93 protein-coding genes, 1 other RNA gene and 1 riboswitch (1 of these 95 running past the window's edge) are annotated in these 115,343 nt (G+C 43.4%); of the genes, 52 read left to right on the top strand and 42 right to left on the bottom strand.

Features of this window, described 5'->3' with window-relative positions:
- Both A142_RS12320 and A142_RS12315 read right to left on the bottom strand, forming a co-directional pair.
- Nucleotides 1-483, bottom strand: partial view of a helix-turn-helix transcriptional regulator gene (locus tag A142_RS12320; protein ID WP_019824002.1) — the 5' portion only. It extends 486 nt beyond the left edge of the window; the window shows 483 of its 969 coding nt (coding positions 1-483); it begins with the start codon at nucleotides 481-483; its stop codon lies off the left edge, out of view.
- 182 nt (nucleotides 484-665) lie between these two features.
- On the bottom strand, nucleotides 666-917 hold the full coding sequence (locus tag A142_RS12315) for a hypothetical protein (protein WP_019823999.1): 252 nt from the start codon (nucleotides 915-917) through the stop codon (nucleotides 666-668).
- 139 nt (nucleotides 918-1,056) lie between these two features.
- Between A142_RS12315 and A142_RS12310 the strand changes: the two genes are divergently transcribed.
- Nucleotides 1,057-1,398: a YkvA family protein gene (locus tag A142_RS12310; protein ID WP_019823998.1), complete on the top strand. Its 342-nt coding sequence runs from the start codon at nucleotides 1,057-1,059 to the stop codon at nucleotides 1,396-1,398.
- Nucleotides 1,399-1,401: 3 nt separating this feature from the next.
- On the opposite strand, the gene A142_RS12305 is transcribed toward A142_RS12310, so the two are convergent.
- The 3 genes from A142_RS12305 to radC are packed head-to-tail and all read right to left on the bottom strand — an operon-like array spanning nucleotide 1,402 to nucleotide 2,788.
- Nucleotides 1,402-1,839 (bottom strand): DUF2787 domain-containing protein, encoded by a 438-nt coding sequence (locus A142_RS12305; protein ID WP_019823996.1) that lies wholly within the window; start codon nucleotides 1,837-1,839, stop codon nucleotides 1,402-1,404.
- Nucleotides 1,840-1,877: 38 nt separating this feature from the next.
- Complete coding sequence (locus tag A142_RS12300; RefSeq protein ID WP_019823994.1) at nucleotides 1,878-2,324, bottom strand: DUF2787 family protein; 447 nt, start codon at nucleotides 2,322-2,324, stop codon at nucleotides 1,878-1,880.
- Nucleotides 2,321-2,788, bottom strand: coding sequence for a RadC family protein (gene radC, locus A142_RS12295; protein WP_019823992.1), 468 nt, complete (start codon nucleotides 2,786-2,788; stop codon nucleotides 2,321-2,323). The genes A142_RS12300 and radC overlap by 4 nt, the downstream gene beginning before the upstream one ends.
- Before the next feature lie 175 nt (nucleotides 2,789-2,963).
- On the opposite strand from radC, the gene A142_RS24355 reads away from it, so the two are divergent.
- The 9 genes from A142_RS24355 to A142_RS12255 all read left to right on the top strand — a co-directional run bounded on the left by A142_RS24355 (nucleotide 2,964) and on the right by A142_RS12255 (nucleotide 16,762).
- Nucleotides 2,964-3,110: a hypothetical protein gene (locus A142_RS24355; protein WP_019823990.1), complete on the top strand. Its 147-nt coding sequence runs from the start codon at nucleotides 2,964-2,966 to the stop codon at nucleotides 3,108-3,110.
- 228 nt (nucleotides 3,111-3,338) lie between these two features.
- Nucleotides 3,339-5,585 (top strand): ankyrin repeat domain-containing protein, encoded by a 2,247-nt coding sequence (locus A142_RS12290; protein ID WP_019823989.1) that lies wholly within the window; start codon nucleotides 3,339-3,341, stop codon nucleotides 5,583-5,585.
- Between the two features lie 235 nt (nucleotides 5,586-5,820).
- The gene (locus tag A142_RS12285) at nucleotides 5,821-7,935 is read left to right on the top strand and encodes a RecQ family ATP-dependent DNA helicase (RefSeq protein ID WP_019823986.1); all 2,115 of its coding nucleotides are present in this window, start codon (nucleotides 5,821-5,823) and stop codon (nucleotides 7,933-7,935) included.
- Nucleotides 7,935-9,272 (top strand): DNA-processing protein DprA, encoded by a 1,338-nt coding sequence (locus A142_RS12280; protein WP_019823984.1) that lies wholly within the window; start codon nucleotides 7,935-7,937, stop codon nucleotides 9,270-9,272. Before A142_RS12285 ends, A142_RS12280 begins: the two co-directional genes overlap by 1 nt.
- A gap of 33 nt (nucleotides 9,273-9,305) precedes the next feature.
- Entirely contained in the window at nucleotides 9,306-12,482 is a 3,177-nt protein-coding gene (locus tag A142_RS12275; RefSeq protein ID WP_019823982.1) for a type I restriction endonuclease subunit R, read from the top strand.
- A gap of 6 nt (nucleotides 12,483-12,488) precedes the next feature.
- The gene (locus tag A142_RS12270; protein WP_019823980.1) at nucleotides 12,489-14,120 is read left to right on the top strand and encodes an HsdM family class I SAM-dependent methyltransferase; all 1,632 of its coding nucleotides are present in this window, start codon (nucleotides 12,489-12,491) and stop codon (nucleotides 14,118-14,120) included.
- Complete coding sequence (locus A142_RS12265; RefSeq protein WP_019823978.1) at nucleotides 14,113-15,381, top strand: restriction endonuclease subunit S; 1,269 nt, start codon at nucleotides 14,113-14,115, stop codon at nucleotides 15,379-15,381. The genes A142_RS12270 and A142_RS12265 overlap by 8 nt, the downstream gene beginning before the upstream one ends.
- Nucleotides 15,381-15,926 carry a hypothetical protein gene (locus A142_RS12260; RefSeq protein WP_019823976.1) on the top strand — a complete coding sequence of 182 codons (546 nt, stop codon included), beginning with the start codon at nucleotides 15,381-15,383 and terminating at the stop codon, nucleotides 15,924-15,926. The genes A142_RS12265 and A142_RS12260 overlap by 1 nt, the downstream gene beginning before the upstream one ends.
- A 2-nt stretch (nucleotides 15,927-15,928) precedes the next feature.
- The gene (locus A142_RS12255; RefSeq protein WP_019823974.1) at nucleotides 15,929-16,762 is read left to right on the top strand and encodes a hypothetical protein; all 834 of its coding nucleotides are present in this window, start codon (nucleotides 15,929-15,931) and stop codon (nucleotides 16,760-16,762) included.
- 47 nt (nucleotides 16,763-16,809) lie between these two features.
- Here A142_RS12255 and dgt read toward each other — a convergent pair whose 3' ends face one another.
- On the bottom strand, nucleotides 16,810-18,327 hold the full coding sequence (gene dgt / locus A142_RS12250; RefSeq protein WP_019823972.1) for a dGTPase: 1,518 nt from the start codon (nucleotides 18,325-18,327) through the stop codon (nucleotides 16,810-16,812).
- Between the two features lie 178 nt (nucleotides 18,328-18,505).
- On the opposite strand from dgt, the gene A142_RS12245 reads away from it, so the two are divergent.
- Nucleotides 18,506-18,709, top strand: coding sequence for a helix-turn-helix transcriptional regulator (locus A142_RS12245; protein WP_019823971.1), 204 nt, complete (start codon nucleotides 18,506-18,508; stop codon nucleotides 18,707-18,709).
- Nucleotides 18,710-18,750: 41 nt separating this feature from the next.
- Here A142_RS12245 and A142_RS12240 read toward each other — a convergent pair whose 3' ends face one another.
- Nucleotides 18,751-19,992: an integrase domain-containing protein gene (locus A142_RS12240; protein WP_019823969.1), complete on the bottom strand. Its 1,242-nt coding sequence runs from the start codon at nucleotides 19,990-19,992 to the stop codon at nucleotides 18,751-18,753.
- 368 nt (nucleotides 19,993-20,360) lie between these two features.
- Entirely contained in the window at nucleotides 20,361-21,194 is an 834-nt protein-coding gene (locus A142_RS12235) for a hypothetical protein (protein WP_019823967.1), read from the bottom strand.
- A 200-nt stretch (nucleotides 21,195-21,394) separates the two neighbouring features.
- Between A142_RS12235 and A142_RS12230 the strand changes: the two genes are divergently transcribed.
- Nucleotides 21,395-21,730 (top strand): hypothetical protein, encoded by a 336-nt coding sequence (locus A142_RS12230; RefSeq protein ID WP_019823966.1) that lies wholly within the window; start codon nucleotides 21,395-21,397, stop codon nucleotides 21,728-21,730.
- 72 nt (nucleotides 21,731-21,802) lie between these two features.
- Here A142_RS12230 and A142_RS12225 read toward each other — a convergent pair whose 3' ends face one another.
- The 8 genes from A142_RS12225 to A142_RS12190 all read right to left on the bottom strand — a co-directional run bounded on the left by A142_RS12225 (nucleotide 21,803) and on the right by A142_RS12190 (nucleotide 34,079).
- On the bottom strand, nucleotides 21,803-24,742 hold the full coding sequence (locus A142_RS12225; RefSeq protein ID WP_019823964.1) for a type I restriction endonuclease subunit R: 2,940 nt from the start codon (nucleotides 24,740-24,742) through the stop codon (nucleotides 21,803-21,805).
- Nucleotides 24,743-24,778: 36 nt separating this feature from the next.
- Nucleotides 24,779-26,035 (bottom strand): restriction endonuclease subunit S, encoded by a 1,257-nt coding sequence (locus tag A142_RS12220; protein WP_019823962.1) that lies wholly within the window; start codon nucleotides 26,033-26,035, stop codon nucleotides 24,779-24,781.
- Between the two features lie 12 nt (nucleotides 26,036-26,047).
- A complete protein-coding gene (locus tag A142_RS12215) occupies nucleotides 26,048-27,592 on the bottom strand; it encodes a type I restriction-modification system subunit M (protein ID WP_019823960.1) in 1,545 nt (514 codons plus the stop codon).
- A 284-nt stretch (nucleotides 27,593-27,876) separates the two neighbouring features.
- Complete coding sequence (locus tag A142_RS12210) at nucleotides 27,877-28,902, bottom strand: AAA family ATPase (RefSeq protein WP_139137175.1); 1,026 nt, start codon at nucleotides 28,900-28,902, stop codon at nucleotides 27,877-27,879.
- Between the two features lie 119 nt (nucleotides 28,903-29,021).
- Nucleotides 29,022-30,266 (bottom strand): site-specific integrase, encoded by a 1,245-nt coding sequence (locus A142_RS12205; RefSeq protein WP_019823958.1) that lies wholly within the window; start codon nucleotides 30,264-30,266, stop codon nucleotides 29,022-29,024.
- Between the two features lie 244 nt (nucleotides 30,267-30,510).
- A complete protein-coding gene (locus A142_RS12200; protein WP_019823956.1) occupies nucleotides 30,511-31,800 on the bottom strand; it encodes a site-specific integrase in 1,290 nt (429 codons plus the stop codon).
- Nucleotides 31,801-32,968: 1,168 nt separating this feature from the next.
- The gene (locus A142_RS12195) at nucleotides 32,969-33,307 is read right to left on the bottom strand and encodes a hypothetical protein (RefSeq protein ID WP_019823954.1); all 339 of its coding nucleotides are present in this window, start codon (nucleotides 33,305-33,307) and stop codon (nucleotides 32,969-32,971) included.
- Nucleotides 33,308-33,320: 13 nt separating this feature from the next.
- Nucleotides 33,321-34,079: a PD-(D/E)XK nuclease superfamily protein gene (locus A142_RS12190; RefSeq protein WP_019823952.1), complete on the bottom strand. Its 759-nt coding sequence runs from the start codon at nucleotides 34,077-34,079 to the stop codon at nucleotides 33,321-33,323.
- A 153-nt stretch (nucleotides 34,080-34,232) separates the two neighbouring features.
- Between A142_RS12190 and A142_RS12185 the strand changes: the two genes are divergently transcribed.
- The 7 genes from A142_RS12185 (at nucleotide 34,233) to A142_RS12155 (ending at nucleotide 43,729) form a co-directional block, all read left to right on the top strand.
- Entirely contained in the window at nucleotides 34,233-34,832 is a 600-nt protein-coding gene (locus A142_RS12185) for a restriction endonuclease subunit S (protein WP_019823950.1), read from the top strand.
- Nucleotides 34,833-34,838: 6 nt separating this feature from the next.
- Nucleotides 34,839-36,356, top strand: a complete 1,518-nt coding sequence (locus tag A142_RS12180) for a type I restriction-modification system subunit M (RefSeq protein ID WP_019823948.1) — start codon at nucleotides 34,839-34,841, stop codon at nucleotides 36,354-36,356.
- Nucleotides 36,346-37,626 (top strand): restriction endonuclease subunit S, encoded by a 1,281-nt coding sequence (locus A142_RS12175; RefSeq protein WP_019823946.1) that lies wholly within the window; start codon nucleotides 36,346-36,348, stop codon nucleotides 37,624-37,626. Before A142_RS12180 ends, A142_RS12175 begins: the two co-directional genes overlap by 11 nt.
- 80 nt (nucleotides 37,627-37,706) lie before the next feature.
- Nucleotides 37,707-39,044, top strand: coding sequence for an AAA family ATPase (locus tag A142_RS12170; protein WP_019823945.1), 1,338 nt, complete (start codon nucleotides 37,707-37,709; stop codon nucleotides 39,042-39,044).
- Nucleotides 39,028-39,669: a hypothetical protein gene (locus A142_RS12165; protein ID WP_019823943.1), complete on the top strand. Its 642-nt coding sequence runs from the start codon at nucleotides 39,028-39,030 to the stop codon at nucleotides 39,667-39,669. The genes A142_RS12170 and A142_RS12165 overlap by 17 nt, the downstream gene beginning before the upstream one ends.
- A complete protein-coding gene (locus A142_RS12160) occupies nucleotides 39,669-42,953 on the top strand; it encodes a type I restriction endonuclease subunit R (RefSeq protein ID WP_019823941.1) in 3,285 nt (1,094 codons plus the stop codon). Before A142_RS12165 ends, A142_RS12160 begins: the two co-directional genes overlap by 1 nt.
- Entirely contained in the window at nucleotides 42,953-43,729 is a 777-nt protein-coding gene (locus A142_RS12155; protein WP_019823938.1) for a M48 family metallopeptidase, read from the top strand. The genes A142_RS12160 and A142_RS12155 overlap by 1 nt, the downstream gene beginning before the upstream one ends.
- An 822-nt stretch (nucleotides 43,730-44,551) precedes the next feature.
- On the opposite strand, the gene A142_RS12150 is transcribed toward A142_RS12155, so the two are convergent.
- The 5 genes from A142_RS12150 to smpB all read right to left on the bottom strand — a co-directional run bounded on the left by A142_RS12150 (nucleotide 44,552) and on the right by smpB (nucleotide 49,429).
- On the bottom strand, nucleotides 44,552-45,133 hold the full coding sequence (locus tag A142_RS12150; RefSeq protein WP_019823936.1) for a recombinase family protein: 582 nt from the start codon (nucleotides 45,131-45,133) through the stop codon (nucleotides 44,552-44,554).
- Nucleotides 45,134-45,265: 132 nt separating this feature from the next.
- Nucleotides 45,266-45,958: an N-acetyltransferase gene (locus A142_RS12145; RefSeq protein WP_019823934.1), complete on the bottom strand. Its 693-nt coding sequence runs from the start codon at nucleotides 45,956-45,958 to the stop codon at nucleotides 45,266-45,268.
- A gap of 658 nt (nucleotides 45,959-46,616) precedes the next feature.
- Nucleotides 46,617-48,425 (bottom strand): site-specific integrase, encoded by a 1,809-nt coding sequence (locus A142_RS12140; RefSeq protein ID WP_032545500.1) that lies wholly within the window; start codon nucleotides 48,423-48,425, stop codon nucleotides 46,617-46,619.
- Nucleotides 48,426-48,510: 85 nt separating this feature from the next.
- Nucleotides 48,511-48,877: a transfer-messenger RNA gene (gene ssrA, locus A142_RS12135) on the bottom strand.
- A gap of 66 nt (nucleotides 48,878-48,943) precedes the next feature.
- The gene (gene smpB / locus A142_RS12130) at nucleotides 48,944-49,429 is read right to left on the bottom strand and encodes an SsrA-binding protein SmpB (RefSeq protein WP_004735156.1); all 486 of its coding nucleotides are present in this window, start codon (nucleotides 49,427-49,429) and stop codon (nucleotides 48,944-48,946) included.
- A gap of 119 nt (nucleotides 49,430-49,548) precedes the next feature.
- Between smpB and A142_RS12125 the strand changes: the two genes are divergently transcribed.
- Together A142_RS12125 and A142_RS12120 are read left to right on the top strand one after the other, a co-directional pair.
- Nucleotides 49,549-49,977 (top strand): SRPBCC family protein, encoded by a 429-nt coding sequence (locus A142_RS12125; protein WP_017106599.1) that lies wholly within the window; start codon nucleotides 49,549-49,551, stop codon nucleotides 49,975-49,977.
- A gap of 3 nt (nucleotides 49,978-49,980) precedes the next feature.
- Nucleotides 49,981-50,292, top strand: coding sequence for an RnfH family protein (locus A142_RS12120; protein WP_004735158.1), 312 nt, complete (start codon nucleotides 49,981-49,983; stop codon nucleotides 50,290-50,292).
- Between the two features lie 181 nt (nucleotides 50,293-50,473).
- On the opposite strand, the gene bamE is transcribed toward A142_RS12120, so the two are convergent.
- From bamE to nadK, 3 genes are all read right to left on the bottom strand, one after another.
- Nucleotides 50,474-50,833 (bottom strand): outer membrane protein assembly factor BamE, encoded by a 360-nt coding sequence (gene bamE / locus A142_RS12115; RefSeq protein ID WP_009848326.1) that lies wholly within the window; start codon nucleotides 50,831-50,833, stop codon nucleotides 50,474-50,476.
- A 167-nt stretch (nucleotides 50,834-51,000) separates the two neighbouring features.
- Nucleotides 51,001-52,665 (bottom strand): DNA repair protein RecN, encoded by a 1,665-nt coding sequence (recN, locus tag A142_RS12110; protein WP_017059862.1) that lies wholly within the window; start codon nucleotides 52,663-52,665, stop codon nucleotides 51,001-51,003.
- Between the two features lie 291 nt (nucleotides 52,666-52,956).
- The gene (gene nadK, locus A142_RS12105) at nucleotides 52,957-53,841 is read right to left on the bottom strand and encodes an NAD(+) kinase (protein ID WP_017066747.1); all 885 of its coding nucleotides are present in this window, start codon (nucleotides 53,839-53,841) and stop codon (nucleotides 52,957-52,959) included.
- 143 nt (nucleotides 53,842-53,984) lie between these two features.
- Between nadK and grpE the strand changes: the two genes are divergently transcribed.
- The 4 genes from grpE (at nucleotide 53,985) to dnaJ (ending at nucleotide 60,048) form a co-directional block, all read left to right on the top strand.
- Complete coding sequence (grpE, locus tag A142_RS12100; RefSeq protein ID WP_019823922.1) at nucleotides 53,985-54,566, top strand: nucleotide exchange factor GrpE; 582 nt, start codon at nucleotides 53,985-53,987, stop codon at nucleotides 54,564-54,566.
- Nucleotides 54,567-54,954: 388 nt separating this feature from the next.
- Nucleotides 54,955-56,229 (top strand): dicarboxylate/amino acid:cation symporter, encoded by a 1,275-nt coding sequence (locus tag A142_RS12095; RefSeq protein WP_019823920.1) that lies wholly within the window; start codon nucleotides 54,955-54,957, stop codon nucleotides 56,227-56,229.
- 473 nt (nucleotides 56,230-56,702) lie between these two features.
- On the top strand, nucleotides 56,703-58,616 hold the full coding sequence (gene dnaK, locus A142_RS12090; RefSeq protein WP_019823919.1) for a molecular chaperone DnaK: 1,914 nt from the start codon (nucleotides 56,703-56,705) through the stop codon (nucleotides 58,614-58,616).
- A gap of 283 nt (nucleotides 58,617-58,899) precedes the next feature.
- Entirely contained in the window at nucleotides 58,900-60,048 is a 1,149-nt protein-coding gene (gene dnaJ, locus A142_RS12085; protein WP_019823917.1) for a molecular chaperone DnaJ, read from the top strand.
- A gap of 137 nt (nucleotides 60,049-60,185) precedes the next feature.
- Here dnaJ and A142_RS12080 read toward each other — a convergent pair whose 3' ends face one another.
- Nucleotides 60,186-60,617, bottom strand: a complete 432-nt coding sequence (locus A142_RS12080; RefSeq protein WP_019823914.1) for a type IV pilin protein — start codon at nucleotides 60,615-60,617, stop codon at nucleotides 60,186-60,188.
- Between the two features lie 102 nt (nucleotides 60,618-60,719).
- Here A142_RS12080 and A142_RS12075 point away from each other — a divergent pair, with 102 nt between their 5' ends.
- From A142_RS12075 to tadA, 7 genes are all read left to right on the top strand, one after another.
- Nucleotides 60,720-61,226, top strand: coding sequence for a GspH/FimT family pseudopilin (locus A142_RS12075; RefSeq protein WP_019823913.1), 507 nt, complete (start codon nucleotides 60,720-60,722; stop codon nucleotides 61,224-61,226).
- Complete coding sequence (locus A142_RS12070; protein ID WP_020628677.1) at nucleotides 61,207-61,839, top strand: PilW family protein; 633 nt, start codon at nucleotides 61,207-61,209, stop codon at nucleotides 61,837-61,839. Before A142_RS12075 ends, A142_RS12070 begins: the two co-directional genes overlap by 20 nt.
- Nucleotides 61,836-63,140: a hypothetical protein gene (locus A142_RS12065; RefSeq protein WP_019823909.1), complete on the top strand. Its 1,305-nt coding sequence runs from the start codon at nucleotides 61,836-61,838 to the stop codon at nucleotides 63,138-63,140. Before A142_RS12070 ends, A142_RS12065 begins: the two co-directional genes overlap by 4 nt.
- Nucleotides 63,130-63,579, top strand: a complete 450-nt coding sequence (locus A142_RS12060) for a type IV pilus modification PilV family protein (protein ID WP_019823907.1) — start codon at nucleotides 63,130-63,132, stop codon at nucleotides 63,577-63,579. The genes A142_RS12065 and A142_RS12060 overlap by 11 nt, the downstream gene beginning before the upstream one ends.
- 298 nt (nucleotides 63,580-63,877) lie before the next feature.
- Nucleotides 63,878-65,440, top strand: coding sequence for an AbgT family transporter (locus tag A142_RS12055; RefSeq protein WP_019823905.1), 1,563 nt, complete (start codon nucleotides 63,878-63,880; stop codon nucleotides 65,438-65,440).
- A 196-nt stretch (nucleotides 65,441-65,636) separates the two neighbouring features.
- Complete coding sequence (locus A142_RS12050; RefSeq protein ID WP_019823903.1) at nucleotides 65,637-66,926, top strand: hemolysin family protein; 1,290 nt, start codon at nucleotides 65,637-65,639, stop codon at nucleotides 66,924-66,926.
- Nucleotides 66,927-67,012: 86 nt separating this feature from the next.
- Entirely contained in the window at nucleotides 67,013-67,633 is a 621-nt protein-coding gene (gene tadA / locus A142_RS12045) for a tRNA adenosine(34) deaminase TadA (RefSeq protein ID WP_019823902.1), read from the top strand.
- Nucleotides 67,634-67,695: 62 nt separating this feature from the next.
- Here the strand turns inward: tadA and A142_RS25550 are convergent, their stop codons facing one another.
- Together A142_RS25550 and mltF are read right to left on the bottom strand one after the other, a co-directional pair.
- Nucleotides 67,696-67,827 (bottom strand): hypothetical protein, encoded by a 132-nt coding sequence (locus tag A142_RS25550; protein WP_017059878.1) that lies wholly within the window; start codon nucleotides 67,825-67,827, stop codon nucleotides 67,696-67,698.
- Nucleotides 67,828-68,128: 301 nt separating this feature from the next.
- Complete coding sequence (gene mltF, locus A142_RS12040) at nucleotides 68,129-69,697, bottom strand: membrane-bound lytic murein transglycosylase MltF (RefSeq protein ID WP_029405559.1); 1,569 nt, start codon at nucleotides 69,695-69,697, stop codon at nucleotides 68,129-68,131.
- A 329-nt stretch (nucleotides 69,698-70,026) separates the two neighbouring features.
- Between mltF and purL the strand changes: the two genes are divergently transcribed.
- Together purL and A142_RS12030 are read left to right on the top strand one after the other, a co-directional pair.
- On the top strand, nucleotides 70,027-73,923 hold the full coding sequence (gene purL, locus A142_RS12035) for a phosphoribosylformylglycinamidine synthase (protein WP_019823895.1): 3,897 nt from the start codon (nucleotides 70,027-70,029) through the stop codon (nucleotides 73,921-73,923).
- Nucleotides 73,924-74,175: 252 nt separating this feature from the next.
- Nucleotides 74,176-74,709, top strand: coding sequence for a DUF3332 domain-containing protein (locus tag A142_RS12030; protein ID WP_019823893.1), 534 nt, complete (start codon nucleotides 74,176-74,178; stop codon nucleotides 74,707-74,709).
- A gap of 111 nt (nucleotides 74,710-74,820) precedes the next feature.
- Here the strand turns inward: A142_RS12030 and dapD are convergent, their stop codons facing one another.
- A complete protein-coding gene (dapD, locus tag A142_RS12025; protein WP_019823891.1) occupies nucleotides 74,821-75,852 on the bottom strand; it encodes a 2,3,4,5-tetrahydropyridine-2,6-dicarboxylate N-succinyltransferase in 1,032 nt (343 codons plus the stop codon).
- 504 nt (nucleotides 75,853-76,356) lie between these two features.
- Between dapD and ushA the strand changes: the two genes are divergently transcribed.
- The gene (gene ushA / locus A142_RS12020; protein ID WP_019823889.1) at nucleotides 76,357-78,057 is read left to right on the top strand and encodes a bifunctional UDP-sugar hydrolase/5'-nucleotidase UshA; all 1,701 of its coding nucleotides are present in this window, start codon (nucleotides 76,357-76,359) and stop codon (nucleotides 78,055-78,057) included.
- A gap of 84 nt (nucleotides 78,058-78,141) precedes the next feature.
- Here ushA and A142_RS12015 read toward each other — a convergent pair whose 3' ends face one another.
- The 5 genes from A142_RS12015 to A142_RS11995 all read right to left on the bottom strand — a co-directional run bounded on the left by A142_RS12015 (nucleotide 78,142) and on the right by A142_RS11995 (nucleotide 82,399).
- Nucleotides 78,142-78,783 carry a MarC family protein gene (locus A142_RS12015; RefSeq protein ID WP_004737591.1) on the bottom strand — a complete coding sequence of 214 codons (642 nt, stop codon included), beginning with the start codon at nucleotides 78,781-78,783 and terminating at the stop codon, nucleotides 78,142-78,144.
- 200 nt (nucleotides 78,784-78,983) lie between these two features.
- A complete protein-coding gene (locus A142_RS12010) occupies nucleotides 78,984-79,973 on the bottom strand; it encodes a GGGtGRT protein (protein WP_019823886.1) in 990 nt (329 codons plus the stop codon).
- Between the two features lie 23 nt (nucleotides 79,974-79,996).
- Entirely contained in the window at nucleotides 79,997-80,689 is a 693-nt protein-coding gene (locus A142_RS12005) for an iron-sulfur cluster assembly scaffold protein (RefSeq protein WP_017071044.1), read from the bottom strand.
- A gap of 193 nt (nucleotides 80,690-80,882) precedes the next feature.
- Nucleotides 80,883-80,966: riboswitch (Fluoride riboswitch) on the bottom strand.
- Between the two features lie 154 nt (nucleotides 80,967-81,120).
- Nucleotides 81,121-81,414, bottom strand: a complete 294-nt coding sequence (locus A142_RS12000; protein WP_008223840.1) for a YebG family protein — start codon at nucleotides 81,412-81,414, stop codon at nucleotides 81,121-81,123.
- A gap of 88 nt (nucleotides 81,415-81,502) precedes the next feature.
- Nucleotides 81,503-82,399, bottom strand: a complete 897-nt coding sequence (locus tag A142_RS11995) for a LysR family transcriptional regulator (protein ID WP_019823882.1) — start codon at nucleotides 82,397-82,399, stop codon at nucleotides 81,503-81,505.
- A gap of 205 nt (nucleotides 82,400-82,604) precedes the next feature.
- On the opposite strand from A142_RS11995, the gene A142_RS11990 reads away from it, so the two are divergent.
- From A142_RS11990 to recD, 4 genes are all read left to right on the top strand, one after another.
- On the top strand, nucleotides 82,605-83,555 hold the full coding sequence (locus tag A142_RS11990) for a TDT family transporter (protein WP_029405558.1): 951 nt from the start codon (nucleotides 82,605-82,607) through the stop codon (nucleotides 83,553-83,555).
- Nucleotides 83,556-83,682: 127 nt separating this feature from the next.
- Nucleotides 83,683-87,159, top strand: coding sequence for an exodeoxyribonuclease V subunit gamma (gene recC / locus A142_RS11985; protein ID WP_019823878.1), 3,477 nt, complete (start codon nucleotides 83,683-83,685; stop codon nucleotides 87,157-87,159).
- Between the two features lie 393 nt (nucleotides 87,160-87,552).
- A complete protein-coding gene (gene recB, locus A142_RS11980) occupies nucleotides 87,553-91,227 on the top strand; it encodes an exodeoxyribonuclease V subunit beta (protein WP_019823874.1) in 3,675 nt (1,224 codons plus the stop codon).
- Complete coding sequence (recD, locus tag A142_RS11975; RefSeq protein WP_019823872.1) at nucleotides 91,227-93,437, top strand: exodeoxyribonuclease V subunit alpha; 2,211 nt, start codon at nucleotides 91,227-91,229, stop codon at nucleotides 93,435-93,437. Before recB ends, recD begins: the two co-directional genes overlap by 1 nt.
- Before the next feature lie 52 nt (nucleotides 93,438-93,489).
- Here the strand turns inward: recD and A142_RS11970 are convergent, their stop codons facing one another.
- Both A142_RS11970 and argA read right to left on the bottom strand, forming a co-directional pair.
- The gene (locus A142_RS11970) at nucleotides 93,490-93,681 is read right to left on the bottom strand and encodes a hypothetical protein (protein ID WP_008223046.1); all 192 of its coding nucleotides are present in this window, start codon (nucleotides 93,679-93,681) and stop codon (nucleotides 93,490-93,492) included.
- 293 nt (nucleotides 93,682-93,974) lie between these two features.
- Entirely contained in the window at nucleotides 93,975-95,312 is a 1,338-nt protein-coding gene (gene argA / locus A142_RS11965; RefSeq protein WP_019823870.1) for an amino-acid N-acetyltransferase, read from the bottom strand.
- Between the two features lie 160 nt (nucleotides 95,313-95,472).
- On the opposite strand from argA, the gene A142_RS11960 reads away from it, so the two are divergent.
- From A142_RS11960 to csdE, 4 genes are all read left to right on the top strand, one after another.
- Complete coding sequence (locus A142_RS11960; protein WP_029405557.1) at nucleotides 95,473-95,946, top strand: DUF2850 domain-containing protein; 474 nt, start codon at nucleotides 95,473-95,475, stop codon at nucleotides 95,944-95,946.
- Nucleotides 95,947-96,027: 81 nt separating this feature from the next.
- Nucleotides 96,028-97,140, top strand: a complete 1,113-nt coding sequence (mltA, locus tag A142_RS11955) for a murein transglycosylase A (RefSeq protein ID WP_019823866.1) — start codon at nucleotides 96,028-96,030, stop codon at nucleotides 97,138-97,140.
- Nucleotides 97,141-97,253: 113 nt separating this feature from the next.
- A complete protein-coding gene (gene tcdA / locus A142_RS11950; protein WP_019823865.1) occupies nucleotides 97,254-98,063 on the top strand; it encodes a tRNA cyclic N6-threonylcarbamoyladenosine(37) synthase TcdA in 810 nt (269 codons plus the stop codon).
- A gap of 37 nt (nucleotides 98,064-98,100) precedes the next feature.
- Nucleotides 98,101-98,532: a cysteine desulfurase sulfur acceptor subunit CsdE gene (gene csdE / locus A142_RS11945; protein WP_019823863.1), complete on the top strand. Its 432-nt coding sequence runs from the start codon at nucleotides 98,101-98,103 to the stop codon at nucleotides 98,530-98,532.
- A 218-nt stretch (nucleotides 98,533-98,750) separates the two neighbouring features.
- Here csdE and csdA read toward each other — a convergent pair whose 3' ends face one another.
- The 3 genes from csdA to A142_RS11930 all read right to left on the bottom strand — a co-directional run bounded on the left by csdA (nucleotide 98,751) and on the right by A142_RS11930 (nucleotide 101,889).
- Entirely contained in the window at nucleotides 98,751-99,962 is a 1,212-nt protein-coding gene (gene csdA, locus A142_RS11940; RefSeq protein ID WP_019823861.1) for a cysteine desulfurase CsdA, read from the bottom strand.
- Between the two features lie 86 nt (nucleotides 99,963-100,048).
- Nucleotides 100,049-100,942 carry a 2-dehydropantoate 2-reductase gene (panE, locus tag A142_RS11935; protein WP_019823860.1) on the bottom strand — a complete coding sequence of 298 codons (894 nt, stop codon included), beginning with the start codon at nucleotides 100,940-100,942 and terminating at the stop codon, nucleotides 100,049-100,051.
- 110 nt (nucleotides 100,943-101,052) lie between these two features.
- On the bottom strand, nucleotides 101,053-101,889 hold the full coding sequence (locus A142_RS11930) for an outer membrane protein OmpK (protein WP_029405556.1): 837 nt from the start codon (nucleotides 101,887-101,889) through the stop codon (nucleotides 101,053-101,055).
- A gap of 586 nt (nucleotides 101,890-102,475) precedes the next feature.
- On the opposite strand from A142_RS11930, the gene A142_RS11925 reads away from it, so the two are divergent.
- On the top strand, nucleotides 102,476-103,822 hold the full coding sequence (locus A142_RS11925; RefSeq protein WP_019823856.1) for a DUF4397 domain-containing protein: 1,347 nt from the start codon (nucleotides 102,476-102,478) through the stop codon (nucleotides 103,820-103,822).
- Between the two features lie 75 nt (nucleotides 103,823-103,897).
- Here the strand turns inward: A142_RS11925 and A142_RS11920 are convergent, their stop codons facing one another.
- The 4 genes from A142_RS11920 to A142_RS11905 all read right to left on the bottom strand — a co-directional run bounded on the left by A142_RS11920 (nucleotide 103,898) and on the right by A142_RS11905 (nucleotide 107,645).
- Nucleotides 103,898-105,256 (bottom strand): AmpG family muropeptide MFS transporter, encoded by a 1,359-nt coding sequence (locus A142_RS11920; protein WP_019823854.1) that lies wholly within the window; start codon nucleotides 105,254-105,256, stop codon nucleotides 103,898-103,900.
- Nucleotides 105,257-105,309: 53 nt separating this feature from the next.
- Nucleotides 105,310-105,858 carry a peptidylprolyl isomerase gene (locus tag A142_RS11915; RefSeq protein ID WP_019823852.1) on the bottom strand — a complete coding sequence of 183 codons (549 nt, stop codon included), beginning with the start codon at nucleotides 105,856-105,858 and terminating at the stop codon, nucleotides 105,310-105,312.
- Nucleotides 105,858-106,427 carry a YajG family lipoprotein gene (locus A142_RS11910; protein ID WP_019823849.1) on the bottom strand — a complete coding sequence of 190 codons (570 nt, stop codon included), beginning with the start codon at nucleotides 106,425-106,427 and terminating at the stop codon, nucleotides 105,858-105,860. The genes A142_RS11915 and A142_RS11910 overlap by 1 nt, the downstream gene beginning before the upstream one ends.
- A 66-nt stretch (nucleotides 106,428-106,493) precedes the next feature.
- Complete coding sequence (locus A142_RS11905) at nucleotides 106,494-107,645, bottom strand: methyltransferase (RefSeq protein WP_019823848.1); 1,152 nt, start codon at nucleotides 107,643-107,645, stop codon at nucleotides 106,494-106,496.
- A gap of 174 nt (nucleotides 107,646-107,819) precedes the next feature.
- On the opposite strand from A142_RS11905, the gene bolA reads away from it, so the two are divergent.
- From bolA to A142_RS11865, 8 genes are all read left to right on the top strand, one after another.
- A complete protein-coding gene (bolA, locus tag A142_RS11900) occupies nucleotides 107,820-108,128 on the top strand; it encodes a transcriptional regulator BolA (RefSeq protein WP_017064186.1) in 309 nt (102 codons plus the stop codon).
- Nucleotides 108,129-108,649: 521 nt separating this feature from the next.
- Nucleotides 108,650-109,990 (top strand): Na(+)-translocating NADH-quinone reductase subunit A, encoded by a 1,341-nt coding sequence (locus A142_RS11895; RefSeq protein WP_019823845.1) that lies wholly within the window; start codon nucleotides 108,650-108,652, stop codon nucleotides 109,988-109,990.
- Between the two features lie 5 nt (nucleotides 109,991-109,995).
- A complete protein-coding gene (locus A142_RS11890) occupies nucleotides 109,996-111,240 on the top strand; it encodes an NADH:ubiquinone reductase (Na(+)-transporting) subunit B (RefSeq protein WP_017067139.1) in 1,245 nt (414 codons plus the stop codon).
- Nucleotides 111,230-111,997, top strand: coding sequence for a Na(+)-translocating NADH-quinone reductase subunit C (locus A142_RS11885; RefSeq protein WP_019823841.1), 768 nt, complete (start codon nucleotides 111,230-111,232; stop codon nucleotides 111,995-111,997). The genes A142_RS11890 and A142_RS11885 overlap by 11 nt, the downstream gene beginning before the upstream one ends.
- On the top strand, nucleotides 111,997-112,629 hold the full coding sequence (locus A142_RS11880) for an NADH:ubiquinone reductase (Na(+)-transporting) subunit D (RefSeq protein ID WP_008223083.1): 633 nt from the start codon (nucleotides 111,997-111,999) through the stop codon (nucleotides 112,627-112,629). Before A142_RS11885 ends, A142_RS11880 begins: the two co-directional genes overlap by 1 nt.
- A gap of 7 nt (nucleotides 112,630-112,636) precedes the next feature.
- Entirely contained in the window at nucleotides 112,637-113,233 is a 597-nt protein-coding gene (gene nqrE, locus A142_RS11875; RefSeq protein WP_009848375.1) for an NADH:ubiquinone reductase (Na(+)-transporting) subunit E, read from the top strand.
- Between the two features lie 29 nt (nucleotides 113,234-113,262).
- Nucleotides 113,263-114,489, top strand: coding sequence for an NADH:ubiquinone reductase (Na(+)-transporting) subunit F (gene nqrF, locus A142_RS11870; RefSeq protein WP_017631923.1), 1,227 nt, complete (start codon nucleotides 113,263-113,265; stop codon nucleotides 114,487-114,489).
- A gap of 174 nt (nucleotides 114,490-114,663) precedes the next feature.
- On the top strand, nucleotides 114,664-115,343 hold a 680-nt coding region (locus A142_RS11865), incomplete at its 3' end, for an FAD:protein FMN transferase (protein WP_069591567.1).

The following is a 115,343-nucleotide window of genomic DNA, read 5'->3' as shown; positions in this document are numbered from 1 at the left end:
AACCTTCTCAAATATTTCGTTGTCGATATGGGGAGGGAGTAGTGGTACGCCCTCATTAACAAAGCACACTTTTCTTAACCATTGGCGTTCTTTCATATTGCTGGTGGTTGGGAAAAGGTGTTGTTTAGCATCATTGAAAACACTGTCGAGTGTTTTCATTAAATTGACAGGAAGAAGGTAGCGTAGATAGTTTTCAGCTAGGCTAAGCAGTACAGCCTCCTGTGGTCCATGTGATAACAAGTTCTGTGAGCGGCGACTGTAACCAAAAGGTTTATCGCGCGTATCTACATCGACATCATCAAAGAACTGAGCAATATCGGTGAGATTACGCTGAATGGTCCGCTCTGAACGAGTAATGCCGATTTCACTGAGTTGCAGTTGGATCTCTTTTGCTGTGATCTTGCGACTGTTAGGAATACGCTTATAAATCTCAAGAACCAGCTGTATGTAATGTTGTGAGCGATTAAGCTTGGTATCGTCCATAGATGGCTTTATTTTTTTTAAGCGCACACCTCTCCGCTCATGTATGAAATGAGTAAAGACAATGAGCTAACGAATTGATTGAAGAGAGTTTACGAGGCGCTGCGTTGACTTGTGTCGCAGTGTTTTTGACTAAAATAAAGAAAGAATCGGACACGGAAGTTTACCGTGTCCCTTAGTTATCACTAGCGGTGACGACTTATCATGCTTTGAATCGCATCATCACTATATCCGCGATTTTTAAGCTCCTGACGAGCGGCTCCTATAGCCCATGTACCGCCTGAACGATTTGCAAGGGTACGTGCCAACTGATCATCCCCCTTACTTGCCGCATCGGCTTGTGCCTCTTTCATGTCACCGTACGTGTCAGAAGCTACTTTAGCTCCTACTTGTGCGCCTGCTTTCGCAAGCTTTCCAACGTTGTCCCAAAATCCCATTTGGTGATCCTTTTTATTAAGTGTTGAGTGCCAATGCATAATACAAATTGATGCGTTAACTTATGTCGCCTTCGCTAAAGGTTGGTCTTAAAAATGAATGTGCTAGCCAGTATCCTGAAGCTTTAATGGAGGGCATACGATGCAAGACACCCAGCACCAAAGACATTTTAATGAGCACTCGTTTTGGAATAAGCTCAAACGCTACGCCAGAAAATCAGGACGCGAGGTTATTGAAACAGCCTTAACCCTTTATTACTGTGCGAAAGATAGCGATACACCACGTTGGGCTAAAACGGCGATATTGAGTGCTCTGGGTTACCTTGTCTTCCCTATTGACGCTATACCGGATGTGTTGGTGGGTGTAGGCTACAGTGATGACATTAGTGTATTGATGGCTGCGTTAGCTTCTGTTGGGGCCCATGTAAAACAAGAGCATAAGGAAGAAGCAAAGCAACAAGTGGAAGTCTGGCTAGAAAGGTAGGGGTTAGTGGGTAAGCTCGATGTTGTCGAAGCATTCAGATTTAACGTAATACAGAAAATTTTGTTCCCACATTTTGTACAGTTCATCAATTCCTTCAGAGCGAATGCTTTGCCATCCGGTTGCCACTGTAAAGACCACTTGATTCCCAAAATCAAAGTCTATGCAGCGTTCTAGTTCTGGGTAGTAGTTACCCATATAGGCAAAGTCAGTGATGTAGAGAATGTCTAGCGTGTGGTCTTCCTTAATGTTGAGGCTTATTTCTACAGGATGGTAACCCCCTTCCTCTGCACTATAACTCTTGTCTCGAAAGTTAATCGTGACTGTAGGACTGGTGGCTTTGGTCTCTTCTGAAGAAAAGAAATTCTGGCAGTACTGACTAAGTAAAGTTTGGAGTTGTTTTGATACTGGTAGAGATGGCGGGGCAAAGTTTAGAGTCGACATATTACGTCTCCTAGTGTTGGTGATAATGGGGTATCGATCTATGAAGTGGCGTCAAAGGTACTGGTCATTGTTAGTTGGATATCATCATAACTACACTGCGTTAAATGACAGGCTAAGGTTTGCATCCACGCTTCTAATAGCGTTTTAATTTTGGGGTGCTCAAGACTTACCGCCCCACAATCGGGCTGATAACACCAAAGGTTAGGCAAGTGAAAATAGAGTTCAGGTTCTAGTTCGTGGCTTTGAGTATCTGAGTAGGAAAAGCTTGTTAGACAGATAAGCTGCCAAGGAGTGGAAAGGGATATTCGGTAGAGTTGAATTTCAACCGGGTGTAGCCCTTCTTTGGTTCTGTAGTAGCTTGTTTCTCTAAAGTTAAGAATAATTCGCTGAGTATGACTAGGGATATCATACTGCTTGATAATCGCGAGTAAGCCATGATGAAAGGTATCGTGTAAGGCAATGTCTCCATATCTTTTCTGAATCATAGTAGCCCCCTTTCTGCAAAAGAGACGGCGCTATCTCCAATGACAATATGATCGAGAACCCGGATATCCACCAGAGCTAATGCATCTTTTAGTCTTTGAGTGATTCGCTTATCAGCTTGTGATGGTGTTGCATCCCCTGAAGGGTGATTGTGAGCAAAGATGACTGCTGCGGCATTTGTCTTTAATGCGGCTTTTACCACTTCTCTAGGGTAGACACTGGCTGAGTCAATGGTGCCAAAGAAAAGCTCTTCAAATGAAATAAGGTGATGTTGGTTATCAAGAAACATTACAGCAAAGACCTCTCTCTCATAGGCTTTTAATTTGCAAGAAAGGTAGGTTTTAGTGAGTTCTGGATTGCAATGTTGATCGCCTCGGAGGCCCCGTGCTGCAAGGATTTCTGCGGCTGCGTCGAGCACCCTGTCGGCGGTGACAGGACCATCAAAATAGTAGTTGTTATCGTGCATGAAACACTCCTTAGAATGAGTTGAGTAGTAGGTGCACGAAGATGATATATATCTGAAATTATTTATGTTTTTAGCGTGGTAGGGTAGTAATTAAAAAACTCTCCAGTTGCCCCCGTGCGTTTTTAAGCTGCGATTGTTAACTTGTTTGTGTTCAAACACACAAGGAGAAATGAACATGTCTAAAGCGAAATCAACACCAATGACCCCGTCAGCCGCTGCACGTATTCAAGGCGGACAAGCGAAAGCAAATGGTGGTCAAGTAGCCAAAGGAAGTTTTGCTGCGAGAGCTCAATCAGCCGCTGCGAAAAACAGTCAGTCGTAGGGAGTGCGGGGGAGATAACATTTCCCCCTCATCAATTATGAAAAGATATAGCAATAACAAAGATATACAGAAGTTGGTTTGCCATTTGGTGAAAAATAACTGGCGGTTCCAACGCTGTAAAAAACATGGCTCTATTTTCTCGCCAGCAGGGAAGCGATTCACAGTGCCAAGTACGCCAAGTGATAGACGAGCTTTTCAAAACTTTAATAAAGATATTCAACGTTCAGTATGACTAATAAAACAAATAACACGCCGTATTACTCTGTACAGCATTTACTTAGAGAATTTGCTAAAGGTCTAGGAACCAAAGCTTTAGCAGGTAAGAAGATTGATGATGCATGTAAAAACACAGAAATAAATCCATTTCATTTGGAGGCTTTGAAGAAAAGCCTAATCCACGATCCCCTTACAAAATGTGTCAATATTTACTTTGCCGATCATGTGCTGGAGCAATTTGAGAGGGTTACAGAGTTTTATTTAAACTTGATAAAGTCAGTACCTCTCGACGGGGTAGATGCCAATCTAGCTCAACAGTTTATTGATCGCTACTTTATGACATTCGCTGTCGCTGAGATTTGTTCTAGTTCTTTAAATGGTATGAGGCTTACATCGAGAGATATTGCTTGGAGCGACAAGACCTTGATGTCACTTGTTTTAGAGAACCTTGAGGATTCAATGGAGTGGCAGCAGTTCCTAATAAATAGCACAGAGTCTCAAAAGGAGTGTTTGAGGGCATGGGCACTAGGCCCTGGAGCTGAGTTACCTAAACTCTCCAGTATTACTTCTCTTGGGGAAAGTTGGCAACGAGGAAATAGTTGGGGGGCTTTTAAGGCCAGACTGATAACAGCTCGCCTGTGGGATTACTTTTTTTATCGTAGTGGTTATACCGACCTCGCTCTACTTAGACATAGCTCCCCCAAACAGTGCTTAGAGAAACTGGTTAGTCAACTACTCAACCTGCTTCAGCAAGGAACGATAAAATATGAAGCTACATCTCCTTTAGCATTGGGGTTGTTTGATTTACTTAGGTTAAGAATACCTAAAGTTGCAGATAGCCAAGGGCGCTGTTTCGAATTGCTGGATCAACTTAGGTCGCAACAAGAGAAGCTCGATATCAATAAAGAAGCGACATACTACTACCATTGGATGAATGCTCGTTACTTGTTGCATTCAGGAGAGCTACTCGCAGCGGTTGATGAGTATAAGCTAGCATTTGAACAGGTGATCTATAGGCAAGGGGAAAATGCCGAGAAGATTATTATCGAGGCGATCGTTACAGCATGTCGATGCCCTAAACCAAACAAAAGGTTCATTAACCGTTTGAGACGAATGGCTGTGGTGTTGAAGATAGATCTAATGCCACCAGAGCATAGTGGTGATGAGGACAAAGCGAAACCACAAGAGATTGAAAGTTGGGAAATTGCTGCATTTAGTCAGTATTTCAGTGCTTTCTTTACTAGAGACTCGTTCTTCCCAGGTGCGTCATATCCTACAAATCCACATGACACAAATGGGGTATGGATGGTGGATGAAACGACTCACCAATTAGATATTGAAAAACCAGACAAAGTATTATCGGTTGGAATGGAAGGTGGGTTAGTAAAACAAATGCCACAGTTGGTTTATTTCTCGATGCTTGAGGATGTAAATGCTATCTCGACTCTTCTAAATTCAAGTGCAGACGTTAACCGACTGTCATCACGCAATGAGTCGGCAATTCTGTTAGCTATCCAATCAATGCAAGCTAACGTGATGCCTTTGAATTCAATGAAGGAAGAATTATTCCAGCTACTGAGCCAGAAGCCACATAAGAGAAGTGTACTGGATACTCTAACGGAAAAGAAAAAACTGTCTCCCCTCGGTTGCGCTATTCAGACTGGTCGAATAGGTGTTGTCAGGAAACTAATTGAGATGGGGGCTTCAGTTGATAGAAGACATGACACTATTGGGGAAACCCCGCTATTCACAGCCATAGGTTTAATAGCACATCATACTCGGCCTCATCTCAATGCAGGGCATTGGGAAAAGATGAAATATTCTAAAATGAACTTGCAATCGGTACGCGCTCACTCTGCAGGACTATTACCTCATGATCTTGAGCATTTAAAAACAGTAATGGCTAAACAAGACAGCGACCCAGTTTTTCAAAGTATACACGAGGTAGTGAAGAAAACTGAGATCGGTAATATCCTAAAATACACTTCAGCAGATGGGTTTCGGCAAATAGCGAAATTGCTTATAGAGGAAGGGGCAGATCCCAATGCCAAGCATGACACTGCTATGCTTGGATACACACCATTGATGTTAGCGATTGAACTTGATGAAGCTGAGCTGGTGGAGGCTATGATAGATTCAAAACAGTATCAGGCTAACTTTCAAGATACCTGTATTGATTCACGTACTGGTCAACGAGTCGATATTGAACGCTTGATAAGAGAGTGGCGAGCGTCGAATGTAGCTAAAGCGCTTAGTTAAAGGGTATAGCTGAGCGCTACTCGATCTCATTCGAGGAATAAACTAATGAGGCTGATTTTATCTACTCTCACTAAAGATATACTTCAATGATACAAATACCCTAATGGCTGCTATTTTTATCCCAACCAGTATATTCAATACGTTGCCTTAAATGGAATCTATCTCATTGTTTTAAATTATTTTATTAAGTAATCTCTTTGGTGCTTATACAAAACTAATTACATAGGTGGGCTAGATGAATAGACAAGCGGCAGAACAATTACTCAAAACAGCAATTGATGACGAGGATGCGCAGTTTAGAGAAGGCCAGTGGGAAGCTATTGATGCATTAGTTAACCACAATCAAAAGTTGTTGGTTGTTCAACGAACTGGTTGGGGAAAGAGTTCGGTCTATTTCATTAGCACAAAAATTTTCAGGGATAGAGAGCAAGGACCTACAATCATTGTATCGCCTTTGCTTGCGTTAATGCGTAACCAAATAGAGTCTGCTGAGAGGTTGGGTATACGTGCAGTTACAATGAACTCATCTAACAATGAGGATTGGGAGGCTGTTACTCGTGACATCTTAAATGATCAAGTTGATTGTTTATTGATTTCTCCCGAGCGACTCGCGAATGACAATTTTGTTGAGACTGTTCTTCGTCCAATCGCTGACAGAATATCCTTAATGGTTGTAGATGAGGCTCATTGTATCTCTGATTGGGGGCATGATTTCCGTCCAGATTATCGCCGAATTGTTAGTATTCTAAGGCAACTTCCAGAAAATACCCCGGTTCTTGGAACTACAGCGACTGCAAATAGACGAGTTGTTGAAGATATTGAAGCACAGTTGGGTGACATTCAGACGCTACGCGGACAATTAGGTCGTGATAGTTTGGCATTGCAAAATATTCGATTACCTGATCAGGCGTCCAGATTAGCTTGGCTTGCAAGAGTAATTCCGCAATTGGACGGTACAGGGATTGTCTACACATTAACTACTCGTGATGCTGAGCAAGTCGCAGAATGGCTAGTTCGCAATGATATTAATGCTCGTGCTTATCATGGCAAAGTTACTCACTCAGATTTTATTACCCCGGCAGGTAATCCTGATTCAAATGCTTATCGTCAGCATTTAGAAACCCTGCTATTAAATAATCAAATTGACGTGTTGGTAGCCACTACCGCTTTAGGAATGGGTTATGACAAACCTGACCTTAGTTTTGTTATCCACTACCAATCACCAGGCTCAATAGTAGCTTACTATCAACAAGTTGGTCGGGCAGGGCGAAGGATTTCAGATGCGAAGGGGGTACTTTTATCCGGTGTCGAGGATTCTGATATCCATGAGTATTTCCGATCTTCAGCATTTCCCAGCCTTGAGCAAATCAATGAGATACTTGAAGCACTCGCTAGTGTCGATGGTCTAACAATGCGTCAATTGGAAGAGCTAACCAACCTTCGTTTTGGGCAAATTGAGAAAGTGTTGAAGTTACTCAGTGTAGAGAACCCTGCACCTGTAATTAAAGAAGGTTCACAATGGAAGCGGACACCGGTTAGGTTCAACTTGGATCAGGATAGAATCGAACACCTGACTCATCAGCGGGAGTTAGAATGGCAAGAGGTTCTAGATTACCAAGTGAGTGATACTTGTTTAATGCTATACCTTCGCCAAGCTCTTGATGATGAGGAAGCACAGCCTTGTGGACGATGTGCAGTTTGTCTCGAAGAAGAAATAGTGACTAGTGCAATAGAGTCTGCATTAGCCCACGATGCAGCGATTTTTTTGCGTCATGCAGAAATGACAATAAAACCAAATGTTCAGGTAGCAGCAGGAGCATTTGTTGAAGAAGGGTTTAGAGGTAACTTACCTATTGAGCGAAGAGCTCAAGAGGGCAGAGTACTGTCTCGTTGGGGGGATGCTGGTTGGGGGCAAATGGTAAGAGATGATAAACATGACAATCATTTCCGAGATGAGTTAGTTGATGCAATGGCTGAAATGATACTTGAACGTTGGGAGTTAGAAGAAAGACCAACTTGGTTATGTTGCGTCCCGTCCCGTAATCACCCTGAACTAGTTCCTGATTATGCTAGAAGGCTAGCTATACGGTTAGGTTTAGAATTTGTCGACGTGATACAAAAAGTTAGAGACAATGAACAACAAAAGTTCCAGCAAAACCGCTTTCATCAATGTCGTAATCTAGATGGTGCTTTTGAAGTCGAGGGATCGATACCAGAAGGGCCTTGCTTCTTAGTTGATGACATTGTTGATTCGGGTTGGACGTTAACTGTTCTCGCTGCGAAGCTTCAGCAAGCTGGCAGTGGTAAAGTATACCCAGTCGCACTAGCTTCCACATCGGTAAATGATTAATGAATTTAACAACAACAGCACAAGCGATAATCTTGCTTACCAGTTACTTTGGCAAGCAGGATAAAGATGCAGCAAAGCCGCTCACTAATGCGGAATGGGCACGTTTCGCTATGTGGTTGAGGGATAGTCAACTCAGTCCAGCTGACTTGCTGGATAACGACAAGAAAGCGTTGCTATCTCAGTGGCGAGATCCTAAAAACAAAGTGACTCAAGAGCGAATTGAAGCCCTCTTAAAGCGAGGTCACAGCATGGCACTAGCGCTTGAAAAATGGAGTCGCTCAGGCTTGTGGGTGATTACTCGTGCCGACAAAGATAGCTACCCTAAACGTTTACTCCATAAGCTTGGTAACCAGGCTCCTCCTGTGCTGTACGGATGTGGAGACAGAGAGTTGCTTAAGGCTGGTGGTATTGCCGTCGTAGGCTCACGCAATGCTTCTCCTGCAGATCTTGCTTATGCCGAACTGGTTGGATGTAAATCCGCGAATGCTGGTCTAGGGACTGTTTCTGGTGGGGCTAGAGGTGTCGATGAAACTTCAATGCTAGGTGCTATGAGTGCTGGAGGTGTTGTTATTGGCATACTCGCTGATAGTTTACTGAAAACCTCTACTTCGGCCAAATATCGAAGCGGTCTAATGAACGGCAACGTTGTGTTGGTCTCCCCTTTCAATCCTGAAGCTGGCTTTAACCGTTTTAATGCAATGGACCGCAATAAGTACATTTATTGTCTTGCGGATACTTCTGTAGTGGTTCACTCAGGAACTAAAGGCGGTACATGGGAAGGGGCTATTCAGAACATAAAGAAAGGTTGGGTTCCTACTTGGGTAAAGCAAACTCAAGACGCTGCAGCTGGTAATGCTGGAATTGTTGCAGCAGGAGCAAGCTGGTGTAGCGAGAACATTGTAGAGCTGGATGTTCAATCACTATTAGTCAACAGTTCCAATTCTAACGTTAACAACCAAACGGACTTGTTTAGCCGAGCACAAGCAGATTTGTTCGCACAGTCAAATGAAATATCTCAGAGTGAATATAACGATGAGAAGGCTGTAGAAGGCAGTTCTGAGCAAGAAATGAAAAATAATGAAGTGCTAGTAGAGAACAAAGAATCCGCTTTACTGACAAAGGCAGAGCCTGATGCTGTTACCAAAGACAGCTTTTATCAATTGTTTGTTCAGTATCTACAAACTTTAGCCAGTGAACCAATATCAGAAACAGAACTTGTTGAAGTATCAGAATTGCATAAAGGGCAGGTAAAAAGCTGGCTAGCTCTTGCTCTAGAGCAAAATTTGGTGACTAAATCAACACGACCAGTGCGGTACCAGTGGAACAAAAATAACTAAAAATAAAATCACAACACAGAGCTTAGGTATTTAATGACCAAACAAAACGAAGATACACGGGTAAAGATACCAACCATATTGCACCTAACGCGCTTAGGGTATAAGTACTTGTCATTAAAGCAAGCCACTTGGTGCACTGATACCAACATTTTCCCTGATATCTTCAAAGAGTCGATAGAGAGTATTAATCCTGGAATGGATGGTGGGGATGTTGAGCGTTGTTTGGATGACTTGAAGTTAAGCTTAGACAATGAAGATCTAGGCCGTGCTTTTTATGAAAAACTGACGAGTCGTTCCGGTACAAAACTCATCGATTTTGATGACTTCTCAAAAAATAGCCTACACGTAGTAACAGAGCTTACATACAAGAACGGTGATGAAGAGTTTCGTCCAGACATCATTTTGCTCATTAACGGTATGCCTTTAGTCTTTATTGAGGTTAAAAAACCAAACAATAAAGACGGTGTTATAGCTGAGAGAAATCGAATCAACACTCGTTTTCAGAATCCAAAGTTTAGACGTTTCGTTAATATTACTCAGCTCATGCTGTTTTCTAATAACATGGAATACGATGATGGCAGCTCGGAGCCTATCCAAGGAGCGTTCTATGCAAGTTCGTCTTATACAAAGCCTATCTTCAACTACTTCCGAGAAGAGGAAGTTCTTAATCTTACTAAACTGCTTAAGCCTTTAGCCGATGATACTGAGAGTTTTGTTCTAAAAGACAATAACTATACCGTTATTAAACATAGTCCTGAGTTCATCACCAACAAAGACCATGATGCGCCAACCAATAGAATATGCACGTCACTTCTTAACCCAGAGCGCCTTGTGTTCATGCTGAGATATTCGCTAGCGTATGTTAAAGAAACCGATGGTCTACAAAAACACGTGATGCGCTATCCACAGCTGTTTGCGACCAAAGCGATTGAAAAAAAGTTAAGTGAAGGCATTAAGAAAGGCATTATTTGGCATACTCAGGGAAGTGGAAAAACGGCTCTAGCTTATTACAACGTAAGGCACTTAACCGACTACTATCAAAAGCAAGACATCATCCCTAAGTTTTATTTTATTGTTGACCGGATAGATCTACTTGTTCAAGCACAGCGTGAATTTACGAGCCGTGGGTTAATGGTTCATACAGTCAATTCTAGAGAAGCTTTTGCTCAGAGCATCAAGGCAACTAAGGTGATCCATAATGACTCAGGTAAGCCGGAGATCACCGTTGTTAATATTCAAAAGTTCGAGGATGACCCTAGCGTTGTACGAACAGTAGATTATGACGTCAATATCCAACGTGTTTATTTTTTAGATGAAGTGCATCGTAGTTATAACCCTAAAGGGAGTTTCTTAGCCAACCTCACTCAGTCAGATCCCAATGCAATTAAGATAGGCTTAACAGGCACACCGTTACTGCTGGCGGAAAAAGATAAAGATCCGACGAAAGAGTCAAAAGTATTTAGCTCAAAACAGATCTTTGGTAATTACATCCACAAGTATTACTACAACGCGTCAATTGCAGATGGCTATACCTTACGTTTAATTCGTGAAGAGATTGCTAGCAACTATGTAATGGCAATGCGTGAAGCATTGCAAGAGGTCGAGTTACAGCAAGGCAGTATCGACAAAAAGCAAGCCTATGCTCATCCTAAGTTCGTAGAGCCGATGCTGAACTATATAGTTCAGGACTTTGAGAAAAGCCGTTCAACCTGGGGAGATAACAGCATTGGTGGAATGGTGATTTGTGATAGCTCTGAGCAAGCAAAAGAACTGTTTAAGCAGTTCAATGCTATTTATGCCACCAATCCTGTTTTGCCTGCGAGCTCAAAGCATGAAGAGGATGTAGTAAAAGAAAGCGCCATTTATGAGCCCAAAGCTAGTTATAACGAAAAGCTAAAACGCGATAGTCAAGTGCATTCGGCCGCTTTAATTTTAGATAAGTTTGGCAATAAAGAAGACCGTAAAGACTGGGTGGGAAAATTTAAAGCGGGTGAGATAGATTTTGTGTTTGTCTACAACATGCTGCTTACCGGCTTTGATGCGAAACGATTGAAAAAGCTGTACTTAGGTCGAGTTATTAAAAAGCACAACTTACTTCAAGCGTTAACGCGTGTTAATCGTACTTATAAAGACTTCCGCTATGGTTACGTAGTCGATTTTGCTGATATCAGCGCTGAGTTTGATGCAACCAACAAAGCCTATTTTGATGAATTAAAGGGCGAGCTTGGTGATGAAATGGACAGCTATTCAAATCTGTTCAAAAGTCATGAAGAAGTGCATCAAGAGATAGAGCACATAAAAGATGTACTATTTCAATTTGATACTGAGAATGCAGAACTGTTCCAACAGCAGATTAGCCAAATCTCAGATCGCAAACAAATATTAGTCTTAAAGAAAGCATTAGAAAGTGCCAAAGACCTGTATAATCTCATCCGCCTTCAAGGGGATACTGAGCAGCTGCAAGAGCTAGATTTCGCTAAGCTTAACGTGCTGTATCGATATACCAATGACCACTTAGGTAATTTGAATCTAAAACTGCAAATAGAGAACAGTACTGATACCACCAACTTATTAAACGCGGCGCTAGAAGATGTCGTATTTATGTTTACTAAGGTCGGTGAAAGTGAACTCAAGTTAGCTGACGAACTCAAAAACACCTTACGTAAAACCCGTGAGGCTTTGGCTGGTAACATAGATCAAGCTGACCCTAAGTTTATCGCCTTAAAAGAAGAGTTAGAACGTCTTTTCAAAACCAAGAATTTAAGTGAAGTCACTCAGGAAGAGATGGACAAGAATATTGGTGTATTGCGAAAAATTCATGAGCGAGTGAAGGTACTTAACTTAGAAAATAGCCGCCTTAAGTCTAAGTACTTAGGAGATGAAAAGTACGCAAGAACCCACAAGCGAATCCTTGAAGGGAAACGAGGGGAAGGACAGCATAGTAAGCTGTTTGAGAGTGCGGAAAACCTTATTGAACGCCGTATTTTTGAAGCTCTAGCAGCAATCAAGCAGCTAACTGATGATCAGGTGTTGAATAATCAGCAGTTGCTTAATAACGAAAGCTATTTTGAACGTACAGTGATGCCTAACACCATCAAACAGTTCAAAATGGAGCAAAAAATCAATTTAACTCCCGTAGCTGCCAAGCATATCAATATGTTGGTGGTACGTGAGTATTTAAACGAATTTAATGGCCGAGCGCCGTGGTAGGACAAAATGGTAGAACAAGACTTTCAAAGTAAAACCAAACAACTGATTGATGATTTAAAATCAACCTGTGCACGTAATGGTTTAGGTAATGACGCGAGTGAGTTTAAGATCATTACTCAGGTATTTTTGTATAAGTTATTGAATGATAAGTTCGCTTATGAAACGAAACAGATTGAACCCAAGTTAGCAAGCTGTGATAACTGGGAACAAGCGTTTATCGCACTCAGCGATGATGAGCGAGAAATGCTGGCAATGCAGTTGCCTGCTGATGCTGCAGAGCTAAAACAAGAGCACTTCATCTCCACCTTATTTGCAAAACAAAATGAAGCCGACTTCGCTAAGTTGTTCGATGACACACTACGCGATATCTCGATGCTCAACAGTGATACCTTCTCAGTAATGACCGATTCTGGTGAGAAGGTTGCACTGTTCGAATCGATCAGTGAATACGTGACCGTTAGTAAGCGTGATGACTTTTGCCGTGCAATCATTAACAGCATTGCAGAGTTTAGCTTTGAGCGCATTTTTACCCAAAAGTACGACTTCTATGCAGTGATCTTTGAATACCTAATCAAAGACTACAACAGTAATTCAGGTGGCAAATATGCCGAGTACTACACACCTCATGCCGTGGCTCGCATTATGGCTAGTATTCTTGTACCAGAGGAGCAGCAAGGAAAAGTCAGTAACGTAAGTTGTTACGATCCCTCAGCTGGTTCAGGTACTTTATTGATGAACGTTGCACACGCAATAGGAGAAAGTCGCTGTTCTATCTTTACGCAGGATATCTCGAAGAAGTCATCGAACCTTTTACGATTGAACTTAATCTTAAACAACTTGGTACATTCAATTCCTAATGTGATTGAAGGTGATACCATGCGGAATCCTCACCACAAAGATGGCGCAGCCTTAAAGCAGTTTGATTACATTGTTTCTAACCCACCGTTTAAGCTTGATTTTAGTGAAATCCATGAAGAGTTAGATGGCAAAGAGCATAAAAAACGTTTTTTTGCTGGGGTGCCAAACGTGCCTGCTAAAGCTAAAGATAAAATGGCAATTTACCAATTGTTTTTGCAGCATATTATTCATTCTTTGAAGCCTGAAGGTAAGGCTGCGGTGGTATTACCAACAGGGTTTATTACTGCTCAGTCTGGAATAGATAAGAATATTCGTCAGTACTTAGTTGAAAATAAAATGTTGGCTGGCGTAGTGTCTATGCCATCCAATATATTTGCCACAACCGGTACTAATGTTTCGATCCTGATTATTGATAGAAGTAACGAAGAGAAGGTCGTTCTGATAGACGCCTCCAATCTTGGTAGTAAAGTTAAGGAAGGTAAAAATCAGAAGATAGTTCTTTCTTCTGAAGAAGAACAAAAAATTATTGATACGTTTACTGCGAGAGATACTGTCGATGACTTTTCTGTTTCTGTGAGTTATGACGAAATTGAAGCCCAAAATTATAGTCTGAGTGCTGGGCAGTATTTCGATGTAAAAATTGATTATGTTGATATTACACAAGAGCAGTTTGCCAACAAAATGGATGCTTTCACAAATAACTTAAATGAGTTATTTGAGCAGTCTCGTGACCTTGAAGCAGAACTTAAAAATCAGTTAGCGGGACTCAAGTATGAGTAAACTAGTAACAATAAAAAGTATAACGTCTAAGGTTGGCAGTGGAGCAACCCCAAGGGGAGGTAGTAATGTCTATGAAGACGATGGTATTTCATTTATACGAAGCCAAAATGTTCAAGATATGTACTTTTCAAATTCAGGTCTGGTGTACTTGAATGACGTTCAAGCGGATAAGCTTAAAGGCGTAACGGTAGAGGCTTCTGATGTTTTACTGAACATCACTGGGGACTCTATTGCCCGGAGTTGCCTTGTTCCGGATGAGGTGCTGCCTGCTCGGGTAAATCAGCACGTAGCTATTATTAGATGCAAAAATTCGAATGACGCTAGGTACTTGGCATACTACCTTCAATTTCTAAAAAAACACCTTTTGCAAATATGTAAAGTTGGTGGAACAAGAAATGCATTAACAAAAGATGTGATTGTAAATCTAAAAATCAACTTTCCTGAAGATAGGCATGCACGTGGAAATCTTTTGGCTTTAATTGATAAAAAGCTTGATATTAATTATCGTATTTTTGCTGATTTGGAAGGCATGGCGAAGGCTCTATATGATTACTGGTTTGTACAGTTTGATTTTCCAAACGCTGAGGGTAAGCCATATAAAGAGTATGGCGGGAAGATGGTCTATAACGAGGTTTTAAAGCGTGAAATCCCGGCGGGGTGGGAGCTGGTACCTATAGAGTACTTCGCTGATGTGATAGACCCACACCCAAGCCATCGAGCTCCCAAAGAAGTGGATTCAGGCTTTCCTTTTGCTGGAATTGGGGATATTGATGAGGCTGGTAATATTTCACTGTCAAAAGCCCGAAAAATTGATGAAGAGTTTGTTCTTAAACAAGAAAAAGACTATCACATAGGAGATTACTCTCTTGGTTATGGGCGTGTTGGAACAGTAGGAAAAGTAGTTCGTTTAAAGAAACAAAAGTTTCGTTATGCGTTATCACCAACGTTGTCTGTAATCAACGCAAAGAAGCCTGAATTTGCAGGGTACGTTTATAACGTCATGAAAAGTGAGGAGTTTTATAAGCACGTTCTAAAGAATTCCTCTGGCACAACTCGACCAGCGATCGGTATTCAGCTTCTTCGTAAAATACCAGTATTGAAGCCAGGGTTGGAGCAAAGTGGTATGTTTGAGCATTATGAACAAGTGACTAAAGAGCTGTTTGAGAAGACCAATATCGTCAACAAAGAGAGTCAATTACTCATGGAACTGAGAGACTGGCTTCTCCCAATGCTTATGAATGGGCAAGTTACGGTAAAATGATGAACATTGCGTATCGGCTATTATTAACCGTTACGGCAACATCACTGCTGTTGATAATCTTTGTGGTGCAGAAGGGCTACACGTTAGGTTATTTTTTTGACAAGTGCACCAACTTAGCCACCTTGCCGAGCGCAATTTCATATGTCCTTTATCTATTGGTGCCAATAGCGTTAAGTGGGCTGAGTATTTACCTCAGTCGATACCTTGGTAAAGATGAGTTCAAAGCGGGTCAGGTGGTTGAGGTTGAGCATGCCAATAACAGCTTTCTTCCTAGCTACCTAGGCTACTTCTTTGTTGCACTAAGTATTGGCAACTGGGAAACCTTGTTTTTTGTCTATGGTGTTCTGTTCGTGTTTACCTTCTTATCACAGGCGCTTTACTTCAACCCGCTGTTTTTATTGTTTGGATTTGAGTTCTACAACATCAAAACGAAAAATGGTGCAACCATCTTTTTGATAAGCCAAGAGTGCTATAAAACACCTGGTGATATAGTGATAGATAAAGCTTATCGTATTAATAATTATACATTTATTGAGCGAGGGTAATCGTGGATTCAGTACTGACTAAAGTTAAAGGTCGCAATAAAAAGAATGTCTTTAAGTTGCTTTCCGACGAAACACTGTTCGAGGAGTTGGTCGTTACTGATGATGCCAGTGTTGATTATGCCCCTGACCACAACCTAGACGAAGATTCGTGGTTTAAAATCGATAACTTTAGTCAACAGCCATACTGTCTTGATATTCTTAAAGTCGATTTTGATTCAAAAGATTATGACGGCCTTCCAAAAGCTAAGTTTAAAGACATTGCTCAGCTTTATGCGATTCAAGGCAATAATTTCTATTTTCAAAAAATAACGCCTTCTCTTTTTGTTACCAAGAAGATGATTGCATTCGGCGAAGCGGCGGAGCTTGAAAGTACTGAAAAGCGTTTGGTTGTTAATCAAGTGGCTGATGCTGTCTACTACAAAGCGCAGGACAAGTTAGTATTTAAGAGTCTAGCGACAATATCAAGCATCTTTAAAGGTATTGATGAGCTCTACAAAGAAGCTACAAAAGAAGAGGTTGAAAAGTTCTTAGAAGAGGACTTTATTGAGCTTTCTGATGGCTATGATACTTCTAAAGTATCGAAGCCCAATCGCAAACGTATCGCATTGGCAATGGATACACTGGCGGCATTACCAGTGGAAGAACGAGACCAAATGTACTCGTATATTCATAGTTACTGCGAGCAAAAGTTAACGTTCGATAAAGAAAACAGTAAGTTTGAAATCAACTCAGACGATGAGCTGAAATATTTGCTCTACGGTATTGAGCAGCGTTTTTACACCACACCGCTAGGGCATGAAAAGCGTTTGGCTAACTCTGTACAGACTATGGATTAGAACGCAAAAAGAGCTCATTCGAGCTCTTTTTTTAGTTATGAGAAAAGCTACTCTAAGACGTTTAGAGAGCGGTATTCATCAAAAGCATATTGATCGGTCATGCCACTAATATAATCCTGAATCAAACGGACTCGGAAATAAAACTCCCAGATGTCATCGTCATAATCATACGGTAGGTAGGCGACATCTGGTGACTTTCGTTTTTCATCTTCTAGAGTCTGTATTGCTATTTGATATGCCCTCAAGTGCTTATTCGGTAGCTTCTTGTGAAGCCTTCGCTCATAAAGTGGAGCATCATCGATGTTATTAAATGTTTTATTGTCTAGTAAGAGTAGCGGTTTATAGGCATCTAATAGTCCAGTGAGAATTCGATATCCTTGTAACTCACTTTTTTCTACTTCAGGGTCACAAAAGGCATATTTTTTTGCTACATTTTTTAGTGTTTTAACAAGAGCGTGATTGACACTTTTATCTTCAATTAATGCCCGATTAAATGTTCCATTAAATACGTCTTCAATGTTTTCAATAAATTGTTTGCAAGCGTGTTGTGGTAAGCGTTTGTTGATTTCTACACGTAGAGTCACAAAAAAATGGCTATTAGCACAGTTCTCAGCTTTTGAAGCACTTTCATAAGCAATGTCGACGATTTCTTTCATCACATTACTATTAGTTAAATCATATTTTTTAACGAGTAATTGGAACTCTTTATCTAGAACACTTTTTAACTGCTCAATAGTAAGGATGCCTTTTTCGACCGCGTCTTCGATATCAGCGATACCATAAGAAATATCGTCTGCGGCTTCCATGATATAAGAGAATGGTGAGCGGCAATGGGAATCCATAGACAAGACTAGTTTCATAGATTCAACGTAGCGATGTTCACTTAAATAGTATCCTACTTTTTTCATCAAGTAGTCGAATTCACTCTGCTGTTCTTCTGAAGCTTCTTGATCACCACGGCGAGTATATTTGAAAATTCCAGATACTTGAGAGTAGGTAAGATTAAGGCCTAAAAGGGTATGAACTAAGCGGATTGCTTGTGCATTACCTTCGAAATTAATAAGATCTTGGTGGATAGGTGCTGGTAAATCAACTCTTGGTTTACCTTTTTCATCTGTGGTTAAAGATACTAAGTTTCTAGAAAACCAGTCATTTATTGCCTGTTCTCCAAAGTGACCAAAAGGTGGATTTCCAACATCATGCATCAAACAAGACATTTCAACAATTGATTCTATTTGGCGATCTAATCCAGCCAGCTTGTATTGCTCAAGATCCTTTTCGGGTAGCTTATTGAAAATTAGTTGAGTGATGTAACGGCCAACTTGTTGGACTTCTAAGGAGTGAGTTAATCGGCTGCGTACAGCAGCATTTCGTTCTAAAGGGAATACTTGAGTTTTTTGCTGAAGCCTTCGAATTGCAGCTGAATTGAGGATACGACCCCGGTCGCTTTCAAAGTTTCCTTGTTGAGCTATTTTGTTTGGTTCTTCAAGTGGACGAGCTCTAGTAGCTTTTCCGTTGTGATAGACTCTTGTTCCACGTACTTTTTGGTTGAAATTGATAGTCATTGTTAGGTCTCATATAAGTTATTGAGACTAAATTAAAACTCATGTGCACCTATATCCATAGGCTGGTGTCAATAATGTGACTAGACTTTTACTTTGAGTTTAATAATAAGACGATGCGACCTAAACTATTTTGGAACATATATTACCCAGTGACATTAACTGCCATGAAGGTGAATATATGCAAGAGCAATCAACACGACTAATCAGGTTAAAAGAGGTCATAGCCATGACTGGGCTTTCGAGAGCGAGTGTCTATAAATTTGTGAGTGAGGATAGATTTCCTGCACAAATATCACTGGGCTATCGCTGTGTAGCATGGGTAGAAAGTGAAGTTCAGCAATGGATTGATCAGCGAGTTCAAGAAAGCCGACGTGAAGTGTGAATATTTGAGCTAACCTTGGTGGTTAGCTCTTTTTTTATTTTTTACCCGACAGCGCGAAGTGTACGAGTACCTGTAACTGAAAGGTCACCCTGAGATGCTTTCGAGATGTGCTTGCTCCACCAAGCCATGAGCTTTTTACGTCGGTCTAAGTAGTCAGCTCTGTTGTACGCTTTACGCACTTCATTTGAATCAATATGAGAGAGTGCAGCCTCGATAACATCTGAATCAAACCCTTGTTCATTGAGCGTCGTACTTGCTAAAGCTCTGAGTCCATGGGCAACTAGCTTCCCTTTGTAGTTCATACGCTTCAATGCCATATTCGCTGTTTGAGGGTTGATATGAGTCTTTGGGTTTCTGTCTGAAGGAAAGATAAACTCTCGATGACCACTGATTGGTTTCATTACATCCAATAATCCCAAGGTTTGCTCTGTGAGCGGTATCACGTGTTCTTTGCGCATTTTCATACGCTCGACAGGTACCACCCAACATTTATTATCAAAATCAATTTCATCCCACTTAGCTCCAGCAGCTTCATTTGGGCGCGACATAGTGTGAAGTTGCCATTCAATAAGACATCGAGTCGTGAGTTTTATATTGGCTTTGTTAATGGCGAGCATTAAACCAGGTAACTCTTTCGGTGTTATTGTCGGCATGTGTTTTTTCTTCGGTGTTTCAAATGCCGCCTTTATACCGGTTAGGCGGTTTGCATCCACCAGCCCTGTATTCAATGCAAAGGTCATAATCTCATTGAGACGTTGAGAAAGCCGCTTGATGGTCTCTAAGTTACCTTTGTGGGCTAGAGGCTTCATTGTATCGATAGCATGCTGAGGGCGTAGCTCTGATACTGGATACGGTCCAAGAGTGGGGAAGATATGAAGCTTAAGAGAGCTCCAAATATCATCGGCATAGTTTGGTGTTACTTTTTTTCTTTTTATTTCGAACCAATCTTTAGCGACAACTTCGAGTGTTGCACTACGGTGGCCTTGTTGCTCTAAAGCGATTTGTTCTCGGTGTTCTTTTGGATCGATATTATCCGATAGTAGCTTCCGTGATTGTGCCCTAAGTTCACGAGCTTCAGCTAGAGAGACTTCAGGGTAGCTACCAAAGCTAAGGGTGGTGCGCTTTTTGGTGTATGGTCGATAGTAATCAAATAGCCATAGTTTTGATGAATTAGGCTTTATACGGAGGACAAGCCCTTGACCATCTCGCAGGTCATAAACCTTATCTTTTGGCTTCGCTTGTTTAATTTCCGTATTGGTTAGAGGTTTCGTTGTTCTCGCCATAGCAGTACCAAAGTTAGCATTATCGAATCGGTACTGCTAAGCGTACTGCTAAAAAAATGAGCTGTCCAGAACGAGATAGGACTAGTGTGCACGCTAAGTTATTGATTTACTTTTCTTTGGGTATAAAAAAAGACGCCCTAGGACGTCTTTCTCTATGAATTGGTGGAGCTGGCGGGAGTCGCCTTCAAGTCCCTTAAAAAACAGTGACTTCAATAGGTTAGGGTGTTTGTGTTTTTTGAGAATTACCCTTTAGTACCGCATCTTAGTACCATATAAAGTTAGTATCAATACCCAAGCGCATATTCAAAAATATGGATGCCAGTTCAGTTCCTCATTTGGGAGTTGAATCGATATCTATACTGAGCGGATCATTTAATCTGACTCTTAACGATGTTAATCCTTTCCAACTGCGACGCACTGAGTGAGCGCTGCTTCAATTGTTCATAGCTTTTTAATAGCCTGTTTTGTTGGCGTCGAATTTGTCGCTCATTTCTCTCTTCTTTTGCGTTTAACCACTTTTCAAACTGTGTTTGCATTTGCTTGATGAGTTTCTCAATTTCGAGGGCCTCAGTGGCTTTTTCGTGTTGGTATTGCCAAGTTGATAGTCTGCGTCCTTTTTCTTTTTCAATTGGCTCATAGCTCCGGTAGTCTATGCCGACATGTTCCAGCACTGCACTGTTGAATACTTGTTTAATGACTTTTGTAGCTTTTTTCTGTTGTAGCTCAGTGAGGACACGATTACCGACAACTTTACCAATCATTAAATGCACATGGTCGCCACTACCTTTGTTTCCTTGTTGCTCCTGCTGATGCAATACTGCTCGAATTTGTTGTCTGTATTGGGCAAATTCAGATTTGTTGAGTCGACAAAGTTTGGCTAAAGCCAATGCGCACTCTTTTACAATGGACTGCCACTGAGTTTTAGTAGGTCGGTAGCCTTTTGGTAGTGTGAGGCAATATTCCATCGAATAGGTCGCTAGAGGCCGTCCTCCACGACGGTTGTAGAGTTGTTGGTTAAGTCGAAATTGCTCACCAGAAATTGCAATTCGGTTTGAAGTCTCGGTGCAGCCGAAAAGGGAAATGAGTGCTTCAGTGTGTTTGTGGTTCACGTGTTTCGGGTTTAAATAATAACGCTCTCTGATTAACACACCGTCGCTAGCGAGGCGCACGGGTTGTGTCGTTACAGTCCAGTTTTTAAGCATATTGATATGTTTTCTATAAGCTTAAAAACTAAATTCAGTGATTTCAAACAACCAGCACTTAACCTTTATACCAGATGGTTGGTTCCAGATAGGACAACCCACTTCGTTCCTTCGTTGTCCACTGGTAAGAAGGGGCTTCCCTTCTTAACTACCCTTCATTTGTAGTTGATCATTTATGTTATTACACTTGAAGAAAAACTATGAATCATAATTCTCCAATAGCACTGGCTGTAAAGCTGGAAGAATGCCGACAAACAACAATAGACGATTTAGTTATCAATTTGTGTATCGAAGCTGAGTTCTTAACTAATCAAGATATCAAAAAAAACTCAGGCCGATACCAATGGATTGTCAAACTCACAGAGCACTGTAAAGATGCGATGGCGTTGGAAGACGTGATAGAAGGGGAGGTTAGTGAGCCTCTCAATTCCTCAAATTGGGATTCTATTATGGCAAGTAAGAAGAAACAGGCTGATGAAATTGTCGAGATAATAGCTAAGAAAGTTATGTTAGCAATCCCTCCTTATAGAGCTTAATAGGTTAGTTGATACAATAGTCTGAGGGAGTTACTCCCTCAGACTATTCTCTTTCTCGACAAGCTTGCTTTGTTAATGGAAACCGACGATAAAAGTTTCAGCAAAACCTTTGAGCTTCTCAGCAATACGAGGAAGGATCGTGCGGCGTGTTCTGAAGGTCATCTTCTCAGTTGTTAGCTGGGCGATATCATCTGACTTCAAGCTGTCTACATTCATACCGTTCTCGATGTTTGTCACCATTTCGCTGAACTTATCGGTGTCCAACTTCTCTTCTTCTGCTATCTGGCTTAGCTCTTTTTGCTTCCGCTCTTCGATGTACTCATCAAACTCAGCACCTTGCACTAAGCCTTGCATACTCTTCTCAATAAAATCTTCAATGAGAGAACGTTTGCTATACAAAGTAGGTTCAGTCGCCAGTAAGTTAGCGATAACTTGGCGCTTCTTCTCTCTGGCTTCATCACAAGACTCTTCGAACATTGTCATTAAGAGGTGACGAATGTAGCCAACGTTAACTTCATCCCTCTGAAGTAGCTCTAGCTCAAAATCGATGTCCGCTAAGATAGATTCTTTATCAGTAGGCCCTTTCTTGAGTTCACGGGCTAAATCGCTGTATTTAGAGGCGTAGTCAACGAATTCTTGCTCAGACATACCAAGCGTTTCAATGTCGAAATCGCTATATGTCTCAAGTTGGTTCTTTAACCGCATCAAGATGCGGAACTGCTTAATAAAGCCTGCTTGCATGTCTTCGTCAGGCAAGTCATCGACACTTTGCACGTCAGGAGCAATTGCTTTCAACGCTTCAAGTGCTTTAGCAAAGTCCTCGGTCAAGCCGTTAAGGTCTGGAACTTCAATAAACTCGATTGGCTGTTTATTTGAGAACAGGGTAAATGCTTCGTCCGCTTGTGGCTTAAGGTTGCGGTAACACATAACATTACCATGCGACTTCACTGTGCCATTTAAGCGGTTGGTGCGGGAGAAAGCTTGCACCAAACCATGATATTTAAGGTTTTTATCGACATAGATGGTGTTTAAGCCGGGGGCATCAAAACCTGTAAGGAACATATTCACCACTAGCAAGATATCCACTTCACCGTTCTTCGTGCGATTCGATAGATCCTTGTAGTAGTTGTAGAAACTGTCGGTATCTTGGGTTGAGTAGCTCGTACCAAACTGTCGGTTATAGTCTTCGATGTAAGCATCTAGCTTGTCTCGGCTATGAACTTTGGCGTTGGCTTCCGCTAAGCCTTTGACATTGACCTCACCTTCGAACTCTTCTTCCTCATTTACACCGTAGCTAAAGATGGTGCCGATATTGAGCTTATGTTTGCCCTCTTCTTTAAGGGCTTTGAATGTGTCGTAGTAGGTGATGAGATCAGGCACACTTGCCACACACAGCATGGCGTTAAACTTGCGTTTGGTCTTATGACCGTGGATACCGATGATGTGCTCACACACTTGTTTAATGCGCTTTGGAGAGCTAAAGAACTCGGCGACATCGATACTGCTTACGTCGACATCCATGCTGTCATTTTTATGTTTTAGCTTGCCGTAATACTCAATAGCAAATGGAAGCACGTTGTCATCTTTGATGGCATCAACAATCACATAGCTATGAAGGCGTTCACCAAACAGATCTTTTGTAGTTCGCTTCTGTGTGCCTTTGCCTTTACCTTCGACTTTTTTAGCGGTCGCATTGTCGGCAAAGATAGGTGTCCCCGTAAAACCAAATAGCTGTGCTTTTTCGAAGAAGTCGACGATGTTTTGGTGCGTTTCGCCAAATTGGCTGCGGTGGCATTCATCAAAGATGAAGACCACACGCTCTTGGCGTAAGTGCTCAACCTGTCCTTTAAAGCGAGGTTTGGTGATCAGGTTATTAAGTTTTTGAATCGTGGTGATGGTTAGCTTGTTGATCCGATTAACTTTATTACTGTAGATAGGCGCATACTCTGCGACTTGTGGCAGTTCTTCACCATCGTTGGCACTACTATCTTTCGTGTTTAGCGCTTTCTTCGGTACAGGTCGTGAACCAAGGAACTGATTCAGAAGGCTTTTAGTGTCACCTGTGCTGTCGACACTGCCTCTTAAAAACGCATCAAACTCTTTTGCGGTTTGGTAATCGAGATCTTTACGGTCGACCACGAATACCACTCTATCCACATCTTCAAGCGTAGAGAGGATCTGAGCGGTTTTGAAGCTGGTCAGCGTCTTGCCACTGCCAGTGGTGTGCCAAATGTAACCGTGATTATTGTTGGTCTTAACCTGATTAACGATCGCTTCTACCGCATAGAATTGGTAGGGGCGCAGCACCATCAAAAACTTACCTGATTCGTTCTGTACGATGTAGCGGCTCAACATCTTAGTCAGGTGCGGTTGATTTAAGAAAGAATCCGCAAACTGAGGCAGCGAGTTAATCTTGTTGTTTTCAACATCCGTCCAGTGGAAAGTCTGCTTAAACGAAAGATCACGATTATTAGAGAAATATTTGGTGTTTACGCCGTTCGATATAACAAACAACTGTACATAGTTGAACAGCCCACCTTGCGCACCATAGGTATGTTTGTCGTAACGCTTAATCTGATTGAATGCTTCCGCTAGTTCAATGCCTCGACGTTTTAGTTCAATTTGAATCAGAGGTAAGCCATTCACTAAGATGGTAACGTCGTAGCGATTTTCGTACGTCCCTTGAATGGTGATTTGGTTGGTGACTTGGAAGTGGTTCTTGCTGGCATCATCAAACAATAAAGTCAGATAATCAGTTTTGCCGTCTTCACGAGTGACATCAACCCTGCCTTTCAAGCGTTTGGATTTGTCGAAGATATTGCCCTTTTCTAGCTTGATGAGCACACTTTCAAATTCACGCTCGGTTAGCGTTACGCCATTGGCTTTCTCAAGCTGAGCTTTGAGGTTCGCTTTTAGTGCCTCTGCATTACCAATATCGACAGGTTTGAAATCGGTTGCGACAAGCTGATCGATTAGCTCTTTTTCAAGTTGTGCTTCTGATTGTGTGCTCATAATTCTTCTTTTTATAAATCCAACTGACGACTCTAACTACACGAACATTTGCTGTAATAATCCCTTCTTCCACTCTTTAGCTTTCTCAAGCTCTAAATTGGCAAGGTCGATCTTCTGGTCGATTGCGGATAAAAACTTCACGATCTTTTTCTGTTCTTTAAGTGATGGGTTGTCGAACACAGCACTCATAATGATGTTGTTATAAAGCCTTTGTATCGTTCCACCTTCAGACTGATACTTAACTATCTGATATACGTAAAAAAGGAACTCGTTAGTTGTATAGCTGCCGTCATTCTCTATCCAGACAATATTGGAGTCCTGAAAGTATGCAGGGCTACCATCATAAACAACCGTTCTACCGAGAGTACCAGATGCCGACATCAAAATATCACCAACATTTGGAAATGAGAATTTGTGACGATATTCGTCATATAGCTCTTGCGATATGAATGCATCTGGCTCTCTACCAAACGTGCCTATTTTGAAAAATGGGATGTCCCCATTCTCTGATGTTTGGTTTGCCATGATGCGTTTGCACATTTTAACTTTACCGATGTCTCCCAATGTACTTTTCTTCCAATCAGGAAAGTCACTACCTTCATCCGCTTTAAAGCGTAGTGTCGGTGGGATAAAGTTTAGCTGACCATCTTGCTCTTCCCACTTACCGTTAAACAACTGCTGCATCACACCTTTTTTGCACTCGATGAGCTTGTCTTTTTTCTCTGTGAGTAGTGAAATCTTCTCATCGACCTTTGACAAGAACGAGACGATTTTTTGTTGTTCTAACAGTTGAGGGAGTGATATTTTGAAATTTCGTAAACTACCAACAAGTACATTTGGTTGGCTTGAAGTTGCATTAAATCTATATACTTCTCTCATCCCCCAAAAACTAGACAAGAACTGACTAACAAAATACGGGGATGTATTATTGTCACACGTAATTTTGGCTATGTTCTGTTGTATGTGATATTTGTCATCCTCTTCAATAACAACTGAGTTACCGATAGTCCCAACACAAGGGTAAACAATGTCACCTTTAGAAAGTCTTGAACGATTAAGCTGCTTTGATAGTTTGTCTGAGATATAACTAAGGTCTCTTAAAACCAGCTTGTTAGAGCCTACGTTATAACCTCGTAAAGCTATAATTTCTTGGTTAGGGTCTTCTTCCCAGTAAGTTGAATATTCATATCCAGCTAATCGAGTAATGGAGGATATATCATTAAAAATATTATTTATCCATTCTCCGTCGAACTCACCGAACCTTAACGTCGGAACATTCATCTGTTCTGTCATAACATACCTACCTTAGAACGGTGCTTTAATGTTGAGCTGGGAGCAAAAGTCAGCAATATCTGCATCCACTGAGTGCATCTTCGTTTCTAGCTCGGCAAGGTCAGACGCCACAGCATCTAGATCAACCGGATCTTCCTCTTCAAAGGTATCCACATATCGAGGGATATTAAGGTTGTAGTCGTTCTCTTCAATCTCAGACAACTTGGCAACATGAGCAAACTTATCGATAGATTCACGATTGCTGTAGGCTTCAACAATGCGCTCAACGTCTTCATTGCGCATAAAGTTTTGCGCTTTGCCTTTTTCGAAGTGGTTAGATGCATCGATAAACAGCACGTTGTCATCGTTTTTACGGTTTTTTTTGAATACCAATATACAAGTTGGAATTCCTGTACCGAAGAAGATACCCGCAGGTAAGCCAATCACAGCATCTAGGTAGTTCTTTTTCTCTATAAGGTGCTTACGGATATGTCCTTCTGCCGCACCACGGAATAAGATGCCGTGAGGGACAACCACCGCTAGTGTGCCCGTTTCATTCAATTGGTGGATCATGTGAAGCACAAAAGCGAAATCAGCTTTCGATTTAGGAGCAAGCTTGCCGTAATCGGCGAAGCGCTCACTGTTTAGGTGCAGTTCGTTAGCACTCCATTTGGCAGAAAACGGAGGGTTCGCTACTACCGCATCAAAACGTTGCTCTAGGTGCATTGGGTGCTCTAGGGTGTCATCGTTTTTTATATCAAACTTATCGTAACGCACACCGTGCATCAGCATGTTCATACGAGCTAGGTTATAAGTGCTTGGGTTTTGCTCCTGACCACAAAACTCAAGGTTGTGGCTACCTACTTCACGAGCAACACGCAGTAGTAATGAGCCTGAACCACAAGTAGGGTCATATACCGATTTCACATTCCCATCTAGGCTAACAAGCTTAGCGAGGATCTTGCTGACCTGTTGCGGGGTGTAGAACTCTCCTGCCTTTTTACCCGCACCAGAGGCAAATTGACCGATAAGGTATTCATAAGCATCACCCAGCAAATCAATCTCGGTATTTTCTAGGTGAAAATCGATGTTATCGAGGTGAACCAAAACCTGACTGATTAGCTTGTTTCGTGCGTCTGGGTTTTTACCTAACTTGCTTGAGTTAAGGTCTAACTCTTCAAACAAACCGTTGAAGTCGTCAGCAGAATCCGCCGCTGTGGTGGATTGTTCAATGTCAGCGAGAGTGCGTTCAAGCTCATCGATAATGAACTCTTGTTTCTTGCCTCGCTCCGCTAGGCTTGAGAAAAGCTGTTTAGGCGCAATAAAGTAGCCAAGGTTCTCGACACACTCTTCACGAAGGTCATTGAGCAGCTCTTTATCATCAGCAGCACCAACAAAGGTAATGCCATCTTCTGCAAGTAGCTCATCACCGTAGCGGTTTAGCTTGTCTGAGAGATACTTGTAGAAGATAAGCCCCAGAATGTAGTCACGGAAGTCGTCTGCCGACATATTGCCACGTAGTGTGTTGGCGATGTTCCAGAGCTGTTTTTGAAGTTCTTGTTGGTGTTGTTGAACCATTATGTGCCTATGGGTTTGGTTATGATGTTAATTGCCAATATCTTACCCAAAATCTAGGTTTTTGTCTTTTATCGCCTTGCATAATCACAGCGTGAAAACTTTTTGGGACAGAGAGTTATAAGTAGCAGTGAGAGGTTGTTTGGAGTAAGGGGTTAGAAGGGGGAAAGGAATGGTATTTTGGAGGAGAAGGTGAGCCAGCCTTTATCGCTGGCTCAAGCTCTAGGACATTCCGTTCTTTCAGTTTATTGAATAAACGTAAAAAACGGAATCAACGGATACTAAAGTTAGGCTTTGGTGATAAGAGAGTAGACTTTTTTCCGCCCAGTTTTGCCACCCATCTTAAAATCAATGAGCTTACCTGAAAGTTTATCAATGATTTCAATGCACTTGTCACGACCGTAGTCGGTATGTTTGACTAAATAGTCCCTTAGCTCGGTTTTGTCTGTTTCTGTACTGCATAATAGTTTTGTAATGAGTGAAACGGCATCTTGATACTGATTGATAAAGTGATTGAACTTGCTCTCTTCGTCACGTAAAAACTTCTCTTTAGAGTAGGTATCAGAGTCGACACTGTAGACAGAGTTAACCATGTCAATGTAAGACATACTCTCAGACTTATCATAGGCGTAAGTGAGTTCTAATGCGTTATTACCTCGGAGCTTTTGGTTAGTGAGTTTGATGTACTTCGTTTGTTGTCCAGAGTGATCCATTTTTTCATCTTCAATGTCCATCATGTAGATACAATCGACATCTTCCATGAGATCTGATGTTCCAGAGTAGACAAGATTGTTATTCATATCTCGATTTTTGTTGGTATGGCCTAGGCCGATAAATGTGCCACCTTTGAGAATGAATTCGCTCACTTTGATACCAAATGTACGCATGTTCTTTTTATCCATGGTATCGGCAAACTTTTTCAGTGTATCGACAATGATAACGACATTCTTTGCGTCATTATCAGCAGCCAATCCATCCAAAACACCAAGTAGTGAATGCGATTTGAAGCCGTTGTAGCCGGGAACGAGCGAGTGAACCCCAATACTGGCTAAGATTTCGGTTTTCTCAATGATACCATTCTGAGAGTCATCAGCATTGACGTAGAAGACAGATAAGCCATGGAGGTGACCAGCGCAATGGGCTTGCTTTAGGTGATGGATGATTAGTAGTGTTTTACCTGCATTCGGTGGTGCGAACAGGATGTTTGATTGCCCCTTGAGGACGAAGCGATCAAAAACAAAGGAGCTTTCAGCTACTTCTTGTTTGATTTGTGCTAGGTCTTCGTTAATAGAAAAAGTAGTAAGCAATTTCATCGTGTTTGTTTGATTATGATTGATTTTCATTTTGGTCATAAAGTGGCTTCAATTTGTCTATTTGTGAAGACGCCTCCCCTGTTATCTGGGGAGGCGTAATTGAGGATTTAAATTAAGAGTTAAGCGGCTACTTTCTTTTGTGCGTAAGGAAGTACAGAAGCTGTATGTGATGTATCGATCATATTCACAATAGGTGCGAGTATGGCTGGGTTGTATTGATAGCTATATGTGTCAAATGACTCTGAATTGTGTTCGAGGCCAACGACAGACTTAACCAGTTCGTTTGATACTTTGGCTAGTTTTTCTGCGTTTTCATGCCCAACAATAGATTCTACAAGTTCCTTCGAGACTAAATTTTGTTTCAGTTCATTCACAAAATTATGACGGAATGAGTGAGCAGTAAACCCTTCTCCTGCTTGGATACCGAGCTTTTCACGACGGCGAGAAAACCACTTTGAGGCATTGTGTGAAAAGTACCCACTAGTAGGTGTTAGCTCAGAAAATACCTGACCAATCTTTTTCGAATTAACAAACTCAATAAAGCCTTTCCTTAGCAGCTCATCATGCAAAGGAACAAGTCTAGTTACACCTGTTTTTACGCTCTGATCTGTTGAAATTTCACGAATGATGATGCAATAGAATCCGTCAACAATAACGATGTCTTCGACTTGAATCTGGCACAGTTCATTGAGTCTTGCCCCTGTATACCTCAATAACAGAGGAATCCAGTAGTAATACGGATGTAGGTACTGATGGTTCGTGTAGTCAGGCATTGAAAAAATATCGAGTAAGTGCTTCTCTGTGAAAGGAAAGCGCTTTTTCTCCTTACTGACCCTTTTAGTCGCTAGCTTGTAAAAAACATTATCAGAAACATAACCTCGAGCCTTTGCCCAGCTCAAAAAGGTCGACATTTTTTGGAAGTGCCCTTTAGCAGTAGCTAGTGAAATATAGGCTTTTGGCTCTAATAGAGATTCGTTTTTTGCGATTAGATCAAAACCATCTAACCCACTAAACTCCTGATACTTTTTGGGGTTTTTAGGTCTATAGCAATAGGCGTGGGCAATTTGTTCTGCGCCTAAGCGATCAAGCTCATTGAGATCTAGAAACCCCATAAAATGGAGAATAATCTTGATGATACTACTATCTTGATGGATGTTTTTAGGCTTTGATTTTTTGAGTTTAAGACGGTATTTAGTGTATTCATCCAGAATCTCAAAGCATGTCTTACGTTTCACCACCCTTTGAGTTTTGCGAGTTGGACGCTCGAATGTTACCGATTCAGTTCCTGAATTGGTCATGATGTTGTAGTTGTGGATTACTTGATGTGAAGCATCACTAGCCGAAGATGAAGTCGTTAAAGACATTGCTTATCCTTAAATTTACTTAATTAATGTTTCTCCAATTAATGTAAAGTGAAGGGGTGTAAGCTGTAAATAGGTTAACAAGTGTGTTTAAGTTGTTGATTTTTAAGTGTTTTTAAAAATCAATAATTATCTTTCTTATTATCCTGTTGCAAGTGTGTGTTTTACATAGACTCTGTAAAAAACTTTGGGCGTGAATTCACGCCCGAAATTTGGAAAAAATATTATTTGTTGAAATTTCTTAGGTTTACGTCGTTTTATTAACCAACTTTGCTACTGTTTCTGTTTCGATTAAGTCAATAACCTCTTTAAGTTGACTTAGGTCGAGTTCTTTTCCGTAGCGATCGTACGTGATGTTATTCAAGGTATGTCCCAAGATCGCACCTGCGGCAACATGAGAAACCTGTTTGCGTTTGAACTGCGTGGCAACGGTATGACGGAAGGAATGAAAGTCATGGCCTTTTCCAAAACCGAGCTTGGTTTTAAACCGGGCATACCATTTAGAAGCAGCACTACCAAAGCCGTCCCTTGAATCCTTCAGCTCAGGGAATACTCTGTCGTGTTTAACGGAATGAAGGTACTCAATGAAACCGAGTTCTAGTAACTGTTGGTGAATTGGTATAATTCGACGGCTTGTTAAGTTTTTGAGTTTCTGCCCCTTATACCTGCCATCGATTTGAATAACCCAGATTCCCTCCAGTTGGTAAATGTCTGCTTTGTATAGCTGGCAAAGCTCATTTTGTCTAGCACCTGTAAAGTAAGCTAAGAGAGGGAGCCAATAATAGTAGGCGTGTCTGAACTGTCGCTTAGTATGAATCTCGGTACGAAAGATTTTCTGTAAGTCTGTTTTTGTGTATGCGTTTTTTGCTTCACTGTCTCTACGCTGTTTGCGAAAGCGGATTGCCTTAAATGGGTTGATGTCAGTGAATTCGTTCAAGTGGCACCACTCAAAGAATCCCGATGTCTTCTGACAATAGTCTTTTACTGATTCTTCACTGAGTGTAGGCATTTTGAGACTGTTATTGAGTTCAATAGCTTCTTTTGCTGTTAATCCTCTGAACTGAGGCCGTTTCTTCATGTTGACGGGGTATTGTCGTAATAGCTGCACTGCATCTTCAGCATCACGTCTGCGAATCTCAGGAAGATCGGATTTCCCAAGCAAATCAAGAACGGTTTGACACTTCGCTTTCAGCATTTCAACGGCTTTTGGCGATATATGTTGAGCCTTATAGAGGCAAAAACGCTCTAGCAGCTTTTCTGGGAGAAGTACCTTTGTTTGTTTCGGTTGTGCTGATAGATGCTGTTTTTTATGGTGAACAGGTTTTACTTGCCTTGAATTGGCGGTGGTAGTTGGAGATGAAATGGTGCGACGAACTTCTATCTCTAGTTCTAATGCTAAGAGAATCGCCTTATCTTTGTTTGATGTTTTCAGTGAACGTTTGACTTCACGAAGTCCATTGAATAGGTGTCGATGTTCAGAGGGGATCTGATATCGGAACTGCCAAATGCCAGATTTGGAGATAGATAAATAGCGCATGCTTTAGTACCAAAACGTAGTACAAACAGCCTAATATCGAAGTTTTAGATACAAAAATGGCGGTAAATCAGTGACTTACCGCCCTTTCCAAACGTTTGGTGGAGCTGGCGGGAAGTGAACCCGTCGTCCTTGTTTTTTCATCAAAATCAACAGGTTGAAGTGTGTGGTTTTGGTTTGAAAATCAGCTTTTAGTACCCATATCTTGTACCATGTTAGTACCTATTTCAATGCTTTTTTTAGGTGAATAGTGGTTCTTTTAGTTGGGAATTAGTTAGTGGTTCAGTTCCTATTTTGGGAGTTGAACTGGCGTCCAATAGTTCTTAAATTAATTAAATCACGAGCTTTGATTGAAGAGTGATTTTCAAGTTTCTTATCCATTCTTAATGGCTTTAAGAATTCTTAAAACTAACGTATAAAATTAAGAATTAGACTGTTTTTTAGTCAAAAGTAACAATTATCCTGCCAGGGGGGATTGTAATAGGCTAGTCAACGTGATGACTATTTCTGTATAGATAGGTCATTTTGCTTGAAAGCAAAAAGCGGCGCTGCTTAAAGTTATATCTGCGTTTTTCACTAGCCCTTGCCGTGAAACGCAATAGCACAAGCCTTGTGGTTACGTCTTTGCCAATTTTGGATGAATTTAGCTTTTGTTGAAGTGCATCAGAGCAATTGCTCATTTGGAAAAACGTCAGATTAACGGGCTCGTTTGGGAAAAACGTCAGATTAACGGGCTCGTTTAGGAAAAACGTCAGATTAAATTATTAGTCGTTGCTCGTCCGTGCTGGCTTTTAGTTATTATGGAAACTCAGGAAGCTACATGGTCATATAAAGGTTAGAGTCAGTTTATTCCTCAGTTTTCCTGTCTATATCTGGGCTAAAACTTAGGGTTAAAATGAAAATGCTACTGTTTACTACTGCCACTCATATTGATTTGTGTGGATGCACTTAATGAAAACCAGATCTGGTTTTTGATTTTCTGTTAGCAAACCCCATCTAGCACCATTGATAATCTAACAAGGCTCAATGTCCATTTAAGCTAAATACCAAATCAACTATTGATGACGCTCTTTACTATCAACATAAACAGTTCATAACAGCAATTATCGCCTTCTTTTGCCGAAGGCAAGCCATCGAAAAATGACGGCTTATGCCAACGGAACAGCGTAGGCTACTCAGCCATTAGTTTGTCGTACTGATGTGCGTAATACGAATCATCATTACGGCAGCTATCACACTGTAAACACTCGGTGTCATCTGCCAATTCGATAGCTTCGAGCAGTTCATCACCATCTAACTCCACACAACAACCATTATGATGACCACCAGGGTCAGTTGATCCTGTACAGTGCTGCGACAGCCATGGTGATAGAACATACTTCTGAGCATGGCTCAGGCTATCGAAACTCTTCTCAATAGCTAATTTAGCAATGCCTGACACTTTCTGCTCTTCGTTATCAAAGACACCACGCTCTAGTAGAGCAGCCAATAGTTTCTCAGTTACAGTCATAGATTAAATCTCCTTAATTTAAGTTTGGTAAACATTCAGTGATCCCTGCTCGTAAGGTTCTTAAATTGTTTAAATACGGCAGGTAATCACGGCTTTGTACCCCATGCCTTGCGATAAAATTGTGGAAATCACGTTGGCAATCTAGGTACTCGTCAAAGAACTCTCCACACTGTTCATTCTTTCTCATCGCTTGGTTGAAGCGCTTTCGAGAGTATGAATCCAGCATTTTCAGCCCAGGGTGATTAGCTTGAAATAGCTCAGAACCTTGCTCAAACCTTGCCGCAACAAGCTCCAATGCATATTGCTTATTCACATTCGCAAGGAAGCTATCAAAGTCCATCACTATTAATCGCTCACCTGAGTTCAGTGCCTTGTCGTACATAAACTCCAACGCACCACGCTTAATGTTCTTCAACGGATCTTCGTAAACAAATAGAGTGGCTTCAGCATCACTGATCAGTGCGTTCTCATAGACCAGTGGGTACTTTTCATCTGTCGTCCCCGAGTCTTCCTGATACTTACACTCAATGTTCAATGTGTTGAACAAGCGAGTTTTGGTGATTTTGTTACCTTGGAAATCCAAGGTTTCAAATGTCAGAGATATATTCTCCGCTCTGAACTCCATCTTGGTTTTGTGCTTGGTTGAATAAGCACTGTAGATAGATGGATAAGGAATATCTTTAATCACATTTACGCCTGGGATTTGCTTAAGTACTGCAAAGATCTTTGACTCAAATGCTTTACCATTTTGTACCGCTTTTTGTCTGCTCATGATTTTTGCTCCATTCATTTACTGCAAATAATCTTATGATCGGTTTGAAATTTAGTCAACTTAAAATTTGCAGTTTTTTATTCCTGCATTTTTTCTTGACGTATTTGCTTAAAGTAACCACAATGGGTGCAAGTTAAAATTTGAGGTGTTGGAATGAGACTACGACTATCAGAGGTAGCGGATATTCATGCTGGCTACCCATTTCGCGGGTCAATCAAACATGACCCAAATGCTTCCGTCCAAGTAGTGCAAGCAAAAGACATCAGTGACCTAGGTGAGTTGCAAAGCACCGAGTTGGTGAGAACGGAATTAACAGGTAAGAAGCAGCCTATGTGGCTTGAACAAGGCGATGTTCTGTTCATTGCTAAGGGAATGAGAACCTATGCAGCCTACGTTCCTGACCAACTAGAAAACGTGATTAGTTCTCCTAGCCTGTTTCAGATCCGTATCAAGTCATCGCAACGCGATAAAATAGCCCCAATGTTCTTGGCTTGGCAGCTCAATCAAAAGCCTGTGCAGCAGTACTTTAGAAAGAGTGCTGAAGGCAGCACACAAACAAACATTAGAAAACCAGTATTGGCCGATGTTGAGCTAGCGATACCAGATATAGAAAAACAGAACACTATTGCCAAGCTCTATGCAGCAAGCATTAAAGAAAACGCATTGCTTTATAAACTTATAAATAATCGTCAGCAGCAGCTTAATGCTATAGCTACTGACTTAATCCAGAATTCTGAACAATTTAAGGGCTAGGAAATCATGCCACACACTAAAATAAATCAAGATGACATCAACAAAGCGGTATGGGGAGCATGTGACACCTTCCGAGGTACGGTTGATCCGTCTATCTACAAAGACTTCATCCTTACTACTTTGTTCCTTAAATACATCTCTGATGTTCACCAAGACAAGTACGATGAACTGAAAGAAGAGTATGGTGACATCCCTGAACTGATCTCAGAAATGATGGAAAGCCAGTCTTTCAAAATCCCTGTAGGTTCAACATTCTGGGATTTGTACGAAGCTCGCCATGAGCCTGGTAATGGTTCTCGTATCGACCAAGCTCTCCATGCTATTGAAGAAGCTAACGGCACTAAGCTAAAGAATGTCTTCCAAGACATTAGCTTCAACACCGATAAACTAGGTGACGAAAAGCAGAAAAACGACATTCTGCGCCATCTACTAGAAGACTTCGGTAAAGAGACCTTAAACCTACGCCCAAGCCGCGTTGGTTCGCTAGATGTGATTGGTAACGCTTACGAGTACCTCATCAAACACTTCGCTGCTGGCAGCGGCAAATCGGCGGGTGAATTTTATACCCCACCAGAGGTGTCTGATCTACTTTCTATCATCCTAGAGCCACAACAAGGCGATAGCATTTGTGACCCTGCATGTGGCTCAGGCTCACTATTGATGAAGTGTGGTAAGCAAGTACAGAACAACTTTGCAGGCTCAAAGCAGTATGCTCTGTTTGGTCAAGAAGCGATTGGCTCAACATGGTCACTGGCGAAAATGAACATGTTCCTGCACGGTGAAGATAACCACCGTATTGAGTGGGGCGATACCATCCGTAACCCTAAGCTACAAGACAAAGAAGGCGGCCTATTGCACTTTGATGTAGTAACCGCTAACCCTCCATTCTCTCTTGATAAATGGGGCTTTGAAGACGCAGGTAATGATCACTTTGCCCGCTTCCGTCGTGGTATTCCACCTAAAACCAAAGGTGACTATGCGTTTATCTCGCACATGATTGAAACGCTAAAGCCGCATTCAGGAAGAATGGGGGTAGTTGTGCCTCACGGTGTGCTATTCCGCGCTTCAAGTGAAGGTAAAATTCGTAAGCAGCTTATTGATGAAAACCTGCTAGATGCCGTAATCGGTCTGCCTGAAAAGCTGTTCTTTGGTACTGGCATCCCTGCGGCAATTCTTTTGTTCAAAAAACAGAAGGATGATAATAAGGTGCTGTTTATTGATGCGTCTCGCGAGTTTAAGTCTGGTAAGAACCAGAACCAGCTTACGCCTGAGAACATTCAGAAGATTGTTGATACCTATAAAGCACGTGAAACTACAGACAAATACTCATACCTAGCTTCGCTAGAAGAGATTGCCGAGAACGATTACAACCTAAATATCCCTCGCTATGTTGATACTTTTGAGGAAGAAGACGAGATTGATTTAGTTGCGGTACGTAGTGAACGTTTGGCATTGCAGAGTGAGCTAGCCAACCTTGAAGTTGAAATGACAGATTACTTGAAGGAGTTGGGTTATGGCGCGTGATTTAAATCCATCTCAGATTCCAAAAGGTTGGTCTTATGGATTACTAGATAATTACGCTGAGAGATGTAGTGGTCATACACCCAGCAAGTCCTTTCCAGAATACTGGAACGGAGGAATTAAGTGGATATCATTAGCTGATAGCTTCCGCTTAGATAAAGGGTTAGTGAAAGACACAGACAAAGAAATATCCCAACTGGGTACTGAAAACTCCTCAGCGCAAATACATCCTGCTGGAACCGTCGTCCTGTCTCGTGATGCTGGTATAGGTAAGAGTGGTGTAATGGCAGAACCTATGGCAGTTAGTCAGCATTTTATTGCTTGGAAATGTGATTTTAATAAGAAAACCCATAACTGGTTTTTGTATAACTGGCTGCAACTTAATAAACACGAGTTTGAACGACAAGCCGTTGGTTCTACGATTAAAACGATTGGTCTACCCTACTTTAAGAAACTAAAAATAGCACTTCCTTCATACGACGAACAACGCAAAATCGCCAAAATTCTCTCAACATGGGACAAAGCGATTGCCACCACAGAGAATTTGATTGAAACCAGTAAGCAGCAGAAAAAAGCTCTGATGCAACAGCTTTTGACGGGTAAGAAGCGTTTGGTCAATCCTGAAACGGGTAACGCGTTTGAGGGGGAGTGGGAAGATAGGTACTTAAATGACTTTTCGAAAGTGATTGTAAGTCCTGTTGATAAAAAAACGGTTGAAGGTGAAATACCTGTAGAACTGTGTAATTACACAGACGTTTACTACAACACCAACATCACCCAAAAACTTACTTTTATGAAGGCTACAGCCAAGCAGTCAGAAATAGATAAGTTTACGCTTGAAGTTGATGATGTGATTATAACCAAAGACTCAGAAACACCTGGAGATATAGCCGTCCCAGCCTTAGTTAGTGAGGACTTAAACGGGGTCGTTTGTGGCTACCACTTGGCTATTGTCAGAACGGAGAAGCAGCAAGCTGATGGCGCATTTATCAACTATTTGTTTTCCATGCCTAAAACAAGATATTACTTCTTCACATTAGCTACAGGGGCAACAAGATTTGGTTTATCGATTGGAGGCATAAATAAAGCTCACTTTTGCTTACCTCCTCTGCAAGAACAACAAAAAATAGCTTCAGTCCTCACGGCTGCCGATAAAGAAATCGAAGTGTTGAAAGCTAAACTTGCGCACTTCAAACAAGAGAAAAAGGCATTGATGCAGCAGTTGTTGACGGGTAAGCGCCGAGTGAAAATCGATGAGGTTGAAGCCGCTTAATCGAGGGTTCCCCTCTCCATGAGAGGGGATTAACAACTTTGGTTTCGAGTAAGGGATAAATTTAACGGGTTCATAATGACATGAAATTAAAAACACTAACTTTAGAAAACTTCCGTGGCTTCAAACGGTTTGAGTGCGATTTTCAGCCTGGCATTAATGTATTGGTTGGTCTTAATGGTTACGGTAAAACCTCACTGCTAGATGCAATTTCTGTTGCTTATGGCCAGTTCCTGAGTGGCTTTGGTACAAGCACAGACCGAGCTATTCGAGATAATGATATTCACCTTGGTAAAATTGGTTCTCAAGACCAAGGTTTTACCATGGAATATCAATTCCCTGTTCAAGTTTCAGCTCAGGCATATAATGACTACGTTGATGACTTTCCTTCTGAATGGTCTCGTTCTCGTAATACGCTAAAGAGTACTGGAACTAAAGTTTCAGAGTTGATCAACGTTGCAAAGCGTTTACAAAAAATCGTACAAGATGGCGCTCACCCAACACTTCCAGTTATTGCGGTTTACGGTACTGAGCGACTATGGAATCAAAGTTTTGATCCATCAAGTGAGTCACCAAAGCTATCTAAAACAAGCCGATTAGAGGGTTATCGAGATTGGGATAAACCCGCAAGTAGCTACAGAACATTTGCTAGTTGGCTTCACCAAGAGACGATGGCAAGCTTCGAACGTGGGATGCAGCAGCAAGAACAAAGAATGTCTGGGAACCTTGTAAAAGGGAACATACATGCTGACCGTTTAACTTCATTACAGAAAGCACTCAATATTATTCTTGAGCCTTCTGGCTGGTCGAATGTTCATTACTCAGCCACTGCAAAGCAAGTAGTTGCTACGCACAAAGAACAAGGTAATGTGCCGATTTCACTGCTCAGTGATGGCGTGCGCAATATGATAGGCATGATTGCAGATATTGCTCGAAGAGCAATTCAACTCAACCCTCACATGGGAACTCATGCTGTACAGGATAGCCACGGCATTGTGCTTATTGATGAAGTCGATATGCACTTACACCCTCAGTGGCAGCGGACAATCCTTGAAAGCTTAAAACGAGCTTTCCCAAAGATTCAGTTTATCGTTACCACTCACTCGCCATTAGTGATCAGTGATAGCAAAGGCATTCATGTGAGCTTGTTGGATAACCCAGAGAAAGCGACACCTGTGCCTGATCTGTATGGTCAAGATGCTAACTCTGTTCTTCTCGATATCATGGATACTGATGTTCGAAATGCTGAAGTGAATGCGCAAATCGGGGATTTGCTTGATGCTATCCATGATTCAAATATCAAGACGGCAAAACAACTACTAGCGGACTTACAAGCCGACTTGCCAGCGGGTAACTTAGAACTATCTAAAGCAAAACTATTGCTTCGTAAGAAGGAGCTAAGAATTGCGAAAGATAACTAAACGAGCAGGGTATGAGCCGCAACAATTGACGGATTGGAAGCGAGCCAATCCGAATAAGCGATATCCACAGCTTAAAGATGGAGGTGTTCGTCAAGCAATCCGCATGGAAGCACTCGTGGAACAACATTTCTTATGTGGTCATTGTTGTCAGGCTTTATCTGGTGATGGCGATTGCCATAATGAGCATGTTGAAGCACAAGACCTTAATCAAAATCGAACTTTGGATTTCAGCAATATCATTGCTAGCTGTAACACATTGAACCAATGCGGTGATTCACATAAATCTCAAGCTCTGCCACTCACCCCGTTTATGGATGAATGTGAGACTGACTTAGTCTTTAAACTCAGTGGTCGTGTTTCAGGTAAAAGCCCTGATGCTATTGAAACTATCAGGGTTCTAAATCTGGGTGATAGAGATAGCAATAATAAATCGCTTATTGCAAAGCGTAAAGCTGCCGTTCACTCTCTACTTTGGCAATACAGCATTGACCCTGATGCAGATCCTGAACTGGAAGATGATGAAATAATCGAAATGATGATTGACGATTTGTCTACTCCAGCCGATGGCAAGCTAGAAGCTTTCTCGCCTGTCGTCGTAAATGTGCTAAAGCAATGGATTGCATAATGAATAATTCCAATAACGTACCTAACTTCCGAGAAGAGCAGAGTGCTAAGATCCCTGCACTGACGCTACTGAGTAATCTAGGCTACACCTTTATCCCACCCAATGAATGTTTGGCTAAACGTGGAAGCCAATCAGTGGTTATTCTTCCTGGTATATTGCGTGATGTGCTCAAACACAAAACTTACACCTTCATGGGAGCAGAGCACAAACTGTCAGAAGCCGCTATCGATAAAATTATTCATGAGCTGGCTAACCCAGCTATGAATGAAGGCTTAAAAGCGGCTAATGAGAAACTGTATAACGCACTTACCTACGGCATTAGTGTGACTGAGTTTGTTGATGGAAAGAAAGCCAACCCAACCATCGACATCATTGATTGGAAAACCCCAAAAAACAATCAATACCACTTCACCGAAGAGCTTGAAGTTGAAAATGCTTATGGGACAGGCAAGCGTATTCCTGATGTAGTGTGTTTTGTAAATGGCCTTCCTTGGGTAGTGATAGAAGCGAAACGCCCTGATTCCTCTTCTGAAGGGAAACCAACTGTATCGGAAGGTATCTCGCAGAACATCCGTAACCAAAAGGTAGATGAGATCCCTCATCTGTTCGCTTATAGCCAACTATTGGTCTCTGTGAATGGTCACGAAGGTCTATACGCTACCTGCGGAACGCCTGAAAAATTCTGGGCGAAATGGAAAGAAGAAGAGATCACCGAACCGACGTTTGCACGTTTGAAGAACACTCCATTAGCACAAGATAAACTCGACCTTATCTTCAACCACCGCTCAGCCAAAGTGCGTGATGAGTACCTGTCACTCATCGCGGGTGGCGATTTAATGGTGACCGACCAAGACCGCTTATTAGTCTCACTCTTACGTCATGACCGCCTATTGGAGATGACTCAGCTTTTTACTTTGTTTGATAAAAAGGCTGGTAAAATTGTCGCTCGTTATCAGCAAGTCTTCGGCATTAAAGCATTAATAGAACGTGTCACATCTTTTGATGAGCAGGGCGCACGTAACGGTGGCGTGATCTGGCATACAACAGGCTCAGGTAAGTCGTTCACTATGGTCTTCTTATCCAAAGCCCTTATTTGGCTTAAAGAGTTAGCCAAATGCCGTGTCGTTGTAGTGACTGACCGTGTTGACCTTGAAGATCAACTTGCCCGTACTTTCGCTTCAGGCGGTGCATTATCGGATAAAGATAAAAAATCGGCTATGGCGACGACAGGTCGCCGTTTAGCTGAACAAATCGGTAAAGGTAACGAGCGTATTATCTTCTCCATCATCAACAAATTCGGTACAGCTATAGAGCTACCAGAGTGCTACAACAATAGCCCTGATATTATCGTGTTAGTTGATGAAGGCCACCGTAGTCAAAACGGTGAGAACAACATTCGAATGCAACAAGCCCTGCCGAAAGCCGCTTACATTGGCTTTACGGGGACTCCATTGCTACAAGATGACAAGACTGAAAATAAATTCGGTAAGATCATCCACTCGTATACGATGCAACAAGCTGTAGAAGATAAAACGGTAACACCTCTATTGTACGAAGAGCGCATTCCTGATCTCAGCACTAATGACAAAGCTATTGATGCGTGGTTTGACCGTATCACCGATAAGCTGTCTGAAAAACAGCGAACAGACTTGAAGAAAAAGTTTGCTCAGAAAGGTCAAATCTATCAAACCGAAGGTCGATTGGAACTCATCGCCCATGATATTTCCGATCACTTTCAAAACTTCAAACGCCAAGGCTTAAAAGGTCAACTTGCTTGTGACTCAAAAGCCTCTGCTATTCAATATAAGAAGCTTTTAGACCAAATAGGTAAAGTGACTTCCGTTGTCGCAATGTCTGCGCCTGATACTCGTGAAGGCCACGATACTGTCGATGGTGAAAGCAAAGACATAGTGCAAAACTGGTGGAAGGAAAACGTCCTTAATTCTGACTTTGGTCAAGATGAAAAAGCCTATACCCAGCACATCATTGATGAGTTTGGTAAAGATGACGGCCCTGACATCATGATAGTGGTGGATAAACTGCTTACAGGTTTTGATGAACCCAAGAATACCGTGCTTTACATCGATAAGCCGATGAAACAACACAACTTGATTCAGGCGATTGCTCGTGTAAACCGTCTCCATCAGAAAAAACAATTTGGTTACTTGATTGATTATCGCGGCATCTTGAAAGAGTTGGATGCGTCGATTGCCAGCTATCAAGAGCTGGAAGAGCGTATCAAAGGCGGATTTGATATTGATGACCTGAAAGGTCTCTATAGCCGCATGGACACTGAATATAAGAAGCTACCAGGTTTCTATAGTGACCTGTGGGCAACGTTTGAAGGTGTACAGAACAAGCAAGATGGTCAAGCGCTTCGTCAAGTACTAGCACCCAAGATTGACACGATTGATGGTCAGCTTACCGACACCAATTTGAAAAAACGTGAGGACTTTTATGCATCACTCACAACGTTTGCTAACTGCCTGAAAGTAGCTTTGCAATCAGCTACATATTTTGAAGATAAGAGTTTTGATGATAAGCGTGAGCTGTACAAAAAGACGTTGAAATCGATGTCTGAGTTACGTCGCCAAGTCCGTGAAGATGCGGAAGAAACCGTTGACTACGATGAGTATGCTGAAAACATTCGCACCATGCTGGATAAGCATATTGGCGGTGTAGAGATCCAAGAGTCTCAAGGCGTCTACTTAGTTGGTAACATGGGTAAAGATGTCAAACCTGAAGAGATGACTGACGATGAAGCTCGTAACAAAAAAGATGCTATCACTGGTCGTGTCACTAAGATGATAGATCAGGAGCTTGCTGATGACCCATATGCTCAAGAATACTTTTCTAAATTGCTAAAACAAGCCATTGAACAAGCTAAAGAGATGTTTGATGCCCCAGTGAAGCAATACTTGTTGTTTGCTGATTTTGAAGAGCAAGTTAAAGAGCGAAATGTCGAAGGTATGCCTACCGACCGCTTCTCTGAACTTGACCCAAAAATCAAACGTCACGTCCAAGCTTACTACGGGTTATTCCTGAAAAACCTAGCCGATAACAATGCTCTAAGTGAAGATGAACGCTTCGATTATGCAATGCAAATCGATGAAGTGGTGACGGCATCTGTGGCTGAATTTTCAATTAACCCACAAGAGATCGAAAACCATATTCGTCGCAAGTTATTACCTGTGCTGTTTAAGGCTGTCGGAATGGACACAGCTAAGGTAATTATTACCGATATTATCCAAATCACTCGTCTGGGTGTGGCAGGTCATCATTAATGACTTCGGTAAGTTCAAATGAAGGTAATAAAGAGGAATACAGCTTCATCTATGGTGATGAGGCTGTTACCTACGAAGTCGTTCGCAAGCCGCTCACGGAAGGCCAAAAGCGAAAGATAACCATCAAAGTTCATCCTAACTGTGAAGTGGCAATTACCGCACCAGAAGATACCGAACGTGGAGATATTCATGAAGCGGTAATGAAACGTGCTAAATGGATATATGACGCACTCAAAGAGTTTCGTGCTCACTTAGAGTATGTTCAGCCCAAGCATTATGTCAGCGGTGAAATGCAGTTTTACCTAGGGCGCAGATATGTACTCAAAGTTGTGGAAGACATTGAGGCTTTACCTTCGGTAAAAATGAATCGAGGTAAGCTCTCGGTAACCTTAACTCGTTTTAATGATGACAAGACGGCTATGGTTCGAGCCTTGGTAAGGAACTGGTACAAAGTTCGTGCTGAACGTGTCTTTCATGAGCGCCTGGCAAAGCTGCTTCCACAAGCAACATGGGTTGAAGGCATACCCAGCTTTCGTGTTCTTCCCATGGCGAAGCAGTGGGGTAGCTGTTCAGCAAAAGGTAACTTGATGCTCAACCCTCACTTAATCAAAGCACCAAAAGAGTGTATTGATTATGTGATTCTACATGAGCTTTGCCATATCGCTGAGCACAACCACAGTGAGCGTTTCTGGCGCTTGTTAACCAGCGTAATGCCGCATTGGAAGGAAGTAAAAAGCAAACTGGATGGTATGGCTGAGTTGTATTTGAATGAGTAGTTTTTACAAATGTTAGCTTCCACTTAGATACAGTAGTGATAAGGAATTGGTTGACATGTAGTAGCTGGGTAAAACTGATTCTGCTTGGAAGGTTTTTCAGTAGCTGATGCTTGTTACAAGGTTTTATCCATTAGTTATTAGGACTGATGTCATTGTTACTTTCTCTGGATGTCTAGATTGTCTATAAGTGTAACTTAGTCTAAAATGAGACCCAGATAAGAGAAGGATTAGTCGAATTGAAAAAGCCCTTCCACCCGCGCTGCTGTCTATTTATATAGATATTTCGGGAGAAGTTTAAAAGTAGAGCGACCGCGAAAAGCGTATAAAAAGGTAATTTGGATAGAAAACGCCCTCATTATAGAGGGCGTTTTTGCTTATATAATAGGTTTAGGCTGATAAGTGAAAATTAGGACTCTAATTTTAATACGGCCCCCAATTCTACCATGGCAAAACTTCTATCATATCGCTCTGCTTTATAACAAGTGGTATCACTGGTTCCTTTAAGGTTCACAACCGAAAACTAGATCTCTAGTTTTAATGTTATTCTGAAAAGTAGGGTATCCTACTATGGGAGTGTTCCTATCAATTATCTCGCTCTTGTCACTGGGCAACTCACATTAGATTATCATCGATTACCCGCATGTCATGCGAACAAGCGAGCTTCTACTCTTTTATTTTGTAATAGAGTCTAAGAGTTCTCCGTGACTTTTCTTAATTGCATACGTAACTCTTCTTCAAGCACATAAGAGATATTTTGCTCCAAGTGATACACAGTTAGCGAGCTCATATAAAGCCTTTTCTCTGTCAAACTGGTTATATCCATTATTCGCCTGATTTGTTCCAATGGCGCTTAACTGTAGCTATTCCAAGGTGCAGATGAATTGCTGTTTTGCTTTGTGACATACCAAGAGATTTGCACCCTTGAACTTTGTGTGTTGTTGCCTTCGCTTGAGGGCGACCAAGCTTCTTACCTTCAAGTTTCGCTCTCGCTAGTCCTTCCTGCGTACGCTCTCTGATTCTATTTCTTTCGAATTCTGCGAATGCGGAAAACATTTGCAGCATAAGTTTACCTTCAGGTGAGCTTAGGTCTGCAACTGGTAAATCTAGGCAGATAATTCGGATTCCGTTTTTCGAGAGAAGTTCTATCGTTTGTTGTACATCTATATTATCTCGACCAAGGCGATCGAGTTTTAGTACGACTAACGTGTCGCCTATTTCCAGCTTGTGTTTGAGAAGATTAGAAAACTGCTCACGGTCAGTTGCTTTTGTACTGCCTGAGACTGTTTCGCTAATTACGCGAGAGTTAATTACATTGTGCCCAGCTTGACGTATAGCCAATATTTGATTGTCTGTAGTTTGTTCCGTGGTAGATACACGGCAGTATGCAAAAATTCGTCCTGTCATAGCTTTTCTAGTATCATAAATTCTAGTATCACTATAGCATTGGTATCATAAATGAAAAAGCTATTTTTGTGATACCGAATGGTCAGAATTTGCAGGGTATCGATAAACGGATGTTTTTTGATGCCACTTCAGTTAGAAAGGGTCGGCATCAGTGTAGTAATTATTCATTACCGTCAGAAAGTGGAGTTTCTGATTTGATATACCACTGTCATTATTTTCGTATTGGTTGGTTGAATGCGTATTGTTGCTATCTGTTGTTTCATCTTTGAGCATGCTAATAAACATTTGCTTTTCATAAGCCGCACTATCTGTGTAGATTCCATGAGTATCGATATAGTCATTAAATACATCTAGAACGGATTGTTTTGCGGCGGGCTTCTGTTGACAATATGAAGTGAGCCTCTTCAGTTGAGAGTTGTCCAGCATCGGGAACGTATATCTCCAATTTGCGTTTCTCTGCAAGTAATGAGTTAACACATCGCTATTAACATTGTTGACGCAGACAAATTGAACATTTTCTAACTGCAATAATTCCGATACGAGATATTTAAAAAAACCTTTACGTCGATAATCGGGGTGCAAATAAATCAACCCAATCGCAGGACAAGATCTCAGGATATTTTGCCATTCAGTGAAACTTTGCGCAGAGCGCTTCTTTTTTCTCAGTTTATAGATAGCGTTTGCAATAAGAGGAGGGAAGGTATTAGGTGCTCTGATTTCTAGCTCAAGAAAATCGAACTTAAGACAAAAAGCCTGTTCAGGATAAGTTTTGGACTCATTATAGAGCTTTGCGATTTCTTTAGCAGCGTCGCGGACAGCGTTCATTTTTAACCCCATATAATTACTAAACCTCAAACTATGAATGTTATAGTATGCATTCAGGATTTTGACAATATATTCTTTAAAATCAATTATTTAAGTTATAATAAGTACGATGGTTGGGGTGTGTGAGGAGGAGTTGTTTTCTAAGTGTCCCGCACTCTGGTAGTGCGACTAATTTAAATGATAGTTCAGCCTGACATTCTAAAATTTTTTAGTATTAAAATTTGTTAATCTTGATTTTGTTGAAGTTTAAATCTAAGTTTCAATTTAAATATGATTAAAAATGTGGTATAACTATTATAACGATCATAACAATTATAAATTTATATAACTTGTGTAAGGAGTGAATTTTCGCTCGGTGCTGAACTGTGGAAGTTCTTTTTTTCTTTACATCCAAAATCGTGCCACCAGTGGCAACATGACTGCCACTGGTGGCAACGTTAATGCCATAGATGGCAATAACGTACAAAACCGCCGCACTCAGTGAGTGCGATGAGTTAAGAGTACCGCACTCTTAGTGTGCTCTTAATATAATTAGATTGTTATAATCTTCCAAGTTAACAACACTATACGCAATGTGTTGTTCGAACATTTTTATCGAGAAAATTGAAGTTCACTATTGGTTAGCTTTGATATCGTAATTTTGCAAATTAGCTACCTATTAGTCACTTTTATTTTTTGCCTTGTTTGCTTTACGTCGGGCTGATTTTAAAAGTTCTTTTTTGGTTCTATCAAAGTGTTTGACTAGATTAAATGGCTGGATTTTGAGAAAACTCCATTCAAGCAAATCTATGTAAGGCTTGAGTGCACTTGGGTGAAATTCAGAGCCATAGCGATCGAATGTAATACTGCCGTGTTTGTGCCCGACAATACCTTGTGCAAAGCGTTCCTCAACATTACTATATTGCTTATACATATCGAGAACAGTGTGTCGAAAAGAATGAAACGTATATCCTGTATTTGCTTTCATACCTAGTTTAGTTTTATACGTTTCATTAAACCAACGGGATGCTTCCTTGCCGTAACCTTTTCCTTCATAAAAGGGTAGTCCCGTTGCAAATAATCTTCCCTCGCAAGATTCAACAAATTCAAGAAAACCTAACTCTATCAACTTGCTATGAATAGGAGTAATTCGTTCCGATGAGTCAGTTTTGAAGTCTTGTGATGGGTGGCATTCAGTAAAACTAATGCACCAAATACCATCAATTTGAACAATGTTTTCCCTAAATAGTTGAGCTAGCTCATTTTGTCTTGCGCCTGTGTAAAGAGCTAAAATTGGAAGCCAGTAGTGGAAACTATGCAACATATCATTGTGTGTAAATATTCGTGTAGAGAATATTTTAGTCAGCATGTCATTACTAAATGGATGCCTTACATCACTTTCTTTTTTACTTTCTTGCCTGCTTTGTGTCTTGATGCTTTCGAAATGATTGTGTTCGAGGTATTGATGTCGTACTGCCCACTTACAAAGGCTTGAAACTTTCTGCAAGTAGTCTTTAACTGTGGTTTTGCCGAGAGTTGTTAGAGGTGTTGATAACGCTTTGTTTTTTTTAATTGCCTCTAATAATGAGATTCCTTGAAACTCTTTTTTCTTATGGATATTTGAAGGCAATTCTAATAAAGAGTCCCTAATGAGTACCGCTTCTCTTCGATTGATACTACTGGCTGGTTTGTCATGCAATAGCTCAGAGACAGTATGAATTTTAGCTCTAGCTAGGTCTAGAGATCTCGGTTTTATCGAGAACTTCTTTTCTTCCTCATACTCTTCGAATAGCTCCTTTAACGACCTATCGTCTTTAACAGGTGTAGCATTAGGTATGACCTGAGCCGCTGGCTCAGAAGATAGCGATTTAGCTAGGTCGGGGTCTGGGTCAACTTTGAGCATAACTTTTTCTAACTGCTTTACCACGTTTTCACATGCTTGTTGGTCACTATTTTTTAGAGCAGATTGAGCATCTTTGGCATATTGAAATACTTGAATAAGTGCTTGCCTCGTTTGCCACGTTAGAGGGTCGATCGGAGATAATTCAAAATTAGATAAAGCCTCATTGGCTAGGTTAGTTGCTGATTTATCGGCACTAGTCAGATATTCAATCGGTGACATTAAACTATTGATATTACTCGCGCTCAAATTTTCATCTTTAGCTATCTCAGCAAGCATGTAAGACATATATTCCGTTGATAACTCACTCATAGGATCTACAGCGCACTCAATCTTCATTAGTGTAGAGCCCGTATGTGTCGCAATGAGTTTATTTGCGGCTTCAAGAGTAAGATACTGCTTTATAGTCATAATTCGTTCTTTTACTGCTGATTCTAATTTGAGGGCTTTAACATGGGCAGTCATTTTATCTGATGTATGAAGTGATTTTTTGATTTCGGTTCGATTGTCGAAAAAGCGGCGATACAAAAAAGGCACTTGATATCGAAAATACCAAGTGCCTGTCTTTTTTTGCGTTAAGTATTTCATTTTAGTACCTATTTCTAGTACCACATACTCAACTTTATCACTGTATACTTGTAAGTCTATGTTCTTACATACAAAGATTTTGATTTGGTGGAGCTGGCGGGAGTTGAACCCGCGTCCAAAAATCATTCATCATTGGTACTACATGCTTAGTCGATCTTTAATTTCACCAGCAACCTGCGAACCGACACGCTAGTTAAAGGCTAACCTGAATTATAATTCGCGCTTTTCCTCTCAGGTGGGAGAAGCCACGCTAGCTAGTTTGGGTTTGATCTCTTATTGGTCCCCGTCTTACGAGCGGAAGCTAGGGTAAGAGAGCTCTGAGCAGGTTATTAAGCTGCTAGTGCGTCGTTTTCGTCGTTTGCGACTATTTTTTTGCGGCTTTTAACGTGGCCAACCGCCCCACGGCATGCACCTCAGACTTCAAAATTCCTGTCGAATCCTAAATCAGCCCCAAGTGTTATTTGCATAGTACCAGAAAAGCTTAACCTGTCTAGCACTGTGCGTTTAAGTGCTTAAAATTAACGCAAATTACTCTTCATAATTCGTGCTTTATCTCTCGCCCAATCTTTTTCTTTCATATCAGTACGTTTATCGTGCAGCTTTTTACCTTTCGCTACGCCAACTTTAATCTTCGCCCAAGAGCGAGACCAGTAAAGTGCGGTTGCAACAAGTGTCATGCCTTCACGGTTAATACGACCGATAAGGTTGTCGAGTTCTTTTCTCGACATAAGGAGTTTACGGATACGTGTTGGGTTCGCCACGATATGAGTACTCGCCTGAGTCAGCGGAGTGATCGTCATACCACTGATGAATGCTTCGCCATCTCGGATGTACACGTAGCTTTCTGCGATATTGGTTTTGCCTTCACGTAGGGATTTTACTTCCCAGCCTTGTAGCTCAAGCCCCGCTTCTATCTCATCATCGATGAAATATTCGTGGCGAGCTTTCTTATTAAGCGCAATGGTATTACTACCGGCTTTTGATTTTGATTTATTCTTTGCCATAATGGCCTCATTATACGGATTGCGCCCTAGTTGGGGAATCCTTTTTATTTGCGCTCTGGCCCAATACAATTAAAATTGCAGTTTGTGTTAATGTAACGCTGTCTTTAACAGGAGTCTATATGCCAAAGGTTACTCGTTCAGCATTAGTGTCGTTTAGTGCCGACCAGATGTTCAGCTTGGTCAATGATGTTGCTCGTTATCACGAGTTTTTGCCAGGGTGTTCTGGTTCACGTGTGATCGAATCTTCAGATTCAACTATGGTGGCTTCGGTTGATGTCTCTAAAGCGGGTATCAGCAAAACATTTACCACATCGAACCGTTTAGCGGATGGTGCTGAGATCTTGATGGAGCTGGTGGACGGCCCGTTCAAGAAGCTGCAGGGTGGTTGGTACTTTACTCCGCTTGATGAGCAAGCTTGTAAGGTTGAACTTAAGCTAGAGTTTGAGTTCTCTAGCCGAATGATTGAAATGGCATTTGGTAAGATTTTCAATGAGCTGACGAGCAATATGGTCAGTGCTTTTACTCAACGAGCGAAACAGGTTTACTAAGCCATGACTATTGAATCAGATATGATCCACGTAGAAGTTGTGTTTGCGCTTCCGCACGAGCAACGTGTGTTTACCTTGGTGGTGAACAAGAACGCGACCGTTGAAGAGATCATCGCACAGTCTGGTGTTTTGGAACTGTATCCAGAAATCGACTTAGCGAAAAACAAGGTTGGTGTGTTTAGCCGTAACGTTAAGCTCGATGCGACGGTTCGCGATAAAGATCGTATCGAAATCTACCGAGCACTGTTAGCCGATCCAAAAGAGATTCGCCGTAAGCGTGCTGAACAAGCAAAAGCGGCTGCTGCTAAATCGTAATACCAAACAAGTTTAACTAAGAAGAGAGCTCGCTATGTTGGCGAGCTTTTTTGTGCTTGTGGGTTAGACAACGCACTTAATTTGTTAGCGGATATTAAAAAGCCTGCTCGTGAGCAGGCTTTTGCGATCTATTTTTGTCTACTAGTAGCTTTGTCAGCTGAGAGCTTTGTTGACTGGAAAGCTAGCGAAGGCTTTCGAAGAACTCATCACTGGCTTCAAAATCACCATTGATCGTTACTAGAGTGCCCGTAGCATCAAAGTTTACGACAAGGTTTTTCTGAATAGGGTCGTTGTGACCTTTCTGATGGTGGTAAATGTAGTACCACGTATCTGGGTAGCCATTTTCGATAAGCATAGGTGAGCCCATAACGTAACGAACTTGTGTTTTTGTCATGCCAAACTTGAGCTGGTCGACAGCTTCTTGTTCAACATAGTTACCCTGATTGATGTCAATTCGATAAACCAACTTCTCTAATAGAGAGCAACCGGTCAACATTGTTAGTGCAAGTGGAACTGCAACTAACCACTTTTTAATTCGCATAGTTTGAGATCTTTCTTCGCTAAAATACTGCCTGATAATAAACAAGCTCCAGCAAGAAGTAAAAAGCTCCTTGCGCTTTGAGCTTGTTATGACTGGCAATTTTGAATTAAGTTGCAAAATTGCCAAGAATTTTCGGTAAATTATCAGAAAGTTGCTGAATATGTAACCTAAGCTGCGATTAATAACTCTTTTGCGTTGGCAAGCGTCGATTCGGTAATTTGGCTGCCACCAAGCAGTCGAGCAAGCTCTGAAACACGCTGTTGCTCATCAAGTGTGTGCATTTGAGTCTCTGTTTTGCCCGATTTCGTGTTCTTCGCTACAAACAGCTGTTGGTGACCGCAACCTGCCACTTGAGGTAAGTGAGTCACACACATCACCTGTGTAGATTCGCCCAGCTTGCGAAGCATTTTTCCGACAACCGCAGCGGTTGGTCCACTGATACCCACATCGACTTCATCGAAAATCAGGCTTGGTGTGTCCACTTTTTGCGCTGTGATTACTTGAATCGCTAGTGAGATTCGTGATAACTCACCACCAGAGGCCACTTTCGCAATCGGCTGCATTGGCTGGCCTGGGTTGGTCGAAACAATGAAGGTCACGTTATCCATACCCAATGGAGAAGGGTGTGTGTTGGTGTTGTTCACTTCAATGGCAAACTGCGCTTTTTCCATGCTCAGTTCGTGCATGCTTTGCGTGATCAGCTTGTTGAGCTCTTTTGCGTAACGAGTTCGAGATTTATGAAGCTTCTCTGATTTAGCAACGAACGATTGGTATTGGTTTTCTACCTCGTTTGCCAATTCTTCCAACTTTTCATCAGAGCAATCAAGCGCTTCAACTTGTTGTAATAAATCTTGATGGTGCTTATATAGCTCTTCTGGCAACACGTGGTGTTTACGAGACATTGACATCACTTTTGAGAAGCGTTCTTCAACGTAAGCCATACGACCGGGATCAACATCAATGCTATCTAGGTATGTTCTTAACTCGTTGTTGGTTTCTTCAATCTGAATAATGGCTTCAGAAAGCAAGTTCGGTAACTCGGCCAATCTTTCATCGAGCTCAGCTAACTGAATTAAGGAGTTATTGGCCGATTGCAGAATACCAAGCGCATTAACTTCTTCGCCTTCATAAATAAGCTCGATAGCTTGCTGACAGGTTGTGGCCAGTTCTCCGCTATTGGAGAGGCGCTTATGCTCTTGTTCGAGGTCTTCATATTCTTCCTCCCCAATAGACAGCTCATTTAACTCTTTGATTTGGTATTCAAGAAGTTGTTTTTGAGCTTGGTTTTGCTGGCTATTTTCACGTAACTCTTTTAAGTGGTTATCTGCTTGTCGCCACGCTTGGTAAGCATTACGTGTTGATTTCAATAGATTCAAGTGGCCTGCGTATTGATCAAGCATGGCCATTTGGTAATCGCTTTTCATCAACTGGTGATGCGCGTGTTGACCATGAATGTTGATCAATAGTTGCCCTAGCGATTTCAATTGTGAAAGAGGGACAGGGCTACCGTTGATGAATGCACGAGAACGACCTTCTTTTGAGATGGTTCTGCGCAGGATACACTCACTGCCATCAAGCAATTCGTTGTCTTCTAACCAGCGGGTAGCATGCAGATTGTTCTCAAGTAAAAAAGCGGCACTGACTTCGGTTTTTTCTTCACCTTGTCGAACCATTCCTGCATCGGATCTTCCTCCAAGGCACAAGCCTAAAGCATCGATAGCGATAGATTTACCCGCACCAGTTTCACCGGTGATTGTTGTCATGCCTTTAGAGAGTTCTAGCTGTAAAGACTTAACAATAGCGAAATTATTAACACTTAAATGAGCCAGCATTTTTATTTACCTGTATAACTGAACAATACTGTATATAAGCTCAGTATATACTGTTTCTTTATACAGTAAAGTCGGCAGGTTAAAATTTTTTGCGACAGCTCTCAGAATTAAGCTTGTCTGTAGATCACTGAAACCGCTATAGATTCCCAACTCGGTCGTTCCTTCCTCTTGGGAATGACGATGTGGTGGATTGGCGTAAAGACAGAGATGGTGGGCTTTTAATCGGTAATAAAAAAGGCTGACGAATGTCGTCAGCCTTTGAAATTTTCGGTTATTGCTAGAGCTGTTTAGTTAGAACAGCTTACTCGACCAACCTAGTTTGTTACGTAGAACGTGGTAGTAATTGTAGTCCTTAGGATGGATCAGTTTGAGTACATTTGGGCTTTGGTAAATGTGGATCTCATCGCCAGGGGAAACAGGCAGCGAGATTTGACCATCACAGCTCACTTCCTGAGTTCCGCGGTTATCAGGCGATACGATCAGCTTGATACGACGCTTGCCATCCACCACAAGTGGGCGACTTGAAAGGGTGTGTGGGAACATTGGTACTAGTGAGATCGCATTTAGGCTTGATGACAGGATAGGGCCGCCGCCAGAAAGCGAGTAAGCGGTAGAACCTGTTGGCGTAGAAACGATCAAGCCATCAGAACGCTGCGAGAAGGCAAAGCTGTCGTCGATATACACTTCAAACTCGATCATGTGTGCAACTTGACCTGGGTGAAGTACCGCTTCGTTTAGTGCTGCATTATGGCTTTTTATTTGGCCGTGACGGTGAATTTCCGTTTCAAGCAGGAAGCGTTCCTCTTCCATGAACTCGCCTTTGAGAACATCAGTAAGCGCACTCTGGAAGTTTTCAGGGTTGAGATCGGTTAGGAAACCAAGGTTGCCTCGGTTAACACCAATCACTGAAATGTCGAAACGTGACAAGATTCGAGCGGCACCGAGCATATTTCCGTCGCCGCCGACCACAATGGCGAGATCGGCGCGTTTACCTAATTCAATCAGGCTAGAAAAATGTTCTTTTGGGATGTCGTCTAAAATAGTGGCGAGTCTGTCATCAACAAACACTTGATAACCCTCAGCACTTAACCACTGATAGAGCTCTCTATGAGTCTGAATTGCTTGCTGATCTCGAGGTTTACCAATAATGGCGATGACTTCAAATGGCTTTTTCATAACGTTTCCAAACGAATTAGGCTTGAATCAAAATTCTTCATCCCCATAATAAAGGCAAGTTGAACGTCTATGCGAGTGTTTTATATCAATTTGGGGCGCAAACACGCCTGTCACTTGCATTGAAAACGAATTCTGGAGATATCATGAGCAACGAAGAAAACAAAGTAACCGAAGAAGAGCTAGATCAGATCATCGCTGAAGCTGAGAAAGTTGAAGAAGCTGAGCTGAATGAAGACGCTGCTGATGAGCAGGAAGCAAAAATCGCTCAACTGGAAGCTGCACTGCTTTCTAGCGAATCTAAAGTGAAAGAGCAACAAGATTCTGTTCTTCGCGCGAAAGCTGAAGTTGAAAACATGCGTCGCCGTAGCGAACAAGAAATTGATAAAGCGCGTAAATTCGCTTTGAACAAGTTTGCTGAAGGTCTACTTCCTGTAATCGACAACCTAGAGCGTGCAATGCAAGCGGCAGACGCTGAAAACGAAGTGGTTAAGCCACTGTTTGAAGGTGTTGAGCTAACGCACAAGACGTTCGTAGATACAGTTGCTAAGTTTGGTCTTAAAGAGATCAACCCTGAAGGTGAAGCGTTCAACCCTGAATTCCACCAAGCAATGTCTATCCAAGAAAGCCCAGATCATGAATCAAACACGGTTATGTTTGTGATGCAAAAAGGCTACGAACTAAACGGTCGTGTGGTTCGCCCAGCGATGGTTATGGTTGCTAAGTAATGACTTATTACGTTACCAACTGATTGACTGGCGCATTGACTGAATAAGTCGTGGCGGCAAAATAAATCACTGGTTTACGTGAAATGAAAAGAGAGGCATATGCCTCTCTTTTTTTATGTCTATAGCCTGAGAGTCCACGTAAATAAGCATCAAAACCGCATTAAGAATGTCGTTCTTTTTATTTCATTCAGATCAGCGATTTAGAGTTTTGTGTTATGAAACTGGTTGTTAATTAAGAAATGTTTTGATGTCACATTTGTAATATTTTTGTAAATAAACACTTTTAATTGTTATCTTTGTATGTAAAATCCACTGCCATATAGCGATTTTAGTCGCATATATAACTATAAAAGTAAAAATTTTAAACACAACAGACTGGAGAAGAACGATGGATAAATCGCTCTCAAGTAAGATTTTTGTAGGCTTGTTTGCCGGCCTACTTATTGGTACTGCTATTCAGTACCTATTCAGCGGTATTGCTATTTTTGACACTTACCTACTTGGTGCTGCGGAAGGCGCTGGTGGTATGTTCGTATCACTTATCAAGTTGCTGGTAGTGCCTCTTGTATATGTATCTATTGTTTGCGGTATCGTTGAACTAAAAGATATCCGTTCATTTGGTCGTCTTGGTGGTAAAACCTTTGGTCTTTACATTATTAACACCATCATCGCGATCTCTGCTGCTCTAACTATTGGTCTTATTTTCCAACCTGGTGCTGGTGCAAACCTAGCAGGTACGGTTTCTGAGACAATCGCGCTTACAACAACTGAAACACCAGACATCTTCTCTCTTGTTGTTAACATTGTTCCTAGCAACCCTGTAGAAGCGTTCGCAAGCGGCGATATGCTACAAATCATCTTCATGGCAATTTTGACAGGTCTTGCTATTCAAGCTCTTGATTCTCGTGGTGGCCCAGCTATCAAGACATTCAAGATGGCTAACGAAATCATGATGAAGCTTATCGGTCTAGTAATGAGCTTGGCGCCTTACGGTGTATTTGCTCTGATGATTCAGCTGGGCGCAACACTGGATGCAGACACGCTAATGTCAGTTGCTGGCTATGTGGCACTTGTGGTTGCAATGCTTGTGTTCTGGATTTTCTTCTTCTACCCAATGATGGTTGGTTCATTCACTGGTATTTCTCCAAAGCAGTTCCTACGTGCAACTCGTGAGCAAGTTCTATTCTCACTATCTACAGCAAGTTCGAATGCAACAATCCCAGTAACAATGCGTACTCTAACTGACAAACTAAACGTATCTAAGTCAGTAGCGGGTTTCGGTGTACCGCTAGGTGCAACAATGAACATGTCTGGTGTATCTATCTACATCGCACTAGCAACTATGTTCGTAGCAAACGCGTTTGGTCAGCCAATCAACACTGCTGATATCTTCACTCTTGGTCTAACTATCTTGCTACTGTCTATCGGTGCTGGTGGTGTTCCTGGTGGCGGTGTTGTGATGGTCGGTGTTCTATTGCACCAACTAGGTTTACCACCAGAAGGTCTAGCGATTGTTGCTGCTGTTGACCGTATCTGTGACATGTTCTGTACTTCTTCAAACGTAGTAGGTGATACAGCGGTGAACACTATCGTTGCTAAATCTGAAAACGAAATTGGCGTTGAAGCTAATGAAGAAGCTGAGCTACAGAAAGCAGAAGCTTAATTCAGAGACTCTTTCCGCTATAGATTTAATCTGAGCTGAAACCCTGAGTAGATAAACGGAGCCCAAGTGGCTCCGTTTTTTATTGGGTGAGAAGGTCACTTTATCTACTTTTACTCAACAAACGATAGTGCGGCCTTAATTGTTGTGTGAGGGAGCCTCTTTGAGAGCCCGTTTACAGAAACAAGACTTTGCTACAAGAAAGGATAGTCGAGGGTGAATAAACCCAGTTATGGGACTTATATAGGCGGTAATGATATGTATTCGTGCCTAATCATTCCTTTTATTAAAATAAATGTAAAAAAATCCATTTTCACCCTTGAAAAGGCTTCGTGAGCCCTTATCTATGGTGCATACGAAAGCAAATTACATTTGCACTTAAATTTTGTGTATTAGGGTTGAATCCCTGATTACCGCCCCCCACATATGTGGGTATAGCAAAAAACTAATATAGATTATATTTCGGAGATAGCCTGATGGGTCGAATCATTGGTATTGATTTAGGTACTACTAACTCTTGTGTTGCTGTTTTAGACGGCGACAAACCACGCGTACTAGAAAATGCTGAAGGCGAACGCACAACAGCATCGGTAATCGCATACACTGACGGCGAGACGCTAGTTGGTCAACCTGCGAAACGTCAAGCAGTTACTAACCCTCAAAACACGCTATACGCAATTAAGCGTCTAATCGGTCGTCGTTTTGAAGATGAAGAAGTTCAACGCGATATCGAAATCATGCCTTTTAACATTGTTAAAGCTGATAACGGTGATGCATGGGTTGAAGCGCAAGGCCAAAAAATGGCTGCTCCTCAAGTATCTGCTGAAGTTCTTAAGAAAATGAAGAAAACAGCTGAAGACTTCCTAGGCGAAGAAGTAACTGGCGCAGTTGTTACTGTTCCTGCTTACTTCAACGATGCTCAACGTCAAGCAACTAAAGATGCTGGCCGTATCGCAGGTCTAGATGTTAAACGTATCATCAACGAACCAACTGCTGCTGCTCTAGCTTACGGCCTAGACAAGCAAGGTGGTGATCGCACTATCGCTGTATACGACCTTGGTGGTGGTACATTCGATATCTCTATCATCGAAATCGATGAAGTAGAAGGCGAGAAAACTTTCGAAGTTCTTTCAACTAACGGTGACACTCACCTTGGTGGTGAAGATTTCGATAACCGCATGATCAACTACCTAGTAGATGAGTTCAAGAAAGAGCAAGGTATCGACCTTAAAGCTGATCCACTAGCAATGCAGCGTGTTAAAGAAGCAGCAGAAAAAGCGAAAATCGAGCTTTCTTCTACTACTCAAACTGACGTAAACCTACCTTACGTTACTGCTGATGCGACTGGTCCTAAGCACATGAACATCAAAGTGACTCGTGCGAAGCTTGAGTCTCTAGTTGAAGACCTAGTTCAACGTTCTCTTGAGCCACTAAAAGTAGCTCTAGCAGATGCTGACCTATCTGTAGGCGAAATCACTGACGTTATCCTAGTTGGTGGTCAAACTCGTATGCCTATGGTTCAAGCTAAAGTAACTGAATTCTTCGGTAAAGAGCCACGTAAAGACGTGAACCCTGATGAAGCTGTTGCAATGGGTGCTGCTGTTCAAGGTGGTGTACTAGCTGGTGACGTTAAAGACGTTCTACTACTAGACGTTACTCCTCTATCTTTCGGTATCGAAACGATGGGCGGCGTGATGACTAAGCTTATCGAGAAAAACACAACTATCCCTACTAAAGCGGATCAAGTGTTCTCTACAGCTGAAGACAACCAAAACGCAGTAACTATCCACGTTCTTCAAGGTGAGCGTAAGCAAGCGACTTACAACAAGTCTCTTGGTCAGTTCAACCTAGAAGGTATCCAACCAGCACCACGTGGCATGCCACAAATCGAAGTAACATTCGACCTAGATGCTGATGGTATCCTGAACGTATCTGCTAAAGATAAAGCAACAGGTAAAGAGCAGAAGATCACTATCCAAGCATCAGGCGGCCTGTCTGAGGAAGAGATCGAAGCAATGGTACAAGAAGCAGAAGCTAACAAAGAAGCGGACAAAAAGTTCGAAGAGCTAGTAACTGCACGTAACCAAGCTGACCAAATGATTCACGGCACTAAGAAGCAAGTAGAAGAAGCTGGTGAAGCGCTACCTGCAGACGAGAAAGCTAAAATCGAAGCGGCTATCACGGCACTAGAAGAAGTTAAGTCTGGTAACGACAAAGAAGCTATCGACGCTAAAGTTCAAGAACTTATGCAAGCAGCTCAGAAGCTAATGGAAATTGCTCAACAGAAAGCTCAAGCTGAACAAGCTGGTGCTGACGCTGGTGAACAACCTAAGCAAGACGACGATGTGGTAGACGCAGAGTTTGAAGAAGTTAAAGACGACAAAAAATAATTTCGTCACAGAGTAGCCTGATTTCGTTGTCGGAAGTGCTCACCTACTAGCGTAGGCTCCGCGCTTCCTCCTAGAACTCAAGCTATCTGCTTAGAAATTTGTCTCGAAGACTTATTAATACGGGCGTCAGAGGTAACTCTCACGCCCGTAAATTTGTATTTAGACTTGTCGATCTAGATAATAGCTTTATTCGGCGTTTCAGCCGGCAGAACTTTTATCTAGATTGATACACAGACTACTGAAGTGATCATTCGGTAGTAGCAATTATTTGGTGACCTAGAACATGTCAAAACGTGATTTTTACGAAGTATTAGGCGTAAGCCGCGATGCATCAGAGCGCGATATTAAAAAAGCGTACAAACGCTTAGCGATGAAATTCCACCCGGACCGTAATCAGGGTGATGACAGCGCAGCAGACAAATTTAAAGAAGTAAAAGTAGCGTACGAGATCTTAACCGATTCTCAAAAGAAAGCAGCTTACGACCAATACGGCCACGCAGCTTTTGAACAAGGTGGCATGGGTGGCGGCGGCGGTTACGGCGGCGGTGGCCAAGGTGACTTCGGCGATATCTTCGGTGATGTGTTTGGCGATATCTTTGGCGGCGGTCGTCGCGGTGGTGGTCAAGCGCGTGCACAACGTGGTTCTGATTTGCGTTACAACATGGAGCTTTCTCTAGAAGAAGCCGTTCGTGGTGTATCTAAAGAAATCGAAGTACCAACTCTTGTCGAGTGTGATATTTGTGACGGTAGCGGCGCGAAAGCGGGCTCTTCTGCACAAACATGTGGCACTTGTCATGGCCACGGCCAAGTACAAATGCGCCAAGGTTTCTTTGCGGTTCAACAGACTTGTCCTACTTGTAACGGTAAAGGCAAGATCATCAAAGACCCATGTAACTCATGTCATGGTCAAGGTCGCAAACAGAAGACGAAAACACTTAACGTTAAAATCCCTGCTGGTGTTGATACTGGCGATCGTATTCGTCTATCAGGCGAAGGCGAAGCGGGAGAGCAAGGCGCTCCAGCTGGCGACCTGTACGTACAAGTACACGTAAAAGAGCACAACATCTTTGAGCGTGACGGCAACAATCTTTACTGTGAAGTTCCAGTAAGCTTCTCTATGGCTGCTTTAGGCGGTGAAGTTGAAGTTCCAACACTGGATGGTCGTGTAAACCTTAAAGTGCCAGAAGAAACACAAACGGGCCGTATGTTCCGTATGCGTGGCAAAGGCGTGAAAGGCGTTCGTGGCGGCGGTGTAGGTGACCTAATCGTTAAACTAGTGGTTGAAACACCGGTTAAGCTAAGCTCTCGTCAGAAAGAATTACTGCGTGAATTCGAAGAGACATGTTGTGGTGAAGCGGCAAGCAAGCACAAGCCAAAGTCTGAAGGTTTCTTCAGCGGCGTGAAAAACTTCTTCGATGACCTAACTAAGTAGTTGATAGTGATTTGAAACTTTTAAAGCCTGCTAGTGTGCAGGCTTTTTTGTATCTGTAGATCAGAGAAAATAAGCTCAGAGAAGAAAGAGTCGAGATTTCTCAGATAAATTATCGAGCCCTTTGGTGGTTGTTCTTGTTACTTCCAACACGCTTCTGGCTCTGAAACACCCGAGTGGTGCAATTCCAACTTATCGGTATTCGAGTCTAAACATTCATCATTCACTTGCTGTGAAAGTGGTTCTGCTTGAATGGCATAAGTGGTACTACTCGCCGAAATCGCTAACGTGTATCGGCTGGTGTCGGTATTGCAAAACAAACATGTCCCTCCGGAAATAATATTCTCCGCTGCGGATGCATAGTTCCCAGTGTACAGCGTCTCCATTTCCAATTGTATCTTTGTTATATCAGCTATCGCGGTGACTCGGTGCGCTTTAATTACATGGCTCGTATAACTTGGATACGCAATGGCACCAAGTATCCCCACGATGGCGACAGCGATCAATAATTCGACCAATGTCATCCCTCTAATGCTTAAGTTGTTGTTGTTGCATATATTTCTTCGAATCATCGCGAGTAGTTTCCTTTAATATCTCTGCCTATTTTTCTCCGGTGGTAGCATCGGCGCAAGATTAAATACGGTTACGAACGGTATTACATAGGAATTTGGGAAATGACTCGCGGGTTTACTTTAATAGAGCTGTTAATCACGGTGTCGGTGTTATCGATACTGATAGCGACGGCTGCCCCGAGTTTTAGTTCAGTAACGCAAACTGTGAAGATGCAGCGATTGGCTGGCGAGTTGAATGGTTTTCTTATTCAGGCTAAGTCAGAGTCAGTAAAAAGGAATCAAGATCTTTGGGTTCATTTCTCGATGGAAAAGAATGAAGTGCAATCAACTGGAGATTGGACTATTTGGTTAAAACCGACCGAAGACTTGTCAGGAGAAACCTTACTGCAGTTGTCGGGTGAACCCTTTCGCGACCTTTCTTTTTCTCATAACTACACCGGAGACAGAATCACTTTTGAGAGCGTTCGTGGAAGGCCTTCTCGCGGGACTCTCTATCTGGCTCCTAATGCGGATTCAACCGATCGGGTTCTGATCAAATTATCCAGCCCGCCGGGGCGAATTAAGGTCTGTGGTGAGTCGAGTGCACAGTATGGCTATGATGCGTGTTAAATCGACAGCGGTAGCTCCTAGCAAGCAGCAAGGCACATCACTGATTGAATTAATGGTGGCCTCTGTGATTGGCGTGTTCGCTATTTCAATTATCGGGAGTGTTTTCATCACTGGGCAGAGAATTGCTAAAGATAAGGGCATTGAGTTACTACTGCTACAAAACCTCACCAGCACCATGCAGGTAATGAAAGAGGATATCCAACGAGCGGGATACGATGGCTCAAACGGCTACTCAATCAAGTTATCTGGTGCAACGGATACCATTCAAGTAAGCGGTGGTGTTGCCGTTGGTTTTGTTTACTTCCGAGAGGGATCGAGTGCAAGTAAAGATCATCGAAATATCGTTTACAGAAAAAATGGAACCAAACTGCAAATATGTGAAAAGGGCACCACTGTATCGGAGGCAATTCCTACATTTCATGAGGTCACTGGATGTTACTCACTTTTCGATGACAACCTCATTGATGTTGATGAGTTCAGCATTAATTCCCAAGTATTAGAGCTGAACTCTATCAAGAGCACATTTACTGACATTAGTATCACAGCCTCAATTCCAACCGCAGGTATTTCCAAATCGGTTTCGGTTTCCGTTAAACAAAGGAACTGGCAATGATGATATTTAGAAAGCAGCGTGGCGTGGTGACCTTGTTGGTGACATCGGTTCTTTTAGTTGGATCTTTAGTGGTGACGTTAGGCACTTACCGCAGTGTTTTCCATCAAATTAAAGTCGCTCAAAACGAGGTCGAGGGGCGTAAAGCCCATTGGTTAGCAGAAGGTGGTTTAGAGTGTGGTTTCACTTACATCGCCGAAAATGACCTGACTGCTATTCCCAATGACTTAATGGATCATTGTCAGCAATCGAAAGTCGTTACGTTGGAATCAGAAGCCCTCACACCGAATATATTGGTGTCGCGTTCAGAGTCTTTAGCGTTAAACAAAGAGATTAGCTTTGAAGATGCTTCGGGATTAGGAGTAATGCAAACCAATTCGAGTTTAGAATTTATTTCAGATCACAACATCGACATTAATCCCGATATTGCTCTTACCGCTGTTGATGGTATTAACGAGTGTGTCTCAGTTCGATTTCTAGATAGTGTCATCTATAAGAAAAAGGGAGGGGGACGTTTAAAGACCATTACTCCAGAATCACCTCCTTTTCCTACCTTTGAGTCTTGCCAACCAACCACTGATATTAGCATTGATGCAACCATCGATTCTGTTGGGGCACTGCCTTCAAACTCTTTTCAATCAGACTTCAAATTTGATCCGAACATCGATACGTTCTCTAATTACTTTGGAGTCCCTAAAACATCAGAGAATATTGACCAAATTAAGCTTGATTATCATGTTGTAGACCTTATTGATCGGACAGTATCTCCCCCTAAGCATATTGATTTGGTTGATGGTGAATATGAAGGAAACAAGTGTAGCAAAGCCATTAATGATGCCTTTTCAAGTGGGGAGAATAAGGTATGGGTTATAGGCGATTGCGTCGTTTATTCACCTGCGATTAATGTAGTTGAACCTGTCCCAGGGGGTATTACTCCACGCTCTCTGGTGATTCAAGATGGCATCGTTGCGAACGGTAACGCGAGCGTATTTGATGGGTCTTTTTATCATTTAAATGATATGGGCGTATTCGATAACCCTAACTCTCCCGACACTGATACCGACCTACTGAGTGGTTTGTGGGATAAAGTTCCAGATACAATTCCTATCGCTGGTTTAGTACAAAGCAACTCAGTTTATATTGGATTTGCTTCTTTTTTCCCGAAAGGCGGGATGTTTTTTGATTCCACTGGAGGACTATCGACAATTCAGGGTTCAATCAATTTGGATTATACCGGTGAATACAACCCTCATAGTGCTCCTTTGAAAGCGAAGTGGAAACGAGGCTCATGGAATGATTTATAGGAACTCAGGTTTTAGCTTGATAGAGGTTCTTATCTCTTTTCTGTTGATTGGCGTTGCTTCGTTAGGGCTGGTTAAATTGCAGGTGTATGCGGAGCAAAAATCGGACTTTGCGCTCCACAGTGTAGAGGCGTTACATTTTGCAGAAAGGCAGATGGAGTATTATCGAACTCGGGCGTCTAATGCGAGTGGGGCGGTAGGTTTAATTCCTTTTTCGGAACTAAATCAGGCGAGTCATTGTCTCAACACAGCAAGTTCAGACCCTTTATCTGGTTTGTCGGGTTCTGCCTATGCCATGACTTGTGAAGTGACTGATGCAAACGGTGCTTTGTCTAGTGCGTTAAAAAGCATTACTGTCACAATTGCATGGCAAGATCGTATGAACCACGCACAACGTATTTACCTCGAAACTATGCTCTCCAAATACAGTGAGTTTGATTGACCCTCAAGCAAACGTTTACTGCATGCCAAGGCTCATGCCACTCCTTTTACTGATAATTTTCACTCCTCGGACATTGTTTATGTGCTAGTTAAAACTCTGTATATGGAATGGTGTTTTTTGTGTTTTTATATTGTTGTGGTTGTATGGTATTTTTGCAAAATATGTCTCCATTTATGGAAAATTAGGTGGAATCTTGTGCTTTTTAACAACGACTTTAATAGAATATGCGCTGTACCAATAGGCCGTGGTCAAAACTTATATTAGGCCTAAACAAAACAACATCACATATGGAGTTACAATGAGTAACCAAGCCGTAAAAAAAGCACCATCGACTGACAAGATCAGTGGTATGGACCGCTTTCTAAACTTCATTGAACGCGCTGGCAACAAAATTCCAGATCCAGCAATCCTGTTCTTCTGGGCTCTAGTTATTGTATGGGTAGCATCTGCACTTTTATCGAATCTTTCATTCGACTTAATCAACCCTCAAACGGGTGCTGCTCTTGAAGTAAACAACCTACTAACTGGTGAAGCGCTTGCTAGCTTCCTAGCGAATATGGTTACCACGTTCACAGGCTTCGCACCTCTAGGCATCGTACTTGTTGCTATGCTAGGTGTAGGCGTTGCTGACTCTTCAGGCTTCATTACGACTGGCCTTAAGAAGATGCTTAACTTCACGCCAGCTAAGCTACTAACGCCAATGCTAATCCTCGTTGCTATCGTGTCTCACACAGCAGCAGATGCAGGTTACGTTCTAGTAATCCCTCTTGGCGGTATCATCTTCCACGCTGCGGGTCGTCACCCTCTTGCGGGGATTGCAGCAGCGTTTGCTGGTGTATCAGGTGGTTTCTCTGCAAACTTCATCCCTTCAGGTATTGACCCGCTACTAGCTGGTTTCACTCAAACAGCGGCAAACGTTCTTGACCCTGCATATGTGATCAACCCTCTAGCGAACATCTTCTTTACTGGTTTGTCTTCAATTCTAATTGTGGCAATTGGTTGGTACGTTACAGAGAAAATCATCGAGCCTCGTCTTGCTAATACGCCTGTAGATGAAGATGCAGAACAAGCACCTGATCTAGGTACGTTCACAGCCATTGAATCTAAAGCATTCAAATTCGCTGGTTGGGCAATGGTTGCCGGTATTGGTCTGCTTATCGCGGCTCTAATGCCTGAAAACTCAGCACTTCGTTCACCTGAAGGCGAACTAACGGCGTTCTCAGCACCAGTGATGAAGTCTATTGTTCCTCTGATCTTCATCCTGTTTATTATTCCGGGTATCGTCTACGGCCGTGTAGCGGGTACATTCAAGAATAGTAATGATGTTATCAAAGCAATGTCTGAGACGATGGCAACGATGGGCGCATACATTGTAATGTCGTTCTTCTGTGCTCAATTCCTATCTGCATTCGCTCAATCAAACATCGGTACTATGCTGGCACTTTACGGTGCTGAAGGCTTGAAAGCGATGGACCTTCCAGGTGAAGCAACGGTTGTTGGTATGATTCTACTAACGGCTGCAGTTAACCTTCTTGTTGGTTCTGCTTCAGCTAAGTGGGCACTGATTGGTCCTATCCTAGTTCCAATGCTAATGGTTGTGGGTATCTCTCCTGAGCTATCTCAAGCGGCTTACCGTGTAGGTGACTCAGTGTCTAACATCATCTCTCCACTAATGGTGTTCTTCCCACTGGTTGTTGTTTACTGTCAGCGCTACGTTAAGTCGACAGGTATCGGTACTCTAGCTTCTCTAATGATGCCATTCTCGATTGCTATGCTAATCGGTTGGTCTATCTTCTTGCTAGCTTACTGGGCTCTTGGTATCCCACTAGGTATCCAAGCACCTTACACTTACACAATGTAAGCGAAGTAAGAAAAGCAAAAGTAAGTAACATAAAAATCATCGAAGCCCGCACCGAAATGTGCGGGCTTTTTTTCGCTATTTTTTATATCCAAAACTTTCTATATCCAAAACTTTTTATATTCAAAATAAAGGCACTCAGCTTATACTCCGGATTACGGCTAATTGTTGGCCGGTAAATTTAGGAAATCCAAGCCACATGAAGATTCTGCTTTTAGTAGGGTTAATTGTTTTAAATGGTCTGTTTGCCATGTCAGAGATTGCATTGGTAGCAGCAAAAAATAGTCGGCTGAAACGCTTAGCCGAAAAACACCGTTCCGCTCAGATTGCTCTTGAGCTCAAAGAAAACCCAACCCGCTTCCTCTCGACTATTCAAATCGGTATCACAGTAATCGGCCTGCTCAGCGGTATTGTGGGCGAGGCAACGCTATCGGCTCCACTGGCCGTTCAACTTGAACTATGGGGACTCGATCCAACACAAGCGAATATCTTGTCTACTGCGGTTGTGGTGGTGGGTATTACTTATTTCGCCATCGTTGTCGGTGAGTTGGTACCAAAGCGTTTTGCTCAATCTCAAGCTGAAAACATTGCTGTGTTAGTCGCGCTGCCAATCTTCTGGTTATCTAAAATCGCGACGCCGTTTGTGTTTGCGCTGTCGGCTTCTACGGAAGGCATTCTCAAGTTGATGGGGCGAGGTGGTGACGAAGATAGCGTAACTGAAGATGATATCCATGCACTTGTGAAAGAGGGTTCTGAATCGGGTGTGATTGAACGCGGCGAACAAGAGATGATTCGTAATATCTTGCAGCTTGATGATCGCCTTGTGAGCTCTTTAATGACTCCGCGTCGAGACATCGATTTTCTGGATGTCGACCAACCAGTAGAGCAAATCTTAAAGAAACTACGTTCATCAAAGCACAGTGTGTTTCCATTGTGCCAAGATCACCTCAATAAAGTGGTGGGTACGGTGTCAGCCAAAGCCTTGCTGAATCAGGCCGGCAATCTAAGCATTCAAGTGATCATGGGGCTATCTCGCTCACCGATCTATGTTCCAGAATCGATGAAAGCTCTGCGTTTACTTGGCTACTTTAAAGAGTCGGGTACTGAGATGGCATTCATTGTCGACGAGTATGGCGATGTTCAAGGTCTTGTGACTCATTACGATATTCTTGAGGCGATTGCTGGCGAACTATCGAATAACCCGAACGATCTTTGGACTGAGCAAGTGGAAGACGGTTTGCTGGTGGATGGATTGATTCCGATCAGTGAACTGAAAAACCGTTTAGAGCTGTCGGATTCTGAGGGTGAAAGCGAGAGCTTCCAAACGTTGAATGGCCTTGTGACTTGGCTAATAGGACGATTACCTGATGCAGGCGAGGTTGTTCAATACCAACAGTGGCAGTTTGAAATTATCTCTGTTGAGAACAATCGCATTGTGAGCATCAAAGCGACGCCAATAGCCGATAGCATAGAAGACGCTAATAGCTAGCCGTTCGACCAACTAGCAAGCGGCAATCGTTCATTGTCTCTTGTTGTCTATTATCTCTTTATTGTTCATTATCACGAAGATTAGGTATGCTTCACCGCATACCTAATTTCGTTTTAATCCTTTGTTTTCTGGAGTTCCCTTTGTCAGACCATCAATTCACCCCTCAAGATGAAATCTTCATGCGACGCGCCATCGAGGTAGCTAAGCAAGCAGAGAGTGAGGGAGAGGTTCCTGTGGGTGCTATATTAGTGAAAGATGGGGAGATTATCTCTGAAGGGTGGAACCGTTCGATTGGCAGCCACGATGCAACGGCACACGCAGAAATTGAAACTCTGCGTAAAGCGGGTCAAACCTTAGAAAACTATCGCCTGCTCGATACCACTTTATACGTCACGCTCGAGCCTTGCCCAATGTGTGCAGGTGCTTTGCTACACAGCCGAGTAAAGCGCATTGTGTTTGGCGCTCCAGACTTAAAAGCGGGCGCTGCAGGTACAGTGTTGAATTTGTTTGAAAGTCAGGCCTCATACCACTATGCCGACGTTGAACATGGCTTGTTAGAGGAAGAGTGCCGTGAGCAATTACAATCGTTTTTCAAGCGTCGTAGAAAAGAGATAAAAGAGAAGCGCAAGCAAGAGCGTCTGTTGGAAGAGCAACGTCTAGAAGCTGACAAAGTAAGTAGCGATAAAAAGGTCAGTAATAAGAAATAGCAGCGAGCTTTGGGCACTCTCAATCTCAAGAGCGCCCGTGCCAAGTGATTTGGTTATCGTATTTACTCAGCAATCATCTGCATGAAAGCACGGTTGCGCCAAATGATCTTCTTCTTGTTATTTGAAAGCATACGCTTACGACGGTTTGCAGCAACGGTCTTATCAAGGCGCTTCGATTTCAGTTTCTTCATCATTTCAATGATTTCCTATTTGTCGTCTGACTTTTTAGTTTGGACTAACGATTTAATTATAGTGTTGTTCGTTTATTTGGCCTGTCGCGCGCTTGGCTTACCCAGAAGAGCAGTTCTAGCGAAAACTCAGCACTGAAGTGCAACAGAGCGTAATTTTGATTATGGTGTGCCGTTATAAAGTTCGATTGTTACTGCAATATGACACATCGATTTTCACGGCCTTTTGTCGAGCTAATTCTTTTACACAGTTATAAAAAGCACAATAAAAAAAGAGCAATGCTTAATGGCATTGCTCTTTTAGTATCTATTGCGAAGACTCTGAACTGCTTACTGTCGATTCGGCAGCGCTAATGCTTGATTCGGCACCAGAAGTCTCTAGAGGTGGGATGACGATCAACCCTTCAAGACTCTCTTCTTGTTCTTTATTACGCTTATTTACATGGCCGATGATGCTTTGGTAATAACGGCGAATGTTCTCAACGTAATTTCTAGCTTCATCACCACGGGCGTAGCCATAGCGAGTTTGGCTGTAGTACTTCTTCTGTCTTAACAGCGGCAATCTGTCTTTCACATCGCCCCAAGCATCAGGATCTCCACCTTGTGCCTTCGTGAGGCGACGCGCGTCCATCATGTGCCCGTAACCGACATTGTATGAAGCAAGAGCAAACCAGATCTTTTCATGTTGTGTGATTGAATCTGGTACTCGATTCACGATGCGGCGCAGGTATTCAACGCCACCTTGTACCGACTGTTTCGGGTCGAGACGGTTGGTCACACCAACGCTTTTCGCAGTAGGTAGTGTCAGCATCATCATGCCACGTACACCCGTTGGCGAGCGTGCGACAGGGTTCCAGTGTGACTCTTGGTATGCCAATGCAGCAATCAAGCGCCAGTCGAACTCTTGCGAATACTTCTGAAACAGTGGTGACCATTTTGGTAACTTGCTGTCCAGTGCGCGGATAAAGGCACGAGTATCAACGTAGTCAAAGGTACCGATATGACCGATGTATTTCTCTTCCAGTGAAGCCAGTTCACCAGATTGTTTTAGGTTACCGAAGAACTCAATCAGCAACGCATACAGACTTTCATCTTCCGATCTATTTAGGTACCAAGAGATAGGTTGGTCTTCTGTTAGCTCAAATGCCAAGGCAACGTCTGGATACAAACGCTGCGCCAGTGATAGCTCGATAGAGTCTGCCACGGTAAATAAACGTTCGCCTGTTGATACTTCTTTTAGCAGGTCATTGATGTCTGCATTGCCGACCGTGTCGTAGATGAAGTCATCGTGCGTTTTCTGAAGCAGTTTGAGTGTTGGTTCAAAGTGCGAGTCTTTCACCACGACCAAAGATGGCGATAGCGTGTCATTTGATACCGCAGCTTCTGATTCAGCTTGTGCTTTGACGAACTCAGCCTGACGCTCATTCTCAAAATTGATCAATTGCTCAAGGTTTCTTGGGCGCCATTGCCCCTTTTTGTACACGACCTGTTGGCTTACATAGTAATAAGCAGGCGCGGCGCGATAAGCGCGTGTCAGTTTGTTATTTTGCGTTAAGCCTGTTGCAATAAGGTCGATCTCGCCTTTCTTCAACGCAGGGAATAAGCCAGATAGGCGGTAAGCGGGTTTAACCTCAAGCTTTACACCAAGCTCCTGCGCAAACTCACGAGCTAACTCGTAATCCAAGCCAGCTGGGCCATCAGGACCAATGTAATAAGAGAGTTGGTTATTGAGGGTGCCGACACGAAGAACGCCGCGATCTCGTATCTGCTCAAGGACACTTTTAGGTTCAGATTCAATCTGGCATCCCGCGAGCCCAACCAGAGCGATAACGAGCAGAATGAATTTAGACGAAAAGATGAGCGTAAATTTAGGCATCAAAATGAAATCTCGAAAAGTGGAAGCCCCTTTATACCAAACCCCGCAAGGCTGGCAAAGCAGGTTTAATTAAACAGATGTAAAAGTGGTGATAAATGCAGCAAAAACACCATTTACGCAGAAAGATAAAAAAAATAACGCAAACGGTTGCTTTTGGTGTTACGTCACAAAAAGAAATGCTTTATAATGCGCTCGCATTGAAGAGGTGGAATCGGCATAGGTTTGGCAACCTTCGGGAATAGCTTCGAAGAAAACAGTTAGGTTGTTCCTATAACCCACTGAATTTATTCCAATACTACCTTAATCAACTGCATAAGAGACCTAAGCACATGAGAATTTTGCGTGGCTCCCCAGCTCTATCTGAGTTTCGTGTTAACAAGCTTTTAGAGCTTTGTCGTGAATTAAGCTTACCTGTAACAGGTATTTACGCTGAGTTTGCCCACTTTGCTGATTTAACGGCAGACCTAGATGAGTCTGAAGTTGAGAAGCTAGAAAAGCTACTGACTTACGGTCCAACGATTGAAGAGCATGAACCTGAAGGTTTATTGCTGCTTGCAACGCCACGCCCGGGCACTATCTCGCCTTGGTCTTCAAAATCAACAGATATCGCACACAACTGTGGACTGGCTAAAGTGTCACGTCTAGAGCGCGGTACTGCTTTCTACATTGAAACTTCTTCTGAACTTTCTGAGCTTCAACTTGTTGAACTGAAAGCGATTCTGCACGATCGTATGATGGAAGTGGTTTTCACTGACTTCGAATCGGCAGCGGCACTATTCAAAGTTGCTGAGCCTGCTCCTTATGCGGAAGTTGACCTATTAACAGGCGGACGTAAAGCGCTTGAAGAAGCAAACGTTACCTTAGGTCTTGCACTTGCAGAAGATGAAATTGATTACCTTCTTGAAAGCTTCACTGAAAAGCTAGGTCGTAACCCGACTGACATCGAGCTAATGATGTTTGCACAAGCGAACTCAGAGCACTGTCGTCACAAGATCTTTAACGCTGATTGGACTATCGATGGCGTTAAGCAAGAAAAATCGTTGTTCAAGATGATTAAGAACACCTTTGAAACGACACCAGAACACGTTCTGTCTGCTTATAAAGATAACGCAGCGGTAATGACAGGTTCTGAAGTCGGTCGTTTCTTCCCTGATCCAAAAACTCGTCAGTACAACTACCACCAAGAGAAAACACACATCTTGATGAAAGTTGAAACGCACAACCACCCAACGGCTATTTCTCCATGGCCGGGCGCATCGACAGGTTCAGGCGGTGAAATCCGTGATGAAGGCGCGACAGGTATTGGTGGTAAGCCAAAAGCAGGTCTAGTGGCGTTCTCTGTATCTAACCTTAAGATCCCTAACTTTGTTCAACCTTGGGAAACAGATTTTGGTAAGCCAAGCCGTATCGTTACTGCATTGGATATCATGCTTGAAGGTCCTCTTGGTGGCGCGGCATTCAACAACGAATTTGGTCGTCCAAACCTACTAGGTTACTTCCGTACTTACGAAGAGAAAGTAAATTCTCACGCAGGTGAAGAAGTACGTGGTTACCACAAGCCAATCATGCTGGCTGGTGGTCTTGGTAACATCCGTGACGAGCACGTTCAGAAGAAAGAGATCCCAGTAGGTGCAAGCCTAATCGTTCTAGGTGGTCCTGCGATGAACATCGGCCTTGGTGGCGGTGCAGCGTCTTCAATGGATTCTGGTTCTTCTTCAGAAGATTTAGATTTCGCTTCTGTACAACGTGAAAATCCAGAAATGGAGCGTCGTTGTCAGGAAGTTATCGACCGTTGTTGGCAGCTAGGTGATGCGAACCCAATCGCATTCATCCACGATGTGGGCGCGGGCGGTATCTCAAATGCACTTCCTGAGCTTGTAGACGATGGCGAGCGTGGCGGTATCTTTAACCTGCGTGACGTGCCAAACGATGAGCCGGGTATGAGCCCACTTGAAATCTGGTGTAACGAATCTCAAGAGCGTTACGTAATGGCGGTTGCTGATAAAGACATGGCAACGTTCGACGCGATTTGTAAGCGTGAACGTGCACCATACGCCGTGGTTGGTAAAGCAACGGAAGAGCGTGAACTTAAACTAGAAGATTCACACTTCGACAACACGCCAATCGATATGCCAATGGACATCCTATTAGGTAAGACACCTAAGATGCACCGTGACGCGAAAACGCAAAAAGCAAACAACCCTGCGATTGACCGTTCTGGTATCGAGATGAACGAAGCGGTTGACCGTGTTCTTCGCTTGCCAACAGTCGCTGAGAAAACATTCCTTATCACCATCGGTGACCGCTCGGTAACAGGCCTTGTAGCTCGTGACCAAATGGTTGGCCCATGGCAGATTCCTGTTGCTAACTGTGCGGTAACGGCAGCAAGCTATGACTCTTACCACGGTGAAGCGATGTCTCTTGGTGAGCGTACGCCAGTGGCATTGCTAGACTTCGGCGCATCGGCTCGCCTAGCGGTTGGTGAAGCAATCACAAACATCGCAGCGACTAACATCGGCGATATCAAACACATTAAACTGTCGGCGAACTGGATGTCTCCAGCGGGTCACCCAGGTGAAGATGCAGGCCTTTACGAAGCGGTTAAAGCAGTGGGTGAAGAGCTATGTCCAGCACTGGGTCTAACTATCCCAGTGGGTAAAGACTCAATGTCGATGAAGACTAAGTGGGAAGAGAACGGCGAGCAGAAAGAAGTAACGTCTCCGCTATCTCTTGTTATCACTGCATTTGCTCGTGTTGAAGATGTTCGTAAGACAATTACGCCTCAACTTCGTACTGACAAAGGTGACACTTCACTGGTTCTTATCGACCTAGGTAACGGCAAAAACCGTCTAGGTGCAACGGCACTGGCGCAAGTTTACAAGCAGCTTGGTGACAAGCCAGCAGACGTAGACAACGCAGCACAGCTAAAAGGTTTCTACGAAGGCGTTCAAGCACTGGTTGCTAACGACCAAGTTGTGGCTTACCACGATAAAGGCGATGGTGGTCTGTTCGTAACACTGGCTGAGATGGCGTTCGCTGGTCACTGTGGTGTTAATGCAAACATTGGAGCTCTAGGTGAAGACACGCTAGCAGCACTATTCAACGAAGAGCTAGGTGCGGTAATCCAAGTTCGCAACGATGACCTAGACGCGGTTCTTTCAACTCTTGCGGCAAACGGCCTAGAAGCGTGCTCACACGTAATTGGTTCTGTTGAAGCATCTGATGAGCTAGTGATTAAGTCTGGCGAGTCTGTTGTGGTTGAACGTAACCGTACTGAGCTACGTACTATCTGGGCTGAGACGACGCATAAGATGCAAGGTCTACGTGATAACCCAGCATGTGCAGACCAAGAGCACGAAGCGAAGAAAGACAACTCAGATCCGGGTCTAAATGTGAAATTGAGCTTCGACGTAAATGAAGACATTGCTGCACCGTTCATCAACACTGGCGCTAAGCCTAAGATGGCGATTCTACGTGAGCAGGGTGTTAACTCTCACGTTGAAATGGCAGCAGCATTCGACCGTGCAGGCTTCGAAGCAACTGATATTCACATGAGCGACATCCTTACGGGTCAAGCGGTTCTAGAAGAGTACAACGGCCTTGTGGCTTGTGGTGGCTTCTCTTACGGTGACGTACTAGGCGCTGGTGAAGGTTGGGCTAAGTCGGTTCTGTTTAACGATTCGACTCGTGAGCAATTTGAAAACTTCTTCAAGCGTGAAGATACCTTCTCTCTAGGTGTGTGTAACGGTTGTCAGATGTTGTCTAACCTACGTGAACTTATCCCTGGTGCAGAGTACTGGCCACGTTTCGTTCGCAACGAATCTGAACGTTTTGAAGCGCGTTTCAGCCTAGTAGAAGTTCAGAAATCTGATTCTGTATTCTTCAATGGCATGGAAGGTTCTCGTATGCCAATCGCTGTTTCTCACGGTGAAGGCCGCGTAGAAGTACGTGACAACGACCACCTAAACGCGATTGAAAACTCAGGTACGGTTGCTCTACGTTACGTTGATAACCACGGTAACCAAACTCAGCAATACCCGAACAACCCGAACGGTTCGCCAAACGCTATCACAGGTTTAACAACGACGGATGGCCGCGTGACAATCATGATGCCTCACCCAGAGCGTGTATTCCGCACGGTGGCTAACTCTTGGTCTCCTGAAGGCTGGGGCGAGAATGGCGCTTGGATGCGTATGTTCCAAAACGCACGTAAGAATGTGGGTTAATCATGCCGCGTTAATCTAGATTAGATTAAGCAAAAATTAAAAGCGCAGATCGAAAGGTCTGCGCTTTTTTTTGTGAATTTTTTTGGAACCAGAGTGATAAATTGAGGTTTGCAGTTTGCTGTTCTAAAAATCTCCACTACGCTAAATGTTATGGAATCAATTTGTTAGGCGAATAATGTCTGTTTTTACGCAGAGTAATATTCGTTCGTCTGTGCAAAAACTGAATCAATCATCGTGGCATAAGAGGGAACTATGAAAACAACAATCACAAAAGCCGTTGCAGTGGCAGCGATTGTCATGTCGTTAGCTGGGTGTGTAGGTAGTAACGCTGTGACCGGGAAATTAATGAAGTTTAACGTCGAGGTAGTGGATAACCGTTACGCTCGTGCGGGCGTCAACTTCTTGCTTGCTCCGGTTTACGCACTAACAACCGCAGCCGATTACATTGTATTTAACTCGATTGAATTCTGGGCTGGTAAAAACCCACTTACTGGTGCGCCTCACATCTTCGATAGCAAAGTCGATACCATGATCGATGTGAATGACAGTCTAGACGATTCACTAAAAGAAGCACCACTAGGCTTCAACAATCGCCAGATCGAATGGGGTGAAATGCAGCAAATCGATGAAAACACGATTCGCATGGATATCACTTACAACGATGGTCAGAAAGCAGTACTACTGGGTGTTCGCGATGGCGATAAGGTCAGCTACTACATGGATGGCACATTGGTATCTGAAACCTCTATCCAGGCTCTAGAGCAGTTAGCCGCAGAGAAAGTGTAACGTCTTTCATTATCTATAGATAAAAGAAAAGCCGCTGGATTTAACCCCAGCGGCTTCGTATTTTCTAGCATCTAGCATCTAGCATCTAGCATCTAGCATCTAGCGCTTAGATTAGTTGTTGCTGTGTAGCTCGCTGTTCAGCTCAACAGCAGACTTGTTCGCTAGACACTCAATTTGACCTGTGATCGAGTTGCGACGGAACAGCAGATCAGAAACACCAGCTAGGTCGCGAGCTTTAATGATTTCTACCTCGTTGCCTTCTTTATCTAGCATGCGAACTTTTGTACCAGCCGTTACATATAGACCAGACTCAACAGTGCAGCGGTCGCCCATTGGGAAGCCAAGACCTGCGTTTGCGCCTAGTAGGCAGTTTTCGCCGATAGAGATAACCATAGTACCGCCACCAGACAGAGTACCCATGATAGAAGCGCCGCCACCGATGTCTGAACCGTTACCTACAACAACACCTGCAGAGATACGACCTTCAACCATGCTTACGCCTGTTGTACCCGCGTTGAAGTTGATGAAACCTTCGTGCATTACCGTTGTACCTTCACCCACATGTGCGCCAAGACGAACACGAGAAGTATCAGCAATACGAATACCTGTTGGTACCACGTAATCCACCATTTTAGGGAACTTGTCTACGCAATCTACAGACAAAGCGCGACCTGCAAGGCGAGCTTCGATTTGACGCTCAGCCAGCTCAGGTAGGTCGATTGGGCCTTCGTTTGTCCATGCGATGTTGTGCAGTAGACCGAAGATGCCGTCTAGTACCGTACCGTGTGGTTGAACTAGGCGGTTAGAGATAAGTTGTAGCTTTAGGAAGCCTTCAGCAACAGATGCTGGCTTCTCGTCAGTCGCAAGAACAACAAGAACCAATGGTTGATCAGATGCTGCTGCTTTTTCTGCGAAAGATGCGTTTGCTGCATCGTCGTTTGCTGCGAATGCTTTCGCTAGTTCTGCGCTTTGTGCAGCAGAGATTTCGATAGCTTGGTTGCCTTCAGTGTAACCTGCTACTTCACCAACAGCCGCTACTAGAGCGTCGCTTGGGTTTAGAAGTGGGCTAGGGAAGAACGCTTCAATGATTTTATTGTCGCGGTTTTTGGTTGCCGTACCGAAGGCTAGTGAAAAGAAAGCCATGTTGAATCTCCATGTGTTGAGTCTTGAATTTGCTATTTCATAACAGTGGCTCGAATAACGAGCGCCGTCGTTAGCAAAGTTAATTTAATTGCGTTCATCATAAAGAGATCGCCCTCGTTATGAAAGGGCGCATCGGGATAAAGTCTGTAAAATGATATTGCTTGTCTTTTTAGCGATAGTTTTCATTATCCGGATATCACACCACGTTCTTAATGTTGCAGTGTTTAATTAAACTATGCAGCATAATTTGATTTCCATATTCGCTACTCATACCTAACCCACCTTGTTGTTAGCTATATCAATAGGATGAGTCACACTTCCTTTATAAATCTATGTTTATTATCAGAATTATTCGACTTCTGTTGATTAATCGCTTGTGCCTACAGTCCGAGTAAATACTCAAGTTTTCAGCTGCGTAATTAAGATGAAGATCACTATAACCCTATATTAATTAAGTATATTTCCAGCCATAACGACATTAAAACGATTAATAAAGGATCTTCTATGAATTTTACTAAGTCTTTACTGGTGCTCTCTATCGGCGTAGCGATGGTTGGCTGTGGCTCGGACAGCAATGATACCGCAGTGACATGTGACACTGCTGCTTCTTGTACCAAGTTTACTGTTTTACATACCAACGATAACCACGGTCGTTTTTGGGAGAACAGTAAGGGTGAGTACGGAATGGCTGCTCGCAAGACTTTGATCGATAGCATTCGTGCTGAAGTCACCCAAAACGGTGGTGAAACCATTCTATTGTCTGGTGGTGATATTAATACAGGTGTGCCTGAGTCTGACATGCAGAACGCAGTACCGGATTTTGTTGGTATGAACCTTCTTGGTTACGACGCAATGGCATTAGGTAATCATGAGTTCGACAACAGCTTAGATGTGCTAGAGATGCAGGCTGAACTGGCTGATTTCCCAATGCTAGCGGCGAATATTTATATCAAAGATGGAGACACAGTTACTGATGAACGCCTTTTCTCTCCATACAAAGTATTCACTATTAATGGGTTAAAAATAGCTGTTATTGGCCTGACAACCAAAGATACGGCGAAATTGGTTAACCCTGATAATGTCGCGACGATTCATTTTGCGGACCCGCAAGTAGAAATCAAAAAAGCCATAAAAGAAATCGAGGCCAATGAAACGGTTGACCTGATTTTTGCTACTACGCATATGGGGCACTACGCTGATGGTCAACATGGTAGTGAAGCTCCTGGTGATGTGTTACTTGCTCGTTCACTGGAGGAAGGGCAATTAGATGCCATTATTGGCGGGCACTCCCAAAACCCAGTTTGTATGGAAGGTAATGAATACGCAGACTTTAATCCGGGAGATGATTGTAAGCCAGATCAGCAGAATGGGACTTACATCATGCAAGCACATGAATGGGGCAAGTATGTAGGTCGAGCTGACTTTGAGTTTTATGAAGGCAAACTGCATTTAGCGAAGTACGATCTGGTTCCTGTGAACTTGAAAGAGAAAGACGAAAATGGTGATTATCAGTTTATCCAAACTGAGATTGAACCAGACTTAACAGTGATTGCGACGCTTTCTGCGTATCAGCAACAAGGCCAAGAGTTGCTTGATGAAGTGATCTCAAATACAGATGCGAAGCTTGAAGGTGATCGTAATGTGGTTCGCTCTGAGCAGACTAACCTTGGTCACTTATTAGGCCACGCTTACCGAACTTACGACTTAGTGAATGCTGATTTCGGCGTGATGAATTCTGGTGGTGTACGTGATTCGATTCAAGTGGGCGATGTGACGTATCGTGATGTGTTGACGGTTCAACCTTTTGGTAATTTCGTAACTAAAGCTACGATGACAGGAGCTGAAGTAAAAGAGTATTTAGACGTTGTTGCTACGATGACGGCAGGTTCTGGCGCTTATGCTCAACTGGATAATATTAGCTTGACTGTAAATTGCGACTCGAGTGATGTGACCATACGTGACATTAACAATAAAGGTTTCAGCTTAACTGATACTTATACCTTTTCTGTGATCAGCTTTAGTGCAGCTGGTGGTGATGATTATCCGGTAATTGATGTTGAATCGACGCAGCTGGCGGATGCCTTTGTACTTCGTGAATTCTTTGTGAAGCATCCTAATATAACAGCTGCAGATTATGCGCCAGAAGCTGGTAAGTTAATCTATATGAGTAATGGCTTGGAAGTGAAAGGTTGTCCTGCTAGCTAATTTATAACTCATAAACAAAAACGACAAAGAAAATAGCCAGCGAATCGCTGGCTATTTTTGTATAAAACTTAGTGGAGTTAGAGGCTAGACAAACAGTGCTTTATGAGCTTGCTCGATACCTTCAATCAACATCTGCATACCGATAACAGCCAGTATCAAACCCATCATTCGAGTAATCACGTTCAGTGCGCTTGGCCCTACCGCTTTCACGAAGCGTTCGCCAAACACAAACAATACGTAAGTTAAGGTACACAACAGACCAAACGCGATGATGGTGATGACGGTTTCATAGATGCCCTCGGTGCTAGCAAAGTTCATCGCGGTGGCAATTGTCCCCGGACCTGCCAGTATCGGCATGGCCAGTGGTGATACTGCGATACTTAGCGCCGCGTCTTGTTGGGCATCTGAGTTAACCTTCTCTTTCGCCTTCGAGTGTGTTGATTCACCTTGAAGCATGTGAAAGCCAATCAAGAAGACCAAAATACCGCCTGTGATGCGCAGGGCATAAAGCGTGATACCAAAAAGGTCAAAAATCAGTTTACCTGAAATGGCAAACGTACTGACGATAATGAATGCGATAAACACTGAGCGGAACGCGATTGACTTAACTGTCTCCCTGTCGTTGTCGCCTGTTAAACCAAGAAAGATCGGTGTGTTAGCGATAGGGTTCATGATGGCGAAAAAGCCCATGAACACGGTGATGGTATGAATGATGAGCTCTTTCATATTATTCCTTTAAAAAGATGCAGTTAAATACACATATTGAATAAGAATAGATACTAGAGCAAGTATGAATAAAAAACAGCCAGCATAGGGCTGGCTGTATAGTTTTAGTGATGGGAGTAGAGTTTTGATTGTGTGTTGGTGTCGATTTTTCAACTAACGCCTCGGCTTGAGGCGCTAAATGCTGACAATCACTTCTATCATTATGCGTTTTGAGATTCGCTTACCGCGACAGCCAGTGCAACCGTAGCACCGACCATTGGGTTGTTACCCATGCCAATGAAACCCATCATAGCAACGTGAGCAGGAACTGAAGAGCTACCTGCAAACTGAGCGTCTGCGTGCATTCTACCCATGGTATCTGTCATGCCGTAAGACGCAGGGCCTGCCGCTACGTTGTCTGGGTGCAATGTACGACCTGTACCACCGCCTGAAGCAACTGAGAAGTAAGGCAGACCTTGGCGAGTACGCTCTGCTTTGTAGATACCCGCAACAGGATGTTGGAAGCGTGTTGGGTTGGTTGAATTACCCGTAATGCTCACATCCACCTCTTCTCTGTGCATGATTGCTACCCCTTCACGAACATCATCAGCGCCGTAACACAAGATCTCTCCGCGAGGGCCATTTGAGAAACGGCGACGTTCTGTTTCAACGAGTTCACCGGTTTGGTAGTCGTATTGAGTGCGCACGTAAGTGAAGCCATTGATGCGTGAGATTAAGTACGCCGCATCTTTACCTAAACCATTTAGGATAACTTTTAATGGATTTTTACGTGATTTATTGACGTTCAGTGCGATTTTAATTGCGCCCTCAGCGGCAGCAAAAGACTCGTGACCTGCAAGAAAAGCAAAGCAATGACTCTCTTCATTCAGAAGACGAGCAGCAAGCGCACCATGACCAATACCTACTTGACGTTGCTCAGCGACACTACCGGGTTTTGTGAATGCTTGGAGGCCTTCACCAATGATATTCGCTGCTTGTTCAGCGTTGCTTGCTTTACGGAATAGAGCCATAGCTGTGCCTAAGGTGTATGCATCGGCTGCGCTTTCAAAAGCAATTGGTTGAGTGTCCATCACCAACGTTTTTGGGTCTACATTGTGTGCTTTACAGTATTGCTCTGCTTGCGCCAAAGAGTCGAAGTTCATTTCTGCCAATGCGCGAGTTACTGATTCATTAAATTGAGTGTTCATCATATCTTTCCTCTTAATTGGCAAAATTATTGTTGGCGTGGGTTAATGGTGGTCACGGCTTCGTCGAAGCGACCATAAGTCCCTGTCGCAAGGTCGGCCGCTTCATTGGCTGGCACGCCTTGATTAATCGCCTTCATCATTTTGCCGAGGTTGAGATACTCGTAGCCAATCACTTCGCTGTGATCATCAAGTGCTAGCTTGGTTACGTAACCTTCTGCAAGCTCTAGGTAACGAACGCCTTTTGCTGCGGTTGAGTAGCTGGTGCCTACTTGGCTGCGCTGTGTTTGACCTAAGTCTTCTAATGCTGCGCCGATCTCTAGGCCACCTTCAGAGAAAGCAGACTGGGTTCGACCGTAAACAAACTGCAGGAAGATCTCGCGCATCGCGACGTTAATCGCGTCACATACCAGGTCAGTATTGAGTGCTTCTAGAATGGTTTTTCCGGTAAGAATTTCAGCGGCCATCGCAGCTGATTGTGTCATACCTGAACAACCAATCGTTTCGATGAGTGCTTCTTCGATGATGCCGTTTTTTACGTTAAGAGTCAGTTTGGCTGCACCTTGTTGTGGTGCACAAGTGCCTACGCCATGGCTTAAGCCAGAAATAGCGATGACATCTTTTGGACTAACCATGGCGCCTTCAACTGGAATTGGAGCCGAGTTGTGAAGATCACCCCTTTGAATAGGGCACATGGATTGAATTTCTGAAGAGTAATGCATATTGTTTTCTCACTAATAAAGTCGTATTGACCTAGGGCGTTGAGAAAACAGGACGTGTTGGAAGAGGTGCGGCTAGTTCACTACAGATCTTGAGTATCGATAATCCAAAGGAGTCATGGGATTTGGTCCTAATAGACGCAGCCCATTTCAAAGTGGAGGAGTAGCGATACATCCAACAGTATTACCTGTTTTCGATTCTGTAGGAGTCATTAGCACGGTTCAAAAGAACGGGCGGTTGAAGCAAAAGCTTAGGTGGAACCCCATCACCTGATGGCTATAGATTAGATCTTTATCACACTTTTGTGCAAGCGAATGTTTAGAGCGATTTCGACTATAAACAAGCATCATTATATTTCGATAAGTATAAAAAAACGCCAATAACTGACTCTGATTAGAGGTGTCATTGGCGTTTTTTAGAAAACTTCAGCTAGTTAAGCCGCATCTTCTTCTGCGTCTTCAACAGCTTCAAGCTTCTTCGCTTTTTTCGGAGCTGGCTTACGCTTCGCACCTAATGCGTAAAGAACTTCTTCTTTGTTCTTCGCTAGGTACATTGCAAGTTCTTCTTGCTTGCCTTCATCTTCAACTAAATCGCTTTTGCCTAACAGTTCAAAAAGCTCATCAGCCATATCCAGCATTTTGTCGTATGCGTCAGCTTCGGCTTTAGAGGTAAAAGTCATTTTCTCTTCTCCGTTGCGTTCCACCACGTACTTGACGATAACAGCCATGGTTAATCCTCTAAGTTTGATAAATTTTACTGGCTTTTTATACAGTTTCTGATGTTAAAAGTCCAGTTGGAGCCCGAACTATGCGGCCTCAATCTTGATGTGTCGCCCAGTCTTCACAATAACTCATGAAAGATTTCAGCAATGGGCTTTGGTACTTGTCTTTGTGGACCAGCATCCAGAACCGACGTTTCATATCAAGTGGCACATTAAGCGCTTTTACACGGCCTGAATCGATCGCTCGCTGAGCAGCTAAACGAGACAAACAGGCAAAGCCAAGACCGGCAGAAACAGAGTTGATGATTGCTTCTGTGGTGTTGAGCTCAAAAGACTCATACCAATGCTCGATGCGTGGTGCGACGGCTCGTAGGAAAAACTCACGCGTTCCTGAACCGGATTCGCGCAATATCCAATGGCTGTCTTCTAAATCTCGCAACGCGATTTTGTCTTTTGCCACTAAAGGATGTTGATTACTAACGATAATACACATTTCATCGCTACTAAACTGGCTAGAGATCAACTCCGGATGGAGTGTTTTTCCTTCAATTAACGCGATATCCAGTTCATAATCCACCAACTTTTGACAGATCAGGGCACTGTTTGAGATGAACAAACTCTGGTCTTGGTGCTGAGTTTTTTCTCGAAAGCCAGACAAAATAAAAGGCGCAACCTGATTACCGATCGTGTCACTCGCGCCAACCTTGAGATTGCCACTTAAGGGCTGGTCGTCACGGAACAGAACATCGATGCCTGCTGCCCGGTGAAGAATCTCATCAGCCAAGGGAAGCAGTTTATGTCCTTCTTGATTGAGAATTAATCGGTTGTTGACCCGGTCAAATAGAGAGTGCCCTAGCTGTTTTTCCATTTCACCGAGTGCCATGCTAACCGCGGCTTTAGAGAGAAACAGAGCTTCCGATGCGGCGGTAAGTGTCGAATGCTGGGTAATGGTGACAAACACTTTGAGCTGTTTGATTGAGATATTAGCCATCAGGTTCCTACTTTTACGCTGCTGGTGGAATTGGTTGTTCAGTATTGATGAACGCTTGTTATATATAATTGGATATAACTTAACGAAGTGCAAGCGTATTATGGCTTCAACAAGCTGATGAGTTCACAAGTTTTGTGAATTAAGTTCAAGAGAGGCTCACATGATTCAACGTATTAAATATAGATTAACAGGAGCTCCAACACCCATGGCAGGGTTAGCACTAGCAATCGCAAGTTTAGGCTGGTGCTGGGATGGCGTTTTAGTCGCACAAGGTATTTTACACACTCCTGGTTTAGTGCAGTGGACCAGTGCGGGTATCGCGGCGGTATTACTTCTTGTTTTAGCTGTGAAATTTTTGATTCATGGTCATTTATTGCGTGAAGATCTTGCTCACCCTGTAGTGGGTAGTGTAGTACCAACATTTGCGATGGGCAGCATGGTGGTGTCAGCATCTTTAGCGCCGATTTCTCAATTTTTACAAGAAGCGATGTGGCTTGCAGCGGTTGCTCTACACGTTATCTTCTTAGTGAGCTTTTTGTACCACAGAGCTAAAAACTTTGAGATTCACCATATGGTGCCAAGCTGGTTCGTACCGCCAATCGGTATCATTGTGGCAGACGTATCTTTCTCGGGTAATCCAGTTTTAGAGCCTGTAGCGAACGCGACTTTGGTATTCGGCTTATTGGTTTATGCTGTGATGCTACCACTGATGGTTTACCGTTTGATCTTCTCTCACGAAGTGCCAGATGCAGCAAAACCAACCATTGCGATTATGGCAGCACCAGCAAGCCTATCTTTGGCGGGATACCTAACAGTGACAGCAAGCCCTTCACCAGTGATCATTGGTTTGTTATTTGGTATTGCAGTGTTGATGACGTTCATTATCTATATGGCGTTTTTCAAACTACTTCGTCTGCCATTCAGCCCTGGCTATGCAGCGTTTACCTTCCCAATTGTGATTGGTGCAACAGCCTTGTTTAAATTGGCTGCGTGGATGCAAGCACAAGGTATTGAAGCGCATTACATTAACCAAGTGTTTAACCTAGCTTATTTAGAGCTGATTGTTGCGACGTTGGTGGTAGGTTATGTCGCTGTTCGTTACTACATGAACTACAAACCTCATCGTGTTTTAAGTGCGGTAGCGGGCAGATTGTAAAGGGCAATAGTTCAAAAGATAAACGGACCTTAAGCTTTCGGTATTTCATAAGCTTATATTCCTCATCCAAACTCAGCACTTATGCTAATCTGGCAGTATATTGTGGCAAGATTAGCGTGAGTGCACTTTGTTTACTGTTTACCATTCCAATAAAGTTGATACTTTAAAAATTCTTCTCGTTCACTTAATCAAAAGTGACCCTTTAGCCAATCCTTTCGAAAAAGAGCAGATCTTGGTTCAGAGCCCGGGTATGTCTCAATGGCTTAAGATGGAACTCGCCAAAGAGTTTGGTGTAGCAGCAAATATCGATTTTCCTCTTCCAGCAACCTTCATTTGGGATATGTTTACCCAAGTGCTTCCTGACGTACCGAAACGCAGTGCTTTTAACAAAGAAGCGATGACGTGGAAGCTAATGAGTTTGCTACCTGCAAAGCTTGACCACCCTGATTTCTTACCCCTACAGCGCTATCTTGAAAACGACGAAGACGGCTCTAAGTTGTATCAATTAGCCGAGAAAATTGCCGATATCTTCGATGGTTACTTGGTATATCGCCCTGAGTGGATGGCGATGTGGGAAGCGGGAGAACCCGTTGCAGAATTGATTGATAGTGAAGGGCAACAAGAGCACCCTTGGCAGCCGATTTTGTGGAAGGCACTCTACGAGCAAACGCTCTCTCAAGGCCAATCGAAATATCACCGTGGTAATTTGTATCACGATTTCATTGAAGCGTTAGCTAATCAACAAGGCCAATTACAACACCTGCCGAAACGTCTGTTTGTGTTTGGTATTTCGTCACTGCCTCCTCGCTACATGGATGCCTTGAAAGCGCTTGGCGAACAGATTGATGTCCACCTGATGTTTACCAACCCTTGCCAACATTACTGGGGCGATATTCGTGACCGTAAATACTTGGCGAGAGTGGAAGCGCAGCGTCGTAAGCAGTTTGCTTTGGTTGATGGTTTACCTCAGCTAGAAGGCGAAGTCTCACCATTAAAAGATGGCATTGAATCCAATATTGAAGACGAACTGCATACCAGTCAAGCGGTCGGTAATAGCTTACTGGCGTCTATGGGTAAACTGGGCAGAGATAACCTGTTCTTGCTGTCTCAATCAGACAGCGAAGAGCATGAGTTCTTTATTGATGTCGAGAGAGACAGCCTGCTGCATCAACTGCAAGCCGATATTCTTGAGTTAGAAGAGCACCAAGACGATCACATCTTAGACTCCAGCAACCATAAACAAGTGGTTGAGCTGGGCGATCGTTCGTTGACGGTACACGCTTGTCACAGCCCAATGCGCGAGGTTGAAGTTCTTCATGATCAGTTGTTAGCAATGTTTGACGCTGACCCAACATTAAAGCCACGCAACATCATCGTTATGGTGGCAGACATCAATGCTTACAGCCCTGCTATTCAGGCGGTATTTGGTAATGCTCCAGGTGAGCGTTATATCCCTTACTCGATCTCGGATAGAACCGCAGATCAAGAGAGCCCAATTCTGACCGCGTTCATGCAGTTGGTCGCGCTACCGAACACGCGTTGTCTAGCTTCTGAACTTCTAGAGCTATTAGAAATCCCAGCGATGATGGCACGCTTCGGTATTGATGAATTTCAATTTGAACAAGCTAAGCAGTGGGTTGAAGAAGCGGGTATCCGTTGGGGTGTTGACTCTTCTACCGCAACGGAATTTGATCTACCTGCAACCGAGCAAAATACTTGGCTATTTGGTATTCAGCGCATGCTCTTAGGTTATGCGATGTCGGATTCTGCAGGTTTGTTTGAAACTGAACACTCTCCGATTGCTGCTTATAACGAAGTTCAAGGCATTAACGCCGAACTTGCTGGTAAGTTAGCGCACTTTATTGATCGTATTGCCCATTACCGTCAACGCCTTGCTGAGACGCAATCCATCGATATGTGGCGTGAAACCTTGCTGCAAATGATTGATGATTTCTTCGCCGTTGAGCTAGAAGGCGAGGTGGTGCTTAAGTCGATTCGTGATGCACTTTCTCAACTCAATGAACAGCTTGATGATGCCTTGTACGAACAAGAGCTATCGCCAAGCATTATCTATCAGTACTTGAATAATAAACTGTCGGGCGCGCGTATCAGTCAGCGTTTCTTAGCGGGGCAAGTGAACTTCTGTACCCTGATGCCGATGCGTTCCATCCCGTTCAAAACTGTTTGTCTGTTAGGCATGAATGACGGTGTTTACCCACGCTCAATGCCGCCAGAAGGTTTTGACCTAATGAACGGACGCACTCGTCCCGGTGACCGTTCTCGTCGTGATGATGACCGTTACCTATTCTTAGAGGCGATGTTGTCGGCGCAAGAGTGTTTATACATCAGTTATGTCGGCCGCTCGATTCAAGATAATACTGAGCGAGTACCGTCGGTATTGGTTTCTGAGTTGATTGAGTACTGCCACCAGAACTACTGCCTAAGTGCAGATCAAGCGTTACCAAGTGATGATTCTGGTATCAATCTGACTCAAGCGATCAGCTTTGAGCACACCATGACTCCGTTCAGCCCGGCAGCTTTTACACAAGGTGATGAAAGCCATGTATTGAGCTACGCCAAAGAGTGGCTTCCTGCAGCTAACCGTTCTGGTGAGCGCAGTGGTGAATTCAATCGCGCTTTGGATGACTATTTGCTTGGTGCGACTTATCCGTTAGAACTCGATTTGGTTGAGCTACAGCGTTTCTGGCGCTTGCCAGTGCAATACTTCTTTAATCGTCGCCTAAAGGTAGTGTTTGAGCCACCGCTTCCGGTAATGGAAGACGACGAGCCGTTCGTGCTTAATGGCTTAGAAAGCTTCCAGCTTAAAGATGCGCTGCTGCAGGTACTGTTGGATCACCCGGAAGGAGCAGATGAAGCGGTTCGCTTGTTTGTTTCTGAGCAAAAAGCCCAAGGTCGATTACCGGTTGGTGCTTTTGGTGATATCGAGTTTGAAACCAACCGTGTTCAAGCAGAAGACTTAGCCAAAGAGATTCGATTCGTGAGCGGCTCGCCACAGCAAGATCTTGAGGTAAATATTGAATTTGACGTGCTAGGTGAAGGAAAACCTGTTCGTTTGATGGGCTGGCTTACTCAAAACTATCAATCGGGTTTGGTGCGTTTTCGTAGTGGCAAAATACGCTCTCAAGATTACTTGGCCGCGTGGATCGATCACTTGTGTTGCGCAGTGATGGGGCAGGGCAAAACGACTCATATTATTGGCTACGACAGAAAAGAAGGCGTGGTTCACCAAACGTTACAATCGATTGTTGATGCGCAGCAGGCGAAGAGTTTGTTGGCGGAGTTAGTACGACTGTTTTATCAAGGTATGACTGCACCACTGCCTTACTTCCCGAAAACCGCATTGGCCGGCGTTGAAGCGGGCTTTAGCCGTGGTAAATGGGTCGATGATGAAGAGAAGTCACTTAAGAAAATGGCCGATACTTTTAATGACAGCTTCGCTTTCACTGGCGAGGGTCGAGATACCTACATCTCGCGTATTTGGCCTAAATGGGACGATGAGCTGGCTGCTGAGTCGCGAATGTATTCGACGCTTGTGTTACAGGCGGCAAGGTTGGCGGCTGCCGATCTGGAAGATCAGGAGTAAGTGGCTGTGATCGACAAGATCAATCGCGGGTTCGCTGAATTAATGAATGGCAGAAGAGAGTCGCTGGTAAGCGTTTGGAGTGTCTGCTTTCCTGGAGAAAGGAAGCAAGGTACAGGAAATAAAGTGGCCGCCAGTAAATCATTATTAGTGTAGGGCGTTCGCTGTACGGCCACAGGTCAGAGGGACCATTATTCTGTGGTTCTAAGTAGGCAATGAGTATAAAACTCGAATCGCGCTCCTGGACTCGTGGGCGCATAGTAGCGAGGCGATCCGAATTGATCCGTGAGAGAGATCGCACTAACTATTAACAAATCAGCGTAGGACGTAAATTGAATGACGTTTTCCACGCTAGGTCACATTTGTAACAACATATTTATCAGAAGGCAGTAAGGCATGACGACCACAAGCAGTGTTCAGGTAATTGCTCCACAAACACTCAACACCATGACGTTTCCACTTCATGGTGCGCGTTTAATTGAAGCATCGGCGGGTACAGGTAAAACATTTACCATCGCTGGCTTGTACTTACGCCTACTGCTCGGACACGGCACGGCAGCACCACAAGGTGAGCTCGCGGAAGCTACCCGACATCACGAGCCGCTCACTGTAGATCAAATCCTGGTCGTGACTTTTACCGAAGCGGCAACCGCAGAGCTACGAGATCGTATCCGTGCTCGAATCCATGATGCGCGCATTGCGTTTGCTCGTGGGCAAAGTGATGACCCAGTGATTGCTCCTTTGCTGCAAGCAATCGAAGACCACGCTGGCGCTGCGAAAACACTGCTCAATGCCGAAAGGCAAATGGACGAAGCCGCGGTATACACCATTCACGGCTTCTGTCAGCGTATGTTGACTCAAAATGCCTTCGAGTCTGGCAGCCGCTTTGATAATGAGTTTGTGACTGATGAAAGCCATCTTAAAGCGCAAGTGGTAGCCGACTACTGGCGTAAGCAGTTTTACCCGTTACCTATTCAACTGGCTGGTGAGGTTCGTAATATCTGGGGTTCACCGGCTGCATTATTAGCAGACGTCAATCGTTATCTGACGGGCTCTCCATTGAAGCTAACCGTCGACGCGATGTCGGGGGATTTGCAAACTCTGCACAACCAAAACCTAGATAAAGTGAAGCAACTTAAAGCGCTGTGGTGTGAGTCTGAAGCGGACTTTTTGGCTTTGATCTCTGCTTCGGATGTGAACAAACGTAGCTACACCAAGAAGTCTCTGCCGACATGGTTAGAAGCGGTGACAGCATGGGCGCAGAGCGACACTCATGATTATCAATATCCAGACAAGTTAGAAAAGTTCTCTCAAGCTACGTTAATCGAAAAAACACCGAAAGGTACCGCACCTCAGCATGCAGTTTTCGAAGCGATTGAGGATTTCTTAAATCACCCGGCTGACTTGAAAGCTCCGTTATTAGCGCATGCGATTACTCATTGTCGAACTATGCTAGCCAAGGCAAAACAGCAGAAGCAGTGGTTATCATTTGATGATCTACTGACTCAGTTATCTGCGTCGATCGATGTCGATGAGCAGTCATTGCTGGTGGAAAGAATTCGCACCTTATACCCAGTGGCGATGATCGATGAATTCCAAGATACCGATCCGCTGCAGTACAGTATTTTTAGCCGAATCTACCTCGATAACCCGCAGTGTGGTCTGTTTATGATCGGTGACCCGAAGCAGGCTATCTACGGTTTCCGTGGCGCGGATATCTTTACCTACATTAAGGCAAGAAACCAAGTTAGTGCTCACTATACGTTAGGGACTAACTGGCGTTCGAGTGCAGATATGGTCAGCGCAGTAAACCAAGTGTTTATGAATTCGGATAGCCCGTTTATCTACGATCAAGACATTCCATTTTTGCCCGTTGCTGCCAGTCCATCTGCTGACAAGCGCCAATGGGTGATGAATGGCCAGACTCAACATGCACTGACCTTTTGGCTGCAAGAGGCTGAAGACAAGCCATTGCCGAAAGGTGAATATCACAAGGCAATGGCAGAAGCGACAGCGAGTCAAATTCAAACCATTCTGACCGCTTCTCAAAACCAGCAAGCCTATTTTGATAACGGCAAAAAACAACATGCCGTGAATGCGGGTGATATTGCTGTCTTGGTTCGAACCGGTAGTGAAGGTCGTCTGATTAAGAACGCGTTATCCGAACAAGGCATCGCTAGCGTGTACTTGTCTAACCGAGATAGCGTGTTCACCAGTTTAGTCGCCCAAGATATTCAACGCTTACTGCAAGCGGTGTTGACGCCTGAAAACGACCGTGCGTTGCGCGCTAGTTTAGCCTCAGAGTTGTTTGCTTTGGATGCCGCATCATTGGATGAACTTAACAACGATGAAGTTGTGTGGGAAAACGTTGTTAACGAATTCCGAGAATATCGTAAGTTGTGGCTGCAACGTGGCGTATTACCAATGCTGCGTAGCGTTATTAGCAAACGCCATCTCGCGGAACGCTTATTAGAAGAAGAAAATGGTGAGCGCTCACTCACAGATTTGATGCACATTGGCGAACTGTTGCAACAAGCTAGGCAGGAGCTCGACAGTGACTATGGCTTGCTACGTTGGCTAGCAGAAGCGATCTCGGATGCTAAAAATGGTTTAGGTGGCAGTGAAGACGACATTCAACGCCTTGAATCAGAAAGAAATTTGGTTCAAATCGTTACCATTCACAAGTCGAAAGGTTTGGAATATGACCTAGTATTCCTGCCATTTGTTGCGAGTTACCGAGAAGCGAGTGAAGGCAAATTCTACGACCATGATTCAGATACCACAGTACTGGATATTACAGGTAGTGACAGTGCTTTAGCACAAGCCGATAAAGAGCGACTGGCGGAAGACTTGCGTTTGATTTATGTAGCGCTGACTCGTGCGGTTTATGGCTGTTTTATTGGTATGGCGCCACTGCGTAAAGGGCGTTCAACCAAAGAGCCGACAGGTGTGCATTTGAGTGCGATGGGCTATTTGGTTCAAAACGGTCAAGAGCAAGGCATTGCCGAATTGCATCAGGCCCTTGCAGCCATTGAGGGCAAGAACTCCAGTGTGCTGTTAGCCGAAACACCTATCGCTCATGATCATGTTTTTGTACAAACAGAACAAGTGAGTGACGACTTACATGCTAATGAACTCAAGGCTTCAATCGACCGAGCTTGGCGTATCACCAGTTATTCGGGGCTTGTAAAGCAAGGCAGTCACGGTGCGAGTCATGACGCGACCATTGAGGTGTCTGGCTTTGATATTGATTCGGCTGATGAGCAGGATGAGTCTGAGTTGATTGAGCCTGAACGCTCTATCTTTACGTTCCCTCGTGGTGCTCGCCCAGGTACTTTCTTGCACACCTTGTTTGAGGAGGTTGAATTTACCGAGCCAGCAACCAGTGAACATAACACGCAAGTAATCACTCACTTATTAGAATCAGAGCAATATGAATTAGAGTGGCTACCTGTGCTTCAGCAACTGGTCGATACAGTGCTGAACACCGCATTAGACGGCAAGAACTTAAAACTAAGCGAGAAAGACTCAACACAACGCTTAGTTGAGATGGAGTTCTTACTGCCAATTGAAGTATTGGCCTCATCAGAGTTGAATCAAACCATTCAATATCATGATCCATTGTCAGCCAAAGCGGGCGACCTAGGTTTTCAAACCGTGCAAGGTATGCTGAAAGGCTTCATCGATTTGGTGTTCGAGCATCAAGGTAAATACTATGTTCTTGACTGGAAATCGAATCATTTAGGTGATGATGTTGCCGTCTACCATGGCGAGGCATTGAAATCGGCGATGGCTGACCACCGTTATGATCTGCAATATCAGATCTATGCATTGGCGCTGCACCGTTTTTTGCGTAGTCGTGTTGCCAATTACAGCTACGAACAACATTTTGGCGGCGTGTACTACTTGTTCTTACGAGGAATGGACGGTCAATCTCAGCAAGGTATTTTCTCGGCGAAACCAACACTGGCGTTACTTGATGAAATGGATCAATTGATTGACGGTAAAGTGATAGACAGACGTTCAGCACAATTGAATGACGATGAAACTGGACAGATGGGGCTTTTATAATGACAACAACGACCACTAATACCAGCATAGAAACAGCGAACACAACGAAGCCAGTTTCACTTATTCCTGAGCAATTTATGGATGTACTCAAGTTTCTTGCAGATAAGGGTTCGATTCGTCAGTTGGATTATCAGTTTGCCCGTTTTATTGCTCAGCAAGCCACGAGTTACTCTCAAGAGATCGGCTTTCTCGCTGGGGTAGTGAGCCATGAATTAGGCAAAGGACACATTTGTACTCAGCTTATACAGCAGCATACGATAGGCCCTGCACAAACGGCAGATATAGCCCAGTTACTTGGGTTGTACGGTGAAACGGCGCTGCAATTGAATCAAAAGCTATTAGGTATTGATTGGGTGACTGTTTTGCAATCATCTAACCTCGTTGGCGCAACTAATGACTGTGTTAAGCCTCTGATGTTTGATGGGCAGCGCGTCTACTTACAGCGTTACTGGAACTATGAAGTTGTGCTGGCTGACACCTTAAATCGTTTAAGTAAGCCGGTAGAGTTCAATATTGAACAGAAAAAGGCGCTGACGGAAACACTCAATCAGCTTTTCGCACGTAGTTATCACTTTCTGTTTAACGCCTTAGCCAAGGCTGAAACAAATCAGCAGACGTCTCAGGTACTGCGCCAACAGTTGGTGTGTGATCATCTTGATATTGTCGATGAGCAATCTTTGAATTGGGGCGCAATTGACCAAGCGATTGTTCAAGCCAAGCAGGTAACGGACTTAGATGTTCTAGACAGCTTGGTACCACTATCGGCATGTTTAAACTGGCAAAAAGTGGCAGCAGCAGTAGCTCTAAGTCGTCGCTTTGCAGTGATCTCTGGTGGGCCGGGTACTGGTAAAACAACCACGGTAACCAAATTACTGTCAGCGATGGTCGAGCAATCACTAAGCCAAGGTAAAACGCCAACGATAAAGCTCGTGGCACCAACGGGTAAAGCGGCGGCGCGTTTAACTGAATCGATCGGTAAAGCGATTGAACAGTTACCATTAGCGCCTGAAGTGAAGGCCAACATACCGACTGAATCGAGTACTTTACATCGATTACTCGGCGCGATTCCTAATCGAGCGGAATTTAGACATAACCGACGCAATCCACTTCACCTTGATATATTGGTAGTGGATGAAGCTTCGATGGTTGATTTATCGATGATGTATAAGCTGGTGGATGCGCTCCCTGGACACGCAAGGCTGATTCTGCTTGGGGATAAAGACCAACTGGCTTCCGTTGAGGCCGGTGCAGTTTTAGGTGATATCTGTTCATTTAACTCTACAGGTTACAGCAGCGCGCAAGGCAACTTGATTGCGGAGATGACTGGCTTTGATGCGATAGCTAAGACACCACAAGCAAAAGCGGGAGCCGTTAATCCTCCGGCGATTGCTGACAGCCTATGTATGCTGCAGAAGAGTTACCGTTTCGATGCGCGCTCAGGTATTGGGCAGTTGGCAAAAGCAATCAATAACGGCTCTGCGAATCAAGTAGACCAAGTGTTTGCCAAAGGGTTTGGCGATATCGAAAATCATCCTCTATCGAGCGATAGCTATAACTTGATGCTGCGTACCTTGGTTAATGAGTATGGTGCGTATCTCAATCGAATGAATGTACCGTTGGAAGAGTTAGAAACTCAAGAAGCGAGAGCCAAATCGGTACTCGATTTGTTCAGCCAATGTCGACTGCTGTGTTCTATTCGTGAAGGCGATTTTGGTGTTAAAGGCCTCAACCATCGTATTGAGAGGGCGCTTGCCGCAAGGCGTTTAGTGAATCCACACAATGATGAATTGTGGTATCACGGGCGACCTGTAATGGTAACGCGTAACGATCATGGCTTGGGTTTATACAATGGTGATATTGGTATCTGCATGCTTGAATCGGATTCAAGCCACTCTGACTCTGCACCTAGATTGAAGGTTTATTTTGAGTTGCCCGATGGCAGCGTAAAGGCGGTGCTACCAAGCCGAGTGCCCGATCATGAAACGGCTTATGCGATGACGATTCACAAATCGCAGGGCAGTGAATTTGATCTGACCTTAATGATCCTGCCGCCAGATTTCAGCCCAATTTTGACGCGAGAGCTTATATACACAGGTATTACGCGTGCGAAGAAACGACTGATGATGTTCAGTGATACTAACGTATTAAAGCGTGGAATTAAGGTGAAAACAGAGCGAGTGAGTGGTTTAGGAAGCCGCTTAACTAGCTAAAGGTGATAGAGGTACATGTACAAAGCAACCATCCCTGGTTGCTTTGAGCGTGCTAGGAATCAGTGCCTAAAAACGCTCGAGTAAACGATATGTGGTTTATCTTGTATTTTGCTTGGCAATTCAAAATAAACTCTTTTAGATTCTCGCTCACAGGGAATACGCAGTGTACGTCTAGCCCTTCTAAGAATTGGTTATCAGCCATATCCCAAAAACTTTGCAGCGAGTTACAAACAATGGTTCTCATATCAATGTTGCTCTTTTTGCTGTTTATATCAACGACCAGACATCAATCGCCTGCTGATCATTAACGGGTATAGCAATCCGTGCAGTAACCACTTCGATTCGCTCAAATGATTTGTGTCATAGGGCGGTCGATGTGGTCATTCCAATAAAAACATTTGTTATTTTGTTAAAGCGACCAAATTCTATACAATTTTGTTTGTGAGTTAAAGTGCATACCTAATAAATCTCATATAGAAAACGATTACATTTGCAATTATTTTTCCTTTGAAGTGAGATTTTAGTCCAAAACTTTATTTACACATTTAACGCTAAGATTTTTGAGTTACGTTGATAGTTGTACAGCCCCTGTTTTTCCATCGGTAGCTCATCAACTCCGATCTCGTAAAATCCTTGTTCACGGAACCAATGCAGGCTATGTGTGGTTAAAACGAAAATTTGGTCGATATCACGAGACTTCGATTGATGACGCATGTAGTCCAGTAATATTTGCCCGCGGTTGCCATCACGATAATCAGGATGAATAGCCACGCACGCCATCTCCGCCATATGATCTTCCGGGTATGCGTAAAGCGCTGCGCAACCGATAATCAACCCATCTTTTTCAATAATGGTAAATCGGTGGATCTCTTGCTCTAGCTGTTCTCGAGAGCGGCGCACTAAGATGCCTTGTTCTTCAAGTGGACGAATGAGGTCAAAGATGCCGCCAATGTCGTCGATCTGAGCTTGTCTTACTTGCTCGGCGCTCGCCATCACTACTTGGGTTCCAATACCATCGAAAGAGAACAGCTCTTGGATCAGGGCGCCATCCACTTTGTAGCTGATTAAGTGGCAACGAGGCACGCCTGCACGACAAGCGGAAATTGCTCCTTTTAGGAAGCGCATGGTCCCGGTGCTCATGTCTTCAACTGGATTCTGATCTTCGGTTAAGCGTGCAAGAATCTGTTTAGCATCTTTAGGAAAGAGCTCGGCGAGCACATTGCCGTTTTGATCTGTCACCCCTTGTTCAGAGCAGAAACCAATGAGCTTGTCGGCTTTTAAACGAATTGCTACTTGGGTTGCGACCTCTTCAGAGAGTAGGTTAAAGCTTTCGCCTGTCACGGAGCTGGCAATAGGGCCAAGCAACACGATAGAACCTTGGTCGAGTGTGCGATTAATCCCTTCGATATCGATTCGACGAATACGTCCGCTATGGCAATAGTCGGTGCCATCATCAACCCCTAGCGGCTGTGCCGTAATGAAGTTACCACTCATCACATTGAGTTGAGTGCCTGCCATCGGAGTATTGTTCAAACTCATCGAAAGTCGAGCAGTGATGGCAAGTTGAAGCTGTCCAGCAGCCTGCATAGCGACGCCCAAAGAATATTCATCAGTGACCCTAATATTCTTGTGATAAGGCGTATGGCAATCTTGCTTGGCGAGCAATTGGTTGATCTGCGGTCTTGCCCCGTGAACGAGAACAATTTTTACTCCAAGGCTGTGGAGCAAGGCTATATCACTAATAATGTTACCAAAGTTCCTGTCGGCAACGGCTTCGCCTCCCAACATAATGACCATGGTTTTGCCACGGTGAGCATTTACGTAAGGGGTTGATTGTCTGAAACCTTTTACTAGCGCTGTACTTCTTAATTTCACAGAACAAGTCCATTTGTTTATTTATTCGATAATTTAGCATTTAAATTCAAATTTAAACAACACCTTTTTGGAATAAAGCGCAAACTATTCTCATCTAAGCTTCATTATATAAAGTGTCTCAGTGTAGAATGCGCACAGCATCTTCATGAGTAGTAACCGAATGCCACAAGCTTCCGCACAAAAGAATAAAATCGATGAGATAACCAAAGGCCTTTACAGTGAGGCTGAGCAGCGCAACCAATCTCCATTGAAGCGTAAGATCATAGAGCGTTGCCTGATGGTATTGGCTCTGGTTGGTTCGTTTGCTGTCGTATCGCTATTTGGTGATGTCATCACACGGCTACAAGATGCAGCAACGCCAAATCATTTGTTGTATGGTACTTGGATTGAGCAAGATGTGGCTCATTATGCGACGGATGAGTTTGTGTTGAATGCCAATGGAGTGTCTGTTGCCGGATCGATTATCGCGACCAGTTTTGAATTCGATGGCAACTACTTCGAGTATAAAGCGGGAGAGCAGACGTACCGCTTCCGTATGACCAATTCTGACAACACAGAAATGACGCTGGATTCAGAGAGCCATTACAACCCAGTATTTCGCCTTAAAGGTCATATCGATCACTCAGTTCGATAGGTTATCTTCTTGTAAACTCTTACAAACTAAGATTGTGTTATCGGACCGTTTTTGTCATCCTCGATGCATAGAATTTTTAGGATGACTCTTGTGATTAAAAAATGGCTTCCCCTTGTCGCTGCCTCTGTCTTATTTGGCTGTGCTCAACCCACCGATCTCGCTCAACAACACTTTGATGATGAATTTCCTCGCACCTTAAACAAGGTCGATCAGGTTGAATCCAATAAACCAAGAGACTACACCGCATTTGCTGAGCAGGCTGAAATGGTGGTGTCTAAATCTCCTTCGATGGCGAAAATCTACGAGCCGCTATACAAGCAACTTAATGAGTGGGCGATGCTAAGTGGTGACCCAAGTGAACTCGCAAACTTTGGTGTTCAAACAGCTCAACTTGGTGGTGGTGATAAGCAGGGCAATGTGCTTTTCACCGGTTATTTCTCTCCAGTAATGGAACTGCGCCATGAAGCGAATGAAGAGTACCGTTACCCGGTGTATGGTCTGCCAGAGTGCGATAAAGAGTGTCCAACTCGTGAAGAGATCTACAATGGCGCATTAGAAGGTCAAGGTCTTGAACTTGGCTACGCTGCCAACCGTATCGACCCGTTCATGATGGAAGTACAAGGCAGTGGCTTTGTACACTTTGGTGATGATGATACCTTGCAGTATTTTGCTTACGCAGGAAAAAACAACAAAGCTTACGTGAGTATTGGTCGTGTGTTGATCGAGCGAGACTTGGTTCCCCGCGAGAAGATGTCATTGAAAGCGATCAAAGAGTGGGTGTTGGCGAATGATCCTGAAGTGGTCAAAGAGCTGTTAGAACAAAACCCATCTTTCGTTTTCTTTGAAGCAAGAGATGACCTATCGGTAATGGGTAGCGCGGGAATCCCTCTTTTACCAATGGCTGCAGTCGCAGGTGATCGCTCTATCTTACCAATGGGAACGCCGATTCTTGCAGAAGTACCACTGTTAAATGCCGACGGTACTTGGAGCGGAGCACACCAATTAAGATTGTTACTGGTTCTAGATACGGGCGGCGCGGTTAAGCAAAACCACTTGGATCTTTACCACGGTATGGGACCACGCGCAGGTACTGAAGCGGGTCACTACAAACATTTTGGCCGAGTGTGGAAATTGGGTTTAGACGGTAGTGCGACTGAAGCGCCTTGGGCTTTACCACCTGAAAAGGTCGAGTAAACGACAATAAAATAGGGCATTGAAAGCGAATCGCTAATCCCCTAGACTTTTTATTCAAGAGTGCGTATAAAACGCACTCTTTTCTTTTTCTCAGAAATAAATTGGCGGCAACAATGCGTGAATTGACCACTCCAGCTTCAGAAAACTATGACCAACGATTCGGTGGCACTCGTCGCCTGTATGGTAATAGTGAAGTCGATATACTTAGAGCGGCACATGTGTGTGTGATCGGTATTGGTGGCGTCGGTTCATGGGCGGTTGAAGCGCTTGCGCGTACTGGCGTGGGTGAGCTGACATTGATCGATATGGATGATGTGTGTGTGACGAACATCAACCGTCAGATTCACGCAATGTCGGGCACGGTCGGCAAGAGCAAAATCGAAGTGATGGCCGAGCGTGTTAAGCTGATTAACCCTGAGTGTAAAGTTAACCTGATTGACGACTTTATTGGTCCTGATAACCAGGCTGAATACCTGTCGAAAGAGTTCGATTTTGTGCTGGATGCGATCGATAGCATGAAAGCTAAAGCTTCGTTATTGGCGTATTGCCGCAGTAATAAAATCAAAGTGATCACCACTGGTGGCGCGGGTGGTCAAATCGACCCAACGCAAATTAAAGTGGCCGATTTGACTAAAACGATTCAAGATCCATTAGCGAAGAAACTGAAAGATACGCTGCGTCGTCATCATAACTTCCCTAAGAATCCTGCGCGTAAGTTTGGCATCGATTGTGTATTCTCGACTGAGCAGCTTAAATATCCTCAAGCGGATGGCAGTGTATGTGCTGCGAAAGCGACAGCCGAAGGTCCAAAACGTATGGATTGCGCGACAGGTTTTGGCGCTGCAACTGTAGTAACGGCGACGTTTGGCTTTGTTGCTGTTTCGCGCATAGTAGAAAAGCTCATTCAAAAGCACACTAAGTAACGTCTTCTATTCAATTAATAATCGACTGGATATTAAAATGACCACATTCCCAAGCTCTCCATTCGGTACTGAAATTACCAGTGATGATATCATCTCCAAGATGCAGACATTTAGCGGCTGGGAAGACCGTTATCGCCAAGTGATTCAATGGGGTAAGAAACTGCCAACGATGCCTGATGAACTGAAAAGTGAGCAGGTGATTGTCTCTGGCTGTGAAAGCCAAGTGTGGTTGGTTTCTCTGAATATCGATGGTGTTTGGCACTTTTGTGCTGATTCTGATGCGCGTATCGTTCGCGGTCTGATTGCATTAGTGATGGCTGCGTATGATGGAAAAACATCAGAGCAGGTTCAAGCGTTCGACATTGATGGCTATTTCGACAAGATTGGCTTGATTACGCATTTGAGCCCTTCCAGAGGAAACGGACTTAAAGCGATTGTTGAGCAGATCAAGAACCTCGCTAGCTCGTAACTGTCCCAATACTTTTTCACAATATTGCTTTAAAGAGATTGCAGATACTTTGTTCCTCAGTTCTGGAATGACGATTTCTAACTATATTTCGTCATTCCCTAAAGCGACGAAGGGGCATAATAAGGAATCTCGTTTGGATAGTATTGCTATTAGAGATTCCAGATACTTCGTTCCTCAGTTCTGAAATGACGAATTCTAATGGTGTTTCTCGTCATTCCCTAAAGCATATCAACGGCTTTTTCTATCGCCGCTACGAGCTTTTCAACATCATCCATGTTGTTGTAAATACCAAATGAAATTCGCACAGTTCCTTTTACTTTGAGTGCATCCATTAATGGGTGTGCACAGTGATGACCAGCACGAACGGCAATACCTTGTTGGTCGAGTAAGGTCGCAATATCTTGATGGTGAACGCCATCCATCACAAAAGTAATTACGCTCGAATTGGGCTTATAACCGAGTATTTGGATGTCGTCCAATTGACTGAGTGCTTGATAAGTTTTGTGTTGTAGCTGGTGGATATGATCTTCCACGTCTTGTTGTTCGAACTGATGTAACCACTCGATTGCTGAACTTAAAGCGATGGCACCTGCTACGTTTGGTGTGCCTGCTTCGAACTTACCAGGCAGTTCAGAAAACGTGGTGCCAGAAAAAGAGACGCGTTCAACCATTTTGCCACCGCCATGCCATGGCGGCATCGCTTCGAGCAATTCTAGTTTGCCGTAAAGCACACCAATCCCTGCAGGGGCATAAAGCTTGTGCCCAGAGAAAACGTAGAAATCCGCACCTAAAGCAGCAACATCAACTGGCTCATGAACAATGCCTTGTGCGCCATCGACCACAACAATCGCATTCATCTTGTGTGCTTTTTCGATAACTTGCTCAAGCGGTTGGCGAGAACCCGTTACATTGGTTATCTGAGCCAGAGCTACGATCTTGGTTCGTTCAGTCAACAGTGCATCAAAAGCAGCAAGGTCGAATTCGCAGTCAGATGTCATTGGGATTTTGATGATCTTAGCACCGGTTTGTTCTGCCACAATTTGCCAAGGGACAATGTTGGCGTGGTGCTCCATTTCGCTCACCAGGATTTCATCGCCCGGTTGGAGGGTACTTCTAGCGTAGGTTTGAGCGATAAGGTTAAGTGCTTCGGTGGCACCGCGAGTCCAGATAATCTCTTTCGATGAGGTTGCGCCAATAAACTGAGCGACCTTGTCTCTAGCTGCTTCAAATTGGCTGGTAGCGTGCGCGGTTAAACTATGACTGCCACGATGAACATTGGCATTCTGCTTGGAGTAATATTGGCTAATGGCATCAATAACTACCTGAGGTTTTTGTGTCGTTGCCGCGCTGTCTAAGTAAATCAATGGTTGTTGATTGATGGTTTGGGATAGCGCAGGAAACTGCTCTCGGATGTGATTGATATCAAGCATCTATTCTTACCTAAATCTTGGAAATTGGTGCCAGCGTAATGCTAAGCGGTATCATTATTTTATCGCGACTTGTTAACCGTTGCTGACTAATCTTGATGATTCCAGCTATTTTCTTGCTCTTTGACCTGATCGAACAGCTTTTGGTTAACGGGAACTTCTATCTGATGCTTATTTGCTGTTTTTATCAGGTGTCCAGTGATGAAGTCGATCTCAGTCTTTCTTTGATAAAGCATATCTTGCTTCATTGAAGAGTTGTTCTTTGCCGTCGCTTGAATAACTTTGTTGACGTTAGTTTCCAATTCGTCGAACGAGCAACTAATGCCCTCTGCCTGCATAACTTGCGTCAGCTCTTCAATGATTGCGGTTAGAGTATTACCAAAGCGTGGTTCGGACAGCTCTCCATTCTTGATTTGCTCAAGGCCAGTTAGCGGGTTGATTGCACAATTGATTGCGAGTTTGGTCCACAAAGCGGTATGTATTTCTGGGTTCCAGCTGACGTTAGGCAATGCGTGATCAAGGACATCGACTAAGAAGGTGCATTTCTTTCCAGCTTGATTAAAAGCCCCTAACTGAGTTTGACCAGCACCAGTGTGAATCACATGATTGCGGTCGGGTTTGAATGCAGCTTGAGTGGTGGTCGCTAATATGACTGGATGAGTATTAACTTGATCAGCTATGGCTTCGACAGCGCCCATGCCGTTGTGCATGAACATTAAGATAGCATCGGAGTCGATATACTGAATAAGTGGTGTGATAGCATCTTCGACTTGCCAAGCTTTTACTGTGAAGAGCACCAAATCGCTTTCTGAAAGCTTGTCTTTGTCGTTATTGCTGAAGGAAATCGAAGCTTGTTCATCAAGAGATAGCTCAACAGAAGGTTCAGAAGAACGACTCCACAAAGACACATTATGACCAGCTTGAAGCAGTTTTATTGCCCATAAAGCGCCAATCGCTCCGGGACCAACAATAGTGATGTTCACAGCAATACCGAGATAAGAAAGTAATGCAGCAATGATAGCGAGGCATTAAATGAAAGCAATAAAAAATGGCACCCGAGGGTGCCATTTTGGAAACTTTCTTAGAAGTTCGATTAGAACTTGTAAGTTACTGCAACGTAGTGACCGAAGCCAGTAGTTTTACCAGCTAGACCGTCGTCTTTAAGACCGTAAACATCTTTGTAGCCTTTTAGACCGTAACCAACAGCGAAACGATCTGAGTGCCAGTAAAGACCATTGAACATAGCACCGCCATTCGAAGTGTTTAGTGCTTTGTTATCATCATCCATACCAAATTGGTAGTCGATGTAACCTTGGTAAGAGATGAATGAGCCGTTCTCAAAGAAGTAGAATGGTTTAAACCAGTTAGCCGAAACTTGGTAACCGTTCCAGTCTTTCTTGTTTGAATCGTATGTTCCGTAAAGGTTTAAGCCAACTTTACCAAACCAAGGAACCATCACGTCAGAACCTAGACCAATTTTTTGTGTGTTGGTTGTTTCACTTGGAACACAAGTTGATTGGTCTGGAGTACAGTTTGTAGCACCGCCGCCGCCCCATTCAACTAGAGTCGCAACGTATAGTTCTTGAACTGGACCGAAAGAAAGGTCTTTACCTGTTAGTCCGTCAAGAGACATACGAGGTGCAAACTTCATGAAGATTTTTTCTGCACCATCTTTGTCGCTGCCTGGATTAGACGTTAGGTTGAATACATCAACGTAACCGTATAGATCAAAAATGCCTGAACGACCGCCGAATTCCATTTCTAGGTAGTCATGAGATGATTCACCTGGAAGCTCATCGAAAGCACCCATTAGGTTAAATTGAAGCCACTTGTAATCGTTTTTGTGGATGTCGCCGTCAGAATAATCTGCTGCCATTACTGGAGCAGAAGTCGCTGCAAGTAGGCCAAGAGTTAAAAGTGATTTACGCATAATGGAACTCTCTATGTTTAAAATAAGTAACCCGCTAATCCGTGCGTGTTTATATGTCCGAATGCCGAGCATCATAGCGATTTTGTTCTCAAATAAAAGTGAGACAGAGTGAAAATTGCAATTATTAAAGTGAGATCGATCACACTAATGATCTAAATGATGGAACTTTAACGCGGCAATGCATCTTGATGCACCTCTAATTCTATTGATTTTGTGAAATTAGATTATTTTGTAGATAAATTGGTGAATAACCGCTCTAAGCAAACGATTATACTAAATAGAGTGATATGCATATCAAAATCAACAGTATTCCTTTCTATGTAATTTCACCTCCTAAAACGACTAAATCTCTCCACGGTTGGCTCGTCCCTTTGATCTATTTTTAACCAACTTCGTAATGGTGGTGGAATCAATTGATGAACAACTCATGTGATGACTGACTAGGAATTTCAACCTAGCTACTTTTTGAATCACGGAGAATTAAAGACAGTTCACTGCACTAGATTTTGAGACAATTTTTAAAGATTAGTTATTGGACTAATCATTTGTGTGACGAACTGGTCTAACTTTTTTGGAGAGAAGACCGATGAAATATTCACCAATACTCGCGGTAGCGATATCAGCCCTGTTCATTGTTGGGTGTGATGATGACGATCAACCAACAACTCAACTTCAAGCTGTACATGCATCGCCAGATGCCCCGTTGGCTAATGTGTTAGTAAATAGTCAGGCTCGTTGGAGCGGTGTTGATTATGCTCAAGCATCCGGATATGCCTCAGTAGATCAAGGCCAAACTACTCTGCAAGTCGATGTCCAACTTCCAGGTGACGCAGTAGCGACTGTGCTTCCGCCAAGCCAATTCGATTTGAGCGGTGATCTAGATTACACCGTAATGGTGGTCGGCGATGCTGATGGTTCTAATAACCCGGTTGAGGCTTTAGTTGTTACAAGGCCTGCTGAGGGAACGGCAACAAGTTCAAGTTTAGATGTGCAAGTTGTTCACGCGGCAACAGGGGTTGGAGATGTGAACTTATATGTAACGGCACCGAATGATCCATTGGGCGCTCCGCTTGGTACTCTGGGCTATAAGGACTTTACTGACGTACTCAACATTCCAGCAGGACAATATCGTGTGAGATTAGAAACCGTGAGCGGCAGTGCTATTGCTTTTGACTCTGGAGAAATCACTCTTTCTGGCGGTAGCGAGCTAACGATTGCGGCTGTGCCAAGAGCTGATTCCAATAGCGCTTCCCCAGTAAAATTGATGGTGATGGACGGTAGTGGATCATCGTTAATCTATGACATGGCAGAAACTGCAGAAGTAAGAGTCGGGCATTTAGTCGATGGTGCACAGGATGTAGACCCATTTGTGAACGGTTCTGCATTTGCTCCACTTGCTGATTTAATGTTTAAGGAGATCCGCGGGTTTCTCGATTTAGCTGCCGGGAGTTATGACATTGATATCTTTGCTGATGGTACAACAACCAATGCATTGATTGATGCTGACGGGGTGGCTGTATTTGCTGGCATGGATTACAGCATCTATGCGGTAGGGACAGTAAGTCCACTGAATTTGGAACCACTTGTCGTTCCTGAAAACCGTCGTCCGGTAGCGACTAGTGCAGTATTGAACATTACGCATGCGGCGGCAAACCCAGTTGCAGCTTCGGTTGATATTTACTTAACTGAGAACGTAGGAATCTCTGGGAGTACTCCTGCGCTGAGTGATGTCAAATTCAAAGATTACGCGAATGGCATTTACGTGGCTGCGGGCTCTTATTATGTGACGATCACAGTCGCAGGTGACCCATCTACTGTTGCGATTGATTCGGCGCCTGCAACTTTGGCTGATGGTGTTGTGTATCAAGTGGTGGCGATTGATGATTCGATGGGAACTGGCTTTAACTTGATAGTGAGTGATACGACAGACTAGCTCCTGAACATCTGAATACAGAAAATAAAAGAGGGTAGCTTAGTGCTACCCTCTTTCTTTCGTTTGCTTTTTCTCTTATTCGTGGTTGTGTTTAGCTTTTTCTAACAAATCAGTGAAAAAGTGGCGTAACGAATAGAGCATGATCAAACTCGGTATCACCATTAATGATGTCAGTATAAAGAAGGTTGACCAGTCATTGAGGAAGTCGACCAATTCACCGCTGAAAGATGCCAACGTCGTTCGACCGAAATTTCCCAATGATGCTAGCAAGGCATATTGCGTTGCCGAGAAAGCTTGCCCTGTTAGTAGCGTTAAGAAAGAGACAAATGCCACTGTCGAAAAGGCGGTTGTGAAGTTATCGACAATAATGGTTGCCAAAAACAAGTGTTCATTGGGTCCAACTTGAGCAATCCATGCAAACATGAGGTTGCTAGCCGCCATTGCCACACCGCCGATCATCAGCCCGCGTACAATACCAAATTTCACATTGAAGACACTGCCTAACAAGGTGAAGAATATTGTTGCACCCCAGCCAATTAACTTGGAGTAATGACCGATCTGTTCGTTACTGAAACCTATCTCTTTATAGAAGGGAATCGACATTCTGCCTAAGAAGGCTTCACCTATCTTAAACAGGAAGACAAACAACAGCAGGGTAATTGCAACTTGAACACCGTTTCTCTTAAAGAAATCGTAGAAAGGCTCAAGCACTGTAACGCTTAGCCAGGCCACAACTTTAGAACCCACAACCTTATTATGGCGTTGCTGTGCTTCTTTTTGTAGCGCTTCGCGTTGTGTTGTTGGTTCCCCAACAAATAATGTGAATAGCATTAGAATAGCGACAATACCAGCCATGCCGTAATACACCCCATTCCATCCAATAGAATCAGCGTTAACGAAGGCTAGGTAGCCTGGTAGAGAGTACCCTGTCCACCAACCAATTACTGCCATTGCAGAAGCTTGCGGCAGTTTTGATGCTTCGGATTTTGGGAAGGTATCAATACGAAATGCATCAATCGCGATGTCTTGCGTGGCTGAGGCAATGGCAATAGCGAGCGCCAACATTGAAGTAAACGCCAAGTTCTCTGCGGGATTGACGCCTGCAATGAATAAGGTACCGATTAAAACAATGGTTTGGCAGAAAAAGATCCAACTGCGTCGCTGGCCGAGTATTGCGTGAAGCACCGGCAGTTTTACTCGGTCGACCAATGGTGCCCATAGAAAGTTAATCGCATACACGGCAAACACACTACCAAAGTAGCCGATGGCAGCACGCGTTAAACCTGCATCTTTTAGCCAACCAGACATATTGGATCCAATAAGAACCCATGGGAAGCCACTCGAACAGCCGAGCATAAACACCCAAAGTAGGCGTTTATCTAGGTAGCTGCGGAAAGTCTGCATCCAAGAAAGAGAGGGAGTGCCTGATGACATAGGGCGTCCTTGTGTAGAAAAACGCCCTTAAGAAATAAGGGCGTTAGATTGGATTACTTAAGAAGGGTCACTTTAGTGATGACGATTGGGTCGACTGGGATGTCTGACATGCGGCCCATTCGTTTAGTTGGAATGGTTGCCATCTTTTGAACAACATCAAAACCTTCAGTTACTTTGCCGAATACAGCGTAGCCTGGGTTGCCACCTTTGGCGTTCAAGAAATCATTATCAGAGAAGTTAATGAAGAACTGACGAGTTGCAGAATCTGGCGCATTAGTACGAGCCATCGCGATTGTTGCTGTATCGTTCTTCAAGCCATTGCTGCCTTCATTCTTGATAGGAGCGTAAGTTGCTTGTTGATTCATCTCTTGATCGAAGCCGCCACCTTGCGCCATAAAGCCAGGAATAACACGGTGGAAGATAGTGCCTTCGTAGCTGCCGTCAGCAACGTATTTTAGAAAGTTCTCCGCACTAACCGGTGCTTGTTCTTGGTTAAGCTCAATAGTGAAGTCGCCTAATGTTGTTTCCACGTTTACTTTAGGACCAGCCCAAACGCTCACGCTCACTAGCATTAATGCGATAGAAGATAAAATACGACCCATTAGAAACGTTCCTTCATGTAAGTTTGTAGCTCTTGGTCGTTAGCGATCTCAGTAAGAACCAAGTTGATCACGTCATTAAGAACCATAGAGATGTCGTCGTTTGATGCGCTCAATGCACCAGTGCGTGTTGCAGTACCGTTGAATGTTTTAACTAGTTTGCCTTCAGGCGTTTCAGCGGTAACTTCAAGCGTTACTTTACCGTCCATTTTGTTTTCCATAATGGTGTGTTCTACGGTCACAAGTGCCTCTTGAATCTCTAAAATAATCGAGTTTTCACTGTTTACGCTCGCACGAAAACCTTGAGACTCTAACTGCTGTGCAACAGCATTTTCTAGAGAAATACGCATGTTTTGCTTAGCGTGAATTGGTTGAATGTTTGAACGGCCACTATCAACCAATGCAACATATTGAGCAGCACGCACATCTTTACTGGTTAGTGTGTATGTTTTGTCTTGTACAAGGTTGCTTGAGCTTAGTGAAGCTTCTGGCATTACATTGATCTGTTCTTGCTGAGGGGCTGAACATGCTGTCAAAGCCATAATAGAAGCAGCCAAAATCAGTTTTTTCATTCCTTTATCCTTTCTAAATTCACACCAGAAGCTCGGTATCTTAAATTCTTGTGAAGTCGTTTCTGCTTATTTATTAAAATTCGCAGGTTCTCTTGTTGCTTGTAATATCTCAAATTTTTGGTTTAGTTCAAGCGTTTCAACGTTAGCTTCACCAAATAGTCTTGCTAGTTTGACATCGTATCCGAGGTGTCGGTTGCCAATAACAATTAATTTGCCTCCATTGCTTAGAACATGCTTTGCATCACAGAACATTTGCCACGCAATGTGATCCGTAATCGCTTGTTGCTGATGGAATGGAGGATTACACATCACTAAGTAGGTGCTGTTTTTCTTAAAGCCATCTAAACAGTTGTTGGCGATGAACTGGAAGTTGCCTTCTTCACCAAGGTTATCCTTGACGTTTTGGCGCGCCGATTCGACCGCCATAAAGCTTTCATCCACACAGGTGATACGAGCTTGTGGGTTCAATTGCCCTGCTTTTACACTCAATACACCGTTGCCACAGCCAAGATCGATGATATGACGCAGCTCGGGATCTTGTGGGATGTGCTCTAGCATATAGCGAGCGCCCTGATCGAGTGCTTCCCCTGAGTAAACATTTGGTAAATTTTTCAATCGGATATCTTCACCGTCTACATCCCATTCAACAAAAGGCTCTACCGTTTGAATTGGCTGGCAGTTTGGTGATGAGAATACTAAGCGGTGTTTTTTCTTCGCTAGTGATGTTTTGGTTTCACCTAGGTATTTTTCGAACAGATTAAGCGTAGAGGTGTGAATCTCTTTTACCTTGTTGACGCCGATCACTTGGCAGCCTTCAGGCAAAGCTTGGCGTAGCTGGCTCAATTGCCAGATTAGGTGACGATTTGTTTTTGGCAGCTGCATGATCACAAGATCGATACCGTGTGGGATATCATCCATCGTGTTCAAGAAGTTCACTCGGTTACTTTGATTGCGCTGCAAGTTTTTCAGGGCGCCACGGTGAGAGATAAATGAGTCGCTCATCATAGTGACATCATGATCTTTCGAGAACCAAGTCGATAGGGCACCGAAGCTGTCGTTCATGATCAGGATATGTTTGCCAGGTTCAAGGTTCATATCTTCGACATGACTGATCAGGTATTCGTCGCCCGCATCCCAAGCTTGAAGGGTTTCATTTGAACGTTTCGGGAAACGATGTAAGGTCAAAGTTCTGTCGTGAAGGGTAAGTTCGGTTTTCATTGCTTGAGATACTTATGTAAGAAATAACAAAGATATTGTCTCAAATGCAGGCTGAACAAGATAGAAAAAACTCAACCAAACCTATGCCATTCGCTATCAAATACTCAGACACTCGACCTGTTAGGGTTTATACTCACCCCACGGATAATGCCAATACGTTATTAAGGAATCACAATGATCCAAGAAGTTATCGAAACAAAATTGCACAATGAGTTTTCACCAAGTCATTTAAACGTGGTCAATGAGAGCTATATGCACAATGTTCCGGCCGGTTCTGAGAGTCATTTTAAAGTGATTGTTGTCAGTGATGTGTTTGAAGGATTGCGCCTTATTGCTCGTCATCGAGCGGTAAATAAAGCACTTTCAGAAGAGTTAGCGAACAATATTCACGCATTGTCCATTCACACTTATACAAAAGATGAATGGATGAAGCAGCTCGATAACGTGCCAGATAGCCCGATGTGCATGGGTGGCGGTAAGTAAGAAAGCTTACGAATATAGAAGAGGTGGCTATGCCGCCTTTTTTGTCGTCAAATTCATCTGTTTTTCGTTGTTATATCACTCAAACTGATGGTAAATCGAACGGCTGAAAATACCTACAATGAGTAATGTTTTTATTAACAGTGTTTCAACATAAATCTTAAAATAATAGTTTGTGACAGAGTATTAATCTCTTGTTTAAAACAGGTTTCAAAAGCCATTTTATCTGTGCGGCTCGTCAAATTTATACATATTTGAGAGTCCATATGCTTCAAATCTCACCAAATAAAGGCCGTATTCAAGTTATTGGTCATGGCATCAAGTTGTCAAAAAATGCTAGAATACGGCACCTGATAAATCTCACATAATCTTTGTGATGAGTTTATTAATGTAATGTTGCGATTTTGGTATCTCAAATTTACCAAAACCGGACACTGTAATGTCGTGTCTAAGGGCGATTTTAAAACGTCCCGAATTTACGCAATTAAAAGAATCTTTTTCCCGATAAAGTAGTGCAAGTGCGTATGATTACAATAAAGAAGGGTTTGGATCTTCCTATCGCAGGAACTCCATCCCAGGTGATTAATGATGGTAAGTCCATCACTAAAGTCGCCTTGCTTGGCGAAGAGTACGTTGGTATGCGTCCTACGATGCATGCTCGCGTTGGTGATGAAGTGAAGAAAGGCCAAGTTCTTTTTGCAGATAAAAAGAATCCAGGTGTTGTATTTACTTCTCCAGCAAGCGGTAAAGTTATTGAAGTGAACCGTGGTGCTAAGCGTGTTCTTCAATCAGTAGTGATTGAAGTAGCAGGCAATGAGCAAATCACGTTCAATAGCTATGAAGCTAACCAACTAGTAGGCCTTGACCGTGAAACGGTTAAAGCTCAGTTAGTTGAGTCTGGCGCATGGACCGCTTTGCGAACTCGTCCGTTCAGCAAGGTTCCAGCAGTTGATTCTGAAACTCAGGCTATTTTCGTTACTGCTATGGATACTAATCCGCTAGCAGCTGAGCCAGAATTAATCATTAACGAGCAGTCTGATGCTTTCGTTGCTGGTTTAGATCTTCTTTCAACTCTGACTAACGGTAAAGTGTACGTTTGTAAAAAAGGTACTAGCTTACCTCGTTCAGCTCAGTCTAACGTTGAAGAACATGTTTTTGATGGCCCACACCCTGCAGGTCTTGCAGGCACGCATATGCATTACCTATATCCGGTAAATGCACAAAATGTAGCGTGGAGCATTAACTACCAAGATGTTATCGCATTCGGTAAGCTTTTCCTTACTGGTGAGATTTACTCTGAGCGTGTTGTTTCTCTGGCTGGTCCAGTGGTGAACAACCCACGTCTAGTTCGTACTCAAATTGGTGCTAGCCTTGAAGAGTTGACAGACAGCGAGTTAATGCCAGGCGAAGTTCGTGTGATTTCTGGTTCTGTACTTACGGGTACTGAAGCAACAGGTCCACATGCTTTCCTTGGTCGTTACCATCAGCAAGTTTCTGTTCTACGTGAAGGTCGTGATAAAGAGCTATTCGGCTGGGCTATGCCTGGTAAGAACAAGTTCTCTGTTACTCGTTCATTCCTTGGTCACCTGTTTAAAGGTCAGTTGTTCAACATGACAACGACAACAAACGGTAGTGACCGCTCAATGGTTCCAATTGGTAACTACGAGCGCGTAATGCCTCTAGATATGGAACCTACATTGCTGCTTCGTGATCTATGTGCAGGCGACATTGATAGTGCTCAAGCACTTGGTGCGCTAGAGCTAGACGAAGAAGATGTAGCATTGTGTACCTTTGTATGTCCAGGTAAGTACGAGTACGGTCAACTACTTCGTGAATGCCTAGATACGATTGAGAAGGAAGGGTAATTTTCATGGGCCTTAAAAAGTTTCTTGAAGACATCGAGCATCATTTTGAGCCAGGTGGTAAACACGAGAAGTGGTTTGCGCTTTACGAAGCAGCAGCGACAGTGTTCTACACGCCAGGTCTTATTACAAAGAAAAGCTCGCACGTTCGTGATAGCGTTGATTTAAAACGTATCATGATCATGGTTTGGTTCGCGGTATTCCCAGCAATGTTCTGGGGTATGTACAACGCGGGTGGCCAAGCTATCGCAGCACTTAACCATATGTACGCAGGCGCTGAACTAGCATCTGTTATCAGTGGTAACTGGCACTACTGGCTAACCGAAATGCTTGGCGCCTCCTTAGGAGCCGATGCAGGTGTTGGCAGTAAGATGCTACTTGGTGCGACATACTTCCTACCTATCTACGCAACGGTATTCATCGTTGGTGGTTTCTGGGAAGTTCTGTTCTGTATGGTGCGTAAGCACGAAGTAAACGAAGGTTTCTTTGTTACTTCTATCTTATTCGCGCTTATCGTTCCGCCAACACTTCCTCTATGGCAAGCAGCACTAGGTATTACCTTCGGTGTTGTAGTCGCTAAAGAGATCTTCGGTGGTACGGGTCGTAACTTCCTGAACCCTGCACTTGCTGGTCGTGCGTTCCTATTCTTTGCATACCCTGCACAGATTTCAGGTGACGTAGTTTGGACTGCTGCAGATGGTTTCTCTGGTGCAACTGCTCTTAGCCAATGGGCTCAAGGCGGCGGTAGCGCACTAATGAACGTAACATCTGGTGAAGCAATCACTTGGATGGATGCATTCATTGGTAACATCCCAGGTTCTATCGGTGAAGTATCGACTCTAGCACTTATGATCGGTGCTGCGATGATCGTTTACATGCGTATCGCTTCATGGCGCATCATTGCTGGTGTAATGATCGGTATGATTGCTGTGTCTACGCTGTTTAATGTGATCGGTTCTGATACTAACGCAATGTTCAGCATGCCTTGGCACTGGCACCTAGTTCTAGGTGGCTTCGCATTCGGTATGTTCTTCATGGCGACTGACCCAGTATCAGCTTCATTTACCAACAAAGGTAAGTGGTGGTACGGCATCCTAATCGGCGCAATGTGTGTAATGATTCGTGTAGTTAACCCTGCATACCCAGAAGGCATGATGCTTGCGATTCTATTCGCAAACCTATTTGCTCCTCTGTTTGACCACGTTGTAATCGAGAAGAACATTAAGCGGAGACTAGCGCGCTATGGCAAGTAATAACGATAGCATTAAAAAGACGCTGTTTGTTGTTATCGCATTGAGCCTAGTGTGCTCAATCATCGTTTCAACAGCTGCAGTTGTTCTTAAACCTAAGCAACAAGCTAACGCAGTTCTGGATCAGCAAACTAAGATCCTTGAAGTTGCGGGCATTGAACTTGCGGGTAATATCCCTGAACTGTACGCAGAGAACATTGAACCTCGTCTAGTTGATTTCGCTACTGGCGATTTCGTTGACGGCGATGCTGCTGCATACGACCAACGTAAAGCGGCAAAAGATCCAGCTCAGTCAATCAAGCTTTCAGCTGAAGATGACATCGCTAAGATCCTTCGTCGTGCTAACACGGGTACTGTATACCTTGTGAAAGATGGCGCTGAAACTTCTAAAGTTATCATCCCTGTTCACGGTAACGGTCTATGGTCAATGATGTACGCATTCGTTGCGGTAGAAACTGATGGCAACACAGTTTCTGGTATCACTTACTACGAGCAAGGTGAAACTCCTGGACTTGGTGGTGAAGTTGAGAACCCAACTTGGCGCGCTCAATTCGTTGGTAAGAAATTATTCGACGAAAACCACAAACCTGCTATTCAGGTTGTTAAAGGTGGCGCTCCTCAAGGTTCTGAGCACGGTGTAGATGGCCTTTCTGGTGCAACACTGACTAGCGTTGGTGTTCAACATACATTTGACTTCTGGTTAGGTGATATGGGCTTTGGTCCGTTCCTAGCAAAAGTTCGTGACGGAGGTCTGAACTAATGTCTAGTGCAAAAGAAATTAAAAAGAGCATCTTAGCGCCGGTGTTGGACAACAACCCAATCGCGCTACAGGTTCTTGGTGTGTGTTCTGCTCTTGCGGTAACCACTAAGCTAGAAACAGCATTTGTTATGACTATCGCGGTAATGTTTGTTACTGCTCTGTCTAACTTCTTCGTTTCTTTGATCCGTAACCACATTCCTAACAGTGTGCGTATCATCGTTCAGATGGCAATTATCGCATCACTAGTAATCGTGGTAGACCAAGTGCTAAAAGCATACCTATACGATATCTCTAAGCAGCTATCTGTATTCGTAGGCCTAATCATTACTAACTGTATTGTAATGGGTCGTGCTGAAGCATTCGCAATGAAGTCTGCGCCAATCCCATCTCTAATCGATGGTCTTGGTAACGGTCTTGGTTACGGTTTCGTTCTTATCACTGTTGGTTTCTTCCGTGAGCTTCTAGGCTCTGGCAAACTATTTGGTATGGAAGTACTACCTCTAGTGAGCAACGGTGGTTGGTATCAGCCAAACGGCTTGATGCTTCTAGCACCTTCTGCATTCTTCCTAATTGGTTTCTTGATTTGGGCAATTCGTGTGTTCAAACCAGAACAAGTAGAAGCGAAGGGGTAAGGTAGTCATGGAACATTATATTAGTCTGCTAGTTAAATCGATTTTCATCGAAAACATGGCGCTTTCTTTCTTCCTAGGTATGTGTACATTCCTAGCGGTATCTAAGAAAGTTAAAACTTCTTTTGGTCTTGGTGTTGCGGTAGTTGTAGTACTTACAATCGCTGTTCCTGTAAACAACCTTGTTTACACACACATCCTGAAAGAAAACGCGCTTGTTGAAGGTGTCGATTTAAGTTTCCTTAACTTCATCGCATTCATCGGTGTTATCGCGGCACTTGTACAAATCCTAGAGATGGTTCTAGACCGTTTCTTCCCACCTTTGTACAACGCACTAGGTATCTTCCTTCCACTGATCACAGTTAACTGTGCAATCTTTGGTGGTGTATCTTTCATGGTAACTCGTGACTACAACTTTGCTGAATCTGTTGTTTACGGCTTCGGTTCTGGTGTGGGTTGGATGTTAGCTATCGTTGCTCTTGCGGGTATCCGTGAGAAGATGAAGTACTCTGACGTACCTCCAGGTCTTCGTGGCCTTGGTATCACGTTCATTACTGTTGGTCTGATGGCGTTAGGCTTTATGTCTTTCTCTGGTGTTCAACTGTAGGGTAAGCACCCAGTAATAAGGAATAACAAATGCAAAGCATTATTCTTGGCGTAGCGATGTTTACCATTATTGTATTGGCTCTAGTACTAGTGATTCTTTTCGCTAAGTCTAAGCTAGTACCATCAGGTGACATCACTATTGCTGTAAACGGCGACCCTGAAAAGGCGATCGTTACTCAACCTGGTAGCAAGCTACTTGGTGCCCTAGCTGGCGCTGGTATCTTCGTATCTTCTGCTTGTGGTGGCGGTGGCTCTTGTGGTCAGTGTCGTGTAAAAGTTAAGTCTGGTGGTGGCGACATCCTTCCAACTGAACTTGATCACATCACAAAAGGCGAAGCTCGCGAAGGCGAACGTCTTGCATGTCAAGTTGCTATGAAAACTGACATGGAGATTGAACTAGACGAAGATATCTTTGGTGTTAAAAAGTGGGAATGTACTGTTATCTCGAATAACAACGAAGCTACTTTCATCAAAGAACTGGCTCTAGCTATCCCTGAAGGTGAAGAAGTTCCGTTCCGCGCGGGTGGTTACATTCAGATTGAAGCTGAACCACATCACGTGAAATACGCAGATTACGATATTCCTGAGGAATACCGTGGTGACTGGGATAAGTTCAACTTGTTCCGTTACGAGTCTATCGTTAAAGAGCATTCGATCCGTGCTTACTCTATGGCTTCATACCCAGAAGAGAAAGGCATCATCAAGCTTAACGTGCGTATCGCAACTCCGCCGCCAAATAACCCTGATGTAGCTCCTGGTGTGATGTCTTCATACATCTGGTCTCTTAAAGAAGGCGACAAATGTACTATTTCTGGTCCATTTGGTGAGTTCTTTGCTAAAGACACAGATAATGAAATGGTATTCATCGGTGGTGGTGCAGGTATGGCGCCAATGCGTTCACATATCTTCGACCAACTTAAGCGTCTTAACTCTACTCGTAAAATGTCTTACTGGTACGGTGCACGTTCTAAGCGTGAGATGTTCTACATTGAAGATTTCGATGGCCTAGCGGCTGCAAACGAGAACTTCGTGTGGCACTGTGCTCTGTCTGATCCTCAACCAGAGGACAACTGGGACGGTTACACAGGCTTCATCCACAACGTATTGTACGAAAACTACCTGAAGGATCACGAAGCTCCTGAAGACTGTGAGTACTACATGTGTGGTCCACCAATGATGAACGCGGCTGTTATCGGCATGCTGAAAGATCTTGGTGTAGAAGATGAAAACATCCTACTAGATGACTTCGGTGGTTAATCCATTTAAGTGATTGATATTATGGCTGACTCTCACGAGTCAGCCATTTGTTTTTCTAAGACTATTTTTGACAACATACTGGCTTATATAAGAAAGAGTAAGGCATTCAAAATACCTATTTTTTACTCTTATTTTTCCTTATATAAATCCTCAACATTAGACAGGAGTAAGCAAGTGAGAATTTGGCTTGTTGCATTAACTTCTTTGATTTTTCTTGCGGGCTGCGAGCAGGCAAGAGAGCAAGTGCATTTAAGTGGCCCGACTATGGGTACCAGTTACAATATTAAATACATCAATGGTGATGAATTTCCTGAGTCTAATGAAGTTCATACTGAGATCGATCGTCTACTTGAAGAAGTGAATGATCAAATGTCGACTTACCGTGAAGATTCAGAGCTGAGCCGTTTCAACCAACACAAAGGCGCGGACGCATTCGAAGTCTCTGAACAAACCGCTATTGTTGTGAAAGAAGCCATTCGTTTGAACGGTCTTACTGAAGGAGCGTTGGACGTTACGGTTGGTCCATTAGTTAATCTTTGGGGTTTTGGTCCTGAAGCGCGTCCGGAAGTAGTTCCATCAGATGAAGAGCTTGCTGCTCGTAAAGCTAAAGTCGGTATTCACCACTTGAGCGTTGAAGGCAACAAGCTAACTAAAGATTTGTCTAATTTGTATGTTGACCTGTCAACCATTGCAAAAGGTTGGGGCGTTGATGTTGTTGCTGATTACCTTGATTCAATTGGTATTCACAACTACATGGTAGAAGTCGGCGGTGAAATCCGTTTAAAAGGCCTTAACCGCGAAAGTGTAGGCTGGCGTATTGCCATCGAAAAGCCAAGTATTGACGAGCGCAACAT

Source organism: Vibrio splendidus 12E03 (assembly GCF_000272105.2).
Lineage (GTDB): Bacteria > Pseudomonadota > Gammaproteobacteria > Enterobacterales > Vibrionaceae > Vibrio > Vibrio splendidus_I.
Note: the sequence above shows the minus strand (reverse complement) of the source record. Positions and strands in the feature narration are given on the sequence as shown.

Coding starts and splice junctions, on each gene's coding strand:
- bolA (WP_017064186.1), top strand. CDS start 107,820: ATGATCCAAGAAGTTATCGAAACAAAATTGCACAATGAGTTTTCACCA.
- dnaJ (WP_019823917.1), top strand. CDS start 58,900: ATGTCAAAACGTGATTTTTACGAAGTATTAGGCGTAAGCCGCGATGCA.
- A142_RS11970 (WP_008223046.1), bottom strand. CDS start 93,681: ATGAGAACCATTGTTTGTAACTCGCTGCAAAGTTTTTGGGATATGGCT.
- A142_RS12175 (WP_019823946.1), top strand. CDS start 36,346: ATGGCGCGTGATTTAAATCCATCTCAGATTCCAAAAGGTTGGTCTTAT.
- A142_RS12120 (WP_004735158.1), top strand. CDS start 49,981: ATGACTATTGAATCAGATATGATCCACGTAGAAGTTGTGTTTGCGCTT.
- A142_RS11915 (WP_019823852.1), bottom strand. CDS start 105,858: ATGGGTCGTATTTTATCTTCTATCGCATTAATGCTAGTGAGCGTGAGC.
- mltF (WP_029405559.1), bottom strand. CDS start 69,697: ATGCCTAAATTTACGCTCATCTTTTCGTCTAAATTCATTCTGCTCGTT.
- A142_RS12065 (WP_019823909.1), top strand. CDS start 61,836: ATGATGATATTTAGAAAGCAGCGTGGCGTGGTGACCTTGTTGGTGACA.
- A142_RS12225 (WP_019823964.1), bottom strand. CDS start 24,742: ATGAGCACACAATCAGAAGCACAACTTGAAAAAGAGCTAATCGATCAG.
- csdA (WP_019823861.1), bottom strand. CDS start 99,962: ATGCTTGATATCAATCACATCCGAGAGCAGTTTCCTGCGCTATCCCAA.
- grpE (WP_019823922.1), top strand. CDS start 53,985: ATGAGCAACGAAGAAAACAAAGTAACCGAAGAAGAGCTAGATCAGATC.
- A142_RS12075 (WP_019823913.1), top strand. CDS start 60,720: ATGACTCGCGGGTTTACTTTAATAGAGCTGTTAATCACGGTGTCGGTG.
- recD (WP_019823872.1), top strand. CDS start 91,227: ATGACAACAACGACCACTAATACCAGCATAGAAACAGCGAACACAACG.
- A142_RS11990 (WP_029405558.1), top strand. CDS start 82,605: ATGGCAGGGTTAGCACTAGCAATCGCAAGTTTAGGCTGGTGCTGGGAT.
- bamE (WP_009848326.1), bottom strand. CDS start 50,833: ATGCGAATTAAAAAGTGGTTAGTTGCAGTTCCACTTGCACTAACAATG.
- A142_RS12190 (WP_019823952.1), bottom strand. CDS start 34,079: ATGAGCAGACAAAAAGCGGTACAAAATGGTAAAGCATTTGAGTCAAAG.
- A142_RS12170 (WP_019823945.1), top strand. CDS start 37,707: ATGAAATTAAAAACACTAACTTTAGAAAACTTCCGTGGCTTCAAACGG.
- A142_RS12125 (WP_017106599.1), top strand. CDS start 49,549: ATGCCAAAGGTTACTCGTTCAGCATTAGTGTCGTTTAGTGCCGACCAG.
- A142_RS12050 (WP_019823903.1), top strand. CDS start 65,637: ATGAAGATTCTGCTTTTAGTAGGGTTAATTGTTTTAAATGGTCTGTTT.
- purL (WP_019823895.1), top strand. CDS start 70,027: ATGAGAATTTTGCGTGGCTCCCCAGCTCTATCTGAGTTTCGTGTTAAC.
- nqrF (WP_017631923.1), top strand. CDS start 113,263: ATGCAAAGCATTATTCTTGGCGTAGCGATGTTTACCATTATTGTATTG.
- A142_RS12140 (WP_032545500.1), bottom strand. CDS start 48,425: ATGAAATACTTAACGCAAAAAAAGACAGGCACTTGGTATTTTCGATAT.
- A142_RS12220 (WP_019823962.1), bottom strand. CDS start 26,035: ATGACAGAACAGATGAATGTTCCGACGTTAAGGTTCGGTGAGTTCGAC.
- A142_RS12240 (WP_019823969.1), bottom strand. CDS start 19,992: ATGGCGAGAACAACGAAACCTCTAACCAATACGGAAATTAAACAAGCG.
- A142_RS12200 (WP_019823956.1), bottom strand. CDS start 31,800: ATGCGCTATTTATCTATCTCCAAATCTGGCATTTGGCAGTTCCGATAT.
- A142_RS11890 (WP_017067139.1), top strand. CDS start 109,996: ATGGGCCTTAAAAAGTTTCTTGAAGACATCGAGCATCATTTTGAGCCA.
- A142_RS12305 (WP_019823996.1), bottom strand. CDS start 1,839: ATGTCGACTCTAAACTTTGCCCCGCCATCTCTACCAGTATCAAAACAA.
- A142_RS12095 (WP_019823920.1), top strand. CDS start 54,955: ATGGATAAATCGCTCTCAAGTAAGATTTTTGTAGGCTTGTTTGCCGGC.
- A142_RS12300 (WP_019823994.1), bottom strand. CDS start 2,324: ATGATTCAGAAAAGATATGGAGACATTGCCTTACACGATACCTTTCAT.
- tcdA (WP_019823865.1), top strand. CDS start 97,254: ATGCGTGAATTGACCACTCCAGCTTCAGAAAACTATGACCAACGATTC.
- nqrE (WP_009848375.1), top strand. CDS start 112,637: ATGGAACATTATATTAGTCTGCTAGTTAAATCGATTTTCATCGAAAAC.
- A142_RS12160 (WP_019823941.1), top strand. CDS start 39,669: ATGAATAATTCCAATAACGTACCTAACTTCCGAGAAGAGCAGAGTGCT.
- A142_RS12080 (WP_019823914.1), bottom strand. CDS start 60,617: ATGATTCGAAGAAATATATGCAACAACAACAACTTAAGCATTAGAGGG.
- dgt (WP_019823972.1), bottom strand. CDS start 18,327: ATGACTATCAATTTCAACCAAAAAGTACGTGGAACAAGAGTCTATCAC.
- A142_RS12260 (WP_019823976.1), top strand. CDS start 15,381: ATGAACATTGCGTATCGGCTATTATTAACCGTTACGGCAACATCACTG.
- mltA (WP_019823866.1), top strand. CDS start 96,028: ATGACTCTTGTGATTAAAAAATGGCTTCCCCTTGTCGCTGCCTCTGTC.
- A142_RS11960 (WP_029405557.1), top strand. CDS start 95,473: ATGCCACAAGCTTCCGCACAAAAGAATAAAATCGATGAGATAACCAAA.
- nadK (WP_017066747.1), bottom strand. CDS start 53,841: ATGAAAAAGCCATTTGAAGTCATCGCCATTATTGGTAAACCTCGAGAT.
- A142_RS12005 (WP_017071044.1), bottom strand. CDS start 80,689: ATGCATTACTCTTCAGAAATTCAATCCATGTGCCCTATTCAAAGGGGT.
- A142_RS12195 (WP_019823954.1), bottom strand. CDS start 33,307: ATGACTGTAACTGAGAAACTATTGGCTGCTCTACTAGAGCGTGGTGTC.
- A142_RS12290 (WP_019823989.1), top strand. CDS start 3,339: ATGACTAATAAAACAAATAACACGCCGTATTACTCTGTACAGCATTTA.
- radC (WP_019823992.1), bottom strand. CDS start 2,788: ATGCACGATAACAACTACTATTTTGATGGTCCTGTCACCGCCGACAGG.
- A142_RS11930 (WP_029405556.1), bottom strand. CDS start 101,889: ATGCGTAAATCACTTTTAACTCTTGGCCTACTTGCAGCGACTTCTGCT.
- A142_RS12285 (WP_019823986.1), top strand. CDS start 5,821: ATGAATAGACAAGCGGCAGAACAATTACTCAAAACAGCAATTGATGAC.
- A142_RS12070 (WP_020628677.1), top strand. CDS start 61,207: ATGGCTATGATGCGTGTTAAATCGACAGCGGTAGCTCCTAGCAAGCAG.
- A142_RS12315 (WP_019823999.1), bottom strand. CDS start 917: ATGGGATTTTGGGACAACGTTGGAAAGCTTGCGAAAGCAGGCGCACAA.
- A142_RS12015 (WP_004737591.1), bottom strand. CDS start 78,783: ATGAAAGAGCTCATCATTCATACCATCACCGTGTTCATGGGCTTTTTC.
- A142_RS12180 (WP_019823948.1), top strand. CDS start 34,839: ATGCCACACACTAAAATAAATCAAGATGACATCAACAAAGCGGTATGG.
- A142_RS12185 (WP_019823950.1), top strand. CDS start 34,233: ATGAGACTACGACTATCAGAGGTAGCGGATATTCATGCTGGCTACCCA.
- smpB (WP_004735156.1), bottom strand. CDS start 49,429: ATGGCAAAGAATAAATCAAAATCAAAAGCCGGTAGTAATACCATTGCG.
- A142_RS11880 (WP_008223083.1), top strand. CDS start 111,997: ATGTCTAGTGCAAAAGAAATTAAAAAGAGCATCTTAGCGCCGGTGTTG.
- A142_RS12060 (WP_019823907.1), top strand. CDS start 63,130: ATGATTTATAGGAACTCAGGTTTTAGCTTGATAGAGGTTCTTATCTCT.
- A142_RS12145 (WP_019823934.1), bottom strand. CDS start 45,958: ATGAACGCTGTCCGCGACGCTGCTAAAGAAATCGCAAAGCTCTATAAT.
- A142_RS11905 (WP_019823848.1), bottom strand. CDS start 107,645: ATGAAAACCGAACTTACCCTTCACGACAGAACTTTGACCTTACATCGT.
- A142_RS12030 (WP_019823893.1), top strand. CDS start 74,176: ATGAAAACAACAATCACAAAAGCCGTTGCAGTGGCAGCGATTGTCATG.
- A142_RS12205 (WP_019823958.1), bottom strand. CDS start 30,266: ATGTCTTTAACGACTTCATCTTCGGCTAGTGATGCTTCACATCAAGTA.
- A142_RS12245 (WP_019823971.1), top strand. CDS start 18,506: ATGCAAGAGCAATCAACACGACTAATCAGGTTAAAAGAGGTCATAGCC.
- A142_RS12155 (WP_019823938.1), top strand. CDS start 42,953: ATGACTTCGGTAAGTTCAAATGAAGGTAATAAAGAGGAATACAGCTTC.
- A142_RS11925 (WP_019823856.1), top strand. CDS start 102,476: ATGAAATATTCACCAATACTCGCGGTAGCGATATCAGCCCTGTTCATT.
- A142_RS11885 (WP_019823841.1), top strand. CDS start 111,230: ATGGCAAGTAATAACGATAGCATTAAAAAGACGCTGTTTGTTGTTATC.
- A142_RS11920 (WP_019823854.1), bottom strand. CDS start 105,256: ATGTCATCAGGCACTCCCTCTCTTTCTTGGATGCAGACTTTCCGCAGC.
- dnaK (WP_019823919.1), top strand. CDS start 56,703: ATGGGTCGAATCATTGGTATTGATTTAGGTACTACTAACTCTTGTGTT.
- A142_RS12055 (WP_019823905.1), top strand. CDS start 63,878: ATGAGTAACCAAGCCGTAAAAAAAGCACCATCGACTGACAAGATCAGT.
- A142_RS11910 (WP_019823849.1), bottom strand. CDS start 106,427: ATGAAAAAACTGATTTTGGCTGCTTCTATTATGGCTTTGACAGCATGT.
- A142_RS12010 (WP_019823886.1), bottom strand. CDS start 79,973: ATGATGAACACTCAATTTAATGAATCAGTAACTCGCGCATTGGCAGAA.
- A142_RS12150 (WP_019823936.1), bottom strand. CDS start 45,133: ATGACAGGACGAATTTTTGCATACTGCCGTGTATCTACCACGGAACAA.
- csdE (WP_019823863.1), top strand. CDS start 98,101: ATGACCACATTCCCAAGCTCTCCATTCGGTACTGAAATTACCAGTGAT.
- recB (WP_019823874.1), top strand. CDS start 87,553: ATGACGACCACAAGCAGTGTTCAGGTAATTGCTCCACAAACACTCAAC.
- A142_RS12235 (WP_019823967.1), bottom strand. CDS start 21,194: ATGCTTAAAAACTGGACTGTAACGACACAACCCGTGCGCCTCGCTAGC.
- A142_RS12000 (WP_008223840.1), bottom strand. CDS start 81,414: ATGGCTGTTATCGTCAAGTACGTGGTGGAACGCAACGGAGAAGAGAAA.
- A142_RS12270 (WP_019823980.1), top strand. CDS start 12,489: ATGGTAGAACAAGACTTTCAAAGTAAAACCAAACAACTGATTGATGAT.
- A142_RS25550 (WP_017059878.1), bottom strand. CDS start 67,827: ATGATGAAGAAACTGAAATCGAAGCGCCTTGATAAGACCGTTGCTGCA.
- recN (WP_017059862.1), bottom strand. CDS start 52,665: ATGCTGGCTCATTTAAGTGTTAATAATTTCGCTATTGTTAAGTCTTTA.
- ushA (WP_019823889.1), top strand. CDS start 76,357: ATGAATTTTACTAAGTCTTTACTGGTGCTCTCTATCGGCGTAGCGATG.
- A142_RS24355 (WP_019823990.1), top strand. CDS start 2,964: ATGTCTAAAGCGAAATCAACACCAATGACCCCGTCAGCCGCTGCACGT.
- A142_RS12210 (WP_139137175.1), bottom strand. CDS start 28,902: ATGAAATTGCTTACTACTTTTTCTATTAACGAAGACCTAGCACAAATC.
- A142_RS12265 (WP_019823978.1), top strand. CDS start 14,113: ATGAGTAAACTAGTAACAATAAAAAGTATAACGTCTAAGGTTGGCAGT.
- dapD (WP_019823891.1), bottom strand. CDS start 75,852: ATGGCTTTCTTTTCACTAGCCTTCGGTACGGCAACCAAAAACCGCGAC.
- A142_RS12280 (WP_019823984.1), top strand. CDS start 7,935: ATGAATTTAACAACAACAGCACAAGCGATAATCTTGCTTACCAGTTAC.
- A142_RS11895 (WP_019823845.1), top strand. CDS start 108,650: ATGATTACAATAAAGAAGGGTTTGGATCTTCCTATCGCAGGAACTCCA.
- A142_RS12310 (WP_019823998.1), top strand. CDS start 1,057: ATGCAAGACACCCAGCACCAAAGACATTTTAATGAGCACTCGTTTTGG.
- A142_RS12215 (WP_019823960.1), bottom strand. CDS start 27,592: ATGGTTCAACAACACCAACAAGAACTTCAAAAACAGCTCTGGAACATC.
- A142_RS11995 (WP_019823882.1), bottom strand. CDS start 82,399: ATGGCTAATATCTCAATCAAACAGCTCAAAGTGTTTGTCACCATTACC.
- A142_RS12230 (WP_019823966.1), top strand. CDS start 21,395: ATGAATCATAATTCTCCAATAGCACTGGCTGTAAAGCTGGAAGAATGC.
- A142_RS12275 (WP_019823982.1), top strand. CDS start 9,306: ATGACCAAACAAAACGAAGATACACGGGTAAAGATACCAACCATATTG.
- tadA (WP_019823902.1), top strand. CDS start 67,013: ATGCTTCACCGCATACCTAATTTCGTTTTAATCCTTTGTTTTCTGGAG.